General features: G+C 67.1%; 107 protein-coding genes and 3 pseudogenes (1 of these 110 cut by a window edge). 52 read left to right on the forward strand and 58 right to left on the reverse strand.

Features of this window, described 5'->3' with window-relative positions; translation table 11 throughout:
- Positions 1-159: 159 nt before the first annotated feature.
- Positions 160-990, reverse strand: a complete 831-nt coding sequence (locus AB0I35_RS23695; protein ID WP_357398389.1) for an intradiol ring-cleavage dioxygenase — start codon at positions 988-990, stop codon at positions 160-162.
- 56 nt (positions 991-1,046) lie between these two features.
- On the reverse strand, positions 1,047-2,018 hold the full coding sequence (locus AB0I35_RS23700; RefSeq protein ID WP_357398390.1) for a helix-turn-helix domain-containing protein: 972 nt from the start codon (positions 2,016-2,018) through the stop codon (positions 1,047-1,049).
- 434 nt (positions 2,019-2,452) lie between these two features.
- On the opposite strand from AB0I35_RS23700, the gene AB0I35_RS23705 reads away from it, so the two are divergent.
- Genes AB0I35_RS23705 through AB0I35_RS23720 form a run of 4 tightly spaced genes read left to right on the forward strand, consistent with a single transcriptional unit; the run spans position 2,453 to position 6,218 of the window.
- Positions 2,453-4,813: an ATP-binding protein gene (locus tag AB0I35_RS23705; protein WP_357398391.1), complete on the forward strand. Its 2,361-nt coding sequence runs from the start codon at positions 2,453-2,455 to the stop codon at positions 4,811-4,813.
- Between the two features lie 13 nt (positions 4,814-4,826).
- Positions 4,827-5,258, forward strand: coding sequence for a roadblock/LC7 domain-containing protein (locus AB0I35_RS23710; RefSeq protein ID WP_357398392.1), 432 nt, complete (start codon positions 4,827-4,829; stop codon positions 5,256-5,258).
- Positions 5,255-5,641: a DUF742 domain-containing protein gene (locus AB0I35_RS23715; RefSeq protein WP_357398393.1), complete on the forward strand. Its 387-nt coding sequence runs from the start codon at positions 5,255-5,257 to the stop codon at positions 5,639-5,641. The genes AB0I35_RS23710 and AB0I35_RS23715 overlap by 4 nt, the downstream gene beginning before the upstream one ends.
- Entirely contained in the window at positions 5,622-6,218 is a 597-nt protein-coding gene (locus AB0I35_RS23720; RefSeq protein WP_357398395.1) for an ATP/GTP-binding protein, read from the forward strand. Before AB0I35_RS23715 ends, AB0I35_RS23720 begins: the two co-directional genes overlap by 20 nt.
- Positions 6,219-6,255: 37 nt before the next feature.
- Here the strand turns inward: AB0I35_RS23720 and AB0I35_RS23725 are convergent, their stop codons facing one another.
- Complete coding sequence (locus AB0I35_RS23725; protein WP_357398396.1) at positions 6,256-6,759, reverse strand: MarR family transcriptional regulator; 504 nt, start codon at positions 6,757-6,759, stop codon at positions 6,256-6,258.
- Between the two features lie 133 nt (positions 6,760-6,892).
- On the opposite strand from AB0I35_RS23725, the gene AB0I35_RS23730 reads away from it, so the two are divergent.
- The 5 genes from AB0I35_RS23730 (at position 6,893) to AB0I35_RS23750 (ending at position 10,897) form a co-directional block, all read left to right on the forward strand.
- On the forward strand, positions 6,893-7,330 hold the full coding sequence (locus tag AB0I35_RS23730) for a DoxX family protein (RefSeq protein WP_357398398.1): 438 nt from the start codon (positions 6,893-6,895) through the stop codon (positions 7,328-7,330).
- Between the two features lie 25 nt (positions 7,331-7,355).
- Positions 7,356-8,267, forward strand: a complete 912-nt coding sequence (locus AB0I35_RS23735; RefSeq protein ID WP_357398399.1) for a class III extradiol ring-cleavage dioxygenase — start codon at positions 7,356-7,358, stop codon at positions 8,265-8,267.
- Between the two features lie 75 nt (positions 8,268-8,342).
- On the forward strand, positions 8,343-9,197 hold the full coding sequence (locus AB0I35_RS23740) for an SDR family oxidoreductase (RefSeq protein ID WP_357398400.1): 855 nt from the start codon (positions 8,343-8,345) through the stop codon (positions 9,195-9,197).
- 203 nt (positions 9,198-9,400) lie between these two features.
- Positions 9,401-10,192 carry an enoyl-CoA hydratase-related protein gene (locus AB0I35_RS23745; protein WP_357398401.1) on the forward strand — a complete coding sequence of 264 codons (792 nt, stop codon included), beginning with the start codon at positions 9,401-9,403 and terminating at the stop codon, positions 10,190-10,192.
- A gap of 42 nt (positions 10,193-10,234) precedes the next feature.
- A complete protein-coding gene (locus tag AB0I35_RS23750; protein WP_357398402.1) occupies positions 10,235-10,897 on the forward strand; it encodes a TetR/AcrR family transcriptional regulator in 663 nt (220 codons plus the stop codon).
- 71 nt (positions 10,898-10,968) lie between these two features.
- Here the strand turns inward: AB0I35_RS23750 and AB0I35_RS23755 are convergent, their stop codons facing one another.
- Positions 10,969-12,168, reverse strand: a complete 1,200-nt coding sequence (locus AB0I35_RS23755) for a cytochrome P450 (protein WP_357398403.1) — start codon at positions 12,166-12,168, stop codon at positions 10,969-10,971.
- 191 nt (positions 12,169-12,359) lie between these two features.
- Between AB0I35_RS23755 and AB0I35_RS23760 the strand changes: the two genes are divergently transcribed.
- The 7 genes from AB0I35_RS23760 to AB0I35_RS23790 all read left to right on the forward strand — a co-directional run bounded on the left by AB0I35_RS23760 (position 12,360) and on the right by AB0I35_RS23790 (position 19,029).
- Positions 12,360-13,049: a protocatechuate 3,4-dioxygenase subunit beta gene (locus AB0I35_RS23760; protein WP_357398405.1), complete on the forward strand. Its 690-nt coding sequence runs from the start codon at positions 12,360-12,362 to the stop codon at positions 13,047-13,049.
- A 7-nt stretch (positions 13,050-13,056) separates the two neighbouring features.
- Positions 13,057-13,587: a hypothetical protein gene (locus AB0I35_RS23765; protein ID WP_357398407.1), complete on the forward strand. Its 531-nt coding sequence runs from the start codon at positions 13,057-13,059 to the stop codon at positions 13,585-13,587.
- 13 nt (positions 13,588-13,600) lie between these two features.
- A complete protein-coding gene (locus tag AB0I35_RS23770; protein ID WP_357398408.1) occupies positions 13,601-14,383 on the forward strand; it encodes an alpha/beta hydrolase in 783 nt (260 codons plus the stop codon).
- A 145-nt stretch (positions 14,384-14,528) separates the two neighbouring features.
- Positions 14,529-15,278, forward strand: a complete 750-nt coding sequence (locus AB0I35_RS23775; RefSeq protein ID WP_357398409.1) for an SDR family NAD(P)-dependent oxidoreductase — start codon at positions 14,529-14,531, stop codon at positions 15,276-15,278.
- 28 nt (positions 15,279-15,306) lie between these two features.
- The gene (gene sucB / locus AB0I35_RS23780; protein ID WP_357398410.1) at positions 15,307-16,587 is read left to right on the forward strand and encodes a 2-oxoglutarate dehydrogenase, E2 component, dihydrolipoamide succinyltransferase; all 1,281 of its coding nucleotides are present in this window, start codon (positions 15,307-15,309) and stop codon (positions 16,585-16,587) included.
- A 136-nt stretch (positions 16,588-16,723) separates the two neighbouring features.
- Entirely contained in the window at positions 16,724-18,244 is a 1,521-nt protein-coding gene (locus tag AB0I35_RS23785) for a long-chain fatty acid--CoA ligase (RefSeq protein ID WP_357398411.1), read from the forward strand.
- Positions 18,244-19,029, forward strand: a complete 786-nt coding sequence (locus AB0I35_RS23790) for a glucose 1-dehydrogenase (protein WP_357398413.1) — start codon at positions 18,244-18,246, stop codon at positions 19,027-19,029. Before AB0I35_RS23785 ends, AB0I35_RS23790 begins: the two co-directional genes overlap by 1 nt.
- 74 nt (positions 19,030-19,103) lie before the next feature.
- Here AB0I35_RS23790 and AB0I35_RS23795 read toward each other — a convergent pair whose 3' ends face one another.
- On the reverse strand, positions 19,104-19,478 hold the full coding sequence (locus AB0I35_RS23795; RefSeq protein WP_357398414.1) for a 2Fe-2S iron-sulfur cluster-binding protein: 375 nt from the start codon (positions 19,476-19,478) through the stop codon (positions 19,104-19,106).
- Between the two features lie 11 nt (positions 19,479-19,489).
- A complete protein-coding gene (locus AB0I35_RS23800) occupies positions 19,490-20,674 on the reverse strand; it encodes a cytochrome P450 (RefSeq protein ID WP_357398416.1) in 1,185 nt (394 codons plus the stop codon).
- Positions 20,675-20,782: 108 nt separating this feature from the next.
- Between AB0I35_RS23800 and AB0I35_RS23805 the strand changes: the two genes are divergently transcribed.
- Positions 20,783-21,721, forward strand: coding sequence for a LysR family transcriptional regulator (locus tag AB0I35_RS23805; RefSeq protein ID WP_357398417.1), 939 nt, complete (start codon positions 20,783-20,785; stop codon positions 21,719-21,721).
- Here AB0I35_RS23805 and AB0I35_RS23810 read toward each other — a convergent pair.
- Positions 21,718-22,890 (reverse strand): acyl-CoA dehydrogenase family protein, encoded by a 1,173-nt coding sequence (locus tag AB0I35_RS23810; protein WP_357398418.1) that lies wholly within the window; start codon positions 22,888-22,890, stop codon positions 21,718-21,720. The genes AB0I35_RS23805 and AB0I35_RS23810 overlap by 4 nt on opposite strands.
- A 139-nt stretch (positions 22,891-23,029) precedes the next feature.
- On the opposite strand from AB0I35_RS23810, the gene AB0I35_RS23815 reads away from it, so the two are divergent.
- The gene (locus AB0I35_RS23815) at positions 23,030-25,054 is read left to right on the forward strand and encodes a dehydrogenase E1 component subunit alpha/beta (protein ID WP_357398419.1); all 2,025 of its coding nucleotides are present in this window, start codon (positions 23,030-23,032) and stop codon (positions 25,052-25,054) included.
- A 187-nt stretch (positions 25,055-25,241) separates the two neighbouring features.
- On the opposite strand, the gene AB0I35_RS23820 is transcribed toward AB0I35_RS23815, so the two are convergent.
- The 19 genes from AB0I35_RS23820 to AB0I35_RS23910 form a co-directional block, all read right to left on the reverse strand.
- Complete coding sequence (locus AB0I35_RS23820; protein WP_357398420.1) at positions 25,242-26,117, reverse strand: ABC transporter ATP-binding protein; 876 nt, start codon at positions 26,115-26,117, stop codon at positions 25,242-25,244.
- The gene (locus AB0I35_RS23825) at positions 26,114-27,904 is read right to left on the reverse strand and encodes a dipeptide/oligopeptide/nickel ABC transporter permease/ATP-binding protein (RefSeq protein WP_357398421.1); all 1,791 of its coding nucleotides are present in this window, start codon (positions 27,902-27,904) and stop codon (positions 26,114-26,116) included. The genes AB0I35_RS23820 and AB0I35_RS23825 overlap by 4 nt, the downstream gene beginning before the upstream one ends.
- Positions 27,901-28,842 (reverse strand): ABC transporter permease, encoded by a 942-nt coding sequence (locus AB0I35_RS23830; protein WP_357398422.1) that lies wholly within the window; start codon positions 28,840-28,842, stop codon positions 27,901-27,903. Before AB0I35_RS23830 ends, AB0I35_RS23825 begins: the two co-directional genes overlap by 4 nt.
- A 7-nt stretch (positions 28,843-28,849) precedes the next feature.
- Complete coding sequence (locus AB0I35_RS23835; RefSeq protein WP_357398423.1) at positions 28,850-30,328, reverse strand: ABC transporter substrate-binding protein; 1,479 nt, start codon at positions 30,326-30,328, stop codon at positions 28,850-28,852.
- Positions 30,329-30,698: 370 nt separating this feature from the next.
- A complete protein-coding gene (locus AB0I35_RS23840; RefSeq protein WP_357398424.1) occupies positions 30,699-31,442 on the reverse strand; it encodes an alpha/beta hydrolase in 744 nt (247 codons plus the stop codon).
- A 259-nt stretch (positions 31,443-31,701) separates the two neighbouring features.
- Positions 31,702-32,496, reverse strand: coding sequence for an alpha/beta hydrolase (locus AB0I35_RS23845; RefSeq protein WP_357398425.1), 795 nt, complete (start codon positions 32,494-32,496; stop codon positions 31,702-31,704).
- Positions 32,497-32,587: 91 nt separating this feature from the next.
- Complete coding sequence (locus tag AB0I35_RS23850; RefSeq protein ID WP_357398426.1) at positions 32,588-33,694, reverse strand: citramalate synthase; 1,107 nt, start codon at positions 33,692-33,694, stop codon at positions 32,588-32,590.
- Positions 33,695-33,737: 43 nt separating this feature from the next.
- A complete protein-coding gene (locus tag AB0I35_RS23855) occupies positions 33,738-35,096 on the reverse strand; it encodes a CaiB/BaiF CoA-transferase family protein (RefSeq protein WP_357398427.1) in 1,359 nt (452 codons plus the stop codon).
- Positions 35,093-36,253, reverse strand: coding sequence for a CoA transferase (locus tag AB0I35_RS23860; protein WP_357398428.1), 1,161 nt, complete (start codon positions 36,251-36,253; stop codon positions 35,093-35,095). Before AB0I35_RS23860 ends, AB0I35_RS23855 begins: the two co-directional genes overlap by 4 nt.
- A complete protein-coding gene (locus AB0I35_RS23865) occupies positions 36,250-36,726 on the reverse strand; it encodes a hypothetical protein (RefSeq protein ID WP_357398430.1) in 477 nt (158 codons plus the stop codon). Before AB0I35_RS23865 ends, AB0I35_RS23860 begins: the two co-directional genes overlap by 4 nt.
- Before the next feature lie 11 nt (positions 36,727-36,737).
- On the reverse strand, positions 36,738-37,265 hold the full coding sequence (locus AB0I35_RS23870) for a MaoC family dehydratase N-terminal domain-containing protein (protein WP_357398432.1): 528 nt from the start codon (positions 37,263-37,265) through the stop codon (positions 36,738-36,740).
- A gap of 47 nt (positions 37,266-37,312) precedes the next feature.
- Complete coding sequence (locus AB0I35_RS23875; RefSeq protein WP_357398433.1) at positions 37,313-38,005, reverse strand: dienelactone hydrolase family protein; 693 nt, start codon at positions 38,003-38,005, stop codon at positions 37,313-37,315.
- 2 nt (positions 38,006-38,007) lie between these two features.
- The gene (locus AB0I35_RS23880) at positions 38,008-39,249 is read right to left on the reverse strand and encodes an acyl-CoA dehydrogenase family protein (protein WP_357398434.1); all 1,242 of its coding nucleotides are present in this window, start codon (positions 39,247-39,249) and stop codon (positions 38,008-38,010) included.
- 111 nt (positions 39,250-39,360) lie between these two features.
- Positions 39,361-39,786: an OB-fold domain-containing protein gene (locus AB0I35_RS23885; RefSeq protein WP_357398435.1), complete on the reverse strand. Its 426-nt coding sequence runs from the start codon at positions 39,784-39,786 to the stop codon at positions 39,361-39,363.
- A gap of 14 nt (positions 39,787-39,800) precedes the next feature.
- Positions 39,801-40,961: a thiolase domain-containing protein gene (locus AB0I35_RS23890; protein ID WP_357398437.1), complete on the reverse strand. Its 1,161-nt coding sequence runs from the start codon at positions 40,959-40,961 to the stop codon at positions 39,801-39,803.
- Positions 40,958-41,740 (reverse strand): enoyl-CoA hydratase/isomerase family protein, encoded by a 783-nt coding sequence (locus tag AB0I35_RS23895; protein WP_357398439.1) that lies wholly within the window; start codon positions 41,738-41,740, stop codon positions 40,958-40,960. The genes AB0I35_RS23890 and AB0I35_RS23895 overlap by 4 nt, the downstream gene beginning before the upstream one ends.
- On the reverse strand, positions 41,733-42,884 hold the full coding sequence (locus AB0I35_RS23900) for a CoA transferase (protein WP_357398440.1): 1,152 nt from the start codon (positions 42,882-42,884) through the stop codon (positions 41,733-41,735). The genes AB0I35_RS23895 and AB0I35_RS23900 overlap by 8 nt, the downstream gene beginning before the upstream one ends.
- On the reverse strand, positions 42,884-43,693 hold the full coding sequence (locus AB0I35_RS23905; protein WP_357398441.1) for an alpha/beta hydrolase: 810 nt from the start codon (positions 43,691-43,693) through the stop codon (positions 42,884-42,886). The genes AB0I35_RS23900 and AB0I35_RS23905 overlap by 1 nt, the downstream gene beginning before the upstream one ends.
- Positions 43,686-44,465 carry a hypothetical protein gene (locus AB0I35_RS23910; protein ID WP_357398442.1) on the reverse strand — a complete coding sequence of 260 codons (780 nt, stop codon included), beginning with the start codon at positions 44,463-44,465 and terminating at the stop codon, positions 43,686-43,688. Before AB0I35_RS23910 ends, AB0I35_RS23905 begins: the two co-directional genes overlap by 8 nt.
- A 339-nt stretch (positions 44,466-44,804) precedes the next feature.
- Here AB0I35_RS23910 and AB0I35_RS23915 point away from each other — a divergent pair, with 339 nt between their 5' ends.
- A complete protein-coding gene (locus AB0I35_RS23915) occupies positions 44,805-45,641 on the forward strand; it encodes an IclR family transcriptional regulator (RefSeq protein ID WP_357398444.1) in 837 nt (278 codons plus the stop codon).
- Positions 45,642-45,735: 94 nt separating this feature from the next.
- Here the strand turns inward: AB0I35_RS23915 and AB0I35_RS23920 are convergent, their stop codons facing one another.
- Genes AB0I35_RS23920 through AB0I35_RS23940 form a run of 5 tightly spaced genes read right to left on the reverse strand, consistent with a single transcriptional unit; the run spans position 45,736 to position 49,402 of the window.
- A complete protein-coding gene (locus AB0I35_RS23920; protein WP_357398445.1) occupies positions 45,736-46,857 on the reverse strand; it encodes a nitronate monooxygenase in 1,122 nt (373 codons plus the stop codon).
- 56 nt (positions 46,858-46,913) lie between these two features.
- Entirely contained in the window at positions 46,914-47,342 is a 429-nt protein-coding gene (locus AB0I35_RS23925) for a hypothetical protein (RefSeq protein ID WP_357398446.1), read from the reverse strand.
- Positions 47,339-47,833, reverse strand: coding sequence for a MaoC family dehydratase N-terminal domain-containing protein (locus tag AB0I35_RS23930; protein WP_357398448.1), 495 nt, complete (start codon positions 47,831-47,833; stop codon positions 47,339-47,341). The genes AB0I35_RS23925 and AB0I35_RS23930 overlap by 4 nt, the downstream gene beginning before the upstream one ends.
- Positions 47,833-48,234, reverse strand: coding sequence for an OB-fold domain-containing protein (locus AB0I35_RS23935; protein WP_357398449.1), 402 nt, complete (start codon positions 48,232-48,234; stop codon positions 47,833-47,835). Before AB0I35_RS23935 ends, AB0I35_RS23930 begins: the two co-directional genes overlap by 1 nt.
- A gap of 10 nt (positions 48,235-48,244) precedes the next feature.
- Positions 48,245-49,402, reverse strand: coding sequence for a transporter (locus AB0I35_RS23940; RefSeq protein WP_357398451.1), 1,158 nt, complete (start codon positions 49,400-49,402; stop codon positions 48,245-48,247).
- A gap of 252 nt (positions 49,403-49,654) precedes the next feature.
- On the opposite strand from AB0I35_RS23940, the gene AB0I35_RS23945 reads away from it, so the two are divergent.
- Positions 49,655-51,274, forward strand: coding sequence for a thiamine pyrophosphate-binding protein (locus AB0I35_RS23945; protein WP_357398453.1), 1,620 nt, complete (start codon positions 49,655-49,657; stop codon positions 51,272-51,274).
- Positions 51,275-51,384: 110 nt separating this feature from the next.
- On the opposite strand, the gene AB0I35_RS23950 is transcribed toward AB0I35_RS23945, so the two are convergent.
- Positions 51,385-52,044 (reverse strand): TetR/AcrR family transcriptional regulator, encoded by a 660-nt coding sequence (locus tag AB0I35_RS23950; RefSeq protein WP_357398455.1) that lies wholly within the window; start codon positions 52,042-52,044, stop codon positions 51,385-51,387.
- 144 nt (positions 52,045-52,188) lie between these two features.
- Entirely contained in the window at positions 52,189-54,318 is a 2,130-nt protein-coding gene (locus tag AB0I35_RS23955; RefSeq protein WP_357398456.1) for an acetate--CoA ligase family protein, read from the reverse strand.
- A 207-nt stretch (positions 54,319-54,525) separates the two neighbouring features.
- On the opposite strand from AB0I35_RS23955, the gene AB0I35_RS23960 reads away from it, so the two are divergent.
- Positions 54,526-55,227, forward strand: a complete 702-nt coding sequence (locus AB0I35_RS23960) for a hypothetical protein (RefSeq protein WP_357398457.1) — start codon at positions 54,526-54,528, stop codon at positions 55,225-55,227.
- A 121-nt stretch (positions 55,228-55,348) separates the two neighbouring features.
- On the opposite strand, the pseudogene AB0I35_RS23965 reads toward AB0I35_RS23960, so the two are convergent.
- A pseudogene (locus AB0I35_RS23965) lies at positions 55,349-55,453 on the reverse strand (hypothetical protein); the annotation flags it as partial.
- Positions 55,454-56,480: 1,027 nt separating this feature from the next.
- Between AB0I35_RS23965 and AB0I35_RS23970 the strand changes: the two are divergent.
- Positions 56,481-56,948, forward strand: coding sequence for a universal stress protein (locus tag AB0I35_RS23970; RefSeq protein WP_357398458.1), 468 nt, complete (start codon positions 56,481-56,483; stop codon positions 56,946-56,948).
- A gap of 3 nt (positions 56,949-56,951) precedes the next feature.
- The gene (locus AB0I35_RS23975) at positions 56,952-57,416 is read left to right on the forward strand and encodes a pyridoxamine 5'-phosphate oxidase family protein (protein WP_357398459.1); all 465 of its coding nucleotides are present in this window, start codon (positions 56,952-56,954) and stop codon (positions 57,414-57,416) included.
- 338 nt (positions 57,417-57,754) lie between these two features.
- On the opposite strand, the gene AB0I35_RS23980 is transcribed toward AB0I35_RS23975, so the two are convergent.
- The 5 genes from AB0I35_RS23980 to AB0I35_RS24000 all read right to left on the reverse strand — a co-directional run bounded on the left by AB0I35_RS23980 (position 57,755) and on the right by AB0I35_RS24000 (position 64,490).
- Complete coding sequence (locus AB0I35_RS23980; RefSeq protein WP_357398460.1) at positions 57,755-58,630, reverse strand: nitrilase-related carbon-nitrogen hydrolase; 876 nt, start codon at positions 58,628-58,630, stop codon at positions 57,755-57,757.
- 564 nt (positions 58,631-59,194) lie between these two features.
- The gene (locus AB0I35_RS23985; RefSeq protein WP_357398586.1) at positions 59,195-60,784 is read right to left on the reverse strand and encodes an ATP-binding cassette domain-containing protein; all 1,590 of its coding nucleotides are present in this window, start codon (positions 60,782-60,784) and stop codon (positions 59,195-59,197) included.
- A gap of 899 nt (positions 60,785-61,683) precedes the next feature.
- Complete coding sequence (locus AB0I35_RS23990; RefSeq protein WP_357398461.1) at positions 61,684-62,388, reverse strand: PAS and ANTAR domain-containing protein; 705 nt, start codon at positions 62,386-62,388, stop codon at positions 61,684-61,686.
- Positions 62,389-62,584: 196 nt separating this feature from the next.
- Positions 62,585-62,731, reverse strand: a complete 147-nt coding sequence (locus AB0I35_RS23995; protein WP_357398462.1) for a hypothetical protein — start codon at positions 62,729-62,731, stop codon at positions 62,585-62,587.
- 880 nt (positions 62,732-63,611) lie between these two features.
- The gene (locus AB0I35_RS24000; RefSeq protein ID WP_357398464.1) at positions 63,612-64,490 is read right to left on the reverse strand and encodes an alpha/beta fold hydrolase; all 879 of its coding nucleotides are present in this window, start codon (positions 64,488-64,490) and stop codon (positions 63,612-63,614) included.
- Between the two features lie 75 nt (positions 64,491-64,565).
- Between AB0I35_RS24000 and AB0I35_RS24005 the strand changes: the two genes are divergently transcribed.
- On the forward strand, positions 64,566-65,186 hold the full coding sequence (locus tag AB0I35_RS24005; RefSeq protein ID WP_357398465.1) for a TetR/AcrR family transcriptional regulator: 621 nt from the start codon (positions 64,566-64,568) through the stop codon (positions 65,184-65,186).
- A 299-nt stretch (positions 65,187-65,485) separates the two neighbouring features.
- Here the strand turns inward: AB0I35_RS24005 and AB0I35_RS24010 are convergent, their stop codons facing one another.
- The gene (locus AB0I35_RS24010; RefSeq protein WP_357398467.1) at positions 65,486-65,716 is read right to left on the reverse strand and encodes a hypothetical protein; all 231 of its coding nucleotides are present in this window, start codon (positions 65,714-65,716) and stop codon (positions 65,486-65,488) included.
- A gap of 4 nt (positions 65,717-65,720) precedes the next feature.
- Here AB0I35_RS24010 and AB0I35_RS24015 point away from each other — a divergent pair.
- From AB0I35_RS24015 to AB0I35_RS24025, 3 genes and pseudogenes are all read left to right on the forward strand, one after another.
- A pseudogene (locus AB0I35_RS24015) lies at positions 65,721-66,032 on the forward strand (LLM class F420-dependent oxidoreductase); the annotation flags it as partial.
- 331 nt (positions 66,033-66,363) lie between these two features.
- A complete protein-coding gene (locus AB0I35_RS24020; RefSeq protein WP_357398468.1) occupies positions 66,364-68,070 on the forward strand; it encodes a lipase family protein in 1,707 nt (568 codons plus the stop codon).
- A gap of 388 nt (positions 68,071-68,458) precedes the next feature.
- Positions 68,459-68,614 (forward strand): annotated as a pseudogene (locus AB0I35_RS24025) (alpha/beta hydrolase); the annotation flags it as partial.
- Positions 68,615-68,688: 74 nt separating this feature from the next.
- Here the strand turns inward: AB0I35_RS24025 and AB0I35_RS24030 are convergent.
- On the reverse strand, positions 68,689-69,066 hold the full coding sequence (locus tag AB0I35_RS24030; RefSeq protein WP_357398469.1) for a DoxX family protein: 378 nt from the start codon (positions 69,064-69,066) through the stop codon (positions 68,689-68,691).
- A 254-nt stretch (positions 69,067-69,320) separates the two neighbouring features.
- Between AB0I35_RS24030 and AB0I35_RS24035 the strand changes: the two genes are divergently transcribed.
- Complete coding sequence (locus tag AB0I35_RS24035; RefSeq protein ID WP_357398471.1) at positions 69,321-70,490, forward strand: serine hydrolase domain-containing protein; 1,170 nt, start codon at positions 69,321-69,323, stop codon at positions 70,488-70,490.
- Positions 70,491-70,838: 348 nt separating this feature from the next.
- On the opposite strand, the gene AB0I35_RS24040 is transcribed toward AB0I35_RS24035, so the two are convergent.
- Positions 70,839-71,195 (reverse strand): hypothetical protein, encoded by a 357-nt coding sequence (locus tag AB0I35_RS24040; RefSeq protein ID WP_357398472.1) that lies wholly within the window; start codon positions 71,193-71,195, stop codon positions 70,839-70,841.
- Positions 71,196-71,516: 321 nt separating this feature from the next.
- Between AB0I35_RS24040 and AB0I35_RS24045 the strand changes: the two genes are divergently transcribed.
- Positions 71,517-71,918 carry a hypothetical protein gene (locus AB0I35_RS24045; protein WP_357398474.1) on the forward strand — a complete coding sequence of 134 codons (402 nt, stop codon included), beginning with the start codon at positions 71,517-71,519 and terminating at the stop codon, positions 71,916-71,918.
- Positions 71,919-72,027: 109 nt separating this feature from the next.
- On the opposite strand, the gene AB0I35_RS24050 is transcribed toward AB0I35_RS24045, so the two are convergent.
- The gene (locus tag AB0I35_RS24050) at positions 72,028-72,552 is read right to left on the reverse strand and encodes a hypothetical protein (protein ID WP_357398475.1); all 525 of its coding nucleotides are present in this window, start codon (positions 72,550-72,552) and stop codon (positions 72,028-72,030) included.
- 124 nt (positions 72,553-72,676) lie between these two features.
- Here AB0I35_RS24050 and AB0I35_RS24055 point away from each other — a divergent pair, with 124 nt between their 5' ends.
- Positions 72,677-72,994, forward strand: a complete 318-nt coding sequence (locus tag AB0I35_RS24055) for a hypothetical protein (RefSeq protein WP_357398477.1) — start codon at positions 72,677-72,679, stop codon at positions 72,992-72,994.
- 97 nt (positions 72,995-73,091) lie between these two features.
- Here the strand turns inward: AB0I35_RS24055 and AB0I35_RS24060 are convergent, their stop codons facing one another.
- Complete coding sequence (locus tag AB0I35_RS24060; RefSeq protein WP_357398478.1) at positions 73,092-73,982, reverse strand: LysR family transcriptional regulator; 891 nt, start codon at positions 73,980-73,982, stop codon at positions 73,092-73,094.
- Positions 73,983-74,061: 79 nt separating this feature from the next.
- On the opposite strand from AB0I35_RS24060, the gene AB0I35_RS24065 reads away from it, so the two are divergent.
- The 5 genes from AB0I35_RS24065 to AB0I35_RS24085 all read left to right on the forward strand — a co-directional run bounded on the left by AB0I35_RS24065 (position 74,062) and on the right by AB0I35_RS24085 (position 78,075).
- Positions 74,062-75,012: an EamA family transporter gene (locus AB0I35_RS24065; protein WP_357398480.1), complete on the forward strand. Its 951-nt coding sequence runs from the start codon at positions 74,062-74,064 to the stop codon at positions 75,010-75,012.
- A complete protein-coding gene (locus tag AB0I35_RS24070) occupies positions 75,009-75,872 on the forward strand; it encodes an NmrA/HSCARG family protein (protein ID WP_357398482.1) in 864 nt (287 codons plus the stop codon). Before AB0I35_RS24065 ends, AB0I35_RS24070 begins: the two co-directional genes overlap by 4 nt.
- On the forward strand, positions 75,869-76,837 hold the full coding sequence (locus AB0I35_RS24075; RefSeq protein ID WP_357398484.1) for a superoxide dismutase: 969 nt from the start codon (positions 75,869-75,871) through the stop codon (positions 76,835-76,837). The genes AB0I35_RS24070 and AB0I35_RS24075 overlap by 4 nt, the downstream gene beginning before the upstream one ends.
- Before the next feature lie 172 nt (positions 76,838-77,009).
- Complete coding sequence (locus AB0I35_RS24080) at positions 77,010-77,744, forward strand: dienelactone hydrolase family protein (RefSeq protein ID WP_357398486.1); 735 nt, start codon at positions 77,010-77,012, stop codon at positions 77,742-77,744.
- Positions 77,745-77,856: 112 nt separating this feature from the next.
- Positions 77,857-78,075 (forward strand): hypothetical protein, encoded by a 219-nt coding sequence (locus AB0I35_RS24085; protein ID WP_357398487.1) that lies wholly within the window; start codon positions 77,857-77,859, stop codon positions 78,073-78,075.
- Positions 78,076-78,173: 98 nt separating this feature from the next.
- On the opposite strand, the gene AB0I35_RS24090 is transcribed toward AB0I35_RS24085, so the two are convergent.
- Positions 78,174-78,791 carry a DUF1345 domain-containing protein gene (locus AB0I35_RS24090; protein WP_357398489.1) on the reverse strand — a complete coding sequence of 206 codons (618 nt, stop codon included), beginning with the start codon at positions 78,789-78,791 and terminating at the stop codon, positions 78,174-78,176.
- Between the two features lie 689 nt (positions 78,792-79,480).
- Here AB0I35_RS24090 and AB0I35_RS24095 point away from each other — a divergent pair.
- A complete protein-coding gene (locus AB0I35_RS24095) occupies positions 79,481-80,104 on the forward strand; it encodes a TetR/AcrR family transcriptional regulator (protein ID WP_357398491.1) in 624 nt (207 codons plus the stop codon).
- A gap of 70 nt (positions 80,105-80,174) precedes the next feature.
- On the opposite strand, the gene AB0I35_RS24100 is transcribed toward AB0I35_RS24095, so the two are convergent.
- On the reverse strand, positions 80,175-83,393 hold the full coding sequence (locus tag AB0I35_RS24100; RefSeq protein WP_357398493.1) for a cytochrome P450: 3,219 nt from the start codon (positions 83,391-83,393) through the stop codon (positions 80,175-80,177).
- 233 nt (positions 83,394-83,626) lie between these two features.
- Here AB0I35_RS24100 and AB0I35_RS24105 point away from each other — a divergent pair, with 233 nt between their 5' ends.
- Positions 83,627-84,688 (forward strand): zinc-binding dehydrogenase, encoded by a 1,062-nt coding sequence (locus tag AB0I35_RS24105; protein ID WP_357398494.1) that lies wholly within the window; start codon positions 83,627-83,629, stop codon positions 84,686-84,688.
- On the opposite strand, the gene AB0I35_RS24110 is transcribed toward AB0I35_RS24105, so the two are convergent.
- Positions 84,678-84,812 (reverse strand): hypothetical protein, encoded by a 135-nt coding sequence (locus AB0I35_RS24110; RefSeq protein WP_357398496.1) that lies wholly within the window; start codon positions 84,810-84,812, stop codon positions 84,678-84,680. The genes AB0I35_RS24105 and AB0I35_RS24110 overlap by 11 nt on opposite strands.
- A 28-nt stretch (positions 84,813-84,840) precedes the next feature.
- Entirely contained in the window at positions 84,841-86,058 is a 1,218-nt protein-coding gene (locus AB0I35_RS24115; RefSeq protein WP_357398497.1) for a cation:proton antiporter, read from the reverse strand.
- Between the two features lie 221 nt (positions 86,059-86,279).
- Here AB0I35_RS24115 and AB0I35_RS24120 point away from each other — a divergent pair, with 221 nt between their 5' ends.
- From AB0I35_RS24120 to AB0I35_RS24140, 5 genes are all read left to right on the forward strand, one after another.
- Complete coding sequence (locus AB0I35_RS24120) at positions 86,280-88,154, forward strand: TetR family transcriptional regulator (RefSeq protein WP_357398499.1); 1,875 nt, start codon at positions 86,280-86,282, stop codon at positions 88,152-88,154.
- Positions 88,155-88,344: 190 nt separating this feature from the next.
- Positions 88,345-90,171: an acyl-CoA dehydrogenase gene (locus AB0I35_RS24125; RefSeq protein WP_357398500.1), complete on the forward strand. Its 1,827-nt coding sequence runs from the start codon at positions 88,345-88,347 to the stop codon at positions 90,169-90,171.
- A 24-nt stretch (positions 90,172-90,195) separates the two neighbouring features.
- Positions 90,196-90,834, forward strand: a complete 639-nt coding sequence (locus AB0I35_RS24130; protein WP_357398502.1) for a TetR/AcrR family transcriptional regulator — start codon at positions 90,196-90,198, stop codon at positions 90,832-90,834.
- Positions 90,835-91,177: 343 nt separating this feature from the next.
- Positions 91,178-91,639 carry a hypothetical protein gene (locus tag AB0I35_RS24135; protein WP_357398503.1) on the forward strand — a complete coding sequence of 154 codons (462 nt, stop codon included), beginning with the start codon at positions 91,178-91,180 and terminating at the stop codon, positions 91,637-91,639.
- A 6-nt stretch (positions 91,640-91,645) separates the two neighbouring features.
- On the forward strand, positions 91,646-91,864 hold the full coding sequence (locus AB0I35_RS24140; RefSeq protein WP_357398504.1) for a hypothetical protein: 219 nt from the start codon (positions 91,646-91,648) through the stop codon (positions 91,862-91,864).
- Between the two features lie 19 nt (positions 91,865-91,883).
- On the opposite strand, the gene AB0I35_RS24145 is transcribed toward AB0I35_RS24140, so the two are convergent.
- Positions 91,884-92,495 carry a TetR/AcrR family transcriptional regulator gene (locus tag AB0I35_RS24145; RefSeq protein WP_357398505.1) on the reverse strand — a complete coding sequence of 204 codons (612 nt, stop codon included), beginning with the start codon at positions 92,493-92,495 and terminating at the stop codon, positions 91,884-91,886.
- A gap of 329 nt (positions 92,496-92,824) precedes the next feature.
- Here AB0I35_RS24145 and AB0I35_RS24150 point away from each other — a divergent pair, with 329 nt between their 5' ends.
- Both AB0I35_RS24150 and AB0I35_RS24155 read left to right on the forward strand, forming a co-directional pair.
- Entirely contained in the window at positions 92,825-94,264 is a 1,440-nt protein-coding gene (locus AB0I35_RS24150) for an APC family permease (protein ID WP_357398506.1), read from the forward strand.
- Between the two features lie 83 nt (positions 94,265-94,347).
- On the forward strand, positions 94,348-95,256 hold the full coding sequence (locus tag AB0I35_RS24155; RefSeq protein ID WP_357398508.1) for an NAD(P)-binding domain-containing protein: 909 nt from the start codon (positions 94,348-94,350) through the stop codon (positions 95,254-95,256).
- Positions 95,257-95,311: 55 nt separating this feature from the next.
- Here the strand turns inward: AB0I35_RS24155 and AB0I35_RS24160 are convergent, their stop codons facing one another.
- The 7 genes from AB0I35_RS24160 to AB0I35_RS24190 are packed head-to-tail and all read right to left on the reverse strand — an operon-like array spanning position 95,312 to position 103,830.
- Positions 95,312-96,886 carry an AMP-binding protein gene (locus tag AB0I35_RS24160; protein WP_357398510.1) on the reverse strand — a complete coding sequence of 525 codons (1,575 nt, stop codon included), beginning with the start codon at positions 96,884-96,886 and terminating at the stop codon, positions 95,312-95,314.
- On the reverse strand, positions 96,879-98,327 hold the full coding sequence (locus tag AB0I35_RS24165; RefSeq protein WP_357398511.1) for an NAD(P)/FAD-dependent oxidoreductase: 1,449 nt from the start codon (positions 98,325-98,327) through the stop codon (positions 96,879-96,881). The genes AB0I35_RS24160 and AB0I35_RS24165 overlap by 8 nt, the downstream gene beginning before the upstream one ends.
- Before the next feature lie 54 nt (positions 98,328-98,381).
- On the reverse strand, positions 98,382-99,146 hold the full coding sequence (locus AB0I35_RS24170) for a gamma-glutamyl-gamma-aminobutyrate hydrolase family protein (RefSeq protein WP_357398513.1): 765 nt from the start codon (positions 99,144-99,146) through the stop codon (positions 98,382-98,384).
- Positions 99,143-100,249, reverse strand: coding sequence for a Zn-dependent alcohol dehydrogenase (locus AB0I35_RS24175; protein WP_357398515.1), 1,107 nt, complete (start codon positions 100,247-100,249; stop codon positions 99,143-99,145). The genes AB0I35_RS24170 and AB0I35_RS24175 overlap by 4 nt, the downstream gene beginning before the upstream one ends.
- 57 nt (positions 100,250-100,306) lie before the next feature.
- Positions 100,307-101,803: an aldehyde dehydrogenase family protein gene (locus tag AB0I35_RS24180; RefSeq protein ID WP_357398516.1), complete on the reverse strand. Its 1,497-nt coding sequence runs from the start codon at positions 101,801-101,803 to the stop codon at positions 100,307-100,309.
- Positions 101,804-101,831: 28 nt separating this feature from the next.
- Positions 101,832-103,199 (reverse strand): glutamine synthetase, encoded by a 1,368-nt coding sequence (locus AB0I35_RS24185; protein ID WP_357398518.1) that lies wholly within the window; start codon positions 103,197-103,199, stop codon positions 101,832-101,834.
- The gene (locus AB0I35_RS24190) at positions 103,189-103,830 is read right to left on the reverse strand and encodes a hypothetical protein (protein WP_357398520.1); all 642 of its coding nucleotides are present in this window, start codon (positions 103,828-103,830) and stop codon (positions 103,189-103,191) included. The genes AB0I35_RS24185 and AB0I35_RS24190 overlap by 11 nt, the downstream gene beginning before the upstream one ends.
- Positions 103,831-103,972: 142 nt before the next feature.
- On the opposite strand from AB0I35_RS24190, the gene AB0I35_RS24195 reads away from it, so the two are divergent.
- The 8 genes from AB0I35_RS24195 (at position 103,973) to AB0I35_RS24230 (ending at position 111,178) form a co-directional block, all read left to right on the forward strand.
- On the forward strand, positions 103,973-104,935 hold the full coding sequence (locus AB0I35_RS24195) for an alpha/beta hydrolase (RefSeq protein ID WP_357398522.1): 963 nt from the start codon (positions 103,973-103,975) through the stop codon (positions 104,933-104,935).
- A 68-nt stretch (positions 104,936-105,003) separates the two neighbouring features.
- Entirely contained in the window at positions 105,004-106,026 is a 1,023-nt protein-coding gene (locus tag AB0I35_RS24200; RefSeq protein ID WP_357398523.1) for a dihydrodipicolinate reductase, read from the forward strand.
- Positions 106,027-106,128: 102 nt separating this feature from the next.
- A complete protein-coding gene (locus AB0I35_RS24205) occupies positions 106,129-106,992 on the forward strand; it encodes a phytanoyl-CoA dioxygenase family protein (RefSeq protein WP_357398525.1) in 864 nt (287 codons plus the stop codon).
- Positions 106,993-107,028: 36 nt separating this feature from the next.
- Positions 107,029-108,300 carry an aminotransferase class III-fold pyridoxal phosphate-dependent enzyme gene (locus AB0I35_RS24210; RefSeq protein WP_357398526.1) on the forward strand — a complete coding sequence of 424 codons (1,272 nt, stop codon included), beginning with the start codon at positions 107,029-107,031 and terminating at the stop codon, positions 108,298-108,300.
- A gap of 115 nt (positions 108,301-108,415) precedes the next feature.
- A complete protein-coding gene (locus tag AB0I35_RS24215; RefSeq protein ID WP_357398527.1) occupies positions 108,416-109,084 on the forward strand; it encodes an MspA family porin in 669 nt (222 codons plus the stop codon).
- Positions 109,085-109,144: 60 nt separating this feature from the next.
- Complete coding sequence (locus AB0I35_RS24220) at positions 109,145-109,810, forward strand: MspA family porin (protein ID WP_357398528.1); 666 nt, start codon at positions 109,145-109,147, stop codon at positions 109,808-109,810.
- A 77-nt stretch (positions 109,811-109,887) separates the two neighbouring features.
- On the forward strand, positions 109,888-110,760 hold the full coding sequence (locus tag AB0I35_RS24225) for a phytanoyl-CoA dioxygenase family protein (protein ID WP_357398530.1): 873 nt from the start codon (positions 109,888-109,890) through the stop codon (positions 110,758-110,760).
- 139 nt (positions 110,761-110,899) lie between these two features.
- Positions 110,900-111,178, forward strand: coding sequence for a hypothetical protein (locus AB0I35_RS24230; protein WP_357398588.1), 279 nt, complete (start codon positions 110,900-110,902; stop codon positions 111,176-111,178).
- A 196-nt stretch (positions 111,179-111,374) separates the two neighbouring features.
- On the opposite strand, the gene AB0I35_RS24235 is transcribed toward AB0I35_RS24230, so the two are convergent.
- Both AB0I35_RS24235 and AB0I35_RS24240 read right to left on the reverse strand, forming a co-directional pair.
- On the reverse strand, positions 111,375-112,088 hold the full coding sequence (locus AB0I35_RS24235; protein ID WP_357398531.1) for a hypothetical protein: 714 nt from the start codon (positions 112,086-112,088) through the stop codon (positions 111,375-111,377).
- Positions 112,088-113,131, reverse strand: partial view of an alpha/beta hydrolase gene (locus AB0I35_RS24240; RefSeq protein WP_357398532.1) — the 3' portion only. 18 nt of this gene lie beyond the right edge of the window; 1,044 of the gene's 1,062 nt are visible here — the last part of the coding sequence; the start codon falls outside the window, past its right edge; its stop codon occupies positions 112,088-112,090. The genes AB0I35_RS24235 and AB0I35_RS24240 overlap by 1 nt, the downstream gene beginning before the upstream one ends.

Consider the following 113,131-nt stretch of genomic DNA (forward strand, 5'->3'; position numbering starts at 1 on the left):
GCGTCGTCGTAGTCGCCCGCATCGCCACCATCCCGCTCATCGCCGAGCGACTACGCGGAAACCGTCCCGGCTTGCGCGTACTCGTCGCCGGACTCGTCATCGCCGCCGTCGCCATGGCTATCGTCAGCGTGAAAGCCGCAGTCGGACATTGACTCGGAATCAGTTCGCCGGCGGCACGAAGGTGGCGGGCGGTGGTGTCTTGTCCGGGGTCACGCCCATCGACAGCGACGCCCGGAAACCCTGGTCGAGATCGGATCCGAGCGGTTCCATTCGCAGCGTGGTCTGCGCCCCACCCTGCTGAGCGAACAGGAAGTCGACATCGTTCGTCACGCGCTTCGGTTCCACGGGCCGGTTCGAGTAGGGCGGCGTCGCGACGACCCGTGCGCTGTACTCCTCCGGCAGGTAGAGCTGACCGGTGTGCACCATTCTTCCGCCTACGTGCACCAGCACATGGAGGTGGATCGAGCGGCCGTGATAGTAGCCGGGGTATATGGTCTGGAACCTGACCGAACCGTCGGGACCGCTGATCTGCGTGCCGCGCAGGAACGTGGACGGGTCGGTCGGTTCCACGTGCGGTGTCGGGGTGGGCGGTTCGTTCGGATCGAGGTCGAGGTGTCCGGAGTAGTTGCCGAGCGCGTCACAGTGCCAGATGTCGACCACGGCGCCCGGCAGCGCAGCACACGACACCGCGTCGACGACGGTGAGGTTCAATTCGACCGGCACACCCTGCCGGTCCTCACGGATATCGGACCGAACAAGGTCGTGATCGATGTAGTACGGACCTTCGATCGCCTCGGGCGACAGCACGCAATTCGGTGGGGACGGGTTCGACGTGGATGTGGGTGGCACGGTCGCGTCGGTGGTTTCCTCTGCCGATGCGCACGCCGCCACCCCCAACCCCACCGCACCGAGACCTACCGCCGCCAGCAGTGTCCGTCGAGAGGTGCCGCGACCGGCAGCTTCCTGTGCACGAGTTCGCTGTTCATCCATGGAGCCGAATGTAGATCGGCGGCCCACCGGATCGCCGGTGCTGGACCACAAGTCGGTTATGGCTGGTACCAGGTGAACGGCCGCCGGGTGCGCGCGGCGCTGTGCAGTATGCGATCGACCGCCGGGACCGGTGCCGCTTCCGTCCCGGCGGCAGGGGCGAGCAGGCCGAGGTAGCGTTCGACGAGGGTGAGCCAGAAGTCCTTGCTGGGCGCGAAGTGCAAATGCAAGGCGTGATTGCGCTCCTGTGCCCGCACGATCGCTTCGAGATCGTGCGCCCGGTGACCGTGGCAGATCAGGTGTATTTCATGCCGATGGGAAACGCGCTGTTGCACGGTCCGGAGAAACCGGGCCAGTTCCCCCCGGTCACCTGCGCCGCCCCGCTCTGACAGCAGTTCGGCCAGGCGCCGGCGCCTGGCGATTCCCTGGGGTGGCGCGGCATCGCCGGTGGGTGCGACGATACCCGCCCCCCTCGCCCCGTCCACAGCGACAACCATGACCGTCTCGGGCGGTGCGATGAACAGTGCGCACCACGTCGCGGCCGCCAAGTACTGCCCGTCGACCTCGCGATGGCTGCCCGGAGTGATCCCGAACCGCTGCCAGATGCGGACTACCGACGACGGTGAGATCCCCACCCGGGCGGCCAAGTCGCGCTTGGTCCAGCGGACTCCGTTCGCCGGCGGCTCTGTCAACGTCGCATCGACGACCGCCTGCACTGTGTCCGTGGCGATTGTGCGGGGCGCGCCGGAGCGGGGGCGATCCTGCAGCGCGGGAACTCCGCCGGCCCGGAACCTGGCACGCCACTTGCCGACCATTTGGGGCGAGACGCCGAAGTCGCGTGCGATCGCCGCGTTCGGCTTGCCCTCCGCACCGGCGAGCACGATCTCGCATCGCAACCGCACCGCCGGTGGAGTGGAGGGGCCGACGATCCAGCGCAACAGTTCCGCACGCTCGTCTTCGGTCGATCCGATACCGAGCCCAGCGGACGGATTTCCCGTTGCCGGCTGCGCATTCACGAACTTCCGGTCCATCCTCACTGCTCCTTTCCGGTGCACCCGCGATCACCTCTCCCCGGCGGAGGAGGGCTCGGTCAGCTCGCCATCTCGCGAGAGCGCAACGCAAGGACCTGAGTCACAGACAACTCAGGCATCAACAGGTCGAATACCTCGCACAGGCGACTCGTTGTGCACCTTGCTTCCACGCCGCGAACAGATGACAGCCTTGCCGCCACCACGATCTTCCGGGGTCGAACTCCGGAATCCCGCGCGCCGTCGAGTCCGCTACGAACACTACGACGTACTCCGGAGACGCGGGCCGACCATCGCCCTCGCAGCAGGGCAACGAAAAGGACCAGGTAGTGACTCCGCAGACAGCTGCACCCGCGAGCGAGCAGTCGAGCACCGGCGGCCGAGAACGACGTCGGCTCCGCTTGCCCATCCGTCGTCGGACAAGTATCCGAACCAGGGTGCTCGCGATCGCGCTGATCCCGAGCGTGGCCCTGATGGGCATCGGCATCACCGTCGTCTCGGTGCTCGGTGGGCAGGCCCGGACCGTCGGGGATTGGTACGAATTCCGCGAGGGTTCCAGCGACCTGGTTCAGGATTTCGTCCGCACGCTCCAGCAGGAGCGCACTATCAGCGTGCGGGTGCGGGATCAAACACCGGGATCCGCCGCTGCTCTGCCCGGCCGCCGACAGCAGACAGACACGGCGATGCTCGGAATCCGCGAGCTGACCGCTTCGACCGCGCGACAATTCGAAGCGATAGCGGAGCTGCCCGCCTTCACCCGTACTCTCGATCTCCTGGGCAAGCTGGCGACGATCCGGGCCGGCGTGGACAGCGGGCAACTCTCGATTCTCGATATCGACACCTACTACTCCGACCTCGTCGAGAACCTGGCCGAGTTCCTCGTGCAGACCGCGGTTCCGAACGCACCGAACAATCAGGCCACCGCCGAAGAACTCGGCGCCGTGACCATGCTGCGAGTCGCCGATACGCACGCACGCGCCATCGCACGCGCCACCAGCCGAACGGTCGAGGGCGCCGAGGCAGAGGCGGAGACGCGAATCATCTCGACCTTTCTGCTCGGAGCTAGAAGGCAACTGGCAGCCTCGGTCGGCCAACTCGGCGCGCCCACACAGGACGGCTACCGCCGGTTGATCGGAACCGAGGAGTGGAAGCTCGCCCAAGACGGCGAGAACCAGCTCATGGACTACGGGCAGCTGCTGATCCCCTACCCGGACTGGATACGTGCCGAGGAGGTGGTGGGTGCCCGGCTAGCCGATTTGTTCGTGACCCAGCTCGGGCACTCCACGAGTATCGCCGACGATGCCGCCAGCAATTCGGCGAGGCAGGCGACGTGGGCGGGCATCGCGGTGTTGTCGCTCATCGTTGCCACGTTCGGACTCGCGGTGATGCTGGCGCAACGCCTGGTGCGCCGACTGCTCGCCTTGCGGTCCCGCAGCCTCGAACTGGCCGACCGGACGCTGCCTGCGCTCATCGATCGCATCCGCGACGGCGGCGCCGTCGACCTGGATGCCGAAATCGGCCGAGGTCAGCCGGACGGCGACGAAATCGACCAGGTGGCAGCGGCATTCGCCACCGCGCAGCGGACCGCGGTGAACGCCGCGCTGGAACAGGCCCGGACCCGATCCGGTTTCGAGAAAGTGTTTCTCGACATCGCCCGCCGCAACCAAGCGGTGATCCGCAAACAGCTCGAGGTGCTCGATCTGGCCGAGTCGAAACAGAACGACCCCGAACACCTGCAGCTGCTGTTCGATCTCGACCATCTCACCACCCGAGCCCGCCGCAACGCCGAGAACCTGCTGATCCTCGGCGGCAGCAGGCCAGGGCGCCGGTGGCGCGAGCCGGTCCCGTTGGAAGACGTGGTCCGTAGCGCGGTCTCGGAAACCGAGGGCCTGTCCCGGGTGGGGACCACGCGTGTCCCTGCGGCGTCGGTGTCGGGCCCGGTCGTGGCCGACCTCGTCCACCTGCTGGCCGAACTCGTCGACAACGCCGCCAACTTCTCTCCACCCGACGCACCGGTGGCCATCCACGGCAACACAGTCGGCCGCGGCGTCGTTGTCGAGGTCGAAGACCAAGGACTCGGAATCCGCTTCGAGGAACGCGAACGCCTCAACGACACCTTGCACAACCCACCGGATTTCCATGAGATGGCGCTGGACGGACAGCGCCATCTGGGACTGTTCGTCGTCGGCCGTCTGGCGCGACGACACGGAATCACGGTGACCCTGCAGGAATCCGCCTACGGCGGCATCAAGTCGATCGTGCGCATCCCTACCGAAGCACTGTCCGCGGATCCCGCGCCCCGTCGTGAGCAGACCACCGGCGCCGCACTCTCCGGCGGCCCGCCGGTCCCCGAACGGATCCGTCCAGGCGGGCGCGACACCCGGTTCGACCCGTCGGCTCGCCAGATCGACCACACCGGTCGGCGCATGCGCCCCACCCCCGCGGCTGCCGCACAGACCGGCCACGGTCCCGGCGTCCCTGACAGCCTCGCCGCGCCGAACGGGGCGACGCCGCAATCGGTCGACACCGCTGCCGAGATCGCCGCACAGTCCACCCGGGCGATCGAACCGGTCACCGGCACCGCCGTGCGTGTCACCCAGGGCCGCGCTCCCCTGCCCCGGCGGGCACGGCAGAGCCATCTCGCACCCGAGCTACAGCGTGGCCACTCCGCCGCCGCACCGGTCGCGCAGCCGGAACCCTTACTTCCCCACCGCAGCGCCGAGTTCGCCCGCGGCACGATGAGCGCCTTCCAGCGCGGCACCCGGCAAGCCCGCACTGCCGCCACCGATCCCCAGTGAAACGGACCAACGCATGAACGACAACATCACCGGCCACCACGAGCTGGACTGGCTGCTCAACGGGCTCGTCGACCGAGTCCCGGGCGCGGAGAACGCCGTCGTCCTGTCCGCCGACGGCCTGGCCTTGGCGGCCTCGAACGGACTCGATCGGGAAAGTGCCGAGCATCTGTGCGCCATGGCCTCGGCGATGCACAGCCTCGGCCGTGGACTCGGCACGCGGTTCGGTAAAGGCGTGCTGCTGCAAACCGTCACCGAACTCGAGCACGGCTATGTCATCGTCACCGAGGCCGGGCACGGCGCGTGTCTTGCGCTGCTGGCCGACACCGAAGCCGATCTGGGCCTTGTCGCCTACCAGATGAACGTCATCGTCGGGCAGGTCCGCGACCAGCTCTCGGCCGATCCCCGAACGCGGGTGGAGCCGTCGATGTCGTCGCTGCAGCAGTGAGTCAGCACAGCTCCGGACTCCCCGTACCGGAAACGGACGACGATCCCGGCCCGTTGGTGCGACCCTTCGCGGTGACCCGGGGACGCGCCGGCATCGACCGCTACGACCTGGACCTGCTCACCCTCGTCGTCGCGGTGGCCACACCGACCGAGTCCACCGAACTCGACCATGAATACGGCGCGATCGTGAACCTGTGCCAGGGGCGCCCCCTGTCCGTCGTCGAGCTCTCGGCACATCTGAATCTCCTGGTCGCCGCCGTGAAAGTACTTGTCAGTGACCTCATTCAGGCCGGCTATGTGATCCACAGATCCCCGATCAACGCACAACAACGGCCCGACACCCATCTCATCCAGGCGGTACTCGATGGCGTACGCAGACTCTGACCACCCGAGCCCGGCAGGCATCCAGGCCGTGCGCGTGGTCAAACTTCTCATCGCGGGGGGCTTCGGCGTCGGAAAGACGACCATGGTCACTTCGCTCAGCGAGATCACCCCGTTGCGCACCGAGGAACAGATCACCGAACGCAGCGTCGGTGTCGACGACCTCACCGGCGTCGAATCGAAGACGACCACCACGGTCGCGCTCGATTTCGGGCGGATCACCATCGGCTCCGACCTGGTGATGTACCTGTTCGGCACCCCAGGACAGGACCGCTTCTGGTTCATGTGGGACGAGTTGTCCACCGGGGCACTGGGTGCCGTCGTCCTCGCCGACACCCGGCGGCTCGACGGGGCGTTCGCGCCCGTGGACTTCTTCGAGTCACGCGGTATCCCCTTCGTCGTCGCCGTCAACTGCTTCGACGACGCCGACATCTACTACGAAGACGAAATCCGCGGCGCGCTGGACCTGCCCGCACATGTGCCGGTGCTCATGTGCGATGTTCGGCTGCGCGAATCGGCCAAGCAGGTGGTGGTTGCCTTGATGGAACACCTCATGACTTCGGCGGTCGCGCAGACCTGAGGTGGTCCACGCCCCGGTCGCCGACGGGCCCGCGTCCCTACTCGGACGCTCGGTCGTCGCGGGTATATGTCGCCGTCAGCGTTCCGGAAGGATCCAGTTCCGCCAGGATCGCAGCGCCGATCTCGGCCAGCTGGTCGACTTGCTCCGCGGACAGCGTGTCGATGACGTAGCGGCGAACGGTGGCGACGTGCCCCGGCGCGGCGCGGCGCACCTTGTCCAGGCCTTGCTCGGTGAGCCGGACCTTGGTGACGCGCCCGTCATCAGGGTCGGGCACTCGTTCCACCAGGCCCCTGGCTCCCAATCGGGTGACGACATGGGAGAGCCGAGCCAGCGTGGCGTTGGTCCGTTTCGCCAGCTCGGACATGCGCAGCATCCGATCGGGCGCTCCGGAGAGCGCGGCCTGGGTGTAGTACTCGAACTCCGTCAGGTCGTCGTCCTCGCGCAACTGGGCATCGAGTACGCCCGGGAGCAATTCGAGTACGGCACGCAGGGAGACCCAGGCTTGCAACTGCCGTTGATCCAGCCATTGTGTGTCGCCCATCACATCTCCCCGGGGAATGTCCATGCTGCCGCTGTTGCTCTACCGAGCGACAATACTTGTCGCAACAACAATTTACCCCAGTTGCGAACCCGCGCCCGATGGCCTCGCTTTCTCCTCGACGACAGGATCCGCTATGACTTTTCCCGCTCCCGCCCGCGACCTCGCTGTGCTGCTCGCCCGCGTCGCCGTCGGCATCGTCTTCATCGCCCACGGCTGGCAGAAACTGGTCACCAACGGCATCGACGGCACCGCGATGTTCTTCGAACAGGCCGGCGTCCCCGTCGCTACGGCCAGCGCCTGGTTCGCCGCCCTCGTCGAACTCATCGGTGGGGCCGCCCTGATCCTCGGCGCCGCTGTGCCCGTCGCAGGCTTGCTGCTGCTGATCAACATGATCGGCGCCTTCGTGTTCGTCCACGCCGGCTCGGGCCTGTTCGTCAGCAACGGCGGCTACGAACTCGTCCTCGTCCTCGGGGCCGCTTCGCTGCTGCTCGCCGCCGTCGGTTCCGGCCGTTTCGGCGTCGACCATCTGTTCACCGGTCGCCGCAAGAACGCACTGCCTGCGACCGCCTGATCCAAACCGACCGCAGAGGAACACCATGAACCCGACGGCACCGTCCACCACAGCCGCGGCCGACGCCCGGATACCGGCGGCGCACCCGTTCGCCGCCCACCTTCGGCGGGCCGCAGACCTCGAAGCCGCTGCGCCGCACCGGCATTGGATATCCGACGACGGGCCGCTACCCGCCCTCTACCTCTCCCACGGCGGTGGACCGATGCCGTTGGAGAGCCCGCGCTGGCTGGACCCGCTGCACGACTGGGCTCGCGCCCTGCCCAAACCGAAGGCGATCCTGGTCGTCTCCGCGCACTGGGAGTCCGCACCGCTCTCGCTCACCGCGGACAGACCCGAGGAACTGGTCTACGATTTCGGCGGCTTCGACCCCCTCTACTACTCCATGCGGTACGACACCCCCGACGCAGGCGAATTGGCACGGCAGGTAACGGGTCTCATGCCCGACACCGAGCACCCACACCGCCACACCGGGCGCGGACTGGACCACGGTGCCTGGGTTCCACTGAAGATCATGTACCCCGCCGCCGACGTCCCGGTACTGCAACTGAGCCTGCCCACCGAGCACCCGGACCGGCTACTGGCGATCGGTGAGCGCCTGCGCCCACTGCGCGAACAGGGCGTTCTCGTGATCGGCTCGGGTCATATGACCCACGGCCTGCCGTTCCTGACCCCGGAAATGATGCACGAGAACAAGGTGCCGGGATGGTCGGCCGACTTCGACGCGTGGGGCGCCGACGCCCTGGCTCGCGGTGACGTCGCCGAACTCGCGCGCTTCCGCACCGCCGCACCCGGGATGCCGTTCGCGCATCCCACCGTGGAGCATTTCACCCCGTTGTTCGTCACGCTCGGTGCCGCAACCGATGCGACCACACCGGTGACCACCACCATCGACGGCTACGAATTCGGGCTGTCGCGGCGCTCCTTCCAGATCGCCTGAACAACTGTCGCCCCTTTCGGCGCACCCGAAATTTCCTCGACGCCACGTCGAAACCAACACAAGGAGAACCCGATCATGTCCATCGTCGTCACCGGCGCCACCGGCCACCTGGGCCGACTGGTCGTCGAAGCACTCCTCGACCGGGGCGTACCCGCCGAGCAGATCGTCGCGACCGGCCGCCGCGTCGAGAGCATCGCCGACCTGACCGAACGCGGGGTGACCGTCCGACACGCCGACTTCACCGACCCCGAGTCCCTGCTCGCGGCCTTCGCCGGTGCGGACAAGCTGCTGCTGGTCTCGGGGAGCGAGGTGGGACAGCGAATGTCGCAGCACCGCAATGCGATCACCGCGGCCGCGCAGGCCGGAGTCGGCCTGATCGCCTACACCAGCCTTCCCCACGCCGACACCTCGACATTGATGCTGGCCGACGAGCACCTGGCCACCGAGCAGATGCTGGTCGAGGCCGGCGTGCCCTACGTCGTCCTGCGCAACGGCTGGTACATGGAGAACTACACCACCCAGCTGCCCATCTTCCTCGAGCACGGGATCGTCGGCTCGGCGGGCACGGGCCGGGTCAGCGCCGCCACCCGGGCCGACTACGCCGCCGCCGCTGCCACGGTCCTCACCGAGGACGGCCACGCCGGTTCTACCTACGAACTCGGCGGGCAATCGTTCACCATGACCGAATTCGCCGCCGCCCTCTCCGATGTCGCCGGCCGCGAGATCACCTACACCGACGTTCCGGTCGAGCAGTACTCCCAGATCCTCGTCGGCGCCGGCCTCCCCGCACCGATGGCCGCAGCCTTCGCCGACAGCGATCGCGGCGTCGCCGAGGGACAGCTCTATATCGAGGGCAACGATCTCGAGCGGCTCATCGGCCGGACTCCGACCTCGATGCCGGAAGCGCTCGCCGCGGCGCTGCGGAATTGAGCCGTGACGCGCGGGTGGCGCGCCCGCGCGTCCGCACCACCGCCTACTCGTCGCGAGCGCGGTTACCCACCCCGCCGACCAACCCGGCGACTCGGACCACAACGCTTGACCCGCGCAATAATATCGTGTACCAATCAGTCTAATTAATCGTGGGCTGCCTCGGCACCCGCCCCGATCGCGCGTTGGACCGAGAGTGAGCCCCCGTGAACCGCTTGGTAACTGTCGATATCCGTGACTCGGTGGCGACCGTCCGCCTCGACAACCCCCCGGTGAACGCCTTCGACGATCTCCTTCGCGCGCAACTGGGCGAGGCGATCCGCACTCTCGCCGACAACGGGTCCATCGGCGCCGTGGTCATCGCCGGCGGGCCGAAAGCGTTCGCCGCCGGGGCAGACCTGAAGCAACTCGCGGACATGGACTTCGAAACCGTCGTCGGCTGGAATCGGGCACTCCAGCGCGTGTTCACCGACATCGCGCAACTTCCGATGCCGGTCGTCGCGGCGGTGAACGGGTACGCGCTCGGCGGCGGGATGGAACTGGCACTGGCCGCCGACTTCCGGATACTCGGCGATCGGGCCACCCTCGCACTCCCGGAAATCCAGCTCGGGATCGTCCCGGGCGCCGGCGGGATGCAGCGACTGCGGCGGCTGGTCGGCGCGGGGCGCGCCAAGGAACTCATCATGTCCGGTCGCCGTGTGCGCGCCGACGAGGCCGTCGCGATCGGGCTGGCCGAACGCGTGGTGGCCGCCGATGACCTGCCGAACACGGCCCACGATTTCGCGGCGCAACTCGCCCGCGGCCCGCGCTTTGCTCTCGATGCCGTGAAACAGGCGATCGATCTGGGTGCCGACACCTCACTGGAGGCCGGCCTGGCGCTGGACCGGAGTTTCCTCGCCGGCCTGTTCGCCACCGGGGACCGGGTACGTGGTATTACGTCGTTCCTCGAGAACGGGCCTGGTCATGCGCGGTTCGGTGACGCGGCCGGGTCTGCGTAGACTCCGACCGGCGGCGGCATCGAGAACGAGGATCATATTCATATGGGACGACCACCGGGACACGGGCCGGGTTACGAGATCAAACGGCAGGAGATCATCGACCTGGCGGCTGGTCTATTCGCCAGGAACGGATACGCGGCCACCGGCATCACCGAGATCGGTGAGGCTGTCGGTCTGGCCAAGGGCGCGCTGTACTACTACATCCGCTCCAAGGAGAACTTGCTCGTCGAGATCCAGGAGCGCGTGCTCGACCCCCTACTGTCCTCGGCGAACGAGATCCGCGACCTCGACACCTCGCCGGCGATCAAGCTGCGCTTGCTGTCGGAATCATTGCTCGAGATCATCTTCGAGCGTCTCGACCATATCTGGGTGTACGAGCACGACTACCGGCAACTCACGGGTGACAATCTGGCCAGGATGCTCGAACGCAGACAAGAATTCGAGGCCATCGTGCGCGACCTGCTCGTCGCCAATATGGAGGCCGGGATCTTCCGCCGCGAAGACCCGACGTTGGCGACGTTGCAGTTCCTCAACCTGCACAACCACACCTATCAGTGGGTGAAGCCCGGTCATGGATGGGACCCGGCGTTCCTGTCCCGTGAGTACTGCAAGACGCTGTTCAGCGGGTTCGGCACGGGCAGTTTCGACAGCGAGGCCTTCGAAGCCGAACTCGCCGATTTCCGGCAGAGCAGCGGCCACCGCTGAGGCGTCGGTCGCCGGGGTGGTAATGGCCCGCGCACATCGGTCGCGAGCCGTCACCACCGCACAACCGGCAGTCAGCCCTTGATCAACCGCAGCGGCAGGCTGGTGAACCCGCGCATCCGGCCGGTCGTCGGCGTACCGGCTCCCGCGAGCGCGATCTCGGACGTACGGGCCAGGATCTCCTCCAGTGCCAGCCGCATTTCCAGCCGGGCCAACGGAGCTCCATAGCATTTGTGGATGCCGGTGCCGAAGGCCATGTGGTTGTTCGGCGACCTGTCGATGATGCACGCGCTCGGATGCTCGAAGGCCTCGGGGTCGAGGTCGGCGGCCGCGTAATTGAGCGCCACCCGGTCGCCTGCCCGGATCGTGCGGCCGTGCAGTTCGATGTCTTCGGTGGCGGTCCGCCCGATCGATTGCAGCGGCGTCTCGATGCGCAGGAACTCCTCGACCGCGGTCGGGATCTTCTCCGGGTTCCGCCGCAGGGTCGTCTGGATGTCCGGGTTGGTCGCCAGCCGGTACATCGAGGTGGCGAGCGCGTCGGCGGTGGTGGCGTGTCCTGCCACGAACAACTGGACGCCGATCTGCAGCACCGTGTGGTCGCTGAGGGGCTCCCCGTCGATCCGCGCCGCGAGGACACCGCTGAGCAGGTCCGTCTCCGGATCCAGCGGCCGGGCCCGCCGTTCGGCGATGACGCCCGCGATGTGCATTTCGAAGACCTGCCCGATCACCGCGTTGATCTTCTCGGGGTCCCAGCGCATCCGCTCGAAGTCGAGGAACTGCTCGACCAGTTCGGTGTAGGCGGCGGGGGGCAGGTTCAGCAGAGTGGCCAGCGCCCGGGCCGGAAACGGTTGACACAAACCCGTGACGATATCGCCCTCGCCCGCTTCGAGCAGCGGTTCGAGATGCTCGACGGCGTATCCACGCAGGGTCGGTTCCATCCGCGCCATGGCCTCCTTGGAGACGTAGCGGTTCAGCAGCCGGCGGTAGGTGGCGTGGACAGGCGGGTTGAGGGAGATGGGGATCTGGTCGGCGAAGTCGGGCCACTGGATGATCGGTGCCCCCGAGGCGAACTCGGCGGGTCGGCGAGCCGCCGCCTGGACGTCGGCATGGCGGGTGAGTGTCCAGTAGCCGCCGTGTTCGTCGGTCCAGGCCACCGGACATTCGGCACGTAGCCGTTCGTGCTCGGCGAGGCGCTGCACGGAGCGCCCACCAGGGCATTCTTCCGGTTTCCAGTCGGCGCGAAGCGGCGTAGGCTGGTTTTTTCGATCGGTCATACTAAAAAATCTAACCGCAGCAGCGGGTCGTTGTGACGCAGATCAAAAATTTGGTTGAATTTCCGCTCGGCGCCTTGACCAACTTTTTGGTTGACACCTTCTCGCGGGCCTCTGCATACTCGACCCAGGCGGCCGCCGCCGGTGACCGCCTTCCCGCTGCAATGGCGGAGCAGGAAGGAGCGCGAGCGCGCGTGTATACCGAGCCTTGGTATGTCCAACTCCCAGAGGGGTTTTCGACACCGGAATTCGACACGAAGATCTGGAGTCCCAAGAAACCGCTCGTCATCGTCGAACCCCGATTGTTCGACGCGTCCGCGCCGGTCTACGGCTACGGCGAGGTCGGTCCGACCGACAACGATCTGCTGGCCCAACACGACGGCGTGCCCATGGGTGAGCACATCATCGTCCACGGCCGGGTCACCGACAGCTGGGGTCGCCCCGCGCGGAACCTGCTCATCGAGATCTGGCAGGCCAACGCCGCGGGCAAGTACGTGCACGACCACGACAACACCCCGAAACCGCACGACCCCCACTTCACGGGCGCAGGCCGCACTCTCACCAACGCCGACGGCGAGTACCGGTTCCGGACCATCAAGCCGGGCGCGTATCCGTGGTGGAAGGATCGCGAGTCCTGGCGCGCACAGCACATCCATTTCTCCCTCACCGGCCGCGGCCTGGCCGAACGCTACGTCACGCAGATGCAGTTCCCCGGCGATCCCCTGCTCGAGCGGGATCCGGTCGTCAGCACCATCCCCGACGCGAAGGCACGCGCCCGACTGGTGGCCCAGCTCGACTGGGACGCCGCCATCACCGGAGTCGCCATCGGCTACCGGTTCGACATCGTCCTGGGCGGCTTCTACGCCACCCCCGCGGAGCACTGAGATGACCATGACCACAGACGATGAAGCCCGCACCACGACCGGCCGGCTGGTCCGCACCCCACGTACCATCCTCGGCCCGTACTTCACCCTGGGTAAGCCGCTGCGTGCCACCGTGGAGACCGATGACGACCGCGCCACGTTCACGATCACCGGGCGGGTCTTCAACGGACTCGGCCAGCCCGTCCCCCACACCCTGATCGAGACCAACCAGCCCGAGGGCTGGACGAGGTCGTTCAGCGAACTCGATGGCGTGTACCGGATCAGCACCGTGAAACCGACGGTCGGCGGCGGTCGATCGCCGCACCTGACGGTGCTGGTAGCCCCCGGTAACTTCATGATCCGGCCGGCATTGACCTGCCTCTACTTCCCGGACGAGGACAACGAGACCGACGAGCTGTTCGCACAGCTGTCGCCCGAACAGCGCGCGACATTGCTCGCCCGCACCACCGACGACGGCTACGAATTCGACATCCACCTCACCGGCGAATCCGAGACCACGTTCTTCGGCTGGCCCGGCCTGCACGACGACGCGGACTGAGGTGCGCGAACCTGTGGCAACCGGTCCCGACGACGTCGTCGTGATCCCGGGCGGCGAACTCGCCTACTGGGACACCGGCGGAACCGGACCGGTCGTCGTCGCCCTCCATCCGGCCACCGGAACGGCGGCGACCTGGGCACCCCAGCGTGCGCCGCTCGCCGACGCCGGATTCCGTCTCGTCGCCTATTCCCGTCGCGGTTACCTCGGGTCCACTCCGGTCGACCCCGGCAACCCGGTGTCGGCCGCCGCGGATCTCGCAGCGCTCGTCGAGGCCCTCGACCTGGACCGGATTCACCTCGTCGGTGCCGCCATGGGCGGCATCTACGCGCTCGATTTCGCGCTGACCTTCCCCGAGGTGGTCCACTCGCTGACCGCGGTGGGGAGCATGCTCGGCATCGTCGACGAGTCCTGGCGGACGGCGCTGGCCCGGGTGGGCCTTCCCGGCTCGGCGCAACTGCCACCGGAGTTCCGCGAGCTCGGCCCGAGCTACCGTGCCGAAAATCCGGATGGCGTCGAATCCTGGCTCCGGATCGCCCGCTCCGCTCACCCGGGCGGCCTGCACCTGCAGCCGACTGCCGGCGAGATCACCTGGAGCACGCTGCGTGAACTGCGTGCGCCCACCCTGCTCGTCGGCGGCGGGGCCGACCTCCTGGCCCCTGCACCGCTGCTCGAACAGGCGGCCGCTCGATTGCCGCAGGGCCGATACGCGCACGTGCCGGACGCCGGTCATGCCATCGCCTGGGAACGGCCCGACGAGTTCAACCGAGCACTACTCGGCTTCCTGCGCGCCGGGTAGCTGTGCCGGCCCGCGCGTAGCAATGCCTCCAGCTCCGACGCGGGCCGGTGCCCGGCACTTGACAGCAGAGCAGGGCATGGTTTCTTATACCGATTGTTCGAATTTATTTGGCCGGGCCGCTGCCGGTACATCTCAGGAGGTAACCATGGGCACACGATTCGAGTCCAAGACCGTTGTCGTGTCGGGTGCCGCCGGCGCCCTCGGCGCAAGCGTGGCACGGAGTTTCGCCGAAGAAGGCGTCGCGAATCTCGTCCTGGCAGACTTGAATCCCGCTGCCCTCGGGCCACTGGCCGCGAGCCTGCCCGGCACGGTGACCGTGCACACCGCGGCCCTCGACGTCACCGACGGCGCACAGTTCGACGAACTCATCGCCGACGCCGTCGGGCAGTTCGGCACCGTGGACGCACTGGTCAATTCCGCGGGAATCGTCTCGCCGAATGCCCGCATCCACAACCTGTCCACCACCGAATGGGAACGCGCGTTCTCGGTCAATCTCACCGGCACCTTCCACGGCATCCGCGCCGTTGCCCGCGCATTGCGCAAGAAGTCGCCGGTCTCGATCGTCAACATCGCCTCGGTCAGCGGGTTGACCGCGTGGGCCTATGCCGCGCCCTACTGCGCCTCCAAAGCAGGCGTGATCCACCTGACGCGGGTGGCTGCGCTCGAGTACGCGAAGGAAGGGCTGCGCGTCAATGCCGTCTGCCCCGGAACGTTTCCGTCGGCTATGCACGAGGGGCTGCCGCAGGCCGCGCTGGACGCCATCGAAGCCAAACACCCCCTCGGTTTCGGTGCGCCCACCGATATCACCGGCGCGGTCCTGTACCTGGCGAGCGACGAGTCCCGTTGGGTGACCGGTCAATCCATCGTCGTGGACGGCGGCTATTCGCTCCCGTGAACGAACGAGTCCCGGTAAGGAACCGATCATGCCCGTTGTAAATATGCCCGCCCTCGGCGAGAGCGTCACCGAGGGAACGGTCCTGCGCTGGCTGAAGGAAGAAGGCGAGGCGGTCGTCCAGGACGAACCGCTGCTCGAGGTGTCCACCGACAAGGTCGACACCGAGGTCGTGGCGCCCGCGTCCGGGATCCTGCGCACGATCCTCGCCCGCCCCGACGACGTTATCGCGGTGGGTGATCCACTCGGGGAGATCGGCGCCGCCATCGTGAGCCGGAACGAAGGCGCCGATCCCGAAAGCGCCACCGCCCCGGCCGCTACCGCACCGACACCGGCCGCTCCCCCGCCGCCTGCCGCGTCCGCGACGTCGACACAGCGCCCCTTCGCCACCCCGGCCGCCCGTCGGCACGCGCACGAACTGGGTGTCGCTTTGCAGACGGTGGACACGGATGGGGCGCCCATTCTGCTCAGGCATGTCCAGGCCCCCACCACCGCAGCAACCGGCACACCCGGCACCGCACCCGCCGACACCGTCACTCCGGCCTCCGCCGAGCGACAGGTGCCCGCTCCCGCCGCGACCGGACTCCGGGGCACCACACGCAAGGCCTCGCGCGTGCGCCGGATCACCGCCGAGCGGACCACAGCGTCGCTGCGCGAATCCGCGCAGCTGACACAGGTCTTCGAAGTCGATATGACCGCGGTGGCCGCGCTGCGCGCGCGAGCCAAGAGCGAATTCGCCCGACGCGAAGGGATCGCGCTGACCTTCCTGCCGTTCTTGGCCAAGGCCGCGGTCGAGGCGCTGCTGCAACATCCGAACCTCAACGCGGCCATCGACTCCACCAACACCACGATCACCTACCACGACACCGTGGGACTCGGGATCGCCGTCGACACACCGGCGGGTTTGTATTCGCCCGTGGTCGCCGGCGCCGACCAGCTGTCGCTGATCGGCCTCGCCCACGCCGTCTCGGAGATCGCGACCGCCGCCCGCGCGAACACGCTGCGCGCCGATCAGCTGCGCGGCGGCACTTTCACCATCACCAATATCGGCAGCAACGGCGCGCTGTTCGACACCCCGATCCTGGTCAACGGGCAATCGGGAATGCTCGGCTTCGGCGCGATCACGCGCAGGCCGATGGTGGTCACCGACACCGGCGGGCGCGAGTCTCTCGGAATCCGGTCGATGTGCTACCTCCCGCTGACATACGACCACCGTCTCGTCGACGGCGCCGACGCGGGACGGTTCCTGACCACCGTCAAACAGCGTCTCGAGGCCGCGGACTTCGCTGCCGAGCTGGGGCTGCAGACGTGATGAACGCGGCGAATCCGCCCACCGGAGACCGTCCGGGGCCGGCGCTGCCGCCTGGTGCGGCGGCCTACGATTTTATTAGTCTGATCGGTACACAATATCCGAGGTTCCCCTCGGCCACTCGAGTGAGGCCACGACGATGATCAACTTCGCCTCCGTGCTCGATACGAACGCGGCACGATTCCCTGACCGGACAGCCGTCTCCGACCGAGCCCGCGACACCACCTACGCACAACTGCACGCGCGCGTGAACGCCGTGGCCGCCCAGCTCCTCGAACTGGACATCCAGCGCGGCGACGTCATCGGCGTCCTGCTCTACAACCACACCGAGTTCCTGGAGATCATGTTCGCCGCCAACCGGATCGGCGCGGCCATCATGCCCCTGAACTACCGGTTGTCGGCCGAGGAGTGGCGCTACATTCTCGGCCATTCCGAGGCGGTGGCGATCCTCACCGAGGCCGAGTTCGAGGAGCGCATCGACGCGGTAGCAGTCGAGTTGCCGCTGCTCCGGCACAAGCTGACCATCACGAGCGCCCGGGACAGCTCGTGGCTCGACTATGAGACCGCCGTCGAGCGCCACCTGGGCGAAACCGTCGCCGTCTTGGATGTCGGCCCCCACGAGTTGCAGCGGTTGATGTACACCTCGGGCACCACCTCGCGCCCCAAGGGCGTGACGATCTCACACCAGAACCTGATCTGGAAGAACCTCGCCCACCTGATCGAATTCTCGTTGACCGGAGCGGACAACACGTTGGTCTGTGGTCCGCTCTACCACGTGGGCGGCATGGACCTGCCCGGCTTGGCCACCCTGCACGCCGGTGGCCGGATGAGCCTGGTGCAACGTTTCGACGCCGCTCTGGTGGTCGAGATGATCGAGCAACTGCGACCGACCGTCATCTGGCTCGCCCCGTCCATGATGAACGCGATCCTGCAGCTTCCGGACCTGCCCGACCGGGACACCTCCTCGATCCGGGTGATCATCGGCGGCGGCGAGAAGATGCCGATCCCGCTGCTCGACCGGATCGCCACGGCGTTCCCGAGCGCGTGGTTCGCCGACGCGTACGGCCTCACCGAGACAGTCGGTGGTGACACGATCAACGATGCCGCGCATATGCGTTCCAAGATCGGCTCCGTGGGGCGGCCGGTGGCCCACGTCCAGGTCGCCGTTGTCGACGACGAGAACCGGCCGGTGCCTGCGGGCACCAGCGGTGAGATCGTCGTGCGCGGGCCGAAGGTGACCAAGGCCTACTGGCGCGACGACGAAGCCACCCAGCGCGCCATCCAGGACGGCTGGTTCCATACCGGGGATATCGGGCGATTCGACGAAGACGGTTTCCTCTACATCGAAGACCGCAAGAAGGACATGATCGTCTCCGGTGGTGAGAACATCGCCACGCCGGAAGTCGAACGCGTCCTGTACGAGAACCCGGATGTCGTCGAAGCCGCCGTCATCGGTATTCCCCATCCGCGATGGGGCGAGGTGCCCAAGGCCTTCGTCGTGTTGCGCGAGGGCAGCACCCTCGGTGCCGAGGACCTGAAGCTCTTCTGCCGCGAACGCCTCGCCAAGTACAAGGTTCCGGCGGAGATCCAGATGACCTCGGCGCTGCCGCGCACTCCATCCGGAAAAGTACTCAAACGCACACTCCGAGAGGCTGATTGATGACCGAGCCACTGCCGACCCACCACCCCGCATTCGATCTGTCGGGCCGGATCGCGTGGGTCACCGGTGCGGGCAAGGGACTGGGCAAATCCATCGCGGCCGCACTCCACGCGGCGGGCGCGACCGTCGTGCTGACCTCGCGCACCACCGCCGATCTCGCCGAGGTCGCCGCGTCGCTGAGCGCGGCAGGCCGGGGCCGGACATCGGTGATCGCCGGTGCCGTCGACGCCACCGGTTTCGCGGCCGAGGCGGTCGAGCAGATTCTGGCCACGCACGGACAGCTCGACGTCCTGGTCAACTGCGCTGGCATCAGCCCGTCCTTCACCCGCAGCGAGGACGTGGCCGACGAGGACTGGCAGCGGGTTCTGCGGGTGAACCTCGACGGCGCGTTCTTCTGTGCTCGCGCGGCAGGCGCCGTGATGCTGAGCCGGGGTCGCGGCAGCATCATCAACGTCACCTCGGTGCACGCCAGCACCGGATTCGAGCGGATCCCGGCCTATGCGGCGAGCAAAGGCGGGCTCGATGCCCTGACCAAAACCCTCGCGGTGGAATGGGCAGACCGCGGGGTACGGGTCAACTCACTGGCACCCGGGTATTTCCGAACGGACCTGTCGTCGGGACTGCTGGACAGCCGCTGGGGTCAGCGCATTCTGGACGCCACACCCACGGGCCGATTCGGTACCCCCGACGAACTCGGCGGTGCGGCTGTCTTCCTGGCCAGCGATGCCTCCTCCTACGTGACCGGCACATCGCTCAACGTCGACGGCGGCTGGCTGGCCCGATAGTCGGCGCCGCCTCGGCAGCGGACTGCCGCCCGTGGTGCTCGTTCGCGAACGGACACCACGGGCGGCACGGCCCCCTACTCGCTGTCGACGACGTCGACGATCAGCGTCGATTCGGGTGTCACGGGAAGCTGGCAGCCCAGACGGCTGCGCAGCGGGTCACGATGGTCGACCGCGGAATCGAGAATGTCCAGTTCCTCGGCATACGGTTCGGGCAAACCGGGCAGATACTCCTCCCGAACCTTGACATGACAGGTACCGCACATCGCCTGTCCGCCACAGACGCCGACGATGCCGGGAATACCGTGTTCGACGGCCAGTTCCATCACGGTGGTCTCCTGTGTCACCGGCACGGATCTGGGCGCCGTTCCCGGGCACACATAGACCACGCTGCCGACAGCTGCCTGGATGTCCGCGTCTTCCACACGGTCGAGCGGTCGAGTCTCGGTCATGGTGGTGCTCCTCATTCGTTCGTGTCGACGGCCCAGGTCACGGGCAACTGCGGTAGCCCGCGAAAGAAGAATCCGTGGAATCGCGCGTCGGAGTCGACAGGTGTGAGTCCGGGCAGCGCGTCGTACAACAGCGGCCACGCGACCTCGGCCGACGACCGGGCCGCCCAGCTGCCCGCGCACATATGAATCCCCGATCCGAACGCCAGATGAGGCTTACGGGGACGCGAGACGATGAACTGCTCGGGCCGGTCGAAATGGCCCGGGTCGCGGTTGGCCGCACCCAGCAGCACCCAAACGGGCGATCCGGCCGGTATCACGACACCGTGGACCTCGGCATCGACGCGAGCCCGGCGCAACTGCGACTGGATCGGCGATATCCAGCGCACCGCTTCGTCGAACACCTGGGCATAGGTGGCCGTGCCTGCGCGGACGGCGGCCAGCTGGTCCGGGTACGCGGCCAGTGCGTAGATGCCCGTGGTGAGGACGTGCTGTGGTTCGTTGATACCGCCGGAGATGGCGAGTTTGGCGTTGGCGCGGATGAGATCCGGCGGCAGACCGGCGGCGATCATCATGGAGATCATCGACGCATCCGGCCGGCCGGCCAGCTCGGCCACGCGCCGGTCGATCGCGGCATCCGCCTCACTGTTGGCGGTATCGTTGTCCGCGAAACGTTCCAGGTCCCCCTGGGCCTGCTTCGCCACCGCGGCGATGAACGTGAGCGACCAGCGCTGGAGAGTCTCCCACGGCACATTCGGCAGGCCGACAACCACACCGAGATTCATCGCGGCATACGGGAGCGCGAAACCGGTGTTGAAGTCGGCGCCGGGGCCGAGTGCGCGGAATCGCTCCAGGGCCCGCGCGGCGTTCGTCTCGAAATGCGCGCGCCACACCTCGGCGATGGCCTTGGGCCGCAGGGCGGGGTTGACCGCCGCTCGCTCGCGCGCGTGCTCGGGGTCGCCTTTGCTGAGCATCACCTCGCCCATGGCCGCCCGCAACGCGTTGCCGTCTTCCTCGAAGCGCTCCCGATCGGCTTCCACGATGCGGCAACCGTCGAAGCTGGTGACGATATGGATGCCGAAATGGGGAGCGTGCACCACCGGCCCCAGTGCCCGCAGGCGGTCGTAGACGGGATAGGGGTCGTCGATCAACGCGTCCAGGGTTACCCAGTCCGCGCTCGGGGCTGTAGCCACGTTCATGCCATTACTCCTCGGCGAATATGTGATGTGGATCCCAGCATGAGCAGTCGGCTTCCAAAGGTAAAGAGCGATAATCTGTCTTGAATCCACGGAATTTCGGAGGAATGCATGGGCTTCGACGATCACCGCCGGTTCACCCTGCGTCAGCTCGCCGTTTTCGTCGCGGTGGCCGAATCCGGGGCGATCAGTGGCGCGGCGCGTGTCCTGGACATCTCCGAAACCTCCGTGTCGGCGACGCTGTCCGATCTCGAGCGGGCACTCGGCCAGCGGCTGTTCCTGCGCCGCCGCTCCCGGGGCGTGGAGCTGACCACCCATGGCCGGGCGGCACTCGACCGGGCGCGGAGGTTGCTCGAGGCGGCCGACGAGATGCACGTCGATCTGACCGACCGGCACAGCCTCCTCGCGGGTACCGTCCGGCTGGGCGTGATGAACGGACTCGCGCCCGTCTTGGCCCCACCGGTGATCGCCGCCTGCCGGGCAAGGTTCCCGGCGATCCGGCTCGAGCTGGTGCTCGACGGCCAGGAGCAGCTCGTCGACAGGCTGGGTACCGAAGTCGACCTGGCGGTTGTCCTCGGCAGACAGCTTCCCCGGCGCGTGCCGCGGCGCGAACTGTTCGAAACGCGCGTGCACGCCGTGCTGCCCGCCGACCACCCGCGGGCCGCGCAGGCGAGCGTCGCCCTGCGCGACCTCGCCGACGAGCCTTTCGTGATGTCGGATACGCCCGCGGCGGTCGAGCACGCGTACGCGATGTACGAGGCCATCGGCGCCACACCGAAGGTGGCCTACACCTGCCGCGGTCTAGAAGTCGTCCGCTCCCTGGTGGGGCGCGGGCTCGGCTTCACGTTGCAGGTTTTGCGTCCCTCCGGCGACCACTCCTACGAAGGCCTCCCGTTGGCCGTTCGCCCGATCGACGACGTCGACATCCGCGAGGTCGTCGTCGTCGCGTGGTCGGCGGAGGTACACACGTCCTCGCGTGCCGAGGCGCTGATCGAACTGACCGCGCAGGCGCTCGACACCGCCGAACTGCGAGCCGCGATGAATGTCTAGCGCGCCGTACCGGCCGGATACTTCTTCATCACCGAGCGCGCGATGACATTGCGCTGGATCTCGTTCGTACCCTCACCGATCTCCAGAATCTTGGCGTCGGCGTAGAACCGCGAGATGGTGGATTCGCGGACGAATCCGTAGCCGCCGTGGATCTGCACACTCGCGCTCGCCGCCCGGTTGGCCACCTCCGAGGCGTACAGCTTGGCCATGGCGGCCGCCTCACCGAAGGGGCGCCCGTTGTCGGCGAGCCAGGCCGCGCGGTAGACCAGGCTGCGCGCCGCCTCGACCTCGGTCGCCATATCGGCCAGCTTGTGCTGCACAGCCTGGAACCGCGACAGGGTCTTGCCGAACTGCTCGCGCTGCCCGGCGTGGACACCGGCCAGATCGAGCGCGGCCTGCGCGAGCGACAGCCCGAGTGCGGCCACACTGATCCGGCCACCGTCGAGCACGTCGAGGAATTGGCGCAGACCGTTGCCCTCGGTCCCGATCAAGTTCTCCGCCGGAATCCAGCAATTCTCGAACACCAGTTCTCGGGTGTCCATCGCGTGCCAGCCGATCTTGCGCAAAGGTCGGCCGACGGTATAGCCCTCTGTGCCCGTCGGCACGAAAAACGTGCCATACCGTTTGGTCCCGTCGCCGTTCGTCCCGGTCACGGCCAGCACGGTCACCCCGAGGCTGATCTCCGTGCCCGCGTTGGTGATGAACATCTTGGCACCGTTGAGCACCCATCCGCCCGCGTCTTCCCGCGCTGTCGTACGGATACCCGCGGCGTCGGAACCGGCCGTGGGTTCGGTCAGGCCGAACGCACCGATGTGCGTGCCCTGAGCGAGCGGGGTGAGCCACCGTCGCTTCTGCTCGTCGGTGCCGAAGGCCGCAAGCGGCAGCGAAGCGATGGTCGAGTGCGCATTCCACGCCGCCGCGAACGACTGGTCGGCATGCCCGATGGCCTCCATGGCCGCGACGTAGGAGACGTATCCGGCCGCCGCGCCGCCGTACTCCTCCGGGATGAGCAGGCCGGCCAGGTCGAGTTCGCCCATCTTCTGGAACACCTCGCACGGAAACCGCTCCTCCTCGGACCACGCTTCGGCGTGCGGCTCGATCTCCTTCTCGGCGAAGTCTCGGCAGAGCCCCTGAAGCTCACGCGCCTCCGCGGGCAGGTCTAGGTCCATTGCGTGTTCCGTCCTCGAATTCGCCACTTGTCGGCGACGCTTGTTTTTTCGAACAGTCGGTATAATATTGGCATCGAGGTGACGGAAGTCAAGAGCCGCACACTGTCCGGTGCGGCAACCAACCGATAAGGCGCGATTTGTGACTGAAACTGCCACGGGTACCGACGTTTTCGAGCGCGAGACCACCCTCGCCGAGCTGTATCGACGAATGCGGCTCATCCGGCAATTCGAGGACCGCGCCGCCCGCCTGTACCGCAACAACCAGATCCCCGGGTTCCTGCACCTGTCCATCGGGCAGGAAGCGACGGCGGTGGGCGCGTGCTGGCCGCTCGACGACCGGGATGTGATCACCTCGACCCATCGTGGGCACGGCCACTGCATCGCAAAGGGCCTCGACGTCGAAGGCATGTTCGCCGAATTGATGGGCAAGGAGACCGGCACCTGCAAGGGCCGCGGCGGCTCGATGCACATCGCCGATCCGCGAAAGGGCATCTTCGGCGCCAACGGCATCGTCGGCGCCGGACTCCCCATCTCCGTGGGCGCGGCGACGGCCGCGCAGCTGCGCGGCAGCGGGGGTGTGGTCGTCGCGTTCTTCGGTGACGGCGCCGTCGCGCAGGGGGTGTTCCACGAGTCGGTCAATCTCGCGGCGGTCTGGAACCTGCCGGTCGTCTTCTTCTGCGAGAACAACGGCTACGCCGAATTCTCCGCCGCATCGGCGCAGCACCGCGCGGGCCTGCGTGAACGCGCCATCGGTTACGGCATCGAATACCACGCGGTCGACGGCAACGACGTCCTGCGCGTCGCCGCGCTGCAGAGCGAACTCACAGACCGTATCCGGTCGGGCGCCGGGCCGATGATCGTCGAGGCGACCACCTACCGCTGGCACGGCCACTATGAAGGCGACCCCGAAAAGTACCGTGAGCCCGCCGAACTCGCCGAGTGGAAGTTGCGGGATCCGATCAAAGCACTCGGCGAGCTGATGGCCGACCGTGGACTCGGCGACCTGGTCGCCTCGATCGATCGGGACGTGGAGGCAACCGTCGACGCGGCGGTCGAACTGGCCGAGCGCGCGTCGTTCCCCGCGCCGGAGACAGTCGGCGATTTCGTAACCGCACCTCGCCCGCAGATTCCCGAACCCCCGGTCCCCACCGAGGGGACTCTCAAGACGATGCACGCGATCACCAACGCCCTGACCCGGGAGCTCGAGGACGACCCGACCGTCTTCCTGGCCGGCATCGATATCGGTGAGGGCGGCAACGTCTACGGCCTGACCCGCGGTCTGGCCGAACGGTTCCCGGGCCGGGTGCGCGACACGCCCATCTCCGAGAGCGCGATCATGGGTACCGCCGTGGGCGCGGCGATGGCCGGATACAAACCGGTCGTGGAGTTGATGTACTTCGATTTCATCGGCGTCTGTCTCGATCAGCTGATGAACCAGGCCGCCAAGCTCCGGTTCATGACCGGTGGCGCGGTCACGATGCCCCTGGTGGTACGCACCCAGTTCGCGGCGGGGAAGTCTTCCGGAAGCCAGCACTCACAGAGCTTGGAGGCACTGCTGGCTCATATCCCAGGACTCACCGTGGTCATGCCGTCGACGCCGGCCGATACCTACGGCATGCTGCGCGCCGCGATCCAAGACCCCAATCCCGTCATCTTCATCGAGAACCGGCTCATGTACGGCATGAAGGGCCCGACGCCGCCTGCCGATCATCTGGTGCCACTGGGCAAGGCGATCGTCCGGCGACCCGGAGCCGACGTCACGGTGGTCTCCTACTCGAAGATGGTGCACGACTGCCTGGCTGCCGCGGACAGCCTGGCCGAGCAGGGCATCGACGCCGAGGTCATCGATCTGCGCACGATCAGCCCCCTCGACTTCGACACCATCCTCACCTCGTTGCGCAAGACGAACCGTCTCGTAGTGGTGCACCAGGCCGTGGGTGAATTCGGGGTCGGCGCCGAGATCGCCGCACGCGCCGTCCGCGACGGCTTCTGGTACCTGGACGCACCGGTCATCCGGGTGACGGCCGGCTCCTCGCCCGCCCCGTACACACCGAACCTCGAACAGCTGTGGATCCCCGATCAGTCCCGCATCGTCGCCGCGATTCGCGAATCCGTGTCCGCCCACCCCGGTCGGCCTACCGGTATCGAAGCCGCGACAACATAAGAGTCCCCCCAACAACGCCCGATACCCGGCCCGCCGGGTGTCGGGCGTTGCCGGTGCCTGCCACCGACGCGTCGGAAGCGATCCAGCTTCGCCGAGCCCGAACCCGGCCGCGCTACCCCCGACAAGACTGTGCCGGGGTCGCCGCGCATCCTGCGGCGGCCCCGGCACTCTCATTCCTGTTCGCTGATCAACTCCGCACGTCGGCGACCTCGCGCTGTTGCTCCTGTTCTGTCAGCAGTCGCCTGCGTTCGATCCGCCGGGCACGTTGGGCGGCCGGATCGGCGATCGGAGCCGCTCCGAGCAGACGCTGGGTGTAGGCATGCTGCGGATCGCCCGTCACCTGTTCGGCCGAACCCAGTTCGACGATCTTGCCGTGCAGCATCACGGCGACCCGATGACTGATCGCGCGCACCACGGCGAGGTCATGGGTGATGAACAGGTACGCGACGCCGGTGCTTTCCTGGATCTCCTTGAACAGCGCGAGCACGCGCGCCTGAGTCGACATGTCGAGCGCGCTGGTCGGTTCGTCACAGACGACCAGTTTGGGGTCCAAGGCCAGCGCCCGCGCGATCGCGATCCGCTGACGCTGGCCACCGGAGAACTCGCGGGCCAGACGCTGCCCGGCGTCCTTGGGAAGGTGGACCTGTTCGAGTAGTCGCCGGACGATGTCGCGGCCGCCCTTTTCCCGATTGGCCAGCAGCGGCTCGGTGAGGATGTCCTCGATCGTCATGGCCGGGTTCAGCGAGGAGTAGGGATCCTGGAACACCACCTGCAGATCCTTGGCGCGCCTGCGTCGATCCGCACGCGAGGGCTTGGAGATATCGCGCCCTTCGAACAGGACCCGGCCACCGGTGACCGGCGCCAGGCCGAGCAGGGCCCGCCCCAGGGTGGTCTTGCCCGAACCGGACTCGCCGACCAGCCCCACCGTCTCGTGCGCGTGGATATCGAGGGAGATGCCGTCGAGGACCGTCACCGGGGGCGACCGGAACCCGCGGGTGGGATAGCTCACGCGAAGGTCCTGGATCGAGACCAGAGCAGCGCCACCGTCGACCGGTTGGTTCATACCGCACCTCCGACCATGAGCGGCTTGCGCATCTGGGCGCCGTCGAGCGTGGAGTTCAGCAGCATCTGCGTGTACTCGTGCTGCGGGGCGGCGAACAGGTCACCGACCGCGCGGCTCTCCACGATCCGTCCCGACTGCATCACGCTGACGGTGTCACAGATGTCGGCCACGACGCCCAAGTTGTGCGTCACGATCATCATGCCGAGACCTCGTTCCTGTTGTAGGTTCCGCAACAGGTCGAGCACGTCGGCCTGCACTGTCACATCGAGAGCTGTCGTCGGCTCGTCGGCGATGATCAGCTCGGGGTCGCCTGCCAACGCCCCAGCGATGAGTACACGCTGCGCCATACCGCCCGACACCTGATGGGGATAGAGGTCGAAGACCCGCGCGCAGTTCCTGATCCCCACCCGGTCGAGCAGGTCGAGCAACTGCTCCCGGGCTTCGCGCCGGGACACCTCACGCACGGCACGCAACCCGTAGGTCAGCTGCTGCCCGATCGTGTAGGTGGGATCGAGGTTGCTCAGTGGCTCCTGAGGCACATATCCGATGCGCCTGCCGCGCGTGGCGCGCAGCAGTTTGGGATCTGCCAGCAGATCCTCACCCTTGAACTCGATCGCGCCGCGCAGCGTCACCGCCTCCGGCGGGAGGATGCCGAGAACCGACAGCGCCACCTGCGACTTTCCGGAGCCGGATTCCCCCACCAGCCCATGGATCTCACCGCGGGCGACCGTCAGGTCGATACCGTGCACGACGGTTGTCACCGTGGTCGTCGAGTCGGGGTAGCCGATGGCCAGATCCCGCACCCGCAGCAGCGGTGGCGGCCCGTCGCCCGGCTGTTCCGGCGACGGCGCGCTCGCCTGCTCGGCGCGCAGTCGGCGGACCACGGCAGGCGCGAGGACACTCGGCCGGTTCGCCGACGACTGCAGGGCATCGCGAATGACGTTGCCCAGCAGGACCAGGCTCAACGTGGTCAGGCCGATCATCAGCACCGGCCAGATCACCGCGACGCGGTTCACGTACATGTTCTCCACCGCGTCCTGCAGCATTCCGCCCCACGACGGACGGGTGGGATTGCCGAGGCCGAGGAACTCGAGTGCCGCCTGGACAGCGATGGCCGAGGCCAAGGTGAACGCACTGTGCACGATGACCGGTCCACGTACCGCGCGAACGATATGGCGGGCGACGATACGCCGGTCGGACAGGCCGGACACCTTCGCCGCATCGATGTAGAGCTCGCCGCGCACCGACTGGACCAGCGAGCGAACCAGCCGGAAGTACGACGGTGAGATCAGCACGCCGTATACCGCCATCGCGACCAGGATGTTCGGCCCGATCACGGTGTACAGCACGATCAGCAAAACGATGCCGGGCAGCGCCAGCAGCACATTGGAGACCCAGTCGGCGAGATCGTCGAGCCGACCGTCGTAGTAGCCGGCGATCAGGCCGCAGGTGCCACCCAGGACCGAGGCCACGACGAGCACGACGAGGATCGCCTGCACGGTGCCGCGGGTGGCGTACATGAGCCGGCTCAGGATGTCTCGGCCCGTGTCGTCGCCGCCCAGCAGGAAATCGCTGACGAAGGGGCCCTCGTTGGTCAGTTCCAGGCGCGCCAGGTTCGGGTCGAAGGGTGCCAGCCAGGGGGCCAGCAGGCCGAACAGCAGCATCAGGCCCAAGAACACGACCGAACCCATACCGATGGGGTTGCGCAGTACCCGGCGCCACAACTTCGGCCCGGCCACGGTGGCCGCCCCGTGCAGGGCGGCCGAATTGGATGCGGCCTCACTCATGACAGTCTCACCTTCGGGTTGATCCATGCGTTCAGAACATCGGCCACGATGTTCACGACGAGAACGAGCAGCGTGCCGAACACGACGATGCCCATCACCGCGGGCAGATCGCCGGCGATCGCCGCGACGACGGTGTACTGGCCGATACCGGGCAACGCGAATATCTGCTCGACGAGCACCGTTCCGCCGACCAGACCGATGGTCTGCACCGAAAGAATGGTCAGTCCGGGGACAGACGCGTTGCGCAACGCGTGGCGGAGGATGACCGCGCGTTCGGGTAGACCACGCGAACGCAAGGTTCTGACGTAGTCCTTCTTCATCTCGTCGACCATCGCACCACGGAATTGCTGCGCTGAATGCGCGACCATGTGGATCACCAGCGCGGCCACGGGCAACACGAGCGATTGCACCCACCCGCGCGGGCTGTCGGCGAAGGGTATGTACCCGGTCGCCGGGAAGATCGGCACGATGATCGCCAGGAGCAGGACCAGGGCGATGGCCACGATGAAGTTCGGCAGGGCCGCGGCGCCGATGGACAGGAATTGCAGTACCCGGTCGATCCATCCGCCCTTGATCGCGGCCGTGACACCGACAGCGATGCTGATCACGGACATGAACAGCAGGGCGAGCGCGATGATCGAAATCGAGACGGTGACACGCGAGCCCAGAATGGTCGACACCTGCTCACCGGAGACGAAGCTTCGCCCGAGATTGCCGGTGAACAGGTCACCGAGCCAGGAGAAATATTGCGCGACCACCGGTTTGTCCAGATTCAGCTGGCGTACCCGTTCGGCTACCTGCTCGTCGGTGGCCAGCTCACCGAGATTGTTGCGCACGGACTGTTCACCGTTCGAGAAGATGAGCACGAAGGTGACGAACGTGACGGTGACGAACAGGACCAGGCCGGCGACGAGTTTTCGTCCGACATACAGCAACATCGCGACCTCACTGCTCCTTGAAAGCGTACAGGGGCGGCGTGGTGCCGATGGTCCCGCTGATGGTGACGGAGTCGTTGAAAGCCCAGCTCACGTCCGGATTCCCGAAGGGAGCGAACCAGGCGTTCTCGACCACGAATCGGTTGATCTCCTGGTAGATCCCCGCCAGCTCGCCCTGGTCGGCGACCGCCCACTTGTCCAGCAGTGCGGTCAGCTCGGGATTCACATTGTGATAGGGATTGAACGCACCGGCGGATCGCAGATAGTTCGTCACCTGATCCACTTCGGGGTTCACCGGAAGTTTGTAGGCGAACATGGGGAATTCACCGGCGAGAATGCGGGGGATCGATTCCTGCCGCGGAATGGGGACCACCGTGGCGCGAATATTCAACTGGGCGAGCTGCTGCACCGTGATGGCCGTGTACTCCTGGTTGTAGTGCTGCACCTCCGGGAGCACCACATCGAATCCGTCGGCGTACCCGGCTTCTTTCATCAGCTGTTTGGCGGCTTCGATGTCGTAGTCGTAGTAGTCCAGCAAGTCTTCTTGATACCCGGTGGTGGCGGGTCCGAAAATCGAGGGATTGGCCAATCCGTTGCCGTGCCACAGAGCCTTCACGATGGCGTCACGGTCGAACACCATGTTGATCGCCTTGCGTACCCGGACATCCCCGAGCGCGGGAATCTTCTCACCGGCGCGGTCCACGAAATACATTCCGCTCCACACGTTGGGGAATCCCTCGACGTGCAGACCGCGCACTTCCGCTTGGCCGATACTGCCGAGATTGATCTCGGCGCCGTCGATCTGACCCGATGCCAACGCGTTGAGCTGAGCCGACTCGTCGGCCATGACCAGGAACTCGACCTTGTCGTAGGGGTAATCACCAGGATTCCAGTAGTCGGGGTTGCGGTCGAACACGAGCTTGCTGCCGACCACGGTCTCCCGGGTGTTCAGAACATACGGACCGCTGCCCACCGGAACCGTGTCCGCGGTCGGGGAATTGATCGACGCGGGGCTCACCAATTGTCCTGCTGATCCGCCGAGGTTGGAGATCAGCCCCGGGTTCGGAGCGGGCAGCGTCAGGGTGACGGTCAACTCGTCGACCACCTGCACCTTGATGCGGGCCAGCCGTGGCGAGTCCGGTCCACCGCCGTCACGGAAACCTTCGAGACTGAGCTTGGCCGCCTCCGCGTTCACCGGTGCGCCGTCGGTGAACTTCATCCCCGGACGCAACTTCAGCGTGAGTACCGTCTTCTCCTCGTTGTAGGAGAACGACTCCGCGGCGTTGGGCGCCGTTGTACCGTCGAGCTGGGTGCGCAGCAGGGTGTCGTAGACCGGACGCCACTCCAGGCCCACATGCCCGGCTGTGATCTGCTTGCGCCAATCCCATCCGGGCAGGGTGTTTTCCAACCCGAGCCGCAGGATTCCGTCCGAGCCACCGCTGGCCCCGTTACCGCCGAGCGTGCCGCCGCAGGCAGTGAGCAGGAGCATCCCGCTCAGGATCAGCCCGATCGACCGACGCAGCCCATGTGCGGCTGACGCCGCTGTCAACCACCGCCCTCCGGGCACGTGATCACCTCCACAAATTGTAGCGAGAGTGGCGCTGGTCACTCTCTGGATGCGAGTCAACCATATAGTTGGTCAACACGTCAATGAGCGGTTTACCTCGGGTTTTCCACTCCATACGCCGTGGCACGCGCACCGCTCGTCGCCCCAACGACGCCGGTGAACGCGGCACGAATCATGCACGGACAGTAATGCCGGTCACCCTCGCAGAGAGTGACCCGAGTCCGTCGGTGATGGAACACGCGGTGAGTGAGCCGATCCCCCGAGGGGCGGGTCGACACACCGCGTGCCGAAATCATCGCTTCAGCGACGTGATCCAGCTATCGACTTCGGAGGCCACCGCTTCCGGCGCTTCCGGGATCAGGGCGTGGCGGGTGTTGGGCACCCGCGCGATCGTGACCAGGTCGCCGAACTGGTTCTTCAGCTCGTCGATGCTGGATTCAGGACGGAACGGGTCCAGGTCGGCCTGCAGGTCCAGCAGCGGCGCGTCGGCCACCGCCCACCAAATGTCTTTGGGGGTGGCCGAAACCGCCGCCCGCTGCATCTCCTGCGTCTCGCCGTACCAGCCGCCCAGCCAGATCCTCGCGTCGTTGCCGGGAGCGAAGAATACCTGCTCCAGGCACGCGAGCCGCTCGGCTTCGGGCAACGAAAGGTCGCTGCATTTGGCTACGAGCTCACTGAGTCCCGGCGCGAAGTTTCGTTCCGACGCCGCGGCCAGCACGATCCCGTCCACCAGATCGGGCCGGATGACATCCAGCATGCGTGCGACGTAGTGCCCGAAAGCATGACCGACGATGATCGCGGGACCGTTGCTCTCGTGTTCGATCACTTCGGCGACATCGGTGGCAAGCTCGCGCAGCGTCAGGCCGGTCATCGGGCCGGTGCTCCCATCGACCCCGCGGGGTTGCGGGCGCAGTACCCGATACCCGTCCGCGGCGAGTAGTGCGGAGACCTCGTCGTAGTCGTGGGAATCCCGTCCCAGCGAGGGCAGGAAGACGACGGTGGGTCCCGCACCTTCGGCCGTGACCTCGATCCGCACATCGGCATACGAGACGGTCTCGACGGTTCGGGACGGACGGGTCTCCTCCGAGCTCGCCGTCGACGTGCAGGCCCCGAGGACCAGTGCACATCCCGCCACGAGCGCCGACAGACGACGGCCGCTCCAGGCTTTTTCTTGCAACATTGTGGTGACTCCCATCGGATTCCGAGCGCGAAGAATGTGGCTGTCACGGCCATCTGCGCTCCCTGGGCGAGAAGTGGCGTGCGCCACTGTATGCCGGAGTCAACTATATGGTTGGTTAATCAATTCGGTGGGAATTCGGCGCAATCAGCAGCGCTGCGCAGACAGCAGGTTCCTCGAGCATGAGATGGTGATGCGTGCGCGGTACCGAGACCATCGTGTAGGGCGCCGAGGACTCCTCGGCGATACGCGGCGCCGCCGCCTGCAGATGCGCACTGTGCTGACTGAAGACCCAGGTAGTGTGGCACTCGATCCGGGAGACCACGCGATCGAGCACGGGGTCGGTCCGGTCGACTCGCGCGGCGGGGTCGCTGCGCCAGGTCCAGCCGTGCGGAGTCCGCGTGAGCGCGGCGTCGATCAGCAGCCGGGTCAGTTCCGGGCCCGGCAGACTCTGTGCGGGCCGCAGCCGGAACCGCGCGGCGAGGTCTTCGCGGCGCCGGTAATACCTGCGCGGCTGCGGCGGTCCGGCCTGCTCGTCGGTCCGGCGGCGCCTCGGGTAGGCATCGAACACCACGAGACGCCGCACCAACCGCGGATAGGAAGCCGCCGCCACGCAGGCCACCATGCCGCCCATACTGTGCCCGGCCAGGATCGCCGAGCCCCCGAGGCTCCGGATCACGGCTGCCACCTCGGCGGCCCACACCTGCCAGGAGTAGTGGTCGCGGTGGTCGCTGCGGCCGTGCCCGGAGAGCTCGACGACGACCACGTGATGCTCGACCGCGAGCAGCGGAACCATCCCCGCCCACCAGGCATGGCTGGCCCCGTTGCCGTGGACGAGAACCAGTGGAGCCGCGGTCGCCTCGCCCGCTGTCCACACCGCGATCCGCGCCCCGTCGACCTCCTCGAAAGACAAGCGCAGCCCAGTGCCTGCCGCGGCAAGCACAGTATCCGACCTAATACCTGCTCGGGTGCCGACCTCCACGGCGCCGGTGACCTCGGCCAACTCAGACCGCCGAGCGGTCGCCGGGTGCCGGGATCGGTTCTTTCCAGGGCCGGATCTGGTGTTCGACGACCCCGCCGCCCAGCCGGAAGTGCTGGGCTTCCGCATGGGTCTCGACGAGCGGGAGATTCGGGTCGTAGTACTGGTCGGGACTCAGCGGTAGCGGACCGCCCTTCGACACGTGGCCCGGTGTCATGCGGCCGAGTACCCCGTCGAGCTTGTGCACGAACTCGATCAGCCGGGCGAGGTCGACCCCGGTGTCGATGCCCATGGCGGTGCACATCATGACGACGTCCTCGGTCGCCGCCATCCCCGTCGCCCGGCCGTTACCGCAGTAGGGGCAACCGCCGACGCCACCGGCCGTCACGTCGAAACTGACGTCGAAGGTCTCGTCCAGGGCTCTGATCGTCGCGTAGGTGCTTGGCAGCGCCATTCCCCGGCCGTCGTGCAGGTGCTGAGCGATGCGCCGGACCTGCGGCCATTCCGCACGGACGGCGGCGATGGTCTCCTCCACCCAGTGCGGCATACACCAGCTCATCGGGTCGGCGAACATCACGCCGGTCACCTCGATACCGGCCTCCTGCCAGGCCTCGTACTGCCTGCGCAGCATCGTCATCCGCTGTTCGAGGCTGAACGGGCCCTCGAAGTTGGAGCCCCAGGCAGCGCCGATCGAGATCCGGGCCTCGGTGGCACCCGCATCGACCGCGCGGGCGATGGTGCGCGCCCAGCCCGCGATCTCGTCTGCCTGGCTGCGGTTGGCGTTGCGGCGGATGAACGTATCGCACAGGTGCGCCATGGTCGCGAATCCACCCTTGCCGGGCAGGTCCAGCCAGGGGAACGCGGCAGCTCGGTCGATGCCACGCTGATTCATCGCCAGGCAGTAGTACCGGGGACCCGGCACCGGCTCGAACTTCTTCAGCACCTCGTCGATGTCGGCCATCTGCGGTGTGTAGCGCGGGCTCACGAAAGAGCCGACGTTGATCGCCGGGAGACCGCACTGCGCGATGGCTTGCAGGAGTTCGACCTTGACATCCACCGGAATGTCCACCGACTCGATCTGCATTCCTTCGCGCATGACTTCTTCGCGGAGTTCTACCCGTGGGTATCCCATATCCTCGTCCTTCTCGATTCTTCTTCTCCGCCAGTGGTTTTCATCAGTCCCGGAGTTCTCCGGCCGGTGGTCGTACGCGGGCGAGCACGTCGTCGACATCGGTCGCGATCTCGCGGTACACATGAGCCCGCACGAGAGCCGCGAGATCTTTCGCGCGCGGTGGCCGGATGCCCTGCGGTTCGTCGACCACCACCGCGTCGCGGCGCAGCGTCTCGATCTCGGCCTGCGAAAGACCGAGCGAGGCGAGCACGGTGTCGTTGTCCTCACCGAAGATCGGCCCACGGCCCCGGCTGATAGCCGTCGAGGTACCGGTCCAGACGAAGGGCGTGCCGGGGATCGCCCGGGTCTCGCCCTTGACATCGACCCAGTCGAAAAAGGAACGGTGCCGGAATTGGTTGTCCAGCAACATGTTTCGAACTTCCGCCACCGGTGCCGCCGCGATTCCGCGACTCTGCAGTATCTCCGCCGCCTCGTCCGGTGTCCGGGTCGCGGTCCACGCGCCGAGACCACGCGTGAGGTCGGCCAGGTCGGGATCATTACTGGAAAGGTGCTCGCGCACCAGCTCGATCGCCTGTTGCCGCTCGACATCGTTCTCGAGGGCGACCGCGACCCAGGCTTCCTCACCCCGGCACGCGTACACCTCCGACAGCACGGTGTCGTCCTCGGCGTTGCCCTGACGGGCGGGCCGGTCGATGCCTGCCTGGGCCGCGATGAGCGCCTCCGGGATGACGACGGGTCCGAGCTGGTACATGCCCAGGTCGATCCACTGCCCCCGCCCCGAATTCCGGCGCTCCGCCAGCGCCGCGAGAATCGCCGACAGACCGGACCACGCGGCCAGGAAGTCCGGGTAGGACTGCCCGACCTTGCGTGGTTTATCTCCGGGGTAGCCGGAGTATTCGGTCAGGCCCATGGTCGATTCCAGCGAGGTGCCCTGTGCCTTGAAGCCGGACCAGGGACCGGTCGCCCCGTATCCGGTGTTGGACAGCATGATCAGGCCGGAGTTGGTGGTCGCGAGTTCGTCGTAGGTCATCCCCCACCCGCGCAGCACGCGGGGCGTGAAATTCTCGACGACGATATCGGCGGTGTCCACCAGCCGGCGCAGGACCGCCCGGCCCGCCTCCTGTTTGAGGTCGAGCACGACCGAGCGTTTGCCCCGGTTGAGACTGTGGAACGAGCCGGACCAGTTCCAGGCGTCGCCACCGGATTCGTTACCGACGATGGGCGCCAGGGCGCCACCGCGGGTCTGATCCAGTTTCGCGGGTGCTTCGATCTTGATCACTTCGGCACCGAAATCGCTCAGCAGCGAACACATGTACGGCGCGGCGAAGACCGTCGACAAGTCGACGACCGTGAGTCCGGTCAGCGGTCCCGGGTTGTTCACCCTGGCTGTTCGCCGGCTCATCGTGCACCCGCCTCAGCCGGGGAGAGGATCTCGGCGGTGTGTTCACCGAGCAGCGGCGCCGCGCATCGCACCGTCGTTGCCGTGCGCGAGAAGGCGGCGGTGACAACGGGCATCCGCCATGGTCGCCCGTTCAGGGTGCCCGGCATGGTGTGAAAGGCCGCACGCGCGTCCAGGTGGGGGCATTCCAGGAGCTGGTCGGCCGTCTGGACGAAACCCGCCAGCAGGCCTCGCGCCGAGGCACCTTCGAAGAAGTCGCGCGGCTGCACATCAGCCAGTGCCGACCGGAAGATTTCCGCGACGGCACCGGCATGGGTGGCGCGGCCCTCGGGGGTGGCGTACTGCGGTTCGGTCAGGCGCTCGTCACCGATGAAGTCCGCCAGCTCACCGATCGGGGTGTTGATGGTGACCTGGGCGCTGACGTACCCGGAGCCGGCGGGTAGCGGGTCACCGGAGAGCGGGTCGATGACCGTGGGCCTGCGGGTGGAGACGGCACCGGAGAACGTGTACTCCGGAATCGTCAGAACAAGTTCCGAGGCAACGCATTCCACCATGGAGACATCGATGACCGTCCCGCCGTATTGCGGGGCACCGAGCAACGCGGCCTGCGCTGCGTAGGCGGCGGTGAGACCCGCCTCGTAGGTGCTCTGGCGGAGCCCACGTTTGAGCGGTGCGCGCTCGGCCGTTCCGCTGAACGACAGCAGACCGCCCGCGGCCTGCAGGATGAGGTCGGTCGACTTCCAGCCGGCCTTGGGCCCGGTGATGCCGAACGGGGTGAGTGTCTCGATCACCAGGTCGGGGTAGGCCGCGTGCAGTGCGGTCACGTCGATATCCCAGCGGGCCAGCTGCGCGAAATCGTCACCGATCAGCAAGATCTGGGCAGTGGAGACAAGGTCGTCGAATTCGGCGCGGTCCGTACCGGGATCCAGCACGACCCCGCGCTTGTTGAAATTCAAGTACTCGAAGAGCGCGCTGCGCTCATCACCGTCGTCGGCGCGGTAGAACGGAGCTGCCGAACGGGTCGGGTCCCCCGCGGCGGTTTCGACCTTCACGACGTCCGCGCCGAGATCTCCGAGCAGCCGCGCCGCGAACGGGGTCGCGAGACCGACTCCCACCTCGACGACCCGTACTCCCGCCAACGGGGCCTGCGGGCCGTTCATGAGGTCGGGTAGGGGTATGGGACCGGCTGACCGCCGCGCAGGGGCAGGACGACCGTCGCCGTGCCGGGTGTGCTCTGCTTCCCGTCCTGGTTGCGAATGCCGATCTCGAGTGTCACGAGACCGTACCCGTTCTCCTCCGCGAGCTCGGTGATCCGGCCCCAGGCGGTCAGTGTCGAACCGACCACGTCCATGGCGCGGAACTGGAAGCTGATGTTGCGCAGCCACCCTTCCGGCTCGGCCCACTGACGCACGACCTGCACCATGAAGTGCTGCTTCCAGCTGCCGTTGACCAGCAGGCCGGGAAGCCCCTCGTGATCGACGGAGAAGTGCTGGTCGTAGTGGATTCGGTGCCAGTTCTCGATGGCTGCCGACCAGCGCATCAGATGCGGTTCCAGCAGCGGTCCGCGCACGAGTTCGGGGATTTCGTCGCCGACGGTGAGGTCTTCGAAGACGAGCGGCGCCACCTTGATCATCGTTGCTCCTGTCATCGGTAGATCACCGAGCTCGTGGACACGGTCAACACCTGGTCGTCCTGATTCGTATAGGTGGTCTGGACCCGGACGATCACCATCGGGCTGCCGTCACGTGACTTTCGCTCGGTGATCCCGACGTACTTCGAGCGCGCGGTGACGATGTCGCCGATCTTGGCGAGCTGATAGAACTCGGCCTCGGTGCCGCCGTTCAGCACTCGCTTGAACGGGAGGTTCATCGGCGGCAGGCCGTTGCGGCTGCCGCCGAGCGTGCCGTCGTCTTCCGGGTTCTCCTTGAAACGCTCGAACGGGTCGTCGCCGCCCGGCGCCCGCCGCATACTGTGCATCGGGAACAGCGGGGTCGCCACGACCTGGCCGTATTTCGACGCCCCGGCCGCCGCGTGGTCCCAGTGCACCGGGTCGGGCTCCATGACGCCGTGCACGAAGCGTCGCAGCATTTCCTCCGACAACGGCAGCGCGGCGGTGCGGGGTTCGGATTCGACGCCGATGAGCGCGCGCATCTCGTCGGTGATGACGGTCATCGCAGCCCTCTCCTTTCTGGCATGTTCGGGGAAAGCGGTCCGGCGGTTCATCGCACGTGCCGCCGGAGGAACTCGACCGCGCGCGACCACGCGAGTTTCGCGGCCTCGGGGTCGTAGGTGCCGATGAGGTTCTCGTCGTTGAGGAAGGCGTGGCCGGCCGGGTAGAGGTGCAGTTCGGCCGCGGTGTCACCGGTGGCGGCGAGCTTGTCGAACAGGGCCTGCACCGCCTCGACCGGGATACTGCCGTCTTTCTCGCCGTAGTGACCCTGGACCGCGCACGCGATGGTCGCGGCCTTGTCGGCGTCCTTGGGCATGCCGTAGAACGGGACGGCGGCCGAAACCTGTTCGGGCCGTTCGGCTGCCAGTCCGAGCGCGAATCCGCCGCCCATGCAGAAACCGATCACGCCGACGTGGGCGGAGGTCACCGATTTCTGATCCAGCAGGAAATCGACCGCACCGGACAGGTCCTGGGTGGCCCGCTCGACGGGCAGCGAGATCAGCATCTCCTTGGCCTCGGCCGCGTCGTGCGTCGTCGGGCCGCCGTAGAGGTCCGGGGCGAGGGCGACGAAGCCTTCGCGGGCGAGCCGGTCGCAGATGTCGGCGATGTGGGTGGTCAGACCCCACCACTCCTGAATCACGATGACGCCGGGACCGGTTCCACTCTCGGGAACCCTGAGGTAGCCGTGCGCCGTGTGACCGTTGCTGGGAAAGGTCACGTTCTGGACAGATTGTTCGGTCATCGTCAGGCCTCCCAGACCTTCTTGCCGTGCTTGAACAGCGCGCGCGCCATCAGGATTCGCTGGATTTCGTCGGTGCCACCGCCGATTCGGCCGTGGCGGAGTTCGCGGTAGAACGTCGAGATCGGCATCTCGAGGGTTTCGCCCATCCCGCCGAGGATCTGCATGATCTTGTCCATGGACCGGTGGCCCCAGTTGCCGCCCATGTACTTGGCCATCGCGGCGAGGTGGCGAACCTCCTCACCGGCATCGAATCGAGCGGCGGTCTCATAGGAGATGGCGCGAATGCTCTTCAGGTCCATGAACACATCGACCAACATCCACTGGATTGCTTGCCGCTCGCTCAGCGGTGCGCCGAAGGTCTCGCGGGTCTTGGCCCATTCGGTGGCGATCTCCAGGCCGCGGGCCAGCCGCCCGCAGGCCAGCGACCCGCGCGTGAGACGGTCCTGGATGGCCAGCCATTCCTGGCCGAGGCCGAATCCGTAGCCCTCCTTGCCGAGGATGCGACCCTCGGGCACGAACACATCGTCGAAGCGGACGAGGTACTGGTGTGCCTTGCGCACCAGCCAGGTCTCGATCGGGCTGGTGGAGATCCCCGGGGCGTCCCGGTCGACGATGAACATCGTCATCCCGCCCCGCTGCCGCTTCTCCGGGTCGGTCACCGCCAGTACCAGCAGGTAGTCGCAGTTCTCGACACCGCTGATCCACATCTTCTCGCCGTTGATCCGCCAGCCGTCGCCGTCGCGCTTGGCGGTGGTGCGCATCGAGTTGCCGGGGTCGGAGCCGGCGCCCGGCTCGGACTGGGCGAAGCAGAAGCGCTTCTCGCCGCGGATAGAGGGCAGCAGGAACTCCTCCTTCTGCGCGTCGGTCCCGTGCAGCAGCGGCATCATCGCGTTCGACCTGGGCAGTTTGACCACGCTGCGGTTCAACTGCTCGGCGACGACGAATTCGCCGAGGACGCCGTAGCCCTCACCGCCGTACTCCTCGGGCAGCCCGATCGCGTAGAGACCCGCGTCCTGCGACACCTTCTTGAGGTGGGCCCAATCCTCGGCAGGCAGGGAGCCGTCGGTCTGCCCTTCGGTGGCGCCGTCCTTGCGGACGCCTTCGTCCAGCCACTGGTTGGACAGGAATTTCGCCTCGAGGGGGAAACATTCCCGCTCGACTACCGCCTTGGCGTGTTCCTTCAGTTCGATGAGCTCGGGCGGCAGTGCGAAAGCTGACGTCGGAGCGGAATATTTGACTGGCACGGTTCCTCCGGGAGGGGTTTGCTTCATGTTTCACCAACTAGTTAGTCAAGTCAATGCGGGAGTCCGGTCCGCACCTCGGCCGATCGGGCGGCCCGGTAGCTCAGCCCTGCATCACTCGAGCGGGACGAACCGGACGAGTGCGCTCCCCTGCCCGGTGTCGTCGAACACCGCGCGTACTCGCTGGCCCATCCGGAGAGATTCGGGATCGCAGCCGACGATATTGGTCATCACGCGGGGGCCTTCGTCCAATTCGACATAGGCCAAGACGTACGGACCGGCCTCGCGGTAGGCACCCATACCGCGCCGGGTGATCGTGAAGGTATAGATCACACCCTCACCGCTCGCCTCGATCCACCCGATGTCCAGCGATCCGCACTCGGTGCACAGACCTTTCGGGTACCAGATGATCGCCGCGCACGCGCCGCACTTCGGGAGCAGGAGTGTCCCCCGCGCGGTCGCCGCCCAGAACGGTTCGGTCTCGGGTGCGACGGCGGGCGCCGGAGCAGGCAGGGCCGGGTAGCCGTCTGTAGTGCGCATAGCCGATGGACCTCTCATGCGTCCTCCCGTCCGAGAATCAGCGTGGAACTGCCCATCCGGGAGGAGATCCGACCGCCCGAGCCGTGGGCGAGGGCCAAGGCGCAGTCGGGAACCTGGACCTCCGGGCGGGCCTCGCCGCGAAGCTGGCGGACCGCTTCGATGACCTTTGTCATCCCGCCCTGATTGACCGGGTGGTTGTTGCTCAGCCCACCGCCGTCGGTGTTGAACGGCAGCCGCCCGTACGGTGCGAGCAAACCACCGTCCATCACGAATTCGCCGCCCCTGCCCTTCTCACAGAACCCGAGGTCCTCGAGAGTTTCCAGCACCGTGATCGTGAAGGAGTCGTAGATCGACGCGTAGTCGATGTCGGCGGGGGTCACGCCGGCTTCCTCGAACGCCTTCGGCCCGGACCACACGGCCCCGGTATAGGTGACGTCCAACCGTCCGTTCATGGTGTGCTTGGGCGCCTCCCCCTGGCCGAGAACCTGCACACAGGTTCGCTCCAGGGACTTGGCCACGGCCGGACTCACCACCACGAGGGCGCCGCCACCGTCGGTCATCACACAGCAGTCCAGCCGGTGCAGCGGGTCGGCCACCATCGGGGAGTCGAGGACTTCCTCGACGGTGACCGTCTTGCGCAGCAGCGCGTCCGGATTGAACTGCGCGTGGTAGGCGGCCGCGACCTTGATCTCGGCCAGCTGCGCGCTCGTCGTCCCGAACTCGTACATGTGCCTGCGGGCGGCCAACGCGTAGTTGTTGACCGTATTGACGCCGTACACCTCTTCGAAGGGGCCGTGCGGAGTCCCCGCTCCGGGCGCCGGGCGGGTTCCCGGAGCGGGTACCGCGTGACCGCCCAGCGTGATGAGGGCGATCGAGCATTTGCCCGCCGCGATCGCGGCGGCGGCATGACCCACGTGCACGAGATAGGAAGACCCGCCCGTCAAGGTGGAGTCGATATGGGAAACCTTCAGGCCGAGATACTCGGCGAGGCTGATGGCGCCGAGGCCGGTCGGATCGACGGTGAAATATCCGTCGACATCGCTGAGTGACAGTCCGGCGTCGGCGAGCGCTCCGACCGCCACCTCGGCGTGGATCTGCGCCGCCGACCGGTCGGGGATCTTGCGCCTGGGGTGCTCATAGGCACCGGCGATGAATGCCTGTCCGCGAATACTCATCGACGGACCGTCCTTTCCTGTGCCATCGCGGCGCTGTCCGGTGCCGATTCGGGGGAAGCGGCGTCCGCGGTCAGCAGCACTCGCGTCATCTGCCGGTCGGACCAGTCGATGAGGTCGCCGCCGCCGCGCACCCGCGAACATCTGCGCAGGAAGGTGCGCGCGTCGTCGAGCACCGGAGCCGGGATATCGGCCAAGCCCTGCAGGAGCTCCACCGCGGTGGCCTCGGCGGCACCTGCCGGCGCGGTGTGCGTCACCAGACCGGCCGCCACCGCGTCGTCCAGCGACATCGTGCGGCCCGACAGCGCCAGATCGACCACGGCCGACGGGCGCATCCGGTCCACCAGGTACGGCGCGACACCGAACGGGAAGAAGCCCAGCCGGGCTTCCGGCAGCCGGTACCGCGATCCGGTCGCACCGACCGCGAAGGTCGCCGCGCCTGCCAGGCCCGCGCCCAGGCCGACGGCCCATCCCTCGATCGCCGCCGCGACGAGCGTGCCGCAGGCCTCGAGCGTCCGCAACATGACCGCGGACGGGGTCTGGGTGTAGGACCACTCCGGCCCCCGGGGTCCCGGCTTGCCGGTGTCCGCGCCTGCGCAGAAGTTGCCGCCCGCACCCGACACGACGATGCCACGACAGGAACCGTCGGCATCGAAGTCGCGGATTCCCGCGGTGATCGCGGCGGCCATCTCGGCATCGACGGCATTGCGCTGTGCCTGCCGCTCGATCCTGATCACCCCGACGGCGCCGGTCCGGGTGATCGACACCCGGTCCTCAGCCATCGCGCCGACCTGCCGTGTCCGCCACACCGGCGGGGGTCAGCCCGAGCTCCGCCAGAATTTCGTCGGTGTGCTCACCCACCTTCGGCGGCGCTACCGAGAAGCTGTCGTCCACCGCCGGAATGGGCGAACCGGGAACGTAGTACCGGTCTCCCGACCCGTCTGGGATGGCGCGCAGCATATTCCGCGCCTCCAGATGCGGATCGACGACCACTTCGGCCATGGTGTGCACGGCGCTGCTGGCGACACCGACGGCGCGCATGCGCGCCACGACCTCGGCGACCGGATGCTGGGAGGTCCATCCTTCGATCACGGCGTCCAGCTTGTCCCGGTGTGCCAGCCGGATGTCACTGTCGGGCCCATCGCCCATGAACGACAGCAGTTCCGGCCGCGCGACGACCTCCGCCACGCCCCGCCACATCCGGGCGGTGAGCGGCGCCAGATAGACGTACCCGTCACTGGCTCGGTAGGTGCTGGCATACGACCCGCGGACCTTGCTGCCGATCCGGGTCAGTGTGCTGCCCTCCAGCAAAACCTCGCTGAACGCCGAACTGAGGAACGACATGACGCAGTCGAGCATGCTGAGGTCGATGAACGCGCCCTGCTCCGTCCGGTTGCGGCGCAGCACCGCGTTGCTCACCGCGAGGGCGGCCCATAGCCCGGTCAGATGATCGGGAACGAACAGGCCCGACAGCATCGGTGGACCGTCGGGTTCGCCCGTCAGGTCCATCATCCCGGACATCGCCTGGATCACCCCGTCGAAGGCGGGGATGTTCCGATAGGGGCTGTTCAGCCCGAACCCGGTGATCTGGACATAGATCAGGCGCGGGTTGATCGCCGCGAGCCGCTCGTAGTCGAATCCCATCCGGGCCGGCGCACCGGGCGCGAGATTGGTGACGAACACGTCGGCGGTCCGGATCAACGCCGAGAGTGCCTCGAGGCCTTCTGCGGATTTCAGATCCAGGGCGATGCTGCGCTTGTTCCGGTTGAGCGTGGGGAAATAGCCGCTGTGCACCGCATCGGGGCTTTCCACCTTGATGACCTCGGCGCCTTGATCGGCCAGCAGCTGCGTGCAGTACGGGCTGGCGATGAAGTGCTCTACCGCCACCACACGCAAGCCCGCCATGCTGGCGTTGTCCTGGGACATCACCGACCTCCCTTGCCGGAAGCGGCTGTCGCGCGCAACTCCTCGAGCCAGCCCTTGAACGCGTCGACGAAATCGGGCATCTCCTGATTCGGGTAGTGCGCGATTCCCTCGATGCTGTGGAAAAGCGCCCCCGGGATCCGGTCCGCGGTCGAGCGCATGCTCTCGCCGAACGAATCGCCACCGGCGATCACATACGTCGGGCAACTGATGTCGGGCAGGCGTTCCCACAGGTCGTGCTTGCCCCAGCCGACCAGATCGGAGCGGGTGACGTGCCAGTCTTCACGGCAGTGCATCGTCGCGATCATCTCGGCCGTCTCGGCGGGCACCGCGCTGCCGATGAGCGCGCGGTTGGAGTAGTAGGTCTGGTCGCGCACGCTGGGCGTACCCGAGTCCTCCGGCGGGCGGTACCAGGGTCCGCCCCCGCGCGGGACGGGGCATTCCATGGCTACGACGCCTGCCAGGGAGTCCGAGGCCCGCGATGCCATTTCCAGGGCGATCCGACCACCGATCGAGCAACCGAGGACGTACCGGTCGCCGACCGCAAGGCGGTCGAGGACCTTCAGGCACCACTCCCCGTAGTAAGGAATGGAGGTGATCGGTCCGTCGACCGCCGGCTCGGAGCGGCCGTGTCCCGGCAGATCCACGACGACCACCCGGAATCCGAGCGCGGCGAGGCCCTCGATGTCCTTCCGGTACTGGACCCCGCTCTGGCCGGCGGTGTGGACGCAAAGAAGTGTGTCGTCGCCGTCGCCGGCGATCTCCACATACCCCAGTCGCCCGTCGATTTCGAGGTAATCCGCGTTATGCACCGGGCATCTCCTTCACCGCTGCGAGCTGAGCTTCGTCGATCATGAGCATCACGGCCCGGAAGAGCCGCAAGTATTGGAAGTTGTTGCCGACGGAACGGAACTCGCCGCGCCGGGTCCGGCTGACGAAATCGTTGTCGGCGGCCGCGAGCAGTTCCACCCACGCGCGTTCGCCGCCGCCGATCGTGAAGGTCGGGCCGTCGAGGGTCTTCCTTGCCACCTCGAGCACTGCGCCTCGGTAGATGCGAAACTCCACCTGCGCCTCGCCCGCCCGGATCGCGATGGATCCGTCGAAGGTCTGTACGGCCGAGACGAAGTCCGCGTTGTTCGCGAGCCGGGCGGCGAGGTGTTCACCCCATGCCACCGTGCCGACGTCCCAGGCGATTCGCGACGGCGAGAGGTCGTCCTCGACCTGGGTCGCAGCGGGAACATCCCAGCCGATGTGGGCCCGCTCGACCACTGCACCGTCGGCATCGAGCAACCGCACGTCCTGGTGGAGGGTGCCGCGCCCACGTTTGCGTTCCGGCTTCCACCGCGTGACGATTCCCTCGATGCGGGTACCGGCCGCATCCGGCCGCGCCCCCAGCTCCCACCGCACCTGCGTCATCAGCGCATCGCGGAACGGAGCCGCCTGGCCGAGCACCGAAAGCAGTCGGGTCCGCGTCAGGCCGCCTTCCGGCGACAATTCGATGGTCGACACCTCGCCGACCCGGAAGTCTTCGAAGCTGCGAGTCTCCGGGCGGCCTGCCGTGGCGGCCGCGTCGAGCGCGCTCACCGGCGCCACCTCCGGCCGAGCTCGTTACGCCCTCCCTGCAAGTCATCCATGCTGTGTCCTCACTTCGTCCGGCATGCGTTCGTGTGATGCCGCCGATCGATCGAGTGGACTGTTCCGCGGATCACACTATCAACTAACCATTTAGTTGAAGATCCGTCAAGCGGCGCCCCCGCCGCAGATTCACCACCCCACCGCAGCCAGGAACGGTGGCCGCTTTCACCCACCCCCGCGGCGGCACCCGCCGAATTCGCCAGAATTCAACCGAACGTTTGGTACAGTGATCTGTACCACTTACTAGGGCGTCCGCGAATAGCCGTGCGCCCAGCATCAGGAGAGACCATGACTGCTACCTCCCTCGATCACGCCCGCGGCGCCGCGGCAGGCGAGGACAGCAGGCGCGCGGGCGACGCGCGGGAGACGAACACCCCGTCGGTGACCAAGGCGCTGCACCTGCTCGATTCCTTCCGCGGCGCCGACGTACCCCTCGGTGTCAGCGCCATCGCCCGGCGCTCCGGCATTCCCAAGTCGACGACCCACCGCCTCATCGCGTACCTCGAGCGCTCCGGCTACGTCGAGCGACAGGGCCGGGGCTATGTCCTGGGCCGTCTGCTGTTCGAACTGGGCAACAGCGTCTTGATGTGCCGGCCCAGCGGCCTGCGCGAGGTGGCCACCCCGCACCTCGCACGACTGTTCGCCGAACAGGGTCAGGTCGTCCACCTCGGTGTCCTCGACGGCGCCGAGGTCGTCTGCCTGGAAAAACTCTTCGGTCTCGGCTCGGTACGCGTGCCGACCATCGTCGGAGGCCGGACGCCGGCGAACTGCTCGTCGCTGGGCAAAGCCATGCTCGCTTTCGCCGACCGCGAGACCCTCGGCCGGTTCTTCGACACCGGGCTGGTCCGGCGAACCCGGTATTCCCGCACGACACAGGGTCAGCTGCTCGCCGAGCTCCGCAAGGTCCGCGCCCAGCACATCGCCTACGACCACGAGGAAACCCAGATCGGGCTGGTCTGCACGGCCGCCCCGATCTTCGAAAGGGGGCGGGCGATCGCCGCGGTCTCCGTATCCGGCCTCCCGACACAGTGCAATCTGGCGGCGGTCGGTGAGGCTGTGCGTCGCACCGCGACGGCCATCACGCGCGATCTCGCCGTTACCGGCAAGCTCGGGGTCAGCGCCTGAGCGAGTATCGACCACGCGTTCCGTATGCGAAAGGGCGCCGCCGCGATTCAGCATCGCAGCGGCGCCCTCGCTGTTCCTCCACGAGGACCACAGCTCAGCTGCCGACGATCTCGCCCACCGTGTCGTAGGCCTCGACCATATCGGCGAGCATCTCGTGGATGACATCGGCCACCCGACGGGTACCCGGCATCAGACCTACGGCCTGGCCGACGTAGTAGGAGTCCAACTGCTTCGCCCGCTCGTTGCCGGCATCGGCGGCGCGGGAGATCTGGTCGAAAGCGTTCTCGCTGATCATCTGCTGCAGCGGCATCCCCAGGGGCTTGATCTCCGGGTGCGCCTCCCACTCGTCGTGCCAGGCGCTGCGCAGCTGGCGGGCCGGCTTTCCGGTGCGAGTCGTCGACCGCAGGGTGTCGGACGAACTCGCCTGCGCCATCTTGGCTTTCACCGTCTCGTCCACCTCGCTCTCGACGGTCCCCAGCCACACAGATCCTGTCCATACTCCTGCCGCGCCGAGGGCGAGCGCGGCCACGACCTGACGGCCGGTGGCGATTCCACCCGCGGAGAGTACGGGCACGGGTGCGACCGCGCGGCTGACCTCCGCGGTGAGCACCATCGTGCCGACCTCACCGGTGTGCCCGCCGGCTTCGTACCCGGTGGCGACGATGAAATCGGCCCCGGCCTCGATGTTCTTCTTGGCGTGCCGCACGGTCCCGGCGAGGGCGCCGACGACGATCCCCCGCTCCTTGCAGCGCGCCATCACCTGCGGCGCGGGCGGGCCGAGGGCGCTGACGAGCAGGCGGATCGGGTGCTGCAAGGCGACATCGATCAGCGCCTCGACGTTCTCGGGCCGGGTCGCCGAGCCCCGCCAGTCGGCCACGTCGTAACCGGCCGAATCCTCGCCGAGGACCTCGTAGCGCCGCAACATGTCGTCGACGAATTCCACGTGGGTGTCCGGGATCAGGGCCCGCAACTCGTCCGGAGAATGCTCCAGTCCGGATTGTTTGAACGGCATCAGCAGGTCGACGCCGTAGGGCTTGCCGTCGACCTGCTCATCGATCCAGGCCAGCTCCTCTTCCAGCTTCTCCGGGGAGAAGCGCGTGCCGCCGAACACCCCGATCCCGCCCGCGTTCGTCACCGCCGCGACGACATCGCGACAGTGACTGAAGGCGAAGATCGGTAGTTCGACGCCGAACATCTCGGTGACAGCAGTGCGCATCATTGGCTCCTCACCAACCGTTCGCTTCGAGAACGAAGCGAAAATTATTGTGTCTCTCAGTTTTTCGACATGTCCGCGGCGTCTCGCGGCTCGACGACCGCCGTCACGTGACCGTGCGTCGCCCTGGTGCCGTCGGGCAATTCGACCCAGATCTCGGCCTCCGGCGCGTCCCCACCGGTGACCACGGTCCCCCCGACAACGAGCGTGGTGCCCGGCACGACCGACGCCGTCGTGCGGTAGGTGATCGTGGCGACCCGGCCCCACGGTGCCACCCAGTCCGCGCACAATCGCATCAACCAGCTGCCCATCAGGGGCCCGTGCACGAGCACGTCGGAATAGCCCTCGACGTCGCGGGCGTACGGTGCGTCGTAGTGGATGCGATGCGGATTCCAGGTGATCGCCGAGTAGCAGAACAGCTGGACCGCGTCCGGGGTGACCTCGAAGGACGGCAGCGCATCACCCGCCGAGATGGTCACATCAGTCATCGCAGGATCCTCACGTAGCGTTCGCCGATCACCAGTTCGCCCGTCCGCACGTTGCGGTATTCGAGGTCGTAGCCCACGAAGACCAGCGGCCCGGAGCGTCCGCTCTTCTCATCCATCGAGCCGATCCGTTTGGTGAGCTCGATCTCGTCGCCTGCGAGGATCGGCGTGTGGAAAGTGGTCGATGACTCGCCCGCCATCCGGCGCTTCGCGGCCACGGGCGGGGTCATATCGTCACTTCCGCCGTCCTCGGCCAACTCCGAGAGCGGGATCAGGTTCGGCACGGAGTGCCGGATGACGAGGTGGAACCCGAGGGGGGCGACCACATCGGCGTGCCCGGCCTGCCGCGCGGCCGCCGCATCGAAGTGCACCGGGTCGGTGATTCCCACCGTGTGGGCGTATTGGGCGATCTGCATCCGCGTCACCTGGTAGGGCGCGAACACCTGTTCGCGCCCCAGCCAGGCGCGAGCCTCTGCCGTCAGCAGCGATGTCATCACGCCACCTCCGCTGCCACGGCCGGACGCCATACGGGCTGGAGGCTGCCGTCGGCGGAAGGTTCGACGGCCCAGTCGAATCGGTCGCCGACTCGCAGTGCATCCGGCACCGTGGCGAGGTGACCGACCAGGCGGATCCGAAGATCGCCGTACTCCAGAACGCCCACCGCGTAGGGCACTTTGTCCTCGAAACCGGGGAGTTTCGTGCGGGCCACGACCGTCCAGGTGTGCAGCGAGGCGGTGGGCGGCAGGCGTACCCAGTCGACCTCGAAGGAACGGCACCCCACACACGCCGGGCGCGGCGGCCACTGATACCGGTCGCAGGGGGCGCAGTATTGGCCACGCAGCTCGCCGGCGGCGAGCCCGTCCCGGTAGCCCTGCAGATCTTCGCTCTGTGTCATCGACTCCTCCTCAGATCTTCGCCAGTACCGCGAGCGCGCCGTCACCCATATCGCCCCAACCTGTCAGGGCCGCGACCTCGGCGCCGGCGATCTGACGGCCGTCGGGTGCCTGATGACGCAGCTGGCGCACGCACTCCACCAGGTGATTCATCCCGGCCAGATGCCCTTCGGACAGCAGGCCGCCGTGCGGGTTGACCGGCAGCTTGCCGTCCGCGGCGATATTGCCGTCGAGCACGAACGCACCGCCCTCGCCACGACCACAGAAACCGGCTTCCTCGAGCTGCTGAACGACCTCGAAGGTGAAACAGTCGTAGATGAAGGCGAGGTCCACCTCGCCCGGCGTGATGCCTGCCTGTGCGAACACCCTAGGCGCGGCCTTGGTCAGGCCCGTACCGAAGGTGTCCCAGCGTGCGGCGAGGTCGTCCGCGGAGTCCGGGTGTCCTTCGCCGATCGCCTCGATCCGCACGCCCGGTGCGCGGGTATGCGCCACTCGGTCCTCGCGGGCGATGATCACCGCCGCGGCGCCGTCGGACTCGAGACAGCAGTCGAACTTGAGATACGGATCGGCGATCACCGGAGCGTTCAGGTAGTCCGCCATCGTCAGCTCCCGGCCGTACATCTGTGCGCCCGGGTTGCGCTGGGCGTTGGCGCGCATGGTCAGTGCCACCGTGCCGAGTGCCTCTCGCGTAGTGCCGAATTCGTGCATGTGCCTGCGGCAGGTGAGCGCGTACCACTGCGCCGGGGTATTCATCCCGTGCGGATACTCGAGTTCGCGGCGGTAGGCCTGGCCGGTGAGCTGGCGGACGCGCTGGTCGATGCGGGTCGCCGAGGCTCCGTTGCGGGCTACGAAGACCGCGACGTAGTCGGCTTGGCCGCTCTCGACGGCGAGTGTCGCCAGGCGGAGACCGGCCAGGCTGCTGGCACCGCCCATATGCGAGACGGCGGTGAAGCGCACGTCCGCACTGCCGAGAACCGGGATCACGTCCTCGGTGGTCACCGAATCGGGGAACGGGACGAATCCGTCGATCGCCGACGGGTTGATCCCCGCGTCGTCGGCCGCCGCGATGAGCGCCTCGAGCGCGAGCCGGGTGATGCTGCGACCGCTGTTGCGCGACAGCTCGGTCCAGCCGATCCCGACGACGCAGGCCTTACCTGATGCTGATGCCATCGCGACCTCTACCTCTCAAGACTCGGGTCCAGCGCCGCAGATCGTGGGGCGATGACGCTTCCCTAGTTTCGTAAAACGTTCGGTCTAAAAAAACCTCACCTGCAGGGTTCTTGTCAAGACCTCGGGCACCGTGCGACCTCTCGCCCCCGGTCAATCCGCCTTCGCGGCTAGCCTTGCCATGTATCAACCATTCGGTTAATGTCGGCCCCACGGGGGCGGTGACGATCATCTTTCACACATAGGAGCTGTCGAGTGAAGACCTACCACGCATTGGCTCGGCGGTTGTTCGATCACGGCGTCGAAACGCTGTTCGGGCTCATGGGTGACGGCAATATGGCCTACATCGCCAGCTACATCGACGAACAGGGTGGTCGCTACATCGCAAGCACCCACGAGGCCGGTGCGGTCGGCATGGCGGACGGCTTCGCCCGGGTGACAGGTTCGGTTGCTGTCGCCGCGGTGACGCACGGGCCGGGGACGACCAACACCATGACAGCGCTCACCGAAGCGGTTCGAGCCGCGACGCCGCTGGTACTGCTGACATCGAGCACCCCGAGCGGCAATCCACATCACATCCAGAACATCGACCTACAACGGCTGATCGAGCCGACCGGCGCCGCTTTCCGCAGGCCCGCACGGGCCGAGGACGTCCTCGACGAACTGGCTCACGCGCTGACCCAGGCACGCACCGAGAGCAGACCTGTCGCGTTGGATATCCCCGTCGATTTCCTGGAAGTGGACATCGAGGACCCGATCTCTGCCTCACCGGTGACTTCCTCGAGGTCGACGGCAGAACTCGACCCGGACTCGCTGGACGCCGCACTCGGCATGATCGCGTCAGCTCACCGCCCACTGGTCATCGCCGGGCGTGGCGCGGTCGAGGCGGACGCCCACGACGCCATCACGGCGTTCGCGGATCTGATCGGCGCAGCGGTGGCGACGACGGTCGTGGCGCGCGGCTTCTTCGCCGGCCACGAACTCGACCTCGGCATCTGCGGGAACCTGGCACACCCGGCCGCGCTCACCGCCATCGTCGAGTCCGATTGCGTGATCGCCTTCGGCGCCAGTCTCAACAACTACACCACGGATTCCGGAACGCTCCTGAACGGCAAACCGGTGGTGCACATCGATCGGTCCGCAGCGCAATTCGGCAAGTACTACAACGCCGATGTCACCCTGTGCGGTGATGCTGCCGTCGTCGCCACGACCATGACCGAATTTCTAGTTTCGGCGGAAATCGAATTTTCTTCACACCGCGCCGGGTTGGCCGAAACGCTGCGGAACCGCGTGCCCTCCGACGAGTTCGTCGACACCACCGGAACGGATGATGTCGATATGCGGTCGGCGATGCTCCGCTTCAGTGATCGCTTGCCGTCGAACCGGGCGATAGTCACCGACGCCGGTCGCTTTTTGCGCTCGGTCTGGCGCTACGTCGACGTATCGAACCCCCGCCACAATGTGGTCACCCACAATTTCGGGTCCATCGGCCTGGGGATCGGGTGCGCCACGGGCGTGGCTGTCGCGGCGCCCGATATGGTGACCTTCGTATTCCTCGGCGACGGCGGCGGAATGATGAGTTTGACAGAATTCAACACCGCAGTTCGATACCGCTTGCCGCTTGTCGCGGTCGTCATCAACGACGGGTCCTATGGGGCCGAATACGCGAAGCTGCAAAGCTACGACGCCGACCCTCGGCATTCCTTGATGACCTGGCCCGAATTCTCCGACCTGGCGATTGCCCTTGGCGGAAATGGCCTGACAGTTCGGTCGCTGGACGAGATCGACAAGCTCGACGACTCCACGTGGGCTCCGGAGAACCTGCCTTTGCTTCTCGAGATCAAAGTCGATCCCACCGTGGATTACTACGCCTGACCCGAAACAGCCGGAATCGGCTCCAACCGACGGGGGCGCTGCCAGAATTCTGGCAGCGCCCCCGTCGGTTCGGTCGCCCAGACGAGCCGATGCGGCCCGCGTGGCCCAGATCAGGAGCTGGGGGGCGCAAGCGCACGCATCACATGTTCGACGAACGCTTGCTGACCTTCCTTGAATTCCGGATCGTCGGGATCCATGCCGGTCACGAGTGACGCGATCTGCGGGGTCATGTGTGGAAAGCTCACGAGCGCCACCAACCCGAGGTGCAAGAACCGCGGATCGAGATTCGGGTCGATCTCCCCTTTGAGCTGAGATCTGCGGATCTGTTCCAGCTTTTTCGCGTAGTGTTCCCGGCGCTCCGCATGGCGAGCGATTTCTTCCTGGCCCGAGCCTTCGACGGCCTCCCACAGCCAGTAACGGTACAGGCGGTTCCACATTCTGGAAAAGCTGGCCGCACACATGTGTACTACCGATTTGACATACGATTGGTCCGGCTGGTCGTGAGCTTCGTCGAGAGCACTGTCCGTCACGTGCTCCATCACCCTGGAATGCAGGGTACGTTTGCTGTCGAAATAGTAATAGATGAGTTGTTTGTTCACACTGGATCGACGCGCGATCTCGTCGATGCGAGCGCCCGCATAGCCATTGGTCTCGAACTCTTCTGCGGCAATCGCGAGAATCCTGTCACGGCGATTTTCGATCGGCTCGTCCAGAGTTGCCGCGTCGTCACCGACCCAGCCACTCGTTCGATCCACTTCAGAGTCGGTCATGTCGTGAAGGATACTCTGGCGGCTACATTCGCGGCGATTCGGTGTTGAACACGTTGCGATGTTCGCCGTCGCACATGCCATGGAGGCCGGCGGCGCCGCAGGTGAAGCTTGCGGGCGCCGAGCCGTGACCACAGCCCGATCAGGTCAGCGCAGGACGATCAGGGCGTCGACGGCCGTCGCGCCCGATTCCCGGACCAGCACCGGGTTGATATCGATCTCCTGGATCTCCTCACGCAGGTCGGCGATCAACCAGGAGAGCCGCTCTGCGGCCGCTGCGGCGGCCGCGATATCGACGGCGGGACGACCACGGACGCCCCGCAGCAGCGCCGCGCCCTGCAGGGTGCCGAGCAGATGCTCCACATGCGCCACATCGGTCGGAGCCGAGGCGATCCGGGTGTCGGCCAGCACCTCGACGAAAACGCCACCGAGCCCGACCACGACGATCGGACCGAAGACCTCGTCGACCTGAGCGCCGATGATCAGCTCGACATCACCGGAAGCCATCTGCTGCACGAGTACTCGCGGATCCGTTTCGCCGTGCCGACGGCCCACTTCCAGCACTTCGGCCGCGGCGTTCGTGATCTCCTCCGGCGTCGACAGCCCGAGGCGCACACCGCCCACATCGCTCTTGTGCGCGATCTTGTTGCTCAGCAGTTTGACCACCACGGGCCCGCCCAAGGCGGCGGCCGCGGTGGCGGCTTCGGCGGCGGAACCGGCGATCGCCGACATCGCCGTCGGAATTCCGTAAGCCGCCACGAGCGCGGTGGCCTCCGCTTCGTCCAGTGAGCGGCGCCCGTCCGCGCGGACCGCGTCGATCACCGACCGGGCCGCTTGCCGGTCGATCCCGGCCGGCCGTTCCGGCCGCGGAAGATCTCGGCGCAGCGCGTGATCGGTGAGCGCACCCAGCGCATCCACTGCCCGCGTCGGGTCGGTGAAGCAGGGGATCCCGAGTTCCCGCAGGCGCCGTCGCGGTGCACCGGTGCCACCGGTCCAGGAGAACACGATGGGCCGATCCGTCGTCTCGTACAGCTCGGAAACGGCCTCGATGACCGGGTCCGCGAAGCCGTCCGCGTTACCGAGCACGATGACGATCATGTCCGTGCCGGGATGTTCGAGCGCGGTCGCGAGCGCGGTCCGCAGCAAGCTCGGATCGGTGATCATCGAGCCGGTCAGATCCACGGGGTTGCGCGGCGAGGCGAACGCCGGAATCCGCGCCGCCAGCTTCGCCTGCCATTCGGGCTCCCACGGTGCCACTTCGAGACCGACTTCGCTCGCAGTGTCGGCGGCCATGACAGCGCCACCCCCGGACATGGACAGAACGGTCAGCCGACGGCCTCGTGGGGTGCGCCCGGCGTCGAAAACCTGTGCGGCGTCGAGGAGCTGCTCCTGACCGCGCACCCGGATCACCCCGACTTCACGCATCAGCTGATCGAAGACCTTGTCGTCGCCGGTCATGGACGCGGTGTGGGAGGAGGCGGCACGGGCGCCCGCCTCGGACCGGCCGCTCTTGACAGCCACGATCGCCTTGTTGCCACGATGCGCGGCGCGCGCGACATCGAGGAGGTGCTCACCGCGCGACACACCTTCGAAATAAGCCAGCAGCGTGCGGATGTCGGCGTCGGCGACCAAGCCCGCGAGCACTTCACCGACCGTGACGTCGAGCTCGTTACCGGTGTTGAAGTAGTGCGAGATGCCGACCGCCGAAGCCTGGAGGTCACCCAGCATGAACGAACCGAACGCACCGGACTGGCTCACGAACGCGACCGCGCCCGAGCGCAATGGGATATCGGCCTCGAACAGCGAGGCGAACGTAGCCACCGCCGCATCGCGGATTCCGACCATGCCGAGACAGTTCGGCCCGATGAGGCGCAAGCCGCTGCCGGCGATCAGTTGCCGCAGTTCGTCTTCGAGCGCCGCCCCGTCGGCATTCGCCTCGGCGAAACCCGACGCGGTGATGAGGGCGAACCGGACGCCCTTGTCGACACACGCGCGGACGGCATCGAGTACCAGACCTGCCGGGGAAACGATGACTGCGACATCGACCTCCCCTTCGACGTCACGGATATCGGCGTAGGCAGGCAGACCCTGCACGACCTCGCGCGTGGGGTTCACCGGATAGATCTGTCCGTTGTAACCGAACCTCTTCATGTACGCGATCGGCCGACCGGACAGTTTCGCCGGGTTGTCGGAGGCCCCGATCACCGCGATCGACTTCGGTGCGAGCAACGGGCTGAAATCGGTCTCGACCGGCGCGGCCATAGTGGTGTCCTCCATGCGCTCACACACCGTGCGTCCGCACGCGCGATGCTTTTTTTCGTGTACTGACTGGTCTACAGAACTCCGTTCGACTGTTTCTGTCAAGTGGTCCGGTTCGCGGGACGAACTGTTTGGCCCGGCCGCAGGGCGCGGCCTACCTTGCGTCAGCGGCCGAAGCATCCGCCTCCGCTCGACTTCGGAATCCGGAAAAGAATGAGGAAAATGATGAGAACAGCGACATTCGCGCTCACCGTCGCGCTCGCGGCTACCGCACTCGGTGTCAGCGCGGGAGCGACCAACGCCGCACCGCCCGAGGCCGCCGTCGGCTTCACCGCCGGTGCGAACGATCACGCAGCGGTGATCACCACCGACGCTGGATCGTTGGTGGTGGAGGAAGGAGCTTTCAAGGTCAAGGCGCCCAACGGCACCACGATCGCGGCCACTCCCCTGACGTTCCGCCTCGACGAGTACGAGCTGCCGATCGTCGCCGAGATCTCCGGCAACACCGCGACCCTGACCCCGCAGCTCGACCCGGCCAAGGCGGTCTACAAGCCGGTCGCGCTGCCTTACGAGGACAAGGCGCCGTGGAAGAACGAATACGACCGTGAGGTCGCGGCATGGTCGCGACTGACCTCCACGATCTCCACCGGTGCCGCAGTCGGCACACTCGTCGGTGGCCTCACCGGCGGCGCGGTCGGTTGCGTGCTGGGCGGCATCGTCGGCGCGACCGTCGCCTCGGCCACCATCATCGGCCTGTTCGGGGCGTTCCTGCCCGCCGCCGCCATCGGCTGCATCGGCGGCATTCTCGCCGTCGGTGCCCTCGGTACCCTGGCCGGTCAGATCTTCGTGACCGCGCCGGTGGCCATCGGGGCGGCCATCCAGTACTTCACCACCATCAACCAGCCCTTCAACGCCCCCGCCAAATAGCCCCGCGACGGCACCACGAAGGCCCACCCGCCCACGCCACCGGGTGGGCCTTCGCCGCGCCCGCCACTACCGGCAAAGCCGTAACGAGCGTCGCGGCGCACCATCTCACGGGCCAGGGTGGTGTAGTGATGATGCGAGCACCTGTGGCACCGACTGGGTGGCCGAGTGAGATACCCGAGCCGTGCTGGTTCAGCCGCGGGTCGCCCGGATCGAGTTTCCACTCCGCCGGCAGCTACATCGGTCAACCACACCAAGGCACTGAAACATGTTTTCCCACAAGCAGCTATGAGAAGAAGCTGGCGAGTAATGAACTACCCCGTCGCCGCCACATCCCCGCTCGCACGGGGAGCACCCCGTCCGGGGCGCGTGTGGTCGGGTGTGTCGGTGCTCATCACCAATTCACTTGCAGGTTGGCAGCAATCGCCCAATTTACCTTCACTTTCAATCGACCTCCACGCAGTCCAACGGCAGGCATACCGCTCGTCACTCTCGATCCGACCGCCCTATCACTGTGCACGAGCGGCGCCTACTGGCGCCGGGCCAGGGCGACACCCGGCCATCGAACCCAACAGCAAGTCATTCCCCCACCTGTTGGAGCATCAAGAGCGACCAAGGCGCCGCTGACAGAATCAGAAGACAACACGTACGCGTCACCCCGACCCCGCACACGACGAATCCTCGGCTCGCCGGACAGCCGGAGCCACAAAGGCGATCGCAGGCTCGAGTCCTCCGCCAACCGCGCTCCTCGGGGTAGGCGGTTGGCGGAGAAGACCGCTGGATTAAAAGGGCTTCAAGGCTACGTGCCGTCAGTCCAGCACTAACGACGTCCGCCGAGTCAGGCGGTGTGCGTAGTGTTCGAATCGCCCTCCGGACACCAGTGTTGAACACAACTATGTGTTTGCATATACCTGCTCGATGCTCCAGGTGCGACCTCGCACCTGGAGCATCGGCATTTGTAGGCCCGTGCAGCGGCTACCGCTGTGAGTAGGTGAACATCGCCGCGTGATTCGATGCGCTGGTGGATCTCGGCCTCGTCCAATGGTCGATCCAGGTCAGATTTCGTCTCAACCTATGGGTGACCGCACCACCGGCAGTCCGGCCGGTGTGTTGGTTGAGCGATCGTCGAACGCCCACCTCGTGGTGCTCGGCGCCGCCACTCGCGCGCACACGATCCGGCACCTCGGAACGACCCTGCTCGCGATGGTGGTACACGGCACCGACCCGAACCGCCGTACTTGCCCCGTCGTCGTCGTGTGGACGGCAGCTCTGTCGGCGAGCCTGCGTTCGGCGCCGCCTTCGCCGAAGCATCTCACCGCGGAACCGAACTCGTCGCCGTCCAAGCCTGGAGCGATCTGTCCAAAGGCGAGTACGGCGGCACCGACTACCTCGACATGCCGATCGAAGGTTTCGAAGCGGCCGAGCAGGCCCTGCTGGCCGAGCGTCTGGCGGGTTGGTCCGAGAAGTATCCCGACGTCGTGGTCCGTCGCGAAGTCGATGTGTCCGGGCCACGCGAACGGCTGGCCGAGTGGTCGAAGACAGCGCAACTACTCGTGGTCGGCAGTCGAGGTCGCGGCGGCTTGCTCCTGGGCTCCACCGGCAACTGGTTGGTTCAGCACACCGACTGCCCGGTGATGGTCGTGCATCCGGACCGAATCCAGCACACTGTGAAGTGTTCCTGGGGGAAGACGACTATCGGCCGACGTTCACGACAGAAAGGCTGAGAAATGGAAAACGACACCCCGAAAGTCGAAGAACTCGCTGTCAACGAATGCTGGGCCTTGCTCCGCACCAAGGAAATAGGCCGCCTCGCCGTGTCGGTGGACGACGACCCGGACATTTTCCCGCTCAACTACGTGGTCGACCATGCAACCATCGTGTTCAGATCCGCGCCCGGTACGAAGATGTCCGCCGCCTTGTCGAATCCGCGCGTCGCATTGGAGGTCGACGGCTACCTTCCCGAGCCCCACGAAGCCTGGAGCGTAGTAATCAAGGGCCGCGCCGAAGGGATTCGTGAAATCGGTGACCTGATGGACACCGTGGATCTACCCCTGTTCCCGTGGCAGGGTGGCGCGAAGAACTTCTTCATCCGGCTCGTACCGACCTCAGTGACCGGTCGCAGATTTGCCGTTGCCGAACCCGCAGCTTGGCGGACTCTCCTTTCCGATGCACGACGATCTCCGATGGAGTAGAACGCTCGCCGGCACCACCGGGACCATGCCGACCAACCGATCCTCGCCACGGCTACTAGCGAAACTCCCCTCGGCGGATGGCAACTCCGAATCGGGGGCGATTAACAGCAGCACAGCGACCTCCCCGATCAACTGGCCTCGCGGGTTCATCGGGCCGGTCTCGCGCACCGATCTCTACCCCTGTGCCAATGTCACCCACCGCATCGATGGAGGGCGCTGCAGCCCGACCCGGAAGTTATCGGTATCCGTCGGTCCCGTCCGCGGGCCGACCATGACACTTCCGAGTGGTCGTCGTCGCACCGAGGCGCGCGAACCGTGGGATGTGTGTCGCGGAGTATTCAGGCGAGCGCGCGGTCGGCGCACGGCAAGGCAGGGCGACAGCGCGCAGTGGCGACGATGAGGTCGGCGACGAGCAGCCCCTCCTGGTCGGGATTCATCGGGATCGCGAGGTCGTGACCGGCGGGGCCGAGGATCCGGGCGACACCGCTGCCTCCGTGCAGCACGTCGGCGCGGCCCTCCGCCGCGGCCCGCCATCCGCGCACCGGGACTACCGCGGTCGGTGCCAGCAGGTAGCTGCCAGCCGCCCGCGCGTACCGGCGGCTGGCAGCGGTGCTCAGTTCCGCCGCGTCGATCCGGGTGTCACCGCGGCAGAACGTGAATCCGGGCCAGGACGCCAGATGGATGTGTTCGCCCGCCCGCTGCATCGCCTCGCACGCGCCGGACAGGAAATGGTCGGCGCCACCGAGCGCCCCGATCGTGCCGAGTGCGGTCTCACGCAGCAGCGCGGGCCCGTCCGCCGTGCTGAACACGCTGCGTTCCAGGGCGGTGGGCAGCATCTTGCGGGAGACGGTGATGTCGCCCTGATCGTCGATCAGCGCCTGCGACATGAACACGCGGTTCCCGGCTCGCTCGGAGAAGCCGAGTCCGACGTGGATGCCTCGGCGGCGTGCGGCGTAGCGGATCGCGCGCAGCTCGGGGCCGTCGACGGTCATCGAATTGGCGTGGTACCTGGCGAGGATGTCGCCGTCCCACTCGACCGCGCGCAACCACATCCACCATGGGAAACCGGGTATGAACGTCTCGGGGAAGGCGACCAACCGGGCGCCCTGCTCCGACGCGGCCTCGATCAACGTGATGACCTGGTCGACGCCGGCGGACACATCCAGCCACCGAGGCTCGGCCTGTACAGCCGCCACTCGCACCCTGCTCGTCATCGTCTCTCCTCGATACAGCTGTGACACCTTCACGAGAAAGGACACGGGGCACCGCCGGTCCTCACGCACCGACAGCTGAGATCACAGTCACCGAGTCCGCCGCCTCCGATCGATCGCGCGGCACACGCAAGTGCTGGGATCTGGAACGACTACGCAGGTCGCGGCACCACGACCCTGTTCGCCGCGTTCAACACCGCCGACGGAACCGCGATCGGCGAGCCGCACCGCCGCCACCGCACAAACGAGTTCCGCAAGTCCTGATCGCGGCCCTTTTGAGGACGTCGAGAATGGACGCGGGCGCGCGCCACTCGATCGACGGATCGGCGTGTACTCCCGCACGGACCGCGGCTGCGAAAGATTCCATCTGAACCAGAGAGCGTCGTCTCGAACTACCGGTGGCGGCTGAGCCTGGCTCCGGGCGAACCCCAGTACGACGCCTACGAACAGCAACTCGCCACCGGCACGGTGATCACCGTGCCCACCATCACCCCTTGGCCAGCGACTTCGACGGCTCCGGGCCGCCGGGCCGGTAGCGCTTACCGGTCCGGCGGCTTCGGTATCGCCTCACAAAGATCCGCGGTCTCGGAAACAGCCATCGGCATCGAGTTCGATAACGGTGTCGATGCCGAGGCGCCGCAGGAACGGGTAGTCGTGGCTGACGACCAGCACAGCGCCGCGATAGGCGACCAGCGCGTCGACAAGCTGGTCGACGCTGGCGATATCCAGGTTGTTCGTCGGCTCGTCGAGGACCAGCAACTGAGGCGGCGGATCGGCGAACAGCAAGCGCGCCAAGGAAGCTCGGAACCTTTCACCGCCCGACAGCGTCGAGACCGGTCGCTCGACGCTGGTGCCGCGTAACAGCATTCGAGCCAGGTGGTTGCGGATGGCGGCGGGCGGCGTGGCCGGGGCCGCCGCGTGCACGTTCTCCAGTGCGCTGACCTGGTCGTCGAGGCCATCGAGGCGTTGTGGGAGGTAACCGACCCGATCGGTGAACAATGTGCCGGATCCGCTACCTTGCAGCAAGTTCTCGATCAGCGTCGACTTCCCGGCGCCGTTGGGGCCGACAATGGCGACGCGTTCGGGCCCTTGAACGATGACGCTGCGGTCGCCGGCGCGGAGTTCCGCGATGCGCCTGCCGCGCTGCACGTCGGGATCGGGCAGATCGAGTCGGATGTGCTCCTCACGCCGTACCCGGCTCGCCGCTTGGTCCAGAACACCCTGGGCAGCTATCACTTTCGCATCAAGCGTGGAACGCATCGCCCCCGCCGACGCTTGCGCCTTACTGGCACGATTGCCTGCCAGGATCCGGGGAATGCCACCGTCGCGCTGCGTAGCCTTTCCCGTGCGTTCCCGCCTGGCCAGCTTGGTCTCGGCCTCGACGCGTTGCCGCTTCTCTACCTTCAACGCCTGCTCGGCAGTCCGCGCGGCCTGCTGCGCCGCGGCCTGTTCCTGCTCGACGTATTGCTTCCAGGCGCTGTAGTGCCCACCGAACACCTCCAGGGTCGTACCGTGCAGTTCCGCGGTGGCATCCATACGCTCGAGCAGCTCGAGGTCGTGGCTGACCACCACAAGGGTTCCGGGCCACGAATCCACGAATCCGGAAAGCACGGCCCGGGTTCCACGGTCGAGATTGTTGGTGGGCTCGTCGAGCAAGGTGATTGGGGTGCGCCGAACACGTAGCCCTGTGATTGCGACGAGAACAGCTTGCCCCCCGGAGATCTCGCCGACGCGGCGGTCCAGATCGGCTGCGCTGAAACCGATCTCGTGCAGGGCCTCATCGGCGCGAGCCTCGATGTCCCAATCGTCGCCGATCGTCTCGAAGGGTTCTTCGCCGGTCGCACCGGACTCGATGGCCCGTAGGGCGGCGAGTTTGTCTGCGACGCCGAGCAATTCGGCGATAGTGGCGTCGCGGCCGAGGGTGAGCGTCTGGGGAAGGTACCCCACCTCCCCGGTGATGTCGATGCGCCCGGAGCTGGGCGTGAGGAGCCCGGCGACCAGGCGTAGCAGCGTTGATTTGCCGGCGCCGTTACGGCCGACCAGACCGGTGCGACCCGTACCGAATGCTCCGTTGATACGGGACAGCGCGACGGTTCCGTCGGGCCATTCGAAGGACAGGTCGTGCAAAGTGATCGCCGAGGGCGTGGATGTAGACATGGATGTTCGACTCTTCCTGCTCGTGAATACGAGCGACCGCAAAGGACCCGGATGTTTGCGGATGCCGTCGAAAGCGACGCGGCGCGGCCGAGGGTGCGCGCCAGCGCACTGGGCACAGGCAGAAGGCACGTTCCAGAGTTGAGGGAACGTGTCGTCGAGAGCGCCGCCTTCGAGAGGGCGGCTACAGTCTGTCGACCTCTTCCATGAGCACGCCGCCACGTTACCACCGAGGTGAAGCGGTCGGGATTACGTCACCTACAGCGTCAGGCGACCGATGCCGCCCGCACCGTGTGCTCGATGTCGACGGTGGCCGAGCCGGGGTGGCGGTCATCTCCGAGGGCCGGAAGCCACAACTCGCTAGTCAGCGCAATCGACGCACGCCTTGACTCGAGCCTCGCCAGGCAAGACACCGGTGTAGTTGTCGCGGGGCTTGAACCTGTCTACCCCGACGCCGACCGATATCGGACAGGCCTACCCCACCTGCTCGACGGGTGAAACGGCTTCGGCGCCAATGCCGTACCTGCGCATCAGCACGCCTTTGGCGTGCCGCGCCCACACTGACCGGCATCGGGTCCTGAGGACGAGCCGAGGACCGAGTGAGTGAGAACCTCACCCCGTGCAAGCGTTGACGTCATCCCACCGTCCCCTCGCCAGAATAACTCAGGCGACTCCTCTGGAAATCCGGAGCGACGGAGCCGACTCCACCGTTTTAGCCGAGTTGTAGCGGGTAACGCACCTGGCAGATCCTGCGACTACCCGGGAAGTCGCGGCGATTGAGAACGCGCCGGTTCAGGCGAGTAGTCGGCGCGTTCGACCCCTACCTCTGTGACGCGGGCTGTGCGAGCTGTGGTGAAAGTTCAAAATGCCGCCGGCGCGGCAATCGTGGACACCACCACGAGCTAAGGTCTCTCCCTGGCCCACGGCGGCAGAGACGACTGGAGATTCAGCGCAGCGCAGAACATTCGTCGCTTCACGCCTCGGTGCTGGTGATCCGTTCGTAGCAGGTCAGAAGCAGGTGATCGAACGCGGTCACGCACGGTCTGTACCGGTGGGCGTGGGATCAATTTCAGGTCCGCGATCACACACGCCGCGATGTCACGAAGCTTGACGTTGGTCTCCTGCGAACGCCACACCAACACCTTGAACGCTTGCTCGGCGTCGATGCCGTACATGTGCATGAGCACACCCTTGGCCTGCTCGATCGCCGCCCGCGCCGCGACCGCACCACTGATCGCCTCCGTCGTGGCAGCTTTGGCCACCGCGTCGACAGTCTCGGTCAGGTCCAGGTAGTAACCGGCTGTACCCACCGGTTCGCCGTCGTCGTCGAGGACTTGGTCGGCGATGACCATCACCGTGTGTACGCGGCCACTGGTGTCGAGGAAACGGTGACGGCTCGAGAACGGCTCACCCCGGGCCAGGGTGCGTTCGATCAATTCGGCGACAAGATCCCGGTCCTCAGGGTGTTTGTGCGAGAGCAACAACTCGGTGGTCGGCACGATCTGACCAGGGGCATACCCATGCATCCGGTACACCTCCGCAGACCACTCCCAACGCTGGTTGGCGAACCAGAACGTGAACGATCCCACCGAGGCGGGCCGCGTCACGACCGTACGAGATCCCTCGTCAGGACCGCTCTCGGTTGGATCAGGGCGTGTCATCGACTCATCATCGCACCGGCAACCACCGACAGCGCTCCAAGACCGCCTCGGACCAGACGGACGCCACCGGCCTGCGGGTCGTCTGTGCGTGAGGTGGCTCAACCGGCCATCTCGCCGCTGACCTCGCGGTTGGAGTACTGGATCAGAATTCGGCGGTGTGAGGGTGGTGCAGGCCTTCGGTCTCGCTCAAAGTTTCCGCGACAGCTCCCAGGCGTAGCTGGTTCTGGATAGAGAGCCCGGCCGCGGTGGTCAGCAACGCGCGCAGGCGGCGGTTGCGCAGACGCAACACCAGGTGATCATCGGGTCCGCCCAGGCCAGAGGCGGCCGCAGCGAAGGGCGGGGTGCGCAACTCCGCACAAACTTGGGGACTTCATGGGGCAGAAGCCAATACAGAGATGGCTTCGAATCCGGTATGCCGAGATCGGTAACTGCGGGTGTTCGCTGGAGGGCGGCGTCGATCCGGGAGAGTTTCGCCGACGCCGCTTTAGCTGACTCGCAGACCCGCGACATCACCGAGCCAGCCTTCGCGGTTGGCCACGATGATGCGGGCTTCGAGGTTATCGCAGCTCTCTTCGAGCCTGGCGCGCTCGGTCAATCGAGATCGCCGCGGCCGTGTATGGCAAACCACTCCACACGGCCCGTTCCACACCACGGGTGATACGGCGGCTCCAGTACCGGCCGCGGTACCAGCGCTGCGGGCAACACATCCAAGTGGTTGGCATACAGAAGCTCCGCGACATCACGCCCATGTGAGTGCGATAACGCATACACAGCCACGAGTGTGCGTGTCCGGTCTCGGATCGGCGCTCACGCCCGCCTCCTTGCGCAGGTCGACCATGCCACAGAGTATCTATTGCGCGGCCAACGCCACCCCAACCGGCTCACCGTTTCCTGAGTGCGCCGCTCAGTACCTTCGACGTGCTCGGTGCCTGCATCGGGGGAGCAAATCTCTACCGAGTCCTACAGCTACGCATTCGCCTGCAGCACAAGGGCATCCAGGTCATCGAAGCGGTTGCGCGCTTCCTGCTCGGCCAGCCAGCGCTCTACGGTGCGCAACGATGCCCCGACTACATCCTCCCCGCCCCCGCGACCGCGGGATGTGAGAGTTCAACGCGCACGCCGAGGAGCGAAATTAAAGCCGGTGTGTCCGGTGCTGCGTCGGGTCGGCGTCACAGTAGGTGGGTGGTGAGGAAGTCGATCTGATCGGTGAGGACCTTCTCCACTACCGGTGGGTGGTAGACGGTGAAGTGGTCGGCGTCGTAGTGGTTGAGGGTGGCGCGGGGCGCAGCGGCGGCGACGCGTCCGGCGATCGCCGGATCGATGAGGTTTTCCCGGTCGCAGGCGCAGACCAGCAGGGGGCATTGCACCCGGGGCGCGGCCGAGGCAGCGTTGTAGAACAGCATGTCCAGCCCGGAGGCCGCGGTGATGCGGTTGTCGAAGTCGTATCCGGCGGGCATCACCGATCGCCAGCCCTCCAGTGCGCCGGGCTGGTTGACGAAGGCCAGTTCGCCCGGACGGCCGACCAACGGCACATAACGCCTCGGGAGCCGCAAGGTGGCGCGTATCAGGTCGGAGACGACAGGGAAGGTGAGCCGCAGCAGATGTCGTAGGCCCGCACGGGAAACGACAGCGCGTCCGCTGAAGACCGGGCACTGGACGACCGCGGCACGCAGGTTCTGGTGGCGTGCGGCGGCGGCCAGCACGTGGCTGGCGCCGAAGGAAGTGCCCCACAGTGCGATTCGGTCCGCATCGAGTTCGGGGCGGGAGCGGGCGAACGCCAGTGCCGAGTCGACGTCCTGAGCGTAACGGCGTTGATCGACGAGCTGCCTCGGCTCCCCACCGGATTCACCGAGGTGGCGGAAGTCGAAAGCCAGCACGGCCAATCCCGCGTGTGCGAATGCTTGTTCGTACTGGTCGAGCATCATCGCGTGGGTGGCTCCGCCGCCGTGGACGAGCACCACGACCGGATGTGTGCCCGCCGAGTCCGGCACGGTCAGCCAGGCCGCGCACTCGTCGCTGCCGGACGGAAAGGTGGTTCGGATTGTCATGACACCTCGATTAGGTACGTTGTACGTGAACGATACGAAGTCAATCACGTACAACGTACTTAAACAAGGGGAAGCATGCCCGCGCCAAGAAAATTCACCCGAGAGCAGCTACAAGCCGCGGCGCTGAACTTGGTCGACACCCAGGGACTGGCCGGGTTGACCATGCGCAACCTCGCCACCGAACTCGGTACCGGGGCAATGACGATCTACAACTACGTCGACGGCCGCGAGGGCCTCGAAGAACTCGTAGCCGCCGCAGTGATGAGCCAGGCGCGATGGACCGAGACCGGCGAGGACTGGGCGACGCAGGTGGCGGCGATCGCCGAGGGCATGTGGTGGGCGGTGCGCGCCCACCCCCACGCCATCCCGTTGATCTTGACCCGCCGCAGTTCCGACGCCGCCACCCTCGCCCCGGCCGAGGCCCTGTTACGAGCACTGTCCCACAGCGGTCGATCGGGCCGCGACCTGCTCATCGCCTTTCGCACCGTCTCGGGATACATCTCCGGCTTCGCCCAAGCCGAGCTAACCAGCCCACTGTCCGCCGCTACCCCCGAGGTCGTCACCGAACGTATCGCAGCCCTGCCCGCCGATCGATTCCCCAAACTGATCGAAATCGCAACCGTCGCCGCCGACAGCGACCCGCGAGAGGAATTCCGCGCCGGTCTACAACTGATACTGGCCGGACTCCACGCATGAGTAGGCGGCCGCGCGGGAAGCTCGTTGAGGCCTATGCCCGATGCTGCCATGGCGATGTTCGGCTTCCCACGAACGAGGGATGCTGTGGAGCAGAATCTGCAGGACATCGCGCAGATCGCGACAGACGTCACCGGGGCGCGTTTCCCGCCCCCGGCCAGCGGTTCAGTGCGCCGAGACAGGCGTCGCGCAGCAACCCCTTCGAGTCGCTGTGGCCTCGTGACAGTTTCAGCTTTCAGTTCGGGTGGGGCACTTGTTGGTCAGGGCGGCTACGGCAATTCGTCTGCGCGAAGCCTGGTGATTCAGTCCGGCTTGGCGAACCGGAGCAGGTTGTTGTCTGGATCCATCAACGCGAATTCTTTGAAGCCCCAAGGCTTGTCCTCGGCCGGGGTTACACGGGCAAGGCCGCCCCCACCGGCGTTCCATCGCCGACGCAACTCCTCGTCGGTGCACGGCGGATCATCTGATTCCGTCTGCCGAACGCCGGCAGCGGCAAACTCATCGTGCACCTGTTCGGCGCCGATGCCGCACATGCGCCTGCTCGCCTTCTATGGTTCGACGCCCGCTTACCGCCCGGTCCTCGAGGTGGAACGGTGGGCGGATCTGCAACCGCGGCTCAACGAGCTGTCCAAACGTGGGGCGGTCACGGAGATGACCGAGCTGATCGACGATCAGATGCTCGGCACGCTTGCCGTGTACGGGGCACCGGAACAGTGTGCTGCCGCCATCGCCGCCCGGTTCGGTCGATTCGCGGACCGGATCTGTTGCTACTTCCCGGGTTACGCCGTTTCCGACGACCATATTCGCGACCTGGTCGCGGCTTTGCACGCATCCGGGGATCAGCCCTGACGACGTACTGAACGGTCCCCTTTCGGAGTCGGCAGTCCGCCGGAGTCGAGCAGTTGCTGGACTGTCACTCTGCCTGCTGAACCGAACGCGCCGGATAAGCGGTCACCTCGGACTTCGGACGTGCCGTGCTCATCGGCAGTACTGACCGGTCTTCTGGGACCGGTGTCGGCCCGGCGACCGCGATTGAGCGTGACCAGGCGATATTCTTCGCGAAGGAGCGGAGTCGGCGGCGGAAGGGTTTGCGTTGAACGACGATTCGTCGAGCCAGGAAGCAGTATCCGACGCGTCGAGGCGGTCCGGGCCGCGCCGATTGTCGAGACCGCTCCGTTTCGTGGTCGGGACAGTGCTTGTCGCGGTCGGGGTGCTGCTGTTTCTCGCGCCGATGCGGGTGCAGACCGTCGCCCTTGTCACGGGGATCGGTTTCGCACTGGTGGGCATTGTCGTCGCGCTCTTTCCGCGCGAGGACGGGCGCGGCGAGTTGCCCGCGCGAGTGCTCGGTGGGGTGCTCCTCATGCTCGGTGTGGCGATGGCGATCTGGCCGAGCGCCGGGGCGCCGGGACTCGCCTTCCTCATCGGTGCGGCGCTCATCGTGCACGGGATGGTCGGCGTGTGGCAGGTGGTCGTCGGTGGGGGCGGGCGCGCCGATCGGCGGGTCAGCGGCGCGCTCACCGCGCTCGCGAGTATCACCGTTGGCGCCGTCGCGTTCGCGTGGCCGGTGGTCACCCTGGTGGTGTTCCGGTTCGGGGTGGCGGCATGGTTCGTCTTCGCCGGCCTGCACCTGCTGTTCACCGCGCTGCTCACACGTCGCGCGCCTCACGCCACGCATCGGCACGGGTGGCCGCGTACCGTTGCCGCCGCATCGGCGCTGGTGCTCGCGGTGCTGCTCGCCTACGGCAGCGTTCGGATCCTCTCCGGTGTGCCGCTCCCGCAACCAGGCCCCTTCTACACCGCGCCCGCCAACGTGCCGACCGAACCCGGCAGGTTGCTGCGGTCCGAACCCATCGACGAGGGCGTCCCCGACGGCGCGCGCGGATGGCGAATCCTGTACACGACGACACATCCCGATGGCAGGGCGGCCGTGTCGAGCGGCACGATCCTCGCGCCGGAGAACCCCTCACCCCACCCTTATCCGCTGCTGACCGTTGCCCACGGCACCACCGGAATCGCGCCGAAATGCGCGCCGTCCCTTGCTTCAGCGCCGTTCGACGACGGCGCCGGAACCGCGCTGCGGGAGATGGTGACTCAGCACGGGTGGGTCGCGGTGACCTCGGACTACATCGGCCTCGGCACCCAGAGCACCCACCCGTACCTGGTCGGCGAAGCGGAGGCCCGCAATGTCCTCGACGCGTCGCGCGCCGCCCTGCAGTTCGACAAGATCTCGACAACCACCGACACAGTGGTGTGGGGTCATTCCCAAGGTGGCCAGGCATCGTTGTGGACCGGGCAGATCGCCCCCATCTACGCCCCCGAATTCCGGGTCACAGGTATCGCCGCCTTCGCCCCCGCCGCCGACCTGTTCGGACTCGCAGAGGCCGACAAAACCGAAGTCGGCGGCAAAACCATCTCCGCCTACATCGCGGCCACATGGAATCGCCTTTACCCCGAACTACACCTCACCGATCAACTCACGCCGGGTTCGCGACACGGAGTCGGCAAAATCGAGGACCTGTGCTTCAACGGCAAAGACGCCCTACCCGCCATCCTCCGCGGCTCCCAAATCCCGAATCAACTCTTCCCCGACCAACTACTCAACGGCGAATTCGGCGACCGCCTTAAAAAACAAACCCCTGCCGGCCCCTTCCCCGCCCCGGTCCTAGTCGCCCAGGGACTCGCCGACCCGCTCGTCAAACCGCAACTGCAACAAGCGTGGGTCGACGCCCGCTGCGCAGCAGGCCAACCCATCGACTACCGCACCTTCCCCGGCTTGAGCCACATGAGCCTCGTCGCCGCCGACTCCCCCCTCACCCCACAAATCGTCCAGTGGACCCTGGACCGCTGGAACGGTGTCGCGCCGACCCCGACCTGCGACGCGGGCTGAGCCGCGTGGTGTGGTCACTTCGATCGGCGTAGGCGGCCTGCACCGCGGCATCGAAATGGACTGTGTCGCGGAGATTCCGGTACCAGTACTGCTCATCGAGGCCGTCGGTGTCGATCAGTCCGCCCACCGTCGAGGAATAGAAGTCGACGGTGGAGCCTTCAGCCCGTACTCCGACAGGGCAGTCAGTTCGTCGCGCAGGCTCTCCACTGACCCTGAGTGCGAAGCGAAGTCGACCGGACTACACATCGATGACCGTTTCCACACCCTGGACGAACACGCGCGCACGATCGTCGTCGCCGACGTGTCCGTCCACGACGCGCAAGCGAGGCTCGACGAAATCCTCACCGAACAAAAGGACACCGATCCGAGCATGCCTATGCATGAGTTCGACGAGATCTTCGGCGCCGACGGTGCCCGCGCCTATCTGCGTGACCTGCCCGACGCCGAACCGCACCTGCTCGACGCGGGCCACTTCGCCTTGGAGACACACGGTCCCGAGATCGCCGCGCTGATCCGCGACTTCCTCGGCCGGGTCCTGGCCTGACCGGACGCGATGCCGTCTCGTGTTCGCACACGAGGCGGCATCGCAGTGACTGTGGCCGGTTACGAGCTGCGCACTCAGAACGCTTGCGGGCCGATCCGTTCCACCGCGACGAACACCGCCAAGGCCAGTAGCACCACGGTCACCACGACGTTCTGCCATTCGCCCCGGCGACCGTGTGTGACGATCGCGCCCACCATGACGACGGCGAGCCCGACGGCGGCCGCGGGCACCAGCCAGGTGGCGATGTCGAAGACGCCGGGCAGGATCAGGCCGAGCGCACCGGCGACTTCGGCCGCGCCGATGAACTTGATCAGCCCCTCGGGGAGGGGCTCGGCCCACCCCATCTTGGGATCGGCGACGAGCTGTTGCTTGGACTTGGCGAGCTTCATCGAGCCTGCCATGAGAAAGAGCGCGGCCAGCAGGGCGGAAACGATCCAGACGACGATATTCATACCGCGACTCCGGTTCGCAAGGGCAGGCCGGCGCCGGCCCGGGCCTCGAACCTGACCGAGTATCAGATTCGTTCCCTCATCGTACTGCGCGCCCCGTGAGCACGGTCACAATCTCGGCGATCCGGGATCAGGGCATCCGGCTGTGGGCGCAGTGGGTGTGTGTCCGGGGCCTCGCGGACGGCCCGAGCCCTGGCTGCGCGTAGATTCGACAGTGCTGCTGATCGTGCGTGTTCCTCGACGAAGGGATCGCTGTCATGAGTAGATCGCCCCGGCATCGTGGCTACCGGAGAGCGGGGGCGCTGCTCGCTGTCGTGCTCGCCCTCGCGACGGGCGGCTGCACTGCGGAGGAGAAATCCGGCGGTTCTCCGTCCGCGCCGGTCGAGAGTGCCGAAGCGGCGAAAATCACCGACATCGTTCGCGCCGAGATGACGAAACTCGACCTCACTTCGGCGGTCTACGGCGTGTGGCGGGGTACGGAACAGATCGCGCTCGGTGCGCTGGGCGGATCACCGCTCGGTGTGCCCGCGACACCGGAGATGCGATTGCGGGTCGGCCAGCCCATGGAACCCATGCTGTCCACAGTGCTGTGGCGACTCGACGGGGAAGGCGTGCTGAAGATCGACGAACCCATCGCGCGCTGGCTGCCGGACTTCCCACGCGCCGACAAGATCACCCCGCGAATGCTGGCCGACAGCACCTCCGGCATCGCCGACTACGTGACCGAACCGGAATTCCTGAAGATCTTCGGCGAGAACCCGATTCGCGAATGGACCGCACCGCAACTGTTCGAGCGCGCCAACGCCCGCCCACCCCTGTTCGAGCCGGGCACCGACTTCGGCTACGCGCACAGCGATCTGGTCGTCCTCGGTGAGGTTTTGCAGAAGGCGGCAGGCAAGCCGCTGGGTGAGCTGATCGCCGAGCACATCACCGACCCGCTGGGGATGCGCGACAGCGAGGTAGTGCTCAACCCGCAGATGGACGAACCGATCCTGCACGGCTACACCAACGAACGGAAGTTCTTCGAGGACTCCACCTTCTGGAACCCCACCGCCTTCCTGCACAGCGGCAACATGAACTCCACGGTCGCCGATGTCGGCCGGTGGGTCCGCGCCCTCGGCACCGGCGAACGCCTGACCCCTGAGCAGTTCCGGCAGATGATGGGCCCGTCGACCGCGGGCCTCGGCCCCTTCACCACCGAGAAGTACTTCGCCTTCGGTGTGGTCCACCTGGCCGGCTGGCTGTTCATGAACCCGTCCTACGGCGGCTACGACGGCGTCGCGTTCTACGACACGAAAACCGAGACGACCGTCGTCGTCTACGGCACCCTCGGCCCCACTTCGAACGCCGATCAGAACAATGCCGTCGGCATCGGCACGGCGATCAGCACGCTGCTGGTCCCGGACCGCCCGCCCGCGGTTCCCTGAGCACGGCCGTGACGGGACTCAGATCGGCACCTCGCGCCACCACCGGTCGTAGAGGTCATGGCCGGAGACGCCACCGGAGACGGCCATGGCGCACTTGGCTCGAGCGCCGCCTTCGAACTCGATCAGGATCTCGCCCGCCGGGCCGCCGACGTCGACCGCACCGCAGCGCAGGCTGATAGCCGCTGTCCGCCTGGGTCTTCGGAAACAGGCCGGGAAACGCTTCGACGACCCACTGGTGTGCCGCCCAGGAATTCGGATCGGGTGGTGTGGTCACCGCGGGAGTGGTCTGCTGGACCGAATCACGGTTCAGCACAACCACACTCGTGACTACCGCGGCGATCACCGCGGTCAGGGCGGCAGCAACGACAGCGAGGGTACGGCGACCTGCCGAGCGGCGCACCGGCGCGGGCTCGGGTGCCACGCCGAGTGCGGCGGCCGCGTCGGCGGCCGGCGCGCCGCGGCTCGGACAGCGCCGCTGCGGTCCTTGGCGAGTGCGCGGGCGATCACGTCATCGATGCGGCGCGGCAGCTGCGGGACTGTAGCGCTCGGACGCGGCGGCGGCTCGTGCAGGTGTGCCGCGATCACGGCGTCCGCGCTCGTGCGCGGGAACGACTTGGCGCCGGTGAGCAACTCGTAGAGCGTGCAGCCCAGCGCGTAGACATCGGCGCGGTGATCGATCGAGGCGGCGGTGAGCTGTTCGGGCACGGCCTAGGCGACAGTGGCCAGGATGGTTCCGGCCTGGGTCAGTGTTGTCGATGTTCGAAGTTGTGTTCAGCGCTGAGCTGCGAATTCACGAGCGGCTGAACAGGAGTGCGAACACTGGCGCGCCTGCAGTCGTGCGAAGTGCCTGCGATGACCGGTGCGCGCGTCTGCGACGCTGCCGTGCGCGGATGTGTTTCATAGGTGATCACCCATGAAACACCGGTTTCTCGGGTCGGCATCCAGCACGTTCCATGTTTCATAAGTTGTGGCAAATGCCCGCCAAATCTCCAGGGCGCAGTGATTCTCGTGGGGTGAGGTTTGATCATGCGTTCGCTCCTGACGGTTTCGACACTCGCCGCGGCCCTTCTCGTGGCCGCGCCCGCCGCCGCAGCGGACCCGCTCGAAGGTGAGCCAGCTGAACTCGTCACGCTCTCTTACGATTTCGGCCGGTGCGACACGAGCATGATCATCATTTCCAGCTGGGCGCCGGTGCGGCTGGAAATCACTGTGCGCAACCAATTCGAACCCGATACTCTGGTTCGAATTCCTCGATTCCTCTGGATGCGGGAACTGCCGGTAACCATCGCGCCGGTGACGTTCTCGGTGGGCTTCAGGGCGGCTGCGGGTGAACACGAGTCGACGTCGTCAAAACAGCGAGGTCAGCCATTCGTGCCGCCGCCTCATACCCAGCCAATTCCACGGGGTCATCCGACAAAGCGGTGGTGAGGGTCGCGGCGACGTACGGCGGCACAGTGCCACGAGCAAAAGGCAGCGCACTCCACGACATCATGATTCCTCTCGCCACCCTGCCTCCATTGTGGCGACACGACGAAGTTCAGTCGGGCAAATAGCGGATCGGAACAGCGCGCTCGATCCCAGCTACCTCGAGTTCATTCAGCGTGAATACCCGGTTCGCTCGGTCACCGAGTAGACCGCCCAGGAGCAGGTCGAGCAATTCGCGATGTTTGGCCCGCGACGCGTCCACTGCCGCACGCAGTTCGAACACGAACTCCCGGTGCGCTCCACCGATTCCGAGTTGATCCAGCTCTTTCAACAATGCTCCCGCCACGAGGTAGCCGTCCCAGGGGGTTCCGGTGCGCTGCAACGACTCCACAGTGTCGAGAAGCAAGCCGTGCACATACTGGTTCCGGCCGCGACCGACGCTCTGGCGTGAGGTCGGCAGATCCAGGTCGAACAACCCGCACAGCCCATCGAAGTAGGCGCGACGTTCCTCGGCCATCCACCGCGGATTGCGTTCGTCGGTCACGACATCGACATAAGCATCACGAAGCTCACCCACCCCGAACCGCGTCGGCGGGTTCGGTACCAGGCTCGCGTAGTCCTCATCCGGCAGCACCATGCCATTGTCGTGGAACCACCTCACTGCCGCGATACGACACGATCGTCAAAGACCGAACCCCGGCATCCACATCGAGGCCCCCACGTCGTCGACACGTCGGTCCGGCTGATTTCCGGGCCTGTCTATGGCCGAGCGCCGGGCGCCGGGGCTCGCCTTCCTCATCAGGGCGGCGCTCATCGTGCACGGGGTGTTCGGCGTGTGGCAGGTGGTCGTCGGTGGGGGCGGGCGCGCCGATCGGCGGGTCAGCGGCGCGCTCACCGCGCTCGCGAGTATCACCGTTGGCGCCGTCGCGTTCGGGTGGCCGGTGCTCACCCTGGTGGTGTTCCGGTTCGGGGTGGCGGCATGGTTCATCTTCGCCGGCCTGCACCTGCTGTTCACCGCGCTGCTCACGGCACGATCCTCGCACCGGAGAACCCGTCATTCGACCCGTATCCGCTGCTGACCGTTGCCCACGGCACCACCGGCATCGCGCCGAAATGCGCGCCGTCCCTTGCTTCAGCGCCGTTCGACGACGGCGCCGTCGGTGCGACCCTCGCGACTCACGGACCGACACGTTCGAGTCGCCCGATGTCGAGAATGTCGAGAAACGCGGTGGCCGCCGGTGTACAGCCGACGTGACTCCAGATGACGTACTCGACGCGGCTCGGCGCATCGACGACCTCGACGACGGTGACGCCGGTGAGTTCGGGCGCGTACGCGGCGGGAAGCATGGCGACGGCCAGGCCTGGACGGACGAGCCGCGCGATGTAGTCGGCGGTGGTCACCTCGAAAGCGACGTCGCGGTCCAGGCCCGCGGCGGTGAAAGCGTCGTCGGTCTGGCTGCGCCCGGCCGTCCCGGCAGGCAGATCGACGAACGTTTCGGTGGCAAGCCTGCGCAGATCCACGACGAGTTCCCCGACCAGCGGATGATCGGGTGCGACCACAGCGACGAGCCGGTCGCGAGCGAGTTCCCGTGCTGCCACACCGGCGGGTCGTGCGCTGGTCGGCAAACCGAGAAACGCCACATCGAGAGTGCCTTGTTCGACCTGTGCGGCGAGTTCGTCGCTGGCACCGACCCGCAGACTGACGCGCACGTGTGGGTAGCGCTGCCGGAACACCCCTAGCGTGCCCGGGACATCGACCGCGGTGACGGTCGGAATCAACCCCACGGCAAGCCGCCCGCGTATTTCGCCGACGGCCGCCGCCACCTCGCCGACCGCCCGTTCGGCGGCGTCGAGACATTGCCGGGCGGCCGGTAGAAACGCCGCGCCCGCCGGGGTGAGCCGAACCCGGCGGCTGGTGCGCTCGAACAGTTTCGCGCCGAGTTCGCGCTCCAGGCGGGCGATCTGGTGGCTGAGCGCGGATTGGACGACATGGCATCGTTGCGCGGCGCGCGTAAAGCTGTTCGTCTCGGCGACGGCGAGGACGTACCGCATCTGTTGGAGCTCCACGGATCAATCTTGCATCGCGATTGATGGGGTGACGAACAAGCATTGGACTCATTGATCCCGCTCCGGTCAGATCAGAAGTGTGAAAAATCCAGCAGCCCGACCACGTTCCACGGGTACAGAGGGCGGAGCGATCAGCAAGAACCTGTCCGGTGTCGCCCTCGCGGCGTTCGCCCCCGCGGTGTGGGGCACGACTTACGTCGTCACGACCGAATTGCTGCCACCGGGGCACCCGTTCTTCGCCGGGCTCCTGCGCGCACTGCCCGCGGGGCTGATCGTGCTGGCCGCGACCCGGATCCTGCCGAACGGGCAGTGGTGGTGGAAGGCGTCGATACTCGGCGTGCTGAACATCGGCCTGCTCAACGCGCTGTTGTTCGTCTCCGCCGAACGCCTGCCCGGTGGGGTCGCGGCGACCCTTGCCGCGGCCCAGCCACTGATCGTCGCGGCCTTGGCCGTCGGGGTACTGCGAGAGCGGGCCTCCGGGTGGCGGATCGGTTGGGGTGTGGCCGGGATGGCCGGCGTCGGCTTGGTTGTCATCGGGCCGGACGCGGCGCTCGACCTCGTCGGCGTGGCAGCGGGTCTCGGGAGCGCCGCCTCGATGGCACTGGGTCTTACGCTCACCAAACGGTGGGGACGACCCACCGCGGCTGATCCGGTCACGTTCGCCGGTTGGCAGCTCGCCGCGGGCGGTTTGTTCCTGTTGCCGCTCACCGTGCTCGTCGAAGGCGCTCCGCCCGCGATAGACGGGGCCGCCGCCCTGGGCTACCTGTGGCTCGGGCTCGTCGGCGGGCTGCTCGCCTACGTCCTGTGGTTTCGCGGCATCGGCACCTTGCCGGTCACCTCCGTCGCCGTTCTGGTCTTGCTCTCACCGTTGGTCGCCGCCGTGCTCGGTGCCGTTCTGCTCGGCCAGACACTCGGCCCGGTCCAACGCGTGGGATTTGTGCTCTCTCTCGCCGCCATCGTCGCCGGACAGCTGCCTGCACCGGCCCGCGCTACCGCGTCCTCACCCATCACGGAAGGAACATCTCGATGACAACCACCATGCCTTCCAAGACTGTTTTGGTCACCGGCGCGACCGGCGGACAGGGCGGTGCCGTGGCCCGCGGTCTGCTCGGCGACGGTTGGCGGGTGCGGGCCCTCGTCCGCGATCCACACACACCGTCGGCCGTGGAGTTGGCGGCGCTGGGTGCGGAACTGGTCACCGGCGACCTCGACGACCCGGCATCGTTGCGTGCGGCGGCACACGGAGTACACGGCGTATTCAGCGTGCAGCCCGCCGACCTTACCGCGCCGCAGCCGGAAACCGAAGTGCGGCAAGGGAAGAACGTTGCCGAGGCCGCCGAGGCCGTGGGTGCCGCGCACCTGGTCTACAGCTCCGTCGGCGCCGCCCGGCACAAATCCGGCGTGGCCCATTTCGAGACCAAAGCCGAAATCGAGGCACACATCGAGGCCCTCGGCGTGCCGGCGACGGTACTGCGACCGGTGTTCTTCATGGAGAACTGGCGCTACCTGATGCCGGAGGTGGTGGACGGTGAGCGAGTTGGTCTACTGGCATTGGGCTCCGAAACGATCCTGCAGATGATCGCGTCGGCGGATATCGGCGCGATCGCGGTCGAGGTCTTCAGCAACGCCGACGAGTTCATCGGCGAACAGCTCGACATCGCGGGCGACCAGCTGACCCCGCGGCAGATCGCGCGGATGTTCACCGAATTCGACGGCATCCCCACCCGATTCACCCGGCAGCCGGTCGAGGAGCTGCGCACTGTCTCCGGGGAACTGGCGGCCATGTTCGGCTGGCTCGACGAGCACGGATACGAGGCCGATATCCCCGCGCTGCGACGCCGCTTCCCGCAACTGCTGACCTTCGACAACTGGCTGAGAGGCCCGAGGTGAAGCGGGCCGCCGTCGCGACCGCCCTCGCCTGCCTCTGCGCCATGGCGCCCGCACAGAGCGCCTCGGCGTGGCCCCCGCTGTTCCCCACCACGATCGACCTGCCCGCCGGTTTCCGGCCCGAGGGCATCACCATCGGTGTGCGGCCGGTGATGTACGTCGGTTCGACCGCGGACGGCTCGATCTATCGTGCCGACCTGGTGACCGGGCACGGGGAGATCCTGAGCCGCGGCCCCGGAACACCGTCGCTCGGGCTGCGGCTCGACAACCGTGGCAGGCTGTTCATCGCGGGTGGGTCCGGCGGCGACGCCCGTGTGCTCGACGCGCGGACGGGCCGGATGCTGGCGAGCTACCGTCTCGCGCTCTCAGGGGACACAGTTGTCAACGACGTGGTGATCACCCCCACCGGTGCGTGGTTCACCGATTCGCGCACGCCGGTCCTGTATCACCTGCCGTTCGGTCCCGACGGCACGCTGCCGCCTTCCGAAGAGGTGGTCCGTGTGCGGTTGAGCGGCGACATCGCCTACGTACCTGCCACATTCAACGCCAACGGCATCGTCCGCACACCCGACAGCACCGGGCTGATCCTCGTGCAATCGGTGACCGGGCACCTGTTCCGCGTCGACCCGGCGAACGGCCACACCCGCAAGGTAGACCTCGGCACCGAAGCCGTACCCCACGGCGACGGTTTGCTCTTGCACGGCAACACACTGTTCGTCGTGCAGAACCGGCTCGACACGATCGCCGTCGTCACCCTCGACCGCACGGGTGCGACGGGCACGGTCGAGCGGCACATCACCGACCCGCGCCTGGACGTCCCGACCACAGTCGCACAGTTCGGCGGACGCCTGTACCTCCCGAACGCCCGCTACGACACCACACCAAAACCGGCCACGCCCTACACCGCCGTTGCACTGGAACCGAGGCACCGACTCTCACCGCGCGAGGGCTATTCTGGATCGCGATGACTCCCGGGACGGCCCTGCGCCACACACGGATCGGCTACCCGGCACTCTGCTGAGCGCCGGACGGGCCGATACGGACCCGTCGCTCCATCGAAAATCTCGCGCCCCCGCACGCGCACCACCCCTGTCGCCAGTTGATCTCGCACCCGAAAAGGCAACGACGACAGGAGAATTCATGCCCATCACCCCTCTGGAGATCTCTACACCCGACGGCCGCGCCGACGCGTTCGCGGCGTTCCCCGAGCACGACGGACCCTACCCGGGGGTGCTGATGTACGCGGATGGTTTCGGCCTCCGTCCAGCGCTCCGCGACCTGGCCGACGAACTCGCCCACCACGGCTACTACGTGCTGGTTCCCAACCTCTTCTACCGGCACGGCCCGGCACCGGTGATCGAATTACCGGCCTACATCGGCGAAGACGTGCGACCCGCGATCGTCGACCAACTCATGCCGCTGATCCAAGCCCACACCGCCGAACGAGCACGTCGTGACGCCGATGCCTACCTGCGTTTCCTCACCGCACGGCCCGAAGTACTCGAGGGACCGGTCGCGGTCACCGGCTACTGCATCGGCGGTCTCCAGGCGGCACGCACCGCTGCTGCCCATCCTGCCCTGGTGGCGGCCCTGGCAGCCTTTCACGCCCCGGTCTCCGCGGACGGCACCGACGCGCTGGCCGACATCACCGCCGAAATCCATTTCGGGCACGCCGCAAGCGACTTGACCCCCGAGCTGCTGATCGAACTCAACCAAGCTCTGGACCGGGCGGGACTCACCTACACCTCCGAGATCTACCCAGCCACCATCCACGGCTTCACCCTGTCCGACACTGCTGCCTTCGATCCCGCCGGGCTGAAACAACATTGGGACCGCCTACTCCCCCTCCTCGCCCGCACCCTCACGAACACCTGAGCCTCTCGACGCGCATGCCACCCCATCGCACCAGATTTCACCGCCGCGAGCACTTGATCGTCGTGGACCCGCAGGAGTGGGGTCGAAGCCGGTGAGTCGGCCGGTGGTCGTCATGGACGAGATGGTCGCAGATGTCCCGCTGGTGCGTGCGATGGTCGCCGCGCTCGACTTCTACGGCAGCGGGATGTCCGAGCTGGTGGTGACCACGACCGCCCGCATGATCGCAGCACTCGCCGAGGCCGAAATCGCAGCCCGCACCGGTGATCGAAACTCCGAGGCACCGTCAACGAACGACAGCACGACGATCCTCTCTCGCCGCCAGCCTCGATGAGGACAGTGCGAGTACCGCGCTGGACGAACTGCGCGAGTGGTCGACCGCCGGAAACCGATAGCTGCGATGTACTCGTGACACCGCGCTACCCCTTGTCGTCACCCGCTTTTGAGCACGTCGACACCGACACCGATCACCGCGACGTTGTAGAAGAACCCGATCACCGAATGCAGCAGTACCTGAGCGCGCAGGGGACGAGTTCGAGTCGTCACATCGGAGACTGCGAAGGAAACACCGATGGTGAAAGAGAAATATGCGAAGTCCACCAGATTCGGTCGCGGTGTATCCGGGAACGACAGCGATTCTTCCGGCAGCCTACGGTGGTAGCTGCGCGCGTATTGTTCGGCGTAACCGAGGTGCAGCAGGAACCAGGCCAGCAGCGCCACGACCGCCGCGACGACTTCCGTCGGGACGGCTTGGTTCTCGGTGGCCTCGTCGGCCACGGTCGACAACACCGCAGCCAGCCCGACCGCGCTCGTGACCACCGTCAACACGAGCGCGGTCCAGCTGTCGGGAATTGTGTCGAGCCACTCCTCGGGGTCGTCGGCGTGGCGGTGGGAAAGTAGCTGCACCAGCCACGCCACAATGTAGACGGCGGCAAGGACACCCCAGAGGATCAGCCACGGCCGCGGCACCTGCGCCCCCAGTGCGACAATGCCGACGACCGTCAGACCGGCCTCGAATACTCGGCTCGCGATCACCCTCGACCTGGGCACGGCGACTCCTCTATCGTCGGGTTCGACAGGCTCTCGGCCGCTGTCCCGCCTCCACGACCACGAGTTCGCCCGGTGCCCTTCTCGTCGCTTCGGCCGAGCCCAGATGCGCGATCACGGTAGCGATGTCGTCCGTGCTCGCCCGGTCGGCGCAAGCGAGAGAGTTGACTCGTCCGACGGTGCGAGTTCGACCGCGAGTTGTGCCGTGAGGTGGATCAGTGCCGCGTCGCACGCACTGTACAGTCCGTAGTCATCCAGTGATCCGCAGCCGTGGATCGTGTCGACCACCACGCACCACGCTCGAGATGCACGCTTTCGTCACCGCGACGGTCCAGGGGTTTCTGTGGGCATTGATGCCCAGCGTTGCCTGGCAACGAGAAGCCCATCGCTGCCACGCGAAAAGCACACGAACGGCCATCCTCGCCAGAGCGATCGGCGCCGACTTCCCAGGCTGCCCGCACGGCGGTCAGGAACTTTCTGCGCGACCGGCCCTCTCGCCCCAACCCGGGCATCTCCGCTGAGGAGATCCGTGGCGGGTTACTTCCTCTCCGGCGGATGCCTGGGAGGGTTGTGGGTTCTGTGACCTGACACGGTGCGATCGGGGCAGCGCTCGTCGAGCCGGATTCGGGGCGACTCGAGCTACGACTTTGTCGGTCGACCAGGTTGACGGACACAGTCGTATAGTGCCTGGCATGGCTCATGTCACCGCGGCCGAACGCCGCCCTCAGCTCATTAAGGCGGCGATCGACCTCATGACGAGGAAGGGCGTCGCGGCGGGGAGTACGCGGGCCATCGCCTCCGAGCTCGGAGTGGCGCAGGCGACGCTGCATTACACCTTCGGGTCGAAAGAGGATCTGTACGCGGCGGTGTTGACTCAGATCACCGAGGACCTCGTGGCGCAGCTCGAGCGAGCAGCCCCGTCGGGCGGCGGATTCGAGGAGACCCTGGCCGCGTTGGCCGGCGAGTTGTGGCGCAGTACGTCGGAACCGGCGACCAACTACCAACTGCTCACCGAGCTCATCATGTTCGCCCTGCGAACGCCAGGTCTGAGCGAGGCCAGAGACAGCCACTACCGTCGAATGCTCGGCGTGACCACGAAACTGGTGGCCGAGACGGCGGAACGGACCGGTTTCGAGCTGAGCCGGCCCGCGGACGTCGTCGCGCGATTCTTTCTCGCCGGATTCGACGGGCTGACGATGCACCGCCTGTGCCTTCCGGACGAGGCCGCCGAGCATGTCGGCCTGCAAGCGATGGTCGCCGCGACGGTGGCACTGGCCAGTGGAGAGCTGCCGTTCACCGACGTACGACTCGGCTGAAGCGCGCCCTTCGCACAAGACACAGCTTGCCGAGAGTATCTCCCTCGACAAGCTGTGTTCGGCCGCATTGTCAGCCGGCCCAGACATCCTCGACGTAGCGACCGGACTCGACCAGGTCGGCCAGCCACCGCTCGGCGTCCTCGTCCGAACCACCGGCCCACTGTCGATGAATCGCCGCGATCGCGTCCCGTACCGCGGGCGCCATGCGCCGTCCGTCACCGCAGACGTAGACGCGCCCACCGGCCGCGAGGATCGACCACACCTCCGCGCCCTCGCGGGCGATGCGGTCCTGGACGAAGCGAGCTCCGTCCTCAGGCGCGTGCATGAACGTGGGGCGCATGCTCACGACACCGGCGGCCTCGGCGGCCTCGAACTCCTCGCGGTGCAGGTAGTCCACGTCGGGGTGGTCGCAGCCGAAGTAGCACAACAGAGTCCCGGTCGCACCGGCATGATGTCGGTCCAGGACAGCACCACGGAAGGGCGCCAGCCCGGTGCCCGCGCTGACGAGGATCACCGGCACCGACGGATCGTCCGGTAGGCGGAAGGATTCGCTGCACGGCAACACCCTGGCCTGCACGGTGTCACCGGGCCGCAGGCTTTGCACGTAGTGGGAGGCGATGCCGGCGAAGGTGCCGTCCCCGCCGCGGTGGGGCGCCGCCAGCAACGAGACCATCAGGTCGACCTCGCCGGGCCAGGCCGCCGAGGACGAGGAAATCGAATAGTGCCTGGGCCGCAGTACGGGAAGCAGCTCCAGGAAGCCCTCGAAGGACAGCTCACATGCCCGGTACCGCTCGAGCAGATCCAGAACACTGAGTCCGGCCCGGGTCACCTGTTCCTCGAAGGTCTCCGGATCCGCGGCGGCGAGTTCGGCCAGCGGCCGCTGTTCGGGTGGGCAACCAGTGTGTTCGGCGAGCACGGCGACCTGTTCCGGCGTGGCCGGATCCTGCAACTCGACGAAGTCGGCGAGCAGACGCCGCAGGGTGAGCGGGCGATCGATGGGCAAGGCATTGCGGCTGCGGCGGCGCGCGCGCAGCTGGACGGTGCGCTCGAGGTCCAACCCGAAGCGTGCGGCGACGCGTTCGACGAGGGCATTCGGGTTGCTCGGTAGCACGGCGAGATGGTCGGCGGTTCGGTACGTGACGCCCTCGGGTAGGCGGATCCGCAGGAATCGCTTCGAGCGGCCGAGTTCGTGATCCAGATCGACCAGTTCGTAGCTGTCGAGGACCTCCATCGGCTGGACCCCGTGCCGTGCGGTCAAGCCCGCGATGACCGACTCGGAGGCGTCCCGCAGTTCGTAGAGTCCCCGCTCCGCGTCTGCCGCGTCGGGCATCTCGGCCGTTCCCTCGATCGGCACGCCGTAGCGGTCGAGCAGCGCGGTCCACAACGCGTCGCTCCACTGGTCGACCGCGCCCGCGAAGTTGCCGGAGGCGTCGGCAGCGCCTCGCTCGAGTAGCGACGTGGCGCCCGCAGCCGCCATTCGTTCGTCGATCATGGTGGGGACACGCTGGTAGGTGGCGGCCCAATTGCGGTCGCCGACACCGAGAATCGCGTAGGCCACGCCGTCGAGCGCGCCGGGCTCGAGCCCGTCCAACCACGTCAGGAAATCGGCGGCGTCGTCGGTCGGCCGGCCGTTGTAGGAGGCGGCCACGATGACTACCGGGCCTTCGATGTCGGCGAGTTTTCCGACATGAGAGTTCAGGGAGTCGACGGTCGGGGTGAAGCCGTTTCCTGCTCCGTCGACGGCGAAGTCGCTCACGAGGCCGCTGCAGGTGCCGAGATTGGATCCGTGCAGGAAGGTGAGTGCGGTACCCGGCGCGCGTCGGCGTGTGCGTACCGCGTTCCCGCCGTGCGCGATGTCGCTGGTGGCCGGTGCGGGTCGACGCCGTTCCTCGCTGGTGCGACGGGCAAGCTCGAGGGTGAAGTCGTCGGGCTTGATGGTGAGCGAGGACTTGATCTTCAACTGGTAGTCACGATGGTCGATCAACCGGTACCGGTGCACCAGCAGACCGAGTAGCAGCGTCGCTTCGTGGAGCGCGAATTGCCTTCCGATACAGGCACGTTCGCCGTTGCCGAACGGTTTGAACAGATGCACGGAGCGAGTGGCCTCGCGCTCGGGCGAGAACCGCTCCGGATCGAACAGCTCGACGTTCTCGCCCCAGGCGGGATCTCGGTGCAGGGCTGGTGTGATCACCATCAGGGTCTCACCCTTGCGGACGGGGAAGCGCCCGCCGATGACGGTGTCCTCGATCGGCTCGAGCGCGAAGGCCGGTGCGGTCGGCCACAGGCGCAGACTCTCGTTGAGGACCTGGCGGATGTAGGAGAGTTTGCCGATGTCGGCGTAATCGGGGTCCGGCATGTCGGTATCGCCCCACAACGCGTCGACCTCGGCTTGGGCCCGCGCGAGCACCGCGGGATGCTTGGTCAGGTAGTGGAGCGCGAAGGACAAAGCGCCACTGGTGGTCTCGTGTCCGGCGATGAGGAACGTGATCACCTGATGACGGATGTTGATGTCGTCCAATGGCTGACCGGTGACCGAGTCGGCGGTGTGCAGCATCATGCCGAGCAGATCGGCGGTCCCGCTGTCGCCGGACGCGCGCCGCTCTCGGATGACCTTGTCGACCAGATCGGTCATGAGGTCGGCATCCGCACGGAAACGCAGGGCCTGCTTGCGTTTGAAAAACTCGGTGCCAGGGAGAGATTCCCCCTTCTCCTGGGTGAACCCGAGGGCACGGGCCATCGCCTCCACGAAGGGGTGCAGGTCGTCTCGGCGGAAGGACTCGAAGTCGTAGCCGAAGCCGCACAACCCGATGGTGTCGAAGGTCAGCCGGGTCATGTCGTCGGGGACGTCGACCGCACGGACTCCAGCGAGCCGGTCCCACTTGCCGATGAGCGATCGGGCCACGTCGAGCATGGTGGCGTGGTAGCCGCGCATCGCCCCGAGTGAGAACGCCGGCATCAGGATGTCGTGCGCTTTACGCCAATTCGGCTCGTGATCGAACGCGGTGAACAGCCCGTCGCCGGCGATCTGGCGCACTTCGACCAGGTCTTTGTGCACGTTCTTGCGGAACCGGGTCTCGTCGGACAACTCCTCCACGAGATCGAGACCACCGACCACGACCATCTCGGTGTCGAAGAAGCGCACGCGGTAGATCGGCCCGAGGTCCTTGACCTCCTTCATCATCCGGTAGACCCCGTCCATCCCGCCGGGAAAGGTGAGGGCGTGCCCGACCAGGGGCAGTGCGGGACGCTGAGGGATCGCCTCGAGCCTGCCTACGGACGTATCGATCATGACCATGCCTTTCGTCGCTCACCAGCAATGCGCTGTGCGAGACCGAGCGTACAAGCGACATTGTCAGTCGACCATGTCGCATGACAGTGTCAATCGACACGGTCCCGACCGGAACCGAAAGCAGGACGAGAACGTTGGCGGCGCCACTGCTTGACAGGCGACATTGTCAGTCGACACAGTTGAGTGACTTGTTCGGTTGAACAAGCCCTGTCGAGAGAATTCGAGGTCCCCCCATGAGCACGATGCTCGCCGGCCGACTCCGCCTGGACACCCGCGCCTTCTCAGTCGAGGAGGTCCCCGTTCCGACCCCCGGACCTGGTGAAGTCCTGATCGAAGTGCGGGCCGCGGGCGTCTGCCTGTCCGATGTCCACCTGATCGACGGCAGCCTGAGCCCGTTCTACCCGGAGCCCGCCGTCACCGCCGCCGGTGCCGTCACCCTCGGACACGAGGTCTCCGGCGTCATCCACACCCTCGGCCCGGACCTGCGTGGCGACTGGTCGCCCGGGCAGCGCGTGGTGCTCCAGGCCGGGGAAGCCTGCGGGGACTGCACCCACTGTGTGCGGCGGATGATGTGCCAACGGCCACGCACCCGCGGGCTGGACTACGACGGCGGCTGGGCCCAGTACGCGATCGCCCGCGAAGGCACACTGCTCCCCATCCCGGATGATCTGCCCTTCGACCAGGCCGCGATCATCCCGGATGCGGTCTCCACGCCGTACGCCGCCATGGTGAGCACCGGCGCCGTGCGACCAGCCCAGTCGGTCGGAATCTGGGGTGCCGGCGGACTCGGCGCGCACGCCGTGCGGCTGGCCAGGATGGTGGGCGCGGCACCCATCCTCGCGATCGACCCGCTGCCGTCAGCTCGCGACCGCGCCTTGCTCTTCGGGGCCGACGTCGCGCTCGACCCGCTCGCACCGGACTTCGCCGAGGCAGTGCGCGAGGCGACGGCGGGGCGCGGACTCGATGTCGCGTTCGACTTCGCCGGCGTGGGCGCGGCCCGGGCGCAGGCCGCATCCGTGCTCGGGCCGTTCGGTTCGCTCGTCCTGGCGGGTCTCACCCCGGAGCCGGTCACGATCGACGACAGCATCAACTTCTGCTTCAACGTCAACCAGGTCCGTGGCCACTACGGTTCCGAACCCGAGCACGTGGAACAGCTGGTCGGCCTCGCATCGGCCGGCAGGATCGATCTCGCACCGTCCATCACCGCGCACGTGCCCCTCGCCGAGGCGGCCGAGGCAGTCGCTCGCCTGGAACGCAAGGTCGGTGATCCGATCCGCTTGGTGCTCACTCCCTGAGCCTCACTCCCCGCGCCGGAACACGTGTCACCGCCTGCGCCGACAAGAAGGTGTCGAGCAGGTCGACAAGGATGTCGGCCTGCTCGGCCGCGGTGGCGCGATCGGCGAAAGTCAGCCAGTTCACGAAAAACCCGTCCGATCCGGCGTGGCGATCACCAGTGACGCGAGGGATCGGGCACGTCTCGCACTCGCCGAGAACGTCTGCCGAAATTGGCCGCGACCAGCGGGGCGCCGACGCCGTGCACAACGATGCTTCCGCACACGACCACCAAGGTCGCTCCGACGACGAGGTCCGCGTCGGGGGTTCCGGCCAGACTGTTGATGGCGAGCAATCCGAAGACGATCGACGCAACACCGCGCGGGCCCAAACAACACAGCATGACCCGTTCCGCTGGGGTGAACCGCGAGCCGACCAGGGTGACCGCTACCGGAACAATGCGGAACGCCGTCAGTGCCAGCAACCCATAGACGATCACGGTCCACTCGAGCCTGGGGACCGCGACCGCGATGGCACCGACGACAAACCACAGTCCGAGACCGAGGAACTGCGCCAAGCCCTCGGTGAGGTCCAGTGGCTCACCAGGAATGTCGCGATGCGTGGCGCGATACAAGATGCCGGCGAGGAAGGCCGCCACGAAACCGTTGCCGTCGATCAGGACACCCACCGCGAAGGACAGCACGGGAATCGCCAGGATTCCACACCGCACAGTGCGCGGATCTGTCCACCCACGGGCAGCGGCCGCCGAGAGCGCGACACCGGCGATCGCCCCGAGTGGAACGCCGATCAGAACGGACTTGACGACCGCGGTGACGGCGTGGCCCAAGGCTCCCACCGCATCCTCGGAGTCGATGCTGCGCCGATACGCTTCCAAGGCGAACAACATGACAGGCGCCACGAGCCCGTCGTTGAGTCCACTCTCGACGTTGAGGGAGTCGCGCACTCTCTTGGTGATCCGATTGTCACGCAGGATCGACTGAGCAGGAACCAGGTCCGTCGGCATGACGATGCAGGCCAGCACCAACAGCAGTGGCCACGAGTCCAGTTGCAGCACATACTTTCCGACAGCGGTGGCGATGGCCAAGCTGATCACGAAGGCGACGAGCAGCCGGGTAACGCCGGTGTTCTTCGCTATTCGGTCCCTGATCTCGGTCGCATCGCTGAACAAGAACAGGGCCAGCAGAAACTCCACCAGACGGAGTGCGACTTCGGTATCGATGGCGGGAAAGATCCACTGATCGTCGGTCGACCCGACGGCGGCGCCGGCGACGATCATCGCGACCGGCTCGGTAATGCTCCAGCGGCCGAAAGCTCGCGACGTGCACGCCCAGACCAGCACGATCGCCATCACTACCGCGATCGCGAGAAACATGTTCGGTCCTCCCGAGTGTCGAAACGCCGCTATCCGCCGTCGACCCGTGGCAAGGGCAATCTATCAGCTACTCCGTTGTGCGCGGAGGAACGTGTTCGCGGGCGGCACATCGGCCTCTGTTGTCAGTGGGCGATCGCGATCGCGGTCCGGGACCGTTTGCCGTACTTTGAACACTGCTGTATTCAAAGTGGTGAACGACAACCCGGAAGGACCGGACAACGATGGCGAGAGTCGTGTCGGCGGCGGGGCGATACGGTGGCCGGTCGGCGGCGGAAAGGCGCGCCGAGCGCCGCGCGCGTTTCCGGGAAACCGGGCTGGAGACCTTCGGCGCGGGCACCGGCTACCGGAACACGCGCCTGGTCGACCTGTGCCAGGCCGCCGGACTGTCGACTCGCCAGTTCTACCAGGAGTACGACACCCTCGAAGACCTGCTGAGCGAGTTGCATCTCCACATCGACGGCATCGTCGAAAAGCACGTCCTCGACGAGGTCGCGCGGGTAGACGACCTGCCGCTCGCCGGACGGGCCGCCGCGATGGTCCGCGCCTATCTCTCCTACATCACCCGTGATCCGCGGTGTGCCCGGATCACCTTTGTCGAGGTGGCCGGAATCAGCGAACGCATCGACGCCCAACGCCGACAGCGCCGCTCACGCTGGATCGACATGCTGTGCGCACTACTCGAGAGTTTCGCCGTCAGAGGCGAACTCCCGTCCCGCGAGTTCCGGCTCACCGCGGCTACCTTCCTCGGTGCTGTCGACGGCCTGATGCGGGACTGGTGCGCGGGCTGGATCGAGGCGTCCATCGACCAGCTCACCGACGAACTCCTCGGCATGCTGCTCGGCAGGCTCGGAGCAGCCGACGCCCCCGCGACACCGGTCGCCACCGATGCCGTGCCACCGGTGCGGCGCCGCCCGCCCAATCGCCGCGCGGCCATCCTGCAGGCCGCCACCGACGCTTTCGCCGAGCACGGCTATCACCGCACGTCCATGGCCGACATCGCTGCCGTTCTCGGTATCACCTCCGGCGCGTTGTATCGACACTTCCGGACCAAGCAAGAACTGCTCGGCTGCTGCCTGCGGGAAGGTCTCGACCTCGTCTTGGACCGCGTCGACTCCGCGTGCGACGGTGACGCAGCCTCCGACGCGGCACTGCGCGCCCTGGTCCGCGTCTCGCTGGAGCGGCGCGGCCTCGCGCGGCTGTGGCAGCTCGAGTTCCGTAACCTGACCCCTGCCGATCGGATTGCCGTCCTGGCGCGATCGGTGCGGCTGACACACCGGATCGGGGCGGCTGTGCAGGCTCGGTATTCCGGTGTCGCCGCCGCCGATCGCGACGCCCTCGGCTGGCTCGTCCTGTCGGTGGTGACCAGCCCGTCCAACCACCGCACCCGACTCCCCCACGACACGTTCGCCACCGTTCTGGACGCCGCGGTCGACGCGGTCATCGGTACCGGCGTGATCCACGGTGACCACGCAGAAGACGGTACGTCCGAATCCCGCGGGGGCGACACCGATCAGAACAGCGAACTGCGCACCGAACAGTTGATCGCCGCCGCCGCCCAGCTGTTCAGCGAACGCGGATTCGCGGCGGTCAGCATCGAAGAGATCGGCACCTCCGTCGGTGTCCGAGGCCCCGCCGTCTATCACCATTTCGAAAGCAAGTCCGATCTGCTCGATGAGATCATCGACCGCAACAACCAGTGGATACAGCGCTACACCGAACGCGCTCTCGCCGAGGGGGGAGATCCACGGGAATCGCTGCGCCTCGTGTTGCGCTACTACGTCCATTTCGCCATGGACAGGCCGGATCTCGTCGGCACCGCGGTCGGTGAGGCCCGGTACCTGCCCGACGACGCGGCCGCCCGGTATCGACGGATCCATCGCGAAGGCATCATCGGATGGGCAAGGCTGCTGCAATCGGTGCGTCCCGAGTTGTCCATGCCGACCGCGCGGGTGCTGATCCACACCGTCACCACGATGGTCAACGAAGCGGTCCGCAATCCGCGACTCACCAGACGGCCCACTCTAGTCAGCGAGCTGTGTTCACTCGGTGAGCGGATCGCGCTTGCCGAACTGCCTGAATCCCGAGTTAGCAACTGATCACTTAAGGCCTTCACGATCAGAAATCCCCAGTTCAACTGGCCATATACGCACAGAAGTCGACTTATTGGCGAGTTACTTAGACTTGCGTCACTCGTCGCGGTGCGCCATGATGGCCACCGCGGCGCGATCTCGCGCGGTTCAGCACCCGCCCCGTTCGAAGCGGGGTTCAGTCGAGAGGTGACGGTCGGTGGGCCACTACAAGAGCAATGTTCGCGACCTGGAGTTCAACCTGTTCGAGGTCTTCGGCCTCGACAAGGTCCTGGCCGCAGGCGCCTTCGGCGATCTCGACGGCGAGACCGTGCGCACGATGCTGGCCGAGGCGGCCCGGCTGGCCGAAGGCCCGGTCGCCGAACCGTTCGCCGAAACCGACCGCACCCCACCGGTCTTCGACCCTGCCACGCACTCGGTTCGACTGCCCGAGCCGTTCAAGAAGGCGGTCCGCGCCTGGCTCGACGCCGAGTGGCCACGACTGGCCAAGAGCGAACACGTCGGGGGGGTGCCCGCACCGTCGATGGTGGGCTGGGCGATCAACGAGCTGGTACTCGGCGCACAGCCTGCCGCCTACATGTACGCCTCCGGCACACTGATGGCCGACGTGCTCGGCGAAGTCGGCACCGAACAGCAAAAGCAGTGGGCCTCGCAGATCGTCGAGCGCGGGTGGGGCGCCACCATGGTGCTCACCGAACCCGACGCCGGGTCCGATGTCGGCGCCGGCCGCACCAAAGCCGTAGCCCAACCCGACGGCACCTGGCACATCGAGGGTGTGAAGCGGTTCATCACCTCCGCCGACTCCGACGACCTGTTCGACAACATCGTCCACCTGGTGCTCGCGCGCCCCGAGGGCGCCGGTCCCGGCACCAAGGGACTGAGCCTGTTCATCGTGCCCAAGTTCCACTTCGACCACGACACCTTCGAACTCGGTGATCGTAACGGCGTATTCGTCACCAACGTCGAACACAAGATGGGACTCAAGGCCTCGGCTACCTGCGAGCTCACCTTCGGTGGGCACGGGGTCCCGGCCGTCGGATACCTCGTGGGCGATGTCCACAACGGCATCGCGCAGATGTTCAAGGTCATCGAGGAAGCGCGGATGATGGTCGGTACCAAGGCGATCGCCACCTTGTCCACCGGCTACCTCAACGCCCTCGAATACGCCAAGTCCCGCGTTCAGGGACCGGATCTGACCCAGGCGTCGGACAAGTCCGCAGCCAAAGTCACCATCATCCACCACCCCGACGTCCGCAGGTCGCTGCTGATGCAGAAGGCCTACGCCGAGGGCCTGCGTTCGATCTATCTCTACACCGCCGGTCACCAGGATCCCGTTGTCGCTCAGCATGTCTCCGGCGCCGATGCCGAACTCGCCGCTCGCGTCAACGATCTGCTGCTTCCGATCGTCAAGGGAGTCGGCTCCGAACGCGCCTATCAATATCTGACCGAATCTCTGCAAACCTTCGGCGGTTCGGGATTCCTGCAGGACTACCCGATCGAGCAGTACATTCGCGATGCCAAGATCGACTCCCTCTACGAAGGCACCACCGCAATCCAGGCCCAGGACTTCTTCTTCCGCAAGATCGCCCGCGACCGCGGCGTCGCCCTACGGCACCTGCTCGACCAGGTCCGGACCACCGCCCGCTCCGACGAAGACGGCGGCAGCCTGAAGTCCGAGAAGGTTCTCCTTGGCTGTGCCATCGAGGACGTCGAAGAGATGGCAGCGACACTGACCACGCATCTGCTCGCCGCGACCGAACAACCCACCAGGCTCTACCAGATCGGCCTCAACGCCGTCCGGTTCCTCCTCGCCGTCGGCGACCTCCTCGTCGCCTGGCGACTGATCTCCGCCGCGGAAATCGCACTCGCCGCCGTCGACTCCGGAAACGACAGCGAGTTCTACGCGGGCAAGGTCGCCGTGGCCCGCTTCTTCGCCGCCACGGTCCTTCCGCATGTGACCGCCGAGCGTGCCGTGATCAGCGCGTCCGAACCGAATGCGATGGAACTCGCCGAGACCGCCTTCTGACCCCAGCGCGACCCGAGGTGCCCCATGATCGTCTCCACACCGCGGTCGCAGCGCCGCCTCACGCGCCGCAACCAGTTCCTCGACATCGCGCATCACGCCTTCGCCACCCGCGGCTATCACGGGGTGACCATGCAGAGGGTCAGTGCATGCGCGGGGGTCACCAAACCTGTTCTCTACCGACACTTTTCCGGAAAGCTCGAGCTCTACCTCGCCGTCGTCCAACGCTATCTCGATCAACTCACCGATGCCGTACGTGCGGCCTCGGGAGCGACATCGTCTCGCCACCACACCGTCGAGCGCACTGTCGAGGCGTTCTTCGATCTCGTCGAACACGACGCGTCGGGTCTGCACGTCCTGATCTTCGACTCCTCTCTGCCGAGTGAGCCGGCAGTCAGGTTGCGGGTGCAACAGGCGGTGGCCGACTTCACCGTCACCGTCGCCAGGATGTTGCACCCGCACAGCGAAATTCCCCTGCGCGCGAACCTGCTCGCCTCCTGGCTGATAGGTGTTGCGATCGCCGCGGCAGGGCAATGGCATCGGGAAGGCCGCACAGTGCCCAAGCGCCACGCCGTTGCCACCGCGACTCACCTGTGCTGCGCGGGCTTGTCGGGCAGCACAGTCAGTGGGCCGCGTGTCGCCGCTCCGACAGCAGCCGTCGCTTGACGCCGGCTCATCGATCCACAGGACCAGACCCCTGGGTTCGCGCCATCCGGTAGCGGAGCCGACCTTCCGCGAGGTCCTCGGTCATGGGCGCCCCGCTGCCCGGCCCGGGTGCACGATGCACCCGGGCCCGACGAAAGAAGGTGCGCACTGTCGTTGCGGCCCGTCGCGTCGGCTTGGAAGATTGGCACATCACCAGGGGAAACGATGAGGGAGTTCGCGAACGACCGGCGATCGGGACCGGTTCTGGGCGACAGCACGGATATCGAGCCAACTCAGGAAGCGAGTGCACACCGATGAATATCCGCTCGGGTGCGCTGCGACTCCCGTCGAAAGGCAGCGCGTGATGACATGGCGAGCGACCTCGATGTCGCGCGAGGAGATCTCGGCCGCGGCGGTGGCGCAGGTGAAGTACTACAAGCAGCGCTGCGGTATCACCGCGTTCCTCCGGGCAGGCAGCGGCCGGATCTTCGTCCCGGCCGGGATCGTCGGCGCCATCGTGGCGCCCGCCGCGCAGGCCGCCACCCTGGTGCGGCGGCTACCCCTGGTGGTGCCTGCCATCATCGACCGCGGGCTCGGTCGGCGAACGACCTGGACACTGCTCACCGCGCCCGTTCCCGGGCACCTGCGCCGCAGTGCGCTGACCAGGGCAGTACTGGATCGGTGCGGAGCAGGCCTCGTCGACGAGGGTGACGAGATCGCGCTGCCCTCCCCCGCCGACCCAGCGTTGCGCTGGCACGGTGGCGCCCCGACCGACCGCTACCGTCCCTCGCCGGTGTCGATCATCTCGGCCATGCGCGGCGGGTGAGTCGCCGTGCCCACCCAGCGCTCGCCCCGACCCGGGGAACCCGACACCCACCTCCGGGTCATCGCCGGAACGGTGGTCGCCGACTTCCGCGGTTGCCGCACCGCTGTCCGGAACTTCGTGCGCGACTGGCTGTCTCGCCCGCACCCCGGCATCACCGTCGAGGAGATCCGCAACGGGCTGCTCCCCGCCCAGCGAATGCCGTGTGAGAGCCTGTGGATTCACTGACCTGCGCGGTCTCCGGACATCACGCCGGCACGGATCCCGTATCGACCGGCTGGGCCGCGCCCACGATGCTGTCGCACATCGCCGGGATGCCCGCGCAGAAGACGTCGAGATAGGCCTCGACGCGCTCCGGATCCTGATGCGCGGCCCATTGCACGACCAGCGCGTCGCTGGTCGAGATCAGCACCGAGGCGAGCGCTCGAATGTCCTCCGCGCGCGCGGACGTGCCCGCCGCTCGCTGCAGAATATCGGCCACCGCCCCCTGGTAGACGTCGTAGGACTCGGCCGCGAGGGCGGGCCGGTTGCGGACCATCCACAGGTAGAGGTCGAGCTGGGCCAGCGCGTAGTCGGGTCGCTCGACGACCCAGCGGCCCGAATGCCGGACCAGCTCGACAGCGGTGGCCCGCAGATCGCCCAGCTCGATCTCCGCGAACGGTTCGGTGGCCCGGGCCGCGAGATTCTCGAAGACCGCGCGGAACAGACCGTCCTTGTCCCGGAAGCAGTAGTGCAGCGAAGCCAGTGGCGCGTCCGCCGCCTCGGTGATCCGGCGGGTCGTCGCGCTCGCGACGCCGTGCTCGGCGATGACACGCACCGCCGCCTCGAGAATCTGCACGGAACGATCCGCTGTCGGCACGTGAGCCACGGTGGTCCACCCCTTTCGCTCGTCGGCGGTTCGAGACGCCGCCAATCTTGACTGAATCAAGCGTACAGGCCCCGCGACACCTTTCGATCATGCCCACCACGGCACGGCGACCGGGCAGGACGCCGCCGGAGACAGACCACATCAACCAATTGAATCAATCGATTTAGTCGAATCACTTGATCAAGCGCTTAGTCACCTCTATCGTTCGATGTGCCTCAGGTCACACAGATGGCCGTCCGATACGCCATCCACCACGCGGGTGAACCCGATCACGACGGGGCCTGGGCCTGCTCGATTCCACTGAACGAACGGATATGCCGATGACCATCGACGACCCCAATGCCCCACCGGTGCAACAGGATTCGGAGGAGGCCCAGCATCTGCGGGGCAACCTGGGGATCATCCAGCTCGTCTTCACCGTCTTGGCGTTCAACGGCCCGCTGGGGGTGGTGGCCGCGTTCGCTCCAGTGGTCATCGGCTACGGAAACGGGATCGGTGCGCCCGCCGCCTACCTCGCCGCCGCAGGCATCGTCGCCTTGTTCGCCGTCGGCTTCCTCAAGATGTCGCGCCACATCGCCAATCCCGGCGGCTTCTATTCCTTCGTCACCGCCGGACTCGGCAAACAGGTCGGACTCGGCGCGTCCTTCCTCGCCGTCACCTGTTACTACATCCTGCTCCTGGCCGTGTACGCGGTCGCCGGTCTCTATCTCGAGATCGTCGTCGGTGGCCTGCCGTGGTGGATCTGGGCGCTGGTCCTGCAGGGCGTGGTCGGGGCTTTCGGCTACTTCAATCTCGACTTCTCCGCGAAGGCGCTCAGCGTGTGTCTGTGTCTGGAAGTCCTGTTCGTCGCCGTCTACGACATCTTCGTGGTGGCGAAGGGCGGTGCGACGGGACTCAGTGCCGACTCGTTCCTGCCGGAACACGTCTTCTCGGGCAACGTGGGCATCGCGCTGCTCTTCGGCATGCTGTGCATGGGGGGCTTCGAGGTGACCGTCATCTTCCGTGACGAGGTCCGCGATCCCGATCGGAACATCCCGCGCGCGACCTACGCGTTCATCGCCCTGATCGGCCTCGTGTACGCCGTGTCGACCTGGGCCATCATCCAGGCGATCGGTCCCGCCGACGCCGTCGCCACGACCGCCGCCGATCCGACCGGATCGTTCCTCGGCACGCTGCACACCTTCGTCGGCTCCTTTGCCGAAGACCTCGTCGTCCCCCTGCTCACCACGGCCGGATTCGCCGCGCTGCTCGCCACCCACAACGTGTTGGCGCGGTACGCGTTCAACCTCGGCGTCGACGAAGTGCTGCCCCAGCGCATCGGATTCGCCCACCCGCGCCACGGGTCGCCGCACCGGGCCTCGGTCGGCATCTCGGTCCTCGCGCTGATCGGATTCCTGGCGTTCGTCGTGTGGGGCGCCGAGCCGAAGCTGCTGTACGCGCAGCTGTCCGGCGCGTTCGGCTACGGCCTGATCATGCTGATGCTGATCACCTCCGCCGCCGTCATGGTGTTCCTGACCCGCCGCCGCCCCGACGACACGACCGTCTGGCACCGGCTGATCGCGCCGGGCCTCGCGCTCGGCTGCCTCGTGGTCGTCCTCTGGCTCGCCACGACCAACATCTCCGCGCTGATCACGGCGGGGACCGGCGTCGTGATCGCCGTACTGGCACTGCTCTACGGATCCGTTCTCGTCGGCGCCGCCTACGCCTGGAAACTGCGCGGCAGCCGCCCGGACACCTACGCCAAGATCGGGCGGCAGTAGCCGCTCCCACCGGCGGGCGCCCACGCTCCACGTGGGTGCCCGCCGCCTTCTCAGTACCGAAAACCATTGGAGGAGAACGAATCGTGGAACAGCAACCGACATTCGACGTAGCCCTGCTCGGCTGCGGGAACATGGGCGCCGCCCTCGGGCGTGCGCTGCTCGGGGCCGGCTACCGCGTGATCGCGTGGAACAGGACCCCCGAGAAGGCACAGGCCCTCGAGCCGAACGGGGCCCGCTCGGCGGACACCGCGGCCGAGGCCGTGGGATCGGCCCGAACGACCGTCGCCTGTGTGCGGGCCTACGACGACCTCGAAAAGGTCCTCGCCACCGTCGACATGCCCGCCGGACACACGCTGATCAACGTGACGACCGGCGCACCCCACGACGCCGACCGGCTGCGGCAGTGGGCCGAGACCCAGCGGGTGCGCTACCTCGACGGCGCCATTCTGGCCTTTCCCGAGCAGATCGGCGCCCCGACCTGCCAGCTGCTGGTGGCCGGATCGCCGGAGGTCTGGGAATCCCACGGGGACCTCGTCCGCGCCATGGGCGGCGCGTCCCGGCACGTCTCCGCGAACGCGAACGGCGCGAACGTCCTCGATCTGGGCGGTGTCGGCGCGTTCTACGGCGTGAGCATCCTCGGCTTCATCGAGGCGGCCAGGTACGTGACGGCCTGCGGTGTCTCCGTCGACGAGTTGCTGCTGGTGGCTCGACAGCTGGACCAGATTCTGCATGCCGCGCAACAGCAGTGCGTCGACACCCTCACCTCCGGCGACTACTCGACCGATCAGGCCACCGTGGACGTCTACCACTCGGGGTCGTCGGCGTTCCGGGACACGATGGCCGAACGGGTCGGGCCCGCACCCATGATCGAGGCCGCGGCGGGACTGCTCGCCCGTGGAGTCGACGCGGGCTTCGGCCAGGAATCCCTGTACGCGCTGTACAAGCTCTATCAGGACCGTGGAGCGAATCAGTCTGTCGCACAAGTGCAGTGACACACGGAACGGCCCCGGAGCACAGACGCTCCGGGGCCGTTCGGTTTCGGCACTGTCAGCGCGGCGGAACCTGATCGCGGTGTTCCTCGGCCGCCCGGTCTCGCAGCAGGAACTTCTGAGTCTTGCCCGTCGACGTCTTGGGCAGCGGACCGAACACCACCCGGTGGGGCGCCTTGTACCGCGCCAGCTGCCGCTTGACGTGCGCCACGAGCTCGTCCGCGGTCGCGGCGGCGCCGGGCACCAGATGCACGAACGCCACGGGGATCTCGCCCCAGCGCGCATCCGGGGTTCCGACGACGGCCGCCTCGAGCACGGCCGGATGCTCCGCGAGCACGTGTTCGACCTCCACGCTGGCGATGTTCTCACCCCCGCTGATGATCACATCCTTGCTCCGGTCGCGCAGCTCGATGGAGCCATCGGGATGGCGCACCGCGAGGTCGCCGGTGCGGAACCAGCCGTCCGGAACAGCGTCGCCGGTCGCGGCGTCGTCGTGGAGGTAGCCGAGCATGACATTGTTGCCGCGCAGCGCGATCTCACCGATCGTCGCGCCGTCGGCGGGGACGTCGTCGCCCGCGCCGTCGACCACCCTCGGCGGCAGCGACACGAGATTGCCGACGCCCTGGCGCGCCTTGAGCCGGATCACGGTCTCCTCGTCGAGGTCTCGCCACTCGGGTACCGCCTCGCAGAGCAACGCGGGCCCGAAACTCTCGGTCAGGCCGTAGAGATGGGTGACGTCGAATCCGAGCCGTTCCATCCGGCGCAGCACCGCGGGTGCGGGCGGAGCTCCCCCGGTCCCCACCGACACACGGTGGGACAGCGACGCGGCGGACTCGGCGTGCGCGATCGTGTCGAGCACGGCGGGGGCGCCGTTGAGACCGGTGACGCCTTCCTGCCGGATCAGCCGCCAGATCTCCGCGGCATCGACCTTGGGCAGGCAGACATGGGTGCCGCCGGCCGCGGTGACAGCCCAGGTGAAACACCAACCGTTGCAGTGGAACATGGGCAGGGTCCACAGGTGGACCGAGTCGGGTCCCAGCGCGAAATGACCCGCCATGGCCAGCGCCTGCAGGTACGCGCCGCGGTGGTGGTACATCACGCCCTTCGGCGCGCCCGTGGTGCCGGAGGTGTAGTTGATCGCCAGCAGCGACCGCTCGTCGGTGATCTCCGCGTGGAACGGTGCGGCGCCCGCGATGAGTGCCTCGTAGCCGGAGTCGGGGTGACCGGCGTCGATCACCACCGGTGGCGTCGCCATCGTGGCGCACACCTCCTCGACGAGGTCGGCGTACCTGGCGTCGCGGATGAGCACCCCACTGCCGGAATGCGCCAGGATGTAGGACAGTTCGCGAACGCCGAGCCGGGTGTTGAGCGCCACCAGGGGAACTCCCGCCCAGGGCACCCCGTAATGGGCTTCCAGGAGTTCGTGGGTGTTGGGCGCCATGATCGCCACCGGCCTGCCCGCGGCGATCTCGCGCAGTCCGCCCGCGAGCCGACGGCACCGGTCCCGGAATTCGCGGTAGGTCCAGCGCGACTCGCCGTCGACCACCGCCACCCGGGATCCGTGCGCGGCGGCGGCCCGGTCGAGGAACGCCGTGGGTGTCATCGCCGCCCAGGCGTGCGCCGCCTCAGACATAGCGCAGCACTCCGTCGTCGACCGAGTCGAGCAGTCGCAGCGTCTCCTCGTAGTTCTGCGGGTTGAGCCACGGCTCCCGGTCCCCTTGCGCGGGCATCCGATCGGCGGCGCGCTGCATGTAGCCCGAGGTCACCCCGGCGCTGTAGGGCAGCCGCGGCATGGTCTCGCCGCCGGGCGGCAGCGTCGGGGTGACCTGCTTCGCGCCGACCTTGTCCATGTGCTGGAGCACCCGGCACAGGAAGTCGTCGACCACCTCGACCCGCAGTGTCCACGACGAGTTCACGAATCCGAAGGCGTAGGTCATGTTCGGCACGCCGGAGAAGGCCAGGCCCTTGTAGGTCCAGCAGCGGCCGAAGTCGACGATCGCGCCGTCGACTTCGAAGCTCGCCTCGCCGCCCATGACCACGTTGAGGCCGGTCGCCTTCACGATGATGTCGGCGTCGACGTGGGTGCCGTCGCGCATCGCGAGGCCCGTCGGGGTGAGCCGCTCGATGTGCCCGGTGACCACGTCGGCCGATCCGTCCCGGATGGCCTCGAACAGATCGCCACCGGGCACCACGCAGACGCGTTGATCCCACGGCTCGTAGTCCGGCGTGAAGTGCGCCTCGCGGACCTCGGCACCGACGATCTCGTCGATGCCGTCGAAGATCATCTTCTTGAATTCCTCGGGGTACTGCCGGGCCTGACGGTAGGTCTCCTGCTGGGCGTGCAGATTGCGCAGGCGGATCTGCCGGAACGCCGCCTCGGCGCCGACCTCCGCGCGCAACCGCTCGGCGTCCGGATCGACGGTCGGCGCCACGTAGACGTAGGTGGGCGAGCGCTGCACCATGGTCACCTTCGCGGTCTCCCCCGCGAGGTTGGGGATCAGCGTCACCGCGGTGGCGCCCGAGCCGATCACCGCGACATTCTTGTCCTTGTAGTCGAGGTCTTCCGGCCACTCCTGCGGGTGGACCAGCTGCCCCTGGAACGAATCCTCGCCGGGCAGTTCGGGATTGAAGCCGCCGCGGTAGCTGTAGTAGCCGGTGGCGAGGTGCACGAACCGGCAGCGCAGCCGCGACTCGCCGTCCGTGCCGCTGAGCCCGAGGGTCCAGGTGCCCTCGGCGCTGCTCCACGACGCGGTGGTCAGGCGGGTGCCGAACCGGATCTTCTCGGTGATCCCGAACTCGTCGGCGGTCTCGCGCAGATAGTTCTTGATCGCGGCGCCGGAGGCGATGGCCTCCGGCGCCGTCCAGGGTTTGAAACCGAAGCCGAGCGTGAACATGTCGCTGTCGGAGCGAATGCCCGGATACCTGAACAGATCCCAGGTGCCGCCGAGGGATTCGCGCATCTCGAGCACCACGAAGCTCTTGTCGGGACAGTTCCGCTGCAGATCCGCCGCGGCGGCGATGCCGGAGATACCGGCGCCGACGATGACAACATCGACCTGGGCCAAGTCGTTCAATTCCTTCTCCTAATCCGTTGAGCTCGCCGACGACCCGGCGCTGCTGGGTGAGCGCTACCGCGCCGCGAAGGTGGCGTTCGCCGCGACCACGCGGGCTTGCTCGATCAACCACGGGAAGCACGGCTCGAGCTCGACATCGGCCTCGGGATGCCACTGCACGCCGAGGACCGGCCGCCCCGGCAGCTCGATGGCCTCGACCACACCGTCGGGCGCCCGGCCCGAGACGACCACACCGTCGCCGGGGCGATCCACCGCCTGGTGATGCCAGGAGTTCACCCGGGTTCGGGGGCCGTACAGCGCCGCGGCAAGGGTGCCCGCGGCGAAGTCGACGGCGTGTTCGCGGTCCGGGCGCCGGTCCGGGAAGGTGGCGAGCGAATAGTGCCTGATCCCCTGGTGGGGCAGATCCGGCACCAGTGTTCCGCCCAGCGCGACATTCAGAACCTGATGTCCGCGACAGACGCCGAGCACCGGGATCCCCCGCTCGAGCGCGTGGTGCACCAGGGCGATCTCGTAATCGTCGCGGCGCCGGTCGATCGTCAGCATCTGCCCGCCGGTGACGGTCGGTTCCGGCGCCGGTCCACCCCAGAGTTCCGGATCGACGTCCTGGCCACCGGTCACCACCAGTGCGTCGACGCGGGCGATGACCTCGGGTCCCGCGCTCTCATAGGGCAGTTGCACGGAGATGCCGCCGGCTTCGGCGATCTTCGCGCCGAACTCCGCCCAGAACATGTCGGCCTGGGCCTCGGCCCATCGACTGTCGACGCCGACGAGGGAGGTGGCGGGGATACGCCTGCCGGTGACGGCGATGACGGGTTTCACGATCCACTCCTGATGTCGACGACCACGCGGGTACCGCCCGCGGTCTTCATGAGTTCGAAGCCTTCGTTGATCTGGTCCAGGGGCACGATCGTCGACAGCATGTCGTCGAGATTCAGGCGGCCCTGCTCGTAATACCTGACGTAGCCGGGGATGTCGGTCGGGAACTGGTTCGAGCCCATCAGCGCGCCCTGGAGCCGCTTCTCGAGCAGGAACAGATCCGAGCCGCGGATCGAGATGGGCTGGCTGTCGGGCACCAGCCCGACCACGGTGGCGGTGCCGCCGGGGCCGAGCATCGCGAAGGCCTGCTCCACGGTGGCGGCGAACCCGACGGCCTCGAACGAGTAGTCGACGCCGCCACCGGTGAGCTCACGCACCGCCGCCACCGCGTCTCCCGTGCCGGCCCGCACGGTCGCCGTCGCGCCGAACATCACGGCATCGGTCAATCTGGCCTCGACCGCGTCGACGGCGATGATCTCGCGGGCACCGGCCAAACGCGCGCCCTGGATCGCCGCGATGCCGATCCCGCCGCAGCCGATCACCGCGACTGTCGAACCGGGTTCCACGCGGGCGCTGCGGAACACCGAGCTCAACCCGGTCACGACCGCGCAACCGAGCACGGCGGCCGGTGCCAGCGGCATGCTGTCCGGGATGCGCACCGCGGAGTGTTCGTGCACGACCATCGCCTCGGCGAACGCGCCGAGGCGCGCCGTGGGGTGCACGGACTGCCCGCGCGCGTTGACCAGCACAGGCCGGGTGCGACTACCCAGCGAACCGCGCTGGACACACAACGTCATCCGGCCGGACAGGCAGAACCGGCATTCCCCGCAATAGGTGCTCAAGCAGGTCACGACGTGATCGCCGGGTCGGAGCGTACGGACCTGCTCGCCCACGCGGCGCACCACGCCGGAGGCCTCGTGGCCGAGCAGGGTGGGACAGGTGGCGGGCCAGGCACCCTCGATCTCGTGCAGGTCGGACCGGCACAGACCCGAGTAGTGCACGTCGACGAGCACCTCGTCCGGACCCGGATCGTCCATGACGAGCTCCTCCAGCTCGAGCTTCCCCGGCGCGGTGTTGAGCACGGCCGCGGTGATGGTTGTTGGCAATGTCGTTCTCTCGGTCTGGCCGGCGGCGCGGCGCGATGGGTCGGGTGTCGGGCGCAGCTAGAGGGCGATCCAGGTCGTCTTCAGCTGGCTGTACTTGTCGACGGCGTACACGCCCTTGTCGGCGCCGTTGCCCGACAGCTTCCGGCCGGCGAAGGGCGTCGACGGCACGCCGCCCTCGTAGGAGTTGACCCACACGTTGCCCGCGTCGAGCCCCCGCGCCATCCGGTGGATCCGCGAGACATCGCGGGTCCACACCGACGCGGCCAGGCCGTAGTCGGTGTCGTTGGCGAGCCGGAGCACTTCGTCCTCGTCCCGGAACGGCTGCACACAGACGACCGGACCGAAGATCTCCGCGCGAGCGATCTGCATCGCCGGCGTGGTGTCGACGAAGACCGCGGGCGCGACCAGGGACCGCTGCTCGTCGAGTCCCTGTTCCGAGCCCGTCAGCAACGTGGCGCCCTCGGCCACACCGGATTTGATGAACTCCAGCACGGTGTCGTACTGGCTGCGACTGCTCAGCGGCCCGAGCACGGTGTCCGGGTCGAGCGGATCGCCGATCGTGAGCGCCGAAACCTGCTCGACCACGCCCTGGACCACCTCGTCGTACACCGACTGCTCCACGAACAGCCGCGTCCCGGCGGTGCACATCTGACCGGTGTTGTAGGTGAACGCCCACACGGCGGTGCGCACGGCCTGATCGAGATCGGGGGCGTCGGCGAAGATGATGTTCGGCGACTTTCCGCCGAGCTCGAGCGACACCGTCTTCCCGTTCGACACCGCGGCGTCGCCGAGCAGCTGCAGGCCGACCTCGGTCGAGCCGGTGAAGGTCACGCAGGCCACGGAGTTGTGCCTGCCGAGTGCGGTGCCGACGAGCGAGCCGCGACCGGTCACCACCTGCAGCACCCCGTCGGGAAGTCCGGCGGCACTGCTCAATTCCGCCAAGCGCAGCGAGGACACCGACGTCTGCAGAGCGGGCTTGAGGATCACGCTGTTGCCCGCCATCAGCGCGGGCGCGAGCTTGGCCATGGCGAGGCTGATCGGGAAGTTCCACGGCGTGATCGCCGCGACCACGCCCAGCGGCTCGCGGGTGACCAGTGCGACGACATCGGGCAACCCGCGCGGGGAGTCGTCCATCAGCTTGTCCGCCAACTCGCCGTACCAGCGCAGATTGCGCACCGCGGAGACGAGTTCGAGATTCAGGGCTTCGTGGACGGGCTTGCCCATCTCGCGGGAGATCAGGACGGCCAGCTGCTCGGCGTCCCGCTCGATCAGGTCGGCCCAGGCGATCAGGATGCGGCCGCGTTCCCTGGGCGACATCCGCGACCACACGCCACCGTCGAAGGTGGCTCGGGCCGTGGCGACCATCCGATCGACATCGGCGGCGGTGGCCGCGGGCACCGAGGTGAACTGCTCGCCCGACCACGGATCGCGCAGCGCGAGAGACTCCCCGCTCGCCGCGTCGGCCCACTCGCCGCCCACCCACATCCGGAAGGAAGCCGGGACGGCGGCGGCCAGCGCACGCGATCGTTCGCTGCCGGAGATCGTGTTCGTCATGGTGTGCTCTGCCTTCCGTGAATGGTGGTCATGCGAGTTCGAAGTAGCGCAGCGACTCCCAGACCGAGATCTGCTCGTCGGTGCGTTCGGCTCCGGTGTGGAAGGCGAGCCATTCCCAACGGCGAAGGCCGACCCAGTAGTTCACGAATTCGTCGCCCAGGTACCGGCGCAGCTGGTCGTCGGCGTCCAGCGCGGAGATGGCGTCGTAGAGGTTCTTCGGGACCACGGGAACGGTGCCCGGCGCCAGCGCCCAGGCCATCCGCTCGAAGCGCGGCGGCGGCGTCATCTTGTCGTCGAGTCCGAGCAGGCCGCCGGCCAGGAACGCGGCGAGCGTGGAGTACATATTGGAGTCGGAGGCGGGCAGCCGGTACTCCAGCCGGCTGGCGGACGGGCCTGCCAGCACCGCGCGCACGGCGCACGACTTGTTCGCGATACCCCAGGTCTGCGTGGTCGGCGGGCCTTCCAGTTCCATCAGCCGCCGGTAGGAGGTGATGGTTGGCAGCGCGAAGCTGGTCGACGCCTCGAGCGTGGCCATCACGCCGCCGAGGAAGTGCAGCATGCGCTCGCTCGGCTCGTCCGGCCGGCTCGCGTCGAAGAAGATGTTGCCGTCGGCGTCGCTGACCGAGACGTTGAGATGGGAACCCTGCCCGTACTCCGCGGACCACTTGGACATGAAGGTCACCGACCGGCCGAGGGAGTAGGCCACCTCACGCATGACCTGGCGGGCGCGCGCCCACCGGTCCGCGGCCGTCACCGGATCGGCGGGGGCGATGTTGAACTCGATCTGACCGGTCGCGGCCTCGTCGGACCACGCCTCCCAGGGCAGGCCGATCTCGTCGAAGCGAGCGACGACCGCCTCCATGTACTCCGTGTGGTCCGGCGACTTCGCGTGCACCAGCGCGGCACCGCTCGTGCCGCCGAGCGGCGTGAGGTTCTGGTACTGCTGCGCGCGTGCCTGATCGATGGACTCCTGGAAGACGGTCGCCTCGATCTCGACACACGCCAGCACGTTCAGGCCACGCTCGGCGTAAGCGGCCGCGATCCGCTTGAGCGCCTGCCTGGGGTCTGCCGCTACGGGCTCGCCCTGGAGGGTCCAGAGGTCGCCGATCACCGAAGCCATCCCGGGCTTCCATTCGATCAACGTGTCCTCGTCGGGCCGCAGTTCGATATCGGTGATCAGGCCGTTTCGCCGCCATTGCGGGTGGTCGTAGCCGAGCGACGAATTGTTGCCGAGGTCGAGGCCGAGGACCAGATCGGGCACCGCGACGCCCTTGTCGCGACACGAGCGATACTTCGCCGGCGACAGCGTCTTGCCGATCAGCACACCGTCGTGATTGGTCGCCTCGAGCCGCACGCTCGACACGGCGGCCAGGTCACCGAACTTGTCAGACTTCACCGAACACCACCTTGAGGTTGGCGCCGAACAGCGCCGAGAAACTGGACACAGAGCCGTCGACCGCGAGCTCGCCGCCCGCGAGTTCGTCGGTGATCAGGGAGCGGCCACCGAACAGGCGAGCGAGCGCCGCGGACGTGCCGAACAGCTGGTAGCCGTTGTCGGCGAGGTCGCCGAACTCGACGGAGGCGTCCTCGTCGAAGCAGTAGACGCCGAGGCCGCCGGGCACGCCGGGCACCGCGTGCACGCGGTCCCAGAAATCCGCCGCCGCCGAGCGCCAGTCGACATCTCGGCCGGACAGCAGGACCTGGACCTCCTTCGCGAAGCCGTCGAGCGCCTCGCCATCGATTTCGGCCGGAGCCGGATCGGGCCACCGTACGTCCCAGGAGAGGTCGGGCTCGGCTCCGTCGGCTGCGGCGGCGACGACGATCTGCGCGCCGACGAAGGTGAGGAAGGTCTTTTGCGCGTCGGTCGTCGACGAGAGGGCGACGGTCCGCGATTCCTCGGTCGCGGTGAACGTCGCACCGTAGGCGATCGCCTCGCGCAACCGCCGTGCCACCGAGAGGACCATCGGTGTCGGGCCGCCAGTCACCGCCACTTCCCCGGTTACCACGTGGCTTGCTGATTCGGGCATATCCGCCTCTCTCCATTGAGATCGCGCTCACATTCACGAGATCGTGTGACAGAATCATGTGATCTAATCAACTGATTTGTCAAGAGCTGCCGATGCTCTTCCCGCGAAGAAGCCGAGGTAGGCGACCCGAAAGGAGTCTCGGATGGGCCTGTCCGTAGCCGCCATGATCGACATGCTCGATGCCGACGAAAGGGCGTTCGCTCACGCGTTGCTCGACCACGCGCCCGCTCCCCCCTACTCCCGGTACGGCGTGGACGGCGTGCGCTCCCTCTTCGATTCCACCGAGGCCGCCGCGACCCCGACGCGACCTGTGCACAGCACCGAAGAGCGGACCATCGACAGCCCGGCCGGGCCGCTCCGGGTGCGCTGCTACCGCCCCTCCGCCGCACGAGACCTGCCCGCGCTGATCTACATCCACGGCGGCGGGTTCGTCGTCGGGACACTGGCCGGCGTCGACGAACTCTGCAGAACGCTCAGCGTCGAAGCGGACTGCGTCGTGGTCTCGGTCGAATACCGGCGTGCGCCCGAACACGTCTTTCCCGCCGCCGCCGACGATTGCCTCCGGGTTTACGAGTGGGTCCAGCGCGAGGCAGCTTCGCTGGGGATCGACCCGTCTCGCATCGCACTGGCCGGCGACAGCGCGGGCGGGAATCTCGCGCTGTCGATCTGCACCAGCCTGGCCGCGGCGCACCAACCCGCGCCGAGCGCGCTCGTCCTGGCCTATCCCGCGACGTCGAACACCCACTCCGGCCCGTCCTGGGAGGCTTTCGAGGACGCGCCGGTCCTCTGCAAGGCCGATGCGATGTGGTTCTGGTCGAACTACGCCGCGGGTACCGGAGCGGATCGGGATCCGCGCGCCGTCCCGCTCCTGTCACCCACCCTCCACGCCCTGCCGCCGACCCTGGTGATCTCCGCCGAGGTGGATGTCCTGCGGTCGGACTACGAGCATTTCGCCGCCGTGGCCTCGCGTGCGGGCGCCGAGATCGAGATCCGCCGCTACGACGGCGTGTTGCACGGCTTCTTCACCGAGGTGACCACGATCGGCAAGGCCGCCCGCGCCGCCTCCGACGCGGCACTCCACCTGCGCAAGCACTTCGGCGACTGAGCGCGCTCGCACACCCCATCAGCGACACCTCCGCGCCCCGAGCGCGCCCCAGTGAAGGAATGAGCAGAATGAGTCGAACCGGAATCGCCATCGTCGGACTCGGCGCCGTGGGCAGGGAAGCTGCCCGAACCCTCCTTGCCCGCGACCGCGCGAGCGTGACCGCCGCCGTGGACCGCGACCCCGCGCTCGCCGGCCGAGATCTGGGCGAGCTGCTGGGCCTCGGCCCCGTGGGAGTCCCCATCGCCGATGACCTCAGCGCCGCGGCGGGCTCCCACACCGCGCTGGTGGCCACCACCTCTCTGCTCGCCGAGCTCGAGCCGATCGTGGCGGAGCTGGCGGCGAGCGGAGTACACGTCGTGTCCATCTGCGAGGAACTCGGCTTCCCGTGGCGTGAGCAACCCGAACTCAGCCACCGGATCGACGAGATCGCCCGGCGGCACGGGATCGTGGTACTCGGCACCGGCGCGAATCCGGGGATGCTCATGGACGTCGTCCCCACCGTGCTGTCCTCGCTCGTGCCGACCGTCGAGGGTGTGGTCGTGCGGCGCACCGCCGAGATGGCCTCCTACGGCGGAATCCTGCACAAGTTCGGCTTCGGGCTCACCCCAGCGGAGTTCACCGCCGCGGTGACCGAGGGGCGCCTGCCCGGGCACTTCGGTTTCGCCGAATCGATCGGCGCGCTGTCCTGGGCGCTCGGCCTCGAACTGGATGCCGTCGAGGTCGGCACACCGGAGATCGCCGTGCTCGCCGAGCGGGAACGGGTGGGACCGCACGCGCGCATCGCGGCGGGCACGGTCGCCGGGATCACCCATGGCGCGCGAGGTTCGCACCGTGACGATGTCGTCGTGGACCTGAGTATCCATTTCGGGTTCCGCCCCGAACTGGACGCGGTCGAGCTCGGCGATCGATGGACGCTGCGGACACCCGACGGCGACATCACCGTCGGCGCCCCCGGCGGCTTCGCCAGCGCGCCCGCGACGGTCGCCGTCGCGTGCAACGTGGTCGACGAAGCCGCGACGCTGACGCCCGGCCTGCGCACCATGCTCGACCTGCCCGTTCGTTGCCTCGCCGCGAAGGGCGGCGCGCGATGATTCCTGGCCCAACCCTTGACACATCGTGTCTTCCGTCACACAATCGAATCACTCGATCAGATCATTTGATTCAAACACTTGGTTTACCGAAATGAGGAGCTCATGAACGCGCCAGTGAAAGCCACCCTGCGATCGGTGACGGAATCGACCCCCCTCACCGAAATCCTCGCCATCGTGGCCGAGGACGGCGGCGTGATCATCGAGAACTTCCTGTCGCAGGACCAGATCGCGCGGTTCAACAGCGAGATCGAAGCGCCGTTGACCGCGCTCGCGCCCGGCTCGACCCACGAGATCGAGGCCGTCGCCGATTTCCACGGCAGCAACACCAAGCGGCTGACGAACCTGGTGACGCACAGCAAGACCTTCCGCGAGGAAATCCTCGACAAGGACCTGGTGCACGACCTCTGTGACGCCACCTTCCTCGAGGAGTCCGGCACCTACTGGATGACCACCGCGCAGGTCATCGAGATCGGCCCCGGGAACAAGGCGCAGATCCTGCATCGCGACCTGGAGAACTGGTTCCCGTTCATCGGGATGGGCCCGCAGGGTCCCGAGGTGACCCTGAACTTCCTGATCGCGTTCACCGACTTCACCGAGGAGAACGGGGCGACCCGGGTCATCCCCGGCAGCAACCACTGGGCCGACTTCGAGGATCGCGGCACGCCCGAGGCGACGGTACCCGCGCTCATGCGGGCCGGTGACGTGCTCGTCTTCAGCGGCAAGACCGTGCACGGCGGCGGCGCGAACGTCACCACCGACCAGTACCGGCGTGCCGTCGCCTTCGCGCTGAACCCTGGCTTCCTCACCGGCGAGGAGGCGTATCCATTCCTCGTCGACATGGCGATCGCCAAGCAGCTCTCCCCCCGGGTGCAGCGCCTGCTCGGCTTCCGTTCCCAGTATCCCACCGGTTCACCCGGCCTCTGGCAGGTGGACTACACCGAGCTCGGCGACTACCTGCAGCTCTGAGGCCCGGTACCTCTGTCACCTCGAGCAAGGAAAACCATGGGAATCGAATCCTCCGTCACCGCATTCGAACGCACCCGGCGCAGCCTGGGCGGTGGCGTCAGCTCCGGCCTGCGGGCCACGATGCGGCCGGTCCCCCTCTTCGTGGAGCGGGGCAGCGGGGCGTACGTGTGGGACCTCGACGGCGACCGCTACGTGGACTACGTCATGGCCTGGGGGCCGCTGGTCCACGGCCACAGCCACCCGCACGTCGTCGACGCGGTGACGCGCGTGATCACCTCGATGCAGGTCGTCGGCATGGGGCATCGCCTCGAGTACGAGGCCGCGGAGGCGGTCCTCGCCTCGGTCCCGGGCGCGCAGCGGCTGGTGTGGACCAATACCGGGACCGAGGCCGTGCAGGTCGCGTTGAAGTTCGCCCGTGCCGCGACCGGCCGTCATCGCGTCGTCAAGTTCGCGAAGGCCTACCACGGCTGGCACGACAGCGTGTACGCGAGCATGGCGGCCGACGACACGGGTGAGGCCGCCGTCCCCGCCGGCCGCGGGCAGAGTCCGCATGCCCACGCCGACCTGATCATCAGCCGGTTCAACGACACCGCGGCCATCGCGGAGATCCTCGCCGCCGCCGAGGAACGGCGGATCGCCGCAGTGCTCATCGACCCGATCATGAGCAACGCGGGCGTCACGAACCCGGCGCCCGGCTTTCTCGAGACGATCCGTGAGCTGTGCGACAAGCACGGTGTCGTGCTGATCTTCGACGAGGTCATCGCCGGATTCCGGATCGCGCGCGGTGGCGCCGCCGAGAAGTTCGGCGTCCGCCCCGACCTCTCGGTGTTCGGCAAGGCGATCGCGGGCGGGTTCACCCAGAGCGCGGTCGTCGGACGCGCGGACATCATCGATCTCGTCGACGACGGCCTCACCCACGCCGGCACCTTCAACGGCAATCCGGTGGCGCTCGCGGCGGTGAAGGCCGCGATGGAGCTGTCCGCCGAGCCGGGCGTGTTCGCGAAGCTGGACGAGCTGGGCGCCGCCTTCGAGACGGCGATCACCGACGTGTTGACCGCAGCGGGCGCACCGGCCGGTCTCCGGCGGGTCGGGTCGCTGTTGCAGTTCGCGCCGCACGATCAGCAGACGAGTCTGCACGGCACGGACGGGCTCTGGGCCGAGATCACCGCGGGCATGGTCGAATCCGGCGCCGTCTTCATGCCGTCCGGAAAGATCTTCGTCAGTACCGCCCACACGCTCGCCGACATCGAGGAAACCGCCGCGCTCCTCGAGCGAGTTCTCCAGCGGGTCCCCGCGCGCCCGGCGTAGCGGCGCGGGCCGGACAACCCCCTTCGTCTTTCACCTCTCGAAGCATTCAGACAGCCGAGCGGTCGATGCGGCGTACCCGGAATCAGTAACAGAATCAAAGGAGATTCGGATCATCATGAGTTCTCGTAGGGCAAGGACCCGCTCGACCTCGGCGCTGGCCGTGGCCGGTATCGCCGCGGTGTCCTGCGCCGTCGCGGCCGCGGCACCCGTCGGCGCCGACGCTTTCGTGCCGCTGCCGGACGGCACCAAGTCGGGTCCGGGCGTCACGCTCACCCGCACCGGCGAACACGCGCTGGTGTCGCCGTCGATGGCGGCCAACGGCGCGGGTCGGGTGGTGTGGGTATCCGGCCGGGCCAGTGCCGACGTCGCCGTCACGCCGGAAGGTGAGGTGGGCCCGACCAACGGCCCGACCGGCAGGCCGGGCAGCAACAACTCCTCGACCCACGGCGCCTCCCAACTCAACACCGGCTACATCGTCGGCTGCCAGGTGAGCATCGCCGACGACGCCATCGGCGCCGGGGTGTCCGGTGGGATCTCCACCGGCGGGGTGAGCGCGGGCGGATCGATCGGGGTCGACCTCGGTCCCGGCGAGGTGAAGTTCGTGCAGATCGACTACAAGGACATCCTCGAACCGGGGGTGTACTCGGTGGAGTACCGCGACGCCGAGATCGAGATCCAGGGCTGCGCGGGCTACGCGCAGGCCCGCGCCTACACCGTGGTCGAGATCATCGGCGACCACTACTCCAAGACCTCGCTCTACGGCGCCCCGTTCAGCATCGGCTGAACCAGCCCGTCCGCCCCTCGCTTCGCCCTCGCGAAACCTCAAACCACCAAGGTGAATTCGATGTTCAACCGTCAGTATCTCGCCCACCTGGGCGTCGGCGCGGTCGCCGCACTCGCGCTCGGCCTGGCCGCCACACCCGCCGCGACCGCCGACACCTTCGTCCCGCTGCCCGGCGGTGAGCTCGTCGAGACCCTGTCCGACGGCACCGTCGTGACCGTCCGGCTGACCGGGGAATCGGCGAATATCAACCCCTCCCTCGGCTCGACGCCGGTGCATCGCAACGCGTGGGTCTCCGGGACCGCGCAGGTCGAACTCGCCGGTACCGGTGCCGAGGCCGGCGGCCTGGTCCTGCCGGGCTACGTCGTCGGCTGTCAGGTGAACATCGCCGGCGGCGGTGTCGGCGGCGGGGTGGAAGGGGCCTCGGATTGGGAGGGCAACGCCAGTGCCGGTGCCAACACCAGCGGTGAGCTCTCCCTCGGTCCCGGCCAGGCCGAGTCGTTCTACATCCTCGACCGGGAGAAGGCCGACGACTTCGGCAACGAGTCGCACAAGGCCTACAACGTGTTCTCCGGCGGCAGCGGATCGGTGACCTGGTCCGACCAGACCATCGGCCTGTCCGGCTGCGGCGGATACGCCCAGGCCCGTGCCTTCGTCAGCGTCGAGATCGTCACCGAGCGCGTCACCAGCTGGGTGACCCTGTGGGGCCGGCCGTTCAGCCTCGGCTGACACCGGTCCGCCGGGCGGCACCCGCCGCCCGGCTTCGTGAACAACCGCACCGAATCTTCCCGAACGGAGTCGAAACCATGACCGCTGTCCAGCCAACCCGAGCCCTGGAATCCGTGCCTGCCGATACGCCGGTCGCCGACATTCTCGCGATCATCCAGCGCGACGGCGGCGCGATCATCAAGAATTTTCTGACCAAGGACCAGATCGACCGGTTCAACACCGACGTCGAAGCGCCGCTGCAGGCCCTGCGCCCCGGTTCGACCCATGAGAACGAGATCGTGGCCGCGTTCCACGGCAGCAACACCAAGCGGCTCACCAACCTCGTCACCCACAGCCCGACATTTCGCAACGAGATCATCGAACACGACCTCGTGCACGGGCTCTGCGACGCGGTGTTCCTGGAGGAGTCGGGCACCTACTGGATGACCACCGCCCAGGTCATCGAGATCGGCCCGGGCAACGCCGCGCAGATCCTGCACCGCGATCTCGGCAACTGGTACCCCTTCATCGGAATGGGGCCGCAGGGCCCCGAGGTGACGATCAACTTTCTGATCGCGTTCACCGATTTCACCGAGGAGAACGGCGCGACCCGGGTGATCCCGGGCAGCAACCACTGGGAGAGCTTCGAGGACACCGGCACCCCGGAGGCGACGATCCCGGCGGTGATGAACGCCGGTGATGCGCTCGTCATCAGCGGCAAAGTGGTGCACGGTGGTGGCGCCAATCAGACCACCGACGAATATCGGCGCGGCGTCGCCTTCACCTTCAACCCGGGTTTCCTCACTCCCGAGGAGGCCTACCCGTTCCTGGTGGACCCGGAACTCGCCAAGACGCTCTCACCGCGCGTGCAACGGCTCCTCGGCTTCCGCTCCCAGTACCCGACCGGCTCCCCCGGCCTGTGGCAGGTCGACTACGCGGACCTCGCCGACCACCTCGGTCTCGATTCCTGACCTCGCCGCACCCGCTCCGATCACCGGGCACTCGAGGTCATCCAGGACGGGGCTACCGAGACGATGGTCGGTAGCCTCGTCGCCCAGTGAGTACTGGCACCCCCGCGGGAGAAGTCCCGGTTCGCGGGGGTGCCGGCGCGTGTTCCCGTCCGTCGACGTCACCTCTGAACGTCGCGATCGACGAATCGCGGGACCGACTGTCTGCGCGCCATCGACGTACCGGACGGGGCGCAACATCACCGCGGCCGCGCTCATCCTGCTCGTCGTGACGGGCGCGTTCGCGTTCTCCGATCTGGTGATGATGCAGTACATCGCCTACGGCATGGCGAGCGAATTCACGACCGACACCGGCCGACCCACCACGCTGCTGTCGGCGACAGCGTGCACACCGTCGGCGGCCGGCGCTGATGCCCGGTAGAGCGTGCGGTTCCAGGCTCCCGCTGGCGCGGACCCCATCAGGCCACAGCCGAGCACCACGACATCGTGGGATCCGGCGGTGTTCGGCGCAGTGTGGCGAGAGGTGATCCACGACGTCGGAAAGACTTCGACCCGCGGCAAGCTGTCCTGCGCGTGCGCTTCGTGCACAGCCTGTCGCGGACCGACCGGCGAACTGGTCAAGCCGTTGTTTCTCGCGTGCTGATACCTTCCGGAGCCGAGGTGTGCTCGTCAGTCTGGGTGTTGATCCGTTCGAGTGCGAGGTAGCCGCGCGAGAAGGTCACGATCATCAGTGCCCAGATCGTCAGCGAGATGATGTAGAACAGCGTGTGGTCCGCGTCGTCGCCGGGGATCGGGAAGTAGTCGTAGATGATGGCTACGAAGGCGCCGAGCGCGGCGCCGAGCGCCACCCACGTCGCGTTGCCGCGGTCGCCCCCGCGCCACAGCTTCGGCGCCATGTAGACGAACACGAACAGTGCGGCGGCCAGATTCATCACGAGGTAGAAGACCGCCCAGCTCGGTTCCACCGCACGGGGTTCGAGGGCACGGTTGAGGCCCACCGCGATACCGGCCACGATGGCCAGGGCCTCCACCATCCAGCTCGGGCGGTATCGGTGCGTCACCGCCATCAAGCCGACCACGAGGATCACCGTCATACCGAACGACCGGGAGAACGCGTCGAAGAAGACCATGGCGTGGTAACTCAGGCTCTCGTGGTCCACGTTGATCGCGGCGAGGTACAGCACGTTCACGCCGGACACCGCCATCACGACCCATTCGAGGCCGAGTAGGAAGTTGCGGTTGCCGCGCAGCAGCTTGATGCCGTAGTAGAACCCTGCCCAGACCATCGCCAGGTCGGCGAGCAGGACGAGGATCATGCGGGTGGTACTCATCAGAACTCCTCGAGGCTGGTGCGAATAGCGTCGGTGACCCGGTCGAGCGCAGCGCGGGACGTGGGGCTGATGCGGGTCATCGAGAGGTAGCCGTGGACGAGGCCGCTCTCACGGAAGACACGAACCGGGACGCCTGCCTCCTCGAGTCGCGCGGCGTAGGCCAGCGCCTCGTCCCGCAGGGGATCGAAACCGGCCACGGTGATCAGCGTCGGAGGCGCGCCGGACAGGTCGTCGGCGAGGATCGGCGAGACCCGCGGGTCGAGTGCGTCCGTCCGGTCCGGCAGATACATATCGGTCAGCCATTCGATCTGCTTGGCCGACAGTGCCGCGTTGTCGGCGAACTCCTTGCGCGAGGCGTAGTTTCCCACCGCGTCCACGACCGGGTACATGAGCACCTGCAGGAAGGGCCGGACCTGCTCGCCCGCCACGACATCGGCCAGCACGGCACAGAGGTTGCCGCCCGCGCTGTCGCCGAGCAGCACGATCCGTGCGGGATCGATCCCCCACTGGGCGCAGTGCTCGACGGCGAACCGCCATGCGGTGACCGCGTCGTCGACGGGGCCGGGGAACGGGGATTCCGGCGCCACACCGTACTCGACCGAGAGCACGTTGACGCGGGCACCGTCGGCGATCAACCGGGCGGGCACGTCGTAGTCCTGTCGGCTGCTCAGGACGAAACCTCCGCCGTGCAGGAACAGGACCAGGGCTTTCGAGGGTGTCGCCGGCCGGTACATGGTCGCGCGCAGACCGGTCGGCATCACGATCTCCGGCTCCACGAGCACCCCCGCGGGCGCCTTGTCGGCGAACACCCGCGAGTCGTTCGCGACGATCGCGCGGGCCTGCTCCGGAGTGCCGTCACTGAAGTCCGGAGCGCCCGCGGTGGCTTTGAGCAGTAGCGCGATCTCGGGGGCCATCACCTCGCCGTCGGCGTTGACCACCCGCGGCGCGAGCCGCCGGAGCAGACCGCCGGGGAGGCCGCCGAGCGCGGTGAACGCGGCGCGCTGCACCCGCTCGGCAGCGCTCAGGGCGACGGGCGCCTGTCC

Source organism: Nocardia sp. NPDC050378 (assembly GCF_040655675.1).
GTDB classification, from domain to species: Bacteria; Actinomycetota; Actinomycetes; order Mycobacteriales; family Mycobacteriaceae; genus Nocardia; species Nocardia coubleae.

What these genes read in the sequence shown, in the direction of transcription:
- AB0I35_RS23695 (WP_357398389.1), bottom strand. Translation starts at nt 990, where the DNA reads ATGGATGAACAGCGAACTCGTGCACAGGAAGCTGCCGGTCGCGGCACC.
- AB0I35_RS23700 (WP_357398390.1), bottom strand. Translation starts at nt 2,018, where the DNA reads ATGGACCGGAAGTTCGTGAATGCGCAGCCGGCAACGGGAAATCCGTCC.
- AB0I35_RS23710 (WP_357398392.1), top strand. Translation starts at nt 4,827, where the DNA reads ATGAACGACAACATCACCGGCCACCACGAGCTGGACTGGCTGCTCAAC.
- AB0I35_RS23720 (WP_357398395.1), top strand. Translation starts at nt 5,622, where the DNA reads ATGGCGTACGCAGACTCTGACCACCCGAGCCCGGCAGGCATCCAGGCC.
- AB0I35_RS23725 (WP_357398396.1), bottom strand. Translation starts at nt 6,759, where the DNA reads ATGGGCGACACACAATGGCTGGATCAACGGCAGTTGCAAGCCTGGGTC.
- AB0I35_RS23730 (WP_357398398.1), top strand. Translation starts at nt 6,893, where the DNA reads ATGACTTTTCCCGCTCCCGCCCGCGACCTCGCTGTGCTGCTCGCCCGC.
- AB0I35_RS23735 (WP_357398399.1), top strand. Translation starts at nt 7,356, where the DNA reads ATGAACCCGACGGCACCGTCCACCACAGCCGCGGCCGACGCCCGGATA.
- AB0I35_RS23740 (WP_357398400.1), top strand. Translation starts at nt 8,343, where the DNA reads ATGTCCATCGTCGTCACCGGCGCCACCGGCCACCTGGGCCGACTGGTC.
- AB0I35_RS23750 (WP_357398402.1), top strand. Translation starts at nt 10,235, where the DNA reads ATGGGACGACCACCGGGACACGGGCCGGGTTACGAGATCAAACGGCAG.
- AB0I35_RS23755 (WP_357398403.1), bottom strand. Translation starts at nt 12,168, where the DNA reads ATGACCGATCGAAAAAACCAGCCTACGCCGCTTCGCGCCGACTGGAAA.
- AB0I35_RS23765 (WP_357398407.1), top strand. Translation starts at nt 13,057, where the DNA reads ATGACCACAGACGATGAAGCCCGCACCACGACCGGCCGGCTGGTCCGC.
- AB0I35_RS23775 (WP_357398409.1), top strand. Translation starts at nt 14,529, where the DNA reads ATGGGCACACGATTCGAGTCCAAGACCGTTGTCGTGTCGGGTGCCGCC.
- sucB (WP_357398410.1), top strand. Translation starts at nt 15,307, where the DNA reads ATGCCCGTTGTAAATATGCCCGCCCTCGGCGAGAGCGTCACCGAGGGA.
- AB0I35_RS23785 (WP_357398411.1), top strand. Translation starts at nt 16,724, where the DNA reads ATGATCAACTTCGCCTCCGTGCTCGATACGAACGCGGCACGATTCCCT.
- AB0I35_RS23790 (WP_357398413.1), top strand. Translation starts at nt 18,244, where the DNA reads ATGACCGAGCCACTGCCGACCCACCACCCCGCATTCGATCTGTCGGGC.
- AB0I35_RS23795 (WP_357398414.1), bottom strand. Translation starts at nt 19,478, where the DNA reads ATGACCGAGACTCGACCGCTCGACCGTGTGGAAGACGCGGACATCCAG.
- AB0I35_RS23800 (WP_357398416.1), bottom strand. Translation starts at nt 20,674, where the DNA reads ATGAACGTGGCTACAGCCCCGAGCGCGGACTGGGTAACCCTGGACGCG.
- AB0I35_RS23805 (WP_357398417.1), top strand. Translation starts at nt 20,783, where the DNA reads ATGGGCTTCGACGATCACCGCCGGTTCACCCTGCGTCAGCTCGCCGTT.
- AB0I35_RS23810 (WP_357398418.1), bottom strand. Translation starts at nt 22,890, where the DNA reads ATGGACCTAGACCTGCCCGCGGAGGCGCGTGAGCTTCAGGGGCTCTGC.
- AB0I35_RS23820 (WP_357398420.1), bottom strand. Translation starts at nt 26,117, where the DNA reads ATGAACCAACCGGTCGACGGTGGCGCTGCTCTGGTCTCGATCCAGGAC.
- AB0I35_RS23825 (WP_357398421.1), bottom strand. Translation starts at nt 27,904, where the DNA reads ATGAGTGAGGCCGCATCCAATTCGGCCGCCCTGCACGGGGCGGCCACC.
- AB0I35_RS23830 (WP_357398422.1), bottom strand. Translation starts at nt 28,842, where the DNA reads ATGTTGCTGTATGTCGGACGAAAACTCGTCGCCGGCCTGGTCCTGTTC.
- AB0I35_RS23835 (WP_357398423.1), bottom strand. Translation starts at nt 30,328, where the DNA reads ATGCTCCTGCTCACTGCCTGCGGCGGCACGCTCGGCGGTAACGGGGCC.
- AB0I35_RS23850 (WP_357398426.1), bottom strand. Translation starts at nt 33,694, where the DNA reads ATGGGATACCCACGGGTAGAACTCCGCGAAGAAGTCATGCGCGAAGGA.
- AB0I35_RS23855 (WP_357398427.1), bottom strand. Translation starts at nt 35,096, where the DNA reads ATGAGCCGGCGAACAGCCAGGGTGAACAACCCGGGACCGCTGACCGGA.
- AB0I35_RS23860 (WP_357398428.1), bottom strand. Translation starts at nt 36,253, where the DNA reads ATGAACGGCCCGCAGGCCCCGTTGGCGGGAGTACGGGTCGTCGAGGTG.
- AB0I35_RS23865 (WP_357398430.1), bottom strand. Translation starts at nt 36,726, where the DNA reads ATGATCAAGGTGGCGCCGCTCGTCTTCGAAGACCTCACCGTCGGCGAC.
- AB0I35_RS23870 (WP_357398432.1), bottom strand. Translation starts at nt 37,265, where the DNA reads ATGACCGTCATCACCGACGAGATGCGCGCGCTCATCGGCGTCGAATCC.
- AB0I35_RS23875 (WP_357398433.1), bottom strand. Translation starts at nt 38,005, where the DNA reads ATGACCGAACAATCTGTCCAGAACGTGACCTTTCCCAGCAACGGTCAC.
- AB0I35_RS23885 (WP_357398435.1), bottom strand. Translation starts at nt 39,786, where the DNA reads ATGCGCACTACAGACGGCTACCCGGCCCTGCCTGCTCCGGCGCCCGCC.
- AB0I35_RS23890 (WP_357398437.1), bottom strand. Translation starts at nt 40,961, where the DNA reads ATGAGTATTCGCGGACAGGCATTCATCGCCGGTGCCTATGAGCACCCC.
- AB0I35_RS23895 (WP_357398439.1), bottom strand. Translation starts at nt 41,740, where the DNA reads ATGGCTGAGGACCGGGTGTCGATCACCCGGACCGGCGCCGTCGGGGTG.
- AB0I35_RS23900 (WP_357398440.1), bottom strand. Translation starts at nt 42,884, where the DNA reads ATGTCCCAGGACAACGCCAGCATGGCGGGCTTGCGTGTGGTGGCGGTA.
- AB0I35_RS23915 (WP_357398444.1), top strand. Translation starts at nt 44,805, where the DNA reads ATGACTGCTACCTCCCTCGATCACGCCCGCGGCGCCGCGGCAGGCGAG.
- AB0I35_RS23920 (WP_357398445.1), bottom strand. Translation starts at nt 46,857, where the DNA reads ATGCGCACTGCTGTCACCGAGATGTTCGGCGTCGAACTACCGATCTTC.
- AB0I35_RS23925 (WP_357398446.1), bottom strand. Translation starts at nt 47,342, where the DNA reads ATGACTGATGTGACCATCTCGGCGGGTGATGCGCTGCCGTCCTTCGAG.
- AB0I35_RS23930 (WP_357398448.1), bottom strand. Translation starts at nt 47,833, where the DNA reads ATGACATCGCTGCTGACGGCAGAGGCTCGCGCCTGGCTGGGGCGCGAA.
- AB0I35_RS23935 (WP_357398449.1), bottom strand. Translation starts at nt 48,234, where the DNA reads ATGACACAGAGCGAAGATCTGCAGGGCTACCGGGACGGGCTCGCCGCC.
- AB0I35_RS23940 (WP_357398451.1), bottom strand. Translation starts at nt 49,402, where the DNA reads ATGGCATCAGCATCAGGTAAGGCCTGCGTCGTCGGGATCGGCTGGACC.
- AB0I35_RS23950 (WP_357398455.1), bottom strand. Translation starts at nt 52,044, where the DNA reads ATGACCGACTCTGAAGTGGATCGAACGAGTGGCTGGGTCGGTGACGAC.
- AB0I35_RS23955 (WP_357398456.1), bottom strand. Translation starts at nt 54,318, where the DNA reads ATGGAGGACACCACTATGGCCGCGCCGGTCGAGACCGATTTCAGCCCG.
- AB0I35_RS23960 (WP_357398457.1), top strand. Translation starts at nt 54,526, where the DNA reads ATGAGAACAGCGACATTCGCGCTCACCGTCGCGCTCGCGGCTACCGCA.
- AB0I35_RS23975 (WP_357398459.1), top strand. Translation starts at nt 56,952, where the DNA reads ATGGAAAACGACACCCCGAAAGTCGAAGAACTCGCTGTCAACGAATGC.
- AB0I35_RS23980 (WP_357398460.1), bottom strand. Translation starts at nt 58,630, where the DNA reads ATGACGAGCAGGGTGCGAGTGGCGGCTGTACAGGCCGAGCCTCGGTGG.
- AB0I35_RS23985 (WP_357398586.1), bottom strand. Translation starts at nt 60,784, where the DNA reads ATGTCTACATCCACGCCCTCGGCGATCACTTTGCACGACCTGTCCTTC.
- AB0I35_RS24000 (WP_357398464.1), bottom strand. Translation starts at nt 64,490, where the DNA reads ATGACAATCCGAACCACCTTTCCGTCCGGCAGCGACGAGTGCGCGGCC.
- AB0I35_RS24005 (WP_357398465.1), top strand. Translation starts at nt 64,566, where the DNA reads ATGCCCGCGCCAAGAAAATTCACCCGAGAGCAGCTACAAGCCGCGGCG.
- AB0I35_RS24010 (WP_357398467.1), bottom strand. Translation starts at nt 65,716, where the DNA reads ATGTGCGGCATCGGCGCCGAACAGGTGCACGATGAGTTTGCCGCTGCC.
- AB0I35_RS24030 (WP_357398469.1), bottom strand. Translation starts at nt 69,066, where the DNA reads ATGAATATCGTCGTCTGGATCGTTTCCGCCCTGCTGGCCGCGCTCTTT.
- AB0I35_RS24035 (WP_357398471.1), top strand. Translation starts at nt 69,321, where the DNA reads ATGAGTAGATCGCCCCGGCATCGTGGCTACCGGAGAGCGGGGGCGCTG.
- AB0I35_RS24045 (WP_357398474.1), top strand. Translation starts at nt 71,517, where the DNA reads ATGCGTTCGCTCCTGACGGTTTCGACACTCGCCGCGGCCCTTCTCGTG.
- AB0I35_RS24050 (WP_357398475.1), bottom strand. Translation starts at nt 72,552, where the DNA reads ATGGTGCTGCCGGATGAGGACTACGCGAGCCTGGTACCGAACCCGCCG.
- AB0I35_RS24055 (WP_357398477.1), top strand. Translation starts at nt 72,677, where the DNA reads ATGGCCGAGCGCCGGGCGCCGGGGCTCGCCTTCCTCATCAGGGCGGCG.
- AB0I35_RS24070 (WP_357398482.1), top strand. Translation starts at nt 75,009, where the DNA reads ATGACAACCACCATGCCTTCCAAGACTGTTTTGGTCACCGGCGCGACC.
- AB0I35_RS24080 (WP_357398486.1), top strand. Translation starts at nt 77,010, where the DNA reads ATGCCCATCACCCCTCTGGAGATCTCTACACCCGACGGCCGCGCCGAC.
- AB0I35_RS24085 (WP_357398487.1), top strand. Translation starts at nt 77,857, where the DNA reads ATGGACGAGATGGTCGCAGATGTCCCGCTGGTGCGTGCGATGGTCGCC.
- AB0I35_RS24095 (WP_357398491.1), top strand. Translation starts at nt 79,481, where the DNA reads ATGGCTCATGTCACCGCGGCCGAACGCCGCCCTCAGCTCATTAAGGCG.
- AB0I35_RS24100 (WP_357398493.1), bottom strand. Translation starts at nt 83,393, where the DNA reads ATGATCGATACGTCCGTAGGCAGGCTCGAGGCGATCCCTCAGCGTCCC.
- AB0I35_RS24105 (WP_357398494.1), top strand. Translation starts at nt 83,627, where the DNA reads ATGAGCACGATGCTCGCCGGCCGACTCCGCCTGGACACCCGCGCCTTC.
- AB0I35_RS24115 (WP_357398497.1), bottom strand. Translation starts at nt 86,058, where the DNA reads ATGTTTCTCGCGATCGCGGTAGTGATGGCGATCGTGCTGGTCTGGGCG.
- AB0I35_RS24120 (WP_357398499.1), top strand. Translation starts at nt 86,280, where the DNA reads ATGGCGAGAGTCGTGTCGGCGGCGGGGCGATACGGTGGCCGGTCGGCG.
- AB0I35_RS24130 (WP_357398502.1), top strand. Translation starts at nt 90,196, where the DNA reads ATGATCGTCTCCACACCGCGGTCGCAGCGCCGCCTCACGCGCCGCAAC.
- AB0I35_RS24135 (WP_357398503.1), top strand. Translation starts at nt 91,178, where the DNA reads ATGACATGGCGAGCGACCTCGATGTCGCGCGAGGAGATCTCGGCCGCG.
- AB0I35_RS24150 (WP_357398506.1), top strand. Translation starts at nt 92,825, where the DNA reads ATGACCATCGACGACCCCAATGCCCCACCGGTGCAACAGGATTCGGAG.
- AB0I35_RS24160 (WP_357398510.1), bottom strand. Translation starts at nt 96,886, where the DNA reads ATGTCTGAGGCGGCGCACGCCTGGGCGGCGATGACACCCACGGCGTTC.
- AB0I35_RS24180 (WP_357398516.1), bottom strand. Translation starts at nt 101,803, where the DNA reads ATGACGAACACGATCTCCGGCAGCGAACGATCGCGTGCGCTGGCCGCC.
- AB0I35_RS24190 (WP_357398520.1), bottom strand. Translation starts at nt 103,830, where the DNA reads ATGCCCGAATCAGCAAGCCACGTGGTAACCGGGGAAGTGGCGGTGACT.
- AB0I35_RS24195 (WP_357398522.1), top strand. Translation starts at nt 103,973, where the DNA reads ATGGGCCTGTCCGTAGCCGCCATGATCGACATGCTCGATGCCGACGAA.
- AB0I35_RS24200 (WP_357398523.1), top strand. Translation starts at nt 105,004, where the DNA reads ATGAGTCGAACCGGAATCGCCATCGTCGGACTCGGCGCCGTGGGCAGG.
- AB0I35_RS24205 (WP_357398525.1), top strand. Translation starts at nt 106,129, where the DNA reads ATGAACGCGCCAGTGAAAGCCACCCTGCGATCGGTGACGGAATCGACC.
- AB0I35_RS24210 (WP_357398526.1), top strand. Translation starts at nt 107,029, where the DNA reads ATGGGAATCGAATCCTCCGTCACCGCATTCGAACGCACCCGGCGCAGC.
- AB0I35_RS24215 (WP_357398527.1), top strand. Translation starts at nt 108,416, where the DNA reads ATGAGTTCTCGTAGGGCAAGGACCCGCTCGACCTCGGCGCTGGCCGTG.
- AB0I35_RS24220 (WP_357398528.1), top strand. Translation starts at nt 109,145, where the DNA reads ATGTTCAACCGTCAGTATCTCGCCCACCTGGGCGTCGGCGCGGTCGCC.
- AB0I35_RS24225 (WP_357398530.1), top strand. Translation starts at nt 109,888, where the DNA reads ATGACCGCTGTCCAGCCAACCCGAGCCCTGGAATCCGTGCCTGCCGAT.
- AB0I35_RS24235 (WP_357398531.1), bottom strand. Translation starts at nt 112,088, where the DNA reads ATGAGTACCACCCGCATGATCCTCGTCCTGCTCGCCGACCTGGCGATG.